At 43.4% G+C, this 115,343-nt stretch carries 107 protein-coding genes, 1 tRNA gene, 1 pseudogene and 1 riboswitch (2 of these 110 only partly in view); of the genes and pseudogenes, 55 read left to right on the top strand and 54 right to left on the bottom strand.

Annotated features, from left to right (window positions below; translation table 11 throughout):
* Positions 1–137 carry the end of a tetratricopeptide repeat protein gene (locus tag FHS68_RS12930; RefSeq protein ID WP_229211876.1) on the top strand. Its footprint begins 1,207 nt before the window's first position, so the window shows 137 of its 1,344 coding nt (coding positions 1,208–1,344); its start codon lies off the left edge, out of view; it ends in the stop codon at positions 135–137.
* 135 nt (positions 138–272) lie between these two features.
* Here the strand turns inward: FHS68_RS12930 and FHS68_RS12925 are convergent, their stop codons facing one another.
* From FHS68_RS12925 to FHS68_RS12915, 3 genes are read right to left on the bottom strand one after another with little or no spacing between them, the layout of a single operon-like run.
* On the bottom strand, positions 273–983 hold the full coding sequence (locus tag FHS68_RS12925; RefSeq protein WP_310588549.1) for a superoxide dismutase: 711 nt from the start codon (positions 981–983) through the stop codon (positions 273–275).
* 22 nt (positions 984–1,005) lie between these two features.
* Entirely contained in the window at positions 1,006–1,620 is a 615-nt protein-coding gene (gene recR / locus FHS68_RS12920) for a recombination mediator RecR (protein WP_167270602.1), read from the bottom strand.
* Between the two features lie 17 nt (positions 1,621–1,637).
* A complete protein-coding gene (locus FHS68_RS12915) occupies positions 1,638–1,913 on the bottom strand; it encodes an ATP-dependent Clp protease adaptor ClpS (protein ID WP_167270600.1) in 276 nt (91 codons plus the stop codon).
* Positions 1,914–2,021: 108 nt separating this feature from the next.
* On the opposite strand from FHS68_RS12915, the gene FHS68_RS12910 reads away from it, so the two are divergent.
* Both FHS68_RS12910 and FHS68_RS12905 read left to right on the top strand, forming a co-directional pair.
* A complete protein-coding gene (locus tag FHS68_RS12910) occupies positions 2,022–3,497 on the top strand; it encodes a sodium:solute symporter (protein ID WP_167270598.1) in 1,476 nt (491 codons plus the stop codon).
* Between the two features lie 178 nt (positions 3,498–3,675).
* Positions 3,676–4,254 carry a hypothetical protein gene (locus FHS68_RS12905; protein WP_167270596.1) on the top strand — a complete coding sequence of 193 codons (579 nt, stop codon included), beginning with the start codon at positions 3,676–3,678 and terminating at the stop codon, positions 4,252–4,254.
* A 51-nt stretch (positions 4,255–4,305) separates the two neighbouring features.
* Here the strand turns inward: FHS68_RS12905 and FHS68_RS12900 are convergent, their stop codons facing one another.
* From FHS68_RS12900 to galE, 7 genes are all read right to left on the bottom strand, one after another.
* Positions 4,306–4,638, bottom strand: a complete 333-nt coding sequence (locus FHS68_RS12900) for an MGMT family protein (protein WP_167270594.1) — start codon at positions 4,636–4,638, stop codon at positions 4,306–4,308.
* Positions 4,622–5,215, bottom strand: a complete 594-nt coding sequence (locus FHS68_RS12895; RefSeq protein WP_167270592.1) for a DUF3109 family protein — start codon at positions 5,213–5,215, stop codon at positions 4,622–4,624. Before FHS68_RS12895 ends, FHS68_RS12900 begins: the two co-directional genes overlap by 17 nt.
* An 11-nt stretch (positions 5,216–5,226) precedes the next feature.
* A complete protein-coding gene (locus tag FHS68_RS12890; protein WP_167270590.1) occupies positions 5,227–7,683 on the bottom strand; it encodes a LysM peptidoglycan-binding domain-containing protein in 2,457 nt (818 codons plus the stop codon).
* 34 nt (positions 7,684–7,717) lie between these two features.
* Complete coding sequence (locus tag FHS68_RS12885; protein ID WP_167270588.1) at positions 7,718–8,362, bottom strand: O-methyltransferase; 645 nt, start codon at positions 8,360–8,362, stop codon at positions 7,718–7,720.
* Positions 8,363–8,400: 38 nt separating this feature from the next.
* Positions 8,401–9,267 carry a glucose-1-phosphate thymidylyltransferase RfbA gene (gene rfbA, locus FHS68_RS12880; RefSeq protein WP_167270586.1) on the bottom strand — a complete coding sequence of 289 codons (867 nt, stop codon included), beginning with the start codon at positions 9,265–9,267 and terminating at the stop codon, positions 8,401–8,403.
* 100 nt (positions 9,268–9,367) lie between these two features.
* The gene (rfbB, locus tag FHS68_RS12875) at positions 9,368–10,423 is read right to left on the bottom strand and encodes a dTDP-glucose 4,6-dehydratase (protein WP_167270584.1); all 1,056 of its coding nucleotides are present in this window, start codon (positions 10,421–10,423) and stop codon (positions 9,368–9,370) included.
* The gene (gene galE, locus FHS68_RS12870; protein ID WP_167270582.1) at positions 10,420–11,439 is read right to left on the bottom strand and encodes a UDP-glucose 4-epimerase GalE; all 1,020 of its coding nucleotides are present in this window, start codon (positions 11,437–11,439) and stop codon (positions 10,420–10,422) included. Before galE ends, rfbB begins: the two co-directional genes overlap by 4 nt.
* Before the next feature lie 213 nt (positions 11,440–11,652).
* Between galE and FHS68_RS12865 the strand changes: the two genes are divergently transcribed.
* Positions 11,653–12,501, top strand: coding sequence for a transglutaminase-like domain-containing protein (locus FHS68_RS12865; RefSeq protein WP_167270580.1), 849 nt, complete (start codon positions 11,653–11,655; stop codon positions 12,499–12,501).
* A gap of 2 nt (positions 12,502–12,503) precedes the next feature.
* Here FHS68_RS12865 and FHS68_RS12860 read toward each other — a convergent pair whose 3' ends face one another.
* Positions 12,504–13,133 carry a 4'-phosphopantetheinyl transferase family protein gene (locus FHS68_RS12860; RefSeq protein ID WP_167270578.1) on the bottom strand — a complete coding sequence of 210 codons (630 nt, stop codon included), beginning with the start codon at positions 13,131–13,133 and terminating at the stop codon, positions 12,504–12,506.
* A gap of 59 nt (positions 13,134–13,192) precedes the next feature.
* On the opposite strand from FHS68_RS12860, the gene FHS68_RS12855 reads away from it, so the two are divergent.
* The 3 genes from FHS68_RS12855 (at position 13,193) to folB (ending at position 15,558) form a co-directional block, all read left to right on the top strand.
* On the top strand, positions 13,193–14,095 hold the full coding sequence (locus tag FHS68_RS12855; RefSeq protein ID WP_167270576.1) for a WD40 repeat domain-containing protein: 903 nt from the start codon (positions 13,193–13,195) through the stop codon (positions 14,093–14,095).
* Positions 14,096–14,197: 102 nt separating this feature from the next.
* Positions 14,198–15,202, top strand: coding sequence for a DivIVA domain-containing protein (locus tag FHS68_RS12850; protein ID WP_167270574.1), 1,005 nt, complete (start codon positions 14,198–14,200; stop codon positions 15,200–15,202).
* Positions 15,203–15,207: 5 nt separating this feature from the next.
* Positions 15,208–15,558, top strand: a complete 351-nt coding sequence (gene folB, locus FHS68_RS12845) for a dihydroneopterin aldolase (RefSeq protein WP_167270572.1) — start codon at positions 15,208–15,210, stop codon at positions 15,556–15,558.
* Between the two features lie 19 nt (positions 15,559–15,577).
* Here folB and FHS68_RS12840 read toward each other — a convergent pair.
* From FHS68_RS12840 to FHS68_RS12795, 10 genes and pseudogenes are all read right to left on the bottom strand, one after another.
* Positions 15,578–16,798, bottom strand: a pseudogene (locus FHS68_RS12840) (saccharopine dehydrogenase family protein); the annotation flags it as partial.
* 81 nt (positions 16,799–16,879) lie between these two features.
* Positions 16,880–18,076, bottom strand: coding sequence for a PQQ-dependent sugar dehydrogenase (locus FHS68_RS12835; RefSeq protein ID WP_167270567.1), 1,197 nt, complete (start codon positions 18,074–18,076; stop codon positions 16,880–16,882).
* Between the two features lie 56 nt (positions 18,077–18,132).
* Positions 18,133–19,497 carry an alkaline phosphatase family protein gene (locus tag FHS68_RS12830; RefSeq protein WP_167270565.1) on the bottom strand — a complete coding sequence of 455 codons (1,365 nt, stop codon included), beginning with the start codon at positions 19,495–19,497 and terminating at the stop codon, positions 18,133–18,135.
* Complete coding sequence (gene eboE, locus FHS68_RS12825) at positions 19,490–20,692, bottom strand: metabolite traffic protein EboE (RefSeq protein WP_167270563.1); 1,203 nt, start codon at positions 20,690–20,692, stop codon at positions 19,490–19,492. Before eboE ends, FHS68_RS12830 begins: the two co-directional genes overlap by 8 nt.
* A complete protein-coding gene (locus FHS68_RS12820; protein WP_167270561.1) occupies positions 20,689–21,852 on the bottom strand; it encodes a 3-dehydroquinate synthase in 1,164 nt (387 codons plus the stop codon). The genes eboE and FHS68_RS12820 overlap by 4 nt, the downstream gene beginning before the upstream one ends.
* Positions 21,853–21,940: 88 nt before the next feature.
* Positions 21,941–22,810 (bottom strand): UbiA-like protein EboC, encoded by an 870-nt coding sequence (gene eboC, locus FHS68_RS12815; protein ID WP_167270559.1) that lies wholly within the window; start codon positions 22,808–22,810, stop codon positions 21,941–21,943.
* A gap of 1 nt (position 22,811) precedes the next feature.
* Positions 22,812–23,840, bottom strand: coding sequence for a TatD family hydrolase (locus FHS68_RS12810; protein ID WP_167270557.1), 1,029 nt, complete (start codon positions 23,838–23,840; stop codon positions 22,812–22,814).
* 11 nt (positions 23,841–23,851) lie between these two features.
* Positions 23,852–24,700 carry an EboA domain-containing protein gene (locus FHS68_RS12805; RefSeq protein WP_167270555.1) on the bottom strand — a complete coding sequence of 283 codons (849 nt, stop codon included), beginning with the start codon at positions 24,698–24,700 and terminating at the stop codon, positions 23,852–23,854.
* A 226-nt stretch (positions 24,701–24,926) separates the two neighbouring features.
* Complete coding sequence (locus FHS68_RS12800; protein WP_167270554.1) at positions 24,927–25,556, bottom strand: MgtC/SapB family protein; 630 nt, start codon at positions 25,554–25,556, stop codon at positions 24,927–24,929.
* Between the two features lie 406 nt (positions 25,557–25,962).
* Positions 25,963–26,199 carry a hypothetical protein gene (locus FHS68_RS12795; protein WP_167268805.1) on the bottom strand — a complete coding sequence of 79 codons (237 nt, stop codon included), beginning with the start codon at positions 26,197–26,199 and terminating at the stop codon, positions 25,963–25,965.
* Positions 26,200–26,484: 285 nt separating this feature from the next.
* On the opposite strand from FHS68_RS12795, the gene FHS68_RS12790 reads away from it, so the two are divergent.
* Complete coding sequence (locus FHS68_RS12790) at positions 26,485–28,011, top strand: S8 family serine peptidase (protein ID WP_167270552.1); 1,527 nt, start codon at positions 26,485–26,487, stop codon at positions 28,009–28,011.
* Between the two features lie 4 nt (positions 28,012–28,015).
* Here the strand turns inward: FHS68_RS12790 and FHS68_RS12785 are convergent, their stop codons facing one another.
* Positions 28,016–29,611 (bottom strand): Na+/H+ antiporter, encoded by a 1,596-nt coding sequence (locus tag FHS68_RS12785; protein ID WP_167270550.1) that lies wholly within the window; start codon positions 29,609–29,611, stop codon positions 28,016–28,018.
* A 252-nt stretch (positions 29,612–29,863) separates the two neighbouring features.
* Here FHS68_RS12785 and FHS68_RS12780 point away from each other — a divergent pair, with 252 nt between their 5' ends.
* The 6 genes from FHS68_RS12780 (at position 29,864) to FHS68_RS12755 (ending at position 35,937) form a co-directional block, all read left to right on the top strand.
* Entirely contained in the window at positions 29,864–31,123 is a 1,260-nt protein-coding gene (locus FHS68_RS12780; protein WP_167270949.1) for a Gfo/Idh/MocA family protein, read from the top strand.
* 38 nt (positions 31,124–31,161) lie between these two features.
* Positions 31,162–32,043: a sugar phosphate isomerase/epimerase family protein gene (locus tag FHS68_RS12775; RefSeq protein WP_229211874.1), complete on the top strand. Its 882-nt coding sequence runs from the start codon at positions 31,162–31,164 to the stop codon at positions 32,041–32,043.
* Between the two features lie 139 nt (positions 32,044–32,182).
* The gene (locus tag FHS68_RS12770; RefSeq protein WP_167270547.1) at positions 32,183–32,764 is read left to right on the top strand and encodes a Crp/Fnr family transcriptional regulator; all 582 of its coding nucleotides are present in this window, start codon (positions 32,183–32,185) and stop codon (positions 32,762–32,764) included.
* A gap of 141 nt (positions 32,765–32,905) precedes the next feature.
* The gene (locus FHS68_RS12765) at positions 32,906–33,640 is read left to right on the top strand and encodes a hypothetical protein (protein WP_167270545.1); all 735 of its coding nucleotides are present in this window, start codon (positions 32,906–32,908) and stop codon (positions 33,638–33,640) included.
* Between the two features lie 19 nt (positions 33,641–33,659).
* Positions 33,660–34,334: a hypothetical protein gene (locus tag FHS68_RS12760; RefSeq protein ID WP_167270543.1), complete on the top strand. Its 675-nt coding sequence runs from the start codon at positions 33,660–33,662 to the stop codon at positions 34,332–34,334.
* A 13-nt stretch (positions 34,335–34,347) separates the two neighbouring features.
* Positions 34,348–35,937: a T9SS type A sorting domain-containing protein gene (locus FHS68_RS12755; RefSeq protein ID WP_229211873.1), complete on the top strand. Its 1,590-nt coding sequence runs from the start codon at positions 34,348–34,350 to the stop codon at positions 35,935–35,937.
* Positions 35,938–36,000: 63 nt separating this feature from the next.
* Here the strand turns inward: FHS68_RS12755 and FHS68_RS12750 are convergent, their stop codons facing one another.
* The gene (locus FHS68_RS12750; RefSeq protein ID WP_167270542.1) at positions 36,001–36,468 is read right to left on the bottom strand and encodes a hypothetical protein; all 468 of its coding nucleotides are present in this window, start codon (positions 36,466–36,468) and stop codon (positions 36,001–36,003) included.
* A gap of 136 nt (positions 36,469–36,604) precedes the next feature.
* Between FHS68_RS12750 and FHS68_RS12745 the strand changes: the two genes are divergently transcribed.
* The 5 genes from FHS68_RS12745 to FHS68_RS12725 all read left to right on the top strand — a co-directional run bounded on the left by FHS68_RS12745 (position 36,605) and on the right by FHS68_RS12725 (position 43,347).
* Complete coding sequence (locus tag FHS68_RS12745) at positions 36,605–37,840, top strand: spore maturation protein (RefSeq protein WP_167270540.1); 1,236 nt, start codon at positions 36,605–36,607, stop codon at positions 37,838–37,840.
* Between the two features lie 115 nt (positions 37,841–37,955).
* Entirely contained in the window at positions 37,956–39,446 is a 1,491-nt protein-coding gene (locus FHS68_RS12740) for a TolC family protein (RefSeq protein ID WP_167270538.1), read from the top strand.
* Between the two features lie 96 nt (positions 39,447–39,542).
* A complete protein-coding gene (locus FHS68_RS12735; protein WP_167270536.1) occupies positions 39,543–40,967 on the top strand; it encodes an efflux RND transporter periplasmic adaptor subunit in 1,425 nt (474 codons plus the stop codon).
* Between the two features lie 189 nt (positions 40,968–41,156).
* Positions 41,157–42,164: an NAD(P)H-dependent glycerol-3-phosphate dehydrogenase gene (locus FHS68_RS12730; protein WP_167270534.1), complete on the top strand. Its 1,008-nt coding sequence runs from the start codon at positions 41,157–41,159 to the stop codon at positions 42,162–42,164.
* 55 nt (positions 42,165–42,219) lie between these two features.
* Complete coding sequence (locus FHS68_RS12725) at positions 42,220–43,347, top strand: sialidase family protein (protein ID WP_167270532.1); 1,128 nt, start codon at positions 42,220–42,222, stop codon at positions 43,345–43,347.
* On the opposite strand, the gene FHS68_RS12720 is transcribed toward FHS68_RS12725, so the two are convergent.
* The gene (locus tag FHS68_RS12720; RefSeq protein ID WP_167270945.1) at positions 43,344–44,486 is read right to left on the bottom strand and encodes a DEAD/DEAH box helicase; all 1,143 of its coding nucleotides are present in this window, start codon (positions 44,484–44,486) and stop codon (positions 43,344–43,346) included. The two genes, FHS68_RS12725 and FHS68_RS12720, sit on opposite strands and share 4 nt — an antisense overlap.
* 126 nt (positions 44,487–44,612) lie before the next feature.
* On the opposite strand from FHS68_RS12720, the gene FHS68_RS12715 reads away from it, so the two are divergent.
* The 6 genes from FHS68_RS12715 (at position 44,613) to fabF (ending at position 50,491) form a co-directional block, all read left to right on the top strand.
* Entirely contained in the window at positions 44,613–46,205 is a 1,593-nt protein-coding gene (locus FHS68_RS12715; protein ID WP_167270530.1) for a serine hydrolase domain-containing protein, read from the top strand.
* Between the two features lie 74 nt (positions 46,206–46,279).
* Positions 46,280–46,834 carry a DUF2911 domain-containing protein gene (locus FHS68_RS12710; protein ID WP_167270528.1) on the top strand — a complete coding sequence of 185 codons (555 nt, stop codon included), beginning with the start codon at positions 46,280–46,282 and terminating at the stop codon, positions 46,832–46,834.
* A 90-nt stretch (positions 46,835–46,924) separates the two neighbouring features.
* Positions 46,925–48,187 (top strand): PQQ-dependent sugar dehydrogenase, encoded by a 1,263-nt coding sequence (locus FHS68_RS12705; RefSeq protein WP_167270526.1) that lies wholly within the window; start codon positions 46,925–46,927, stop codon positions 48,185–48,187.
* A gap of 146 nt (positions 48,188–48,333) precedes the next feature.
* Positions 48,334–48,921: a TetR/AcrR family transcriptional regulator gene (locus tag FHS68_RS12700; RefSeq protein ID WP_167270524.1), complete on the top strand. Its 588-nt coding sequence runs from the start codon at positions 48,334–48,336 to the stop codon at positions 48,919–48,921.
* Between the two features lie 52 nt (positions 48,922–48,973).
* Entirely contained in the window at positions 48,974–49,207 is a 234-nt protein-coding gene (locus FHS68_RS12695; RefSeq protein WP_167270522.1) for a DUF2798 domain-containing protein, read from the top strand.
* Positions 49,208–49,240: 33 nt separating this feature from the next.
* Positions 49,241–50,491: a beta-ketoacyl-ACP synthase II gene (fabF, locus tag FHS68_RS12690; protein ID WP_167270520.1), complete on the top strand. Its 1,251-nt coding sequence runs from the start codon at positions 49,241–49,243 to the stop codon at positions 50,489–50,491.
* A 9-nt stretch (positions 50,492–50,500) separates the two neighbouring features.
* On the opposite strand, the gene FHS68_RS12685 is transcribed toward fabF, so the two are convergent.
* The gene (locus FHS68_RS12685; protein ID WP_229211872.1) at positions 50,501–51,328 is read right to left on the bottom strand and encodes an HAD family hydrolase; all 828 of its coding nucleotides are present in this window, start codon (positions 51,326–51,328) and stop codon (positions 50,501–50,503) included.
* Between the two features lie 146 nt (positions 51,329–51,474).
* Here FHS68_RS12685 and FHS68_RS12680 point away from each other — a divergent pair, with 146 nt between their 5' ends.
* The gene (locus FHS68_RS12680; RefSeq protein ID WP_167270518.1) at positions 51,475–52,371 is read left to right on the top strand and encodes an EamA family transporter; all 897 of its coding nucleotides are present in this window, start codon (positions 51,475–51,477) and stop codon (positions 52,369–52,371) included.
* 11 nt (positions 52,372–52,382) lie between these two features.
* On the opposite strand, the gene FHS68_RS12675 is transcribed toward FHS68_RS12680, so the two are convergent.
* Positions 52,383–53,288 (bottom strand): UbiA family prenyltransferase, encoded by a 906-nt coding sequence (locus FHS68_RS12675; RefSeq protein WP_167270516.1) that lies wholly within the window; start codon positions 53,286–53,288, stop codon positions 52,383–52,385.
* A 78-nt stretch (positions 53,289–53,366) separates the two neighbouring features.
* Here FHS68_RS12675 and FHS68_RS12670 point away from each other — a divergent pair, with 78 nt between their 5' ends.
* The 4 genes from FHS68_RS12670 to FHS68_RS12655 all read left to right on the top strand — a co-directional run bounded on the left by FHS68_RS12670 (position 53,367) and on the right by FHS68_RS12655 (position 58,386).
* Positions 53,367–54,920, top strand: coding sequence for a M20/M25/M40 family metallo-hydrolase (locus FHS68_RS12670; protein WP_167270514.1), 1,554 nt, complete (start codon positions 53,367–53,369; stop codon positions 54,918–54,920).
* Positions 54,921–54,941: 21 nt separating this feature from the next.
* Complete coding sequence (locus FHS68_RS12665; protein ID WP_167270512.1) at positions 54,942–56,336, top strand: leucyl aminopeptidase family protein; 1,395 nt, start codon at positions 54,942–54,944, stop codon at positions 56,334–56,336.
* A gap of 61 nt (positions 56,337–56,397) precedes the next feature.
* Positions 56,398–57,612 carry an ATP-grasp domain-containing protein gene (locus tag FHS68_RS12660; protein ID WP_167270510.1) on the top strand — a complete coding sequence of 405 codons (1,215 nt, stop codon included), beginning with the start codon at positions 56,398–56,400 and terminating at the stop codon, positions 57,610–57,612.
* A 222-nt stretch (positions 57,613–57,834) separates the two neighbouring features.
* Positions 57,835–58,386 carry a hypothetical protein gene (locus FHS68_RS12655; RefSeq protein WP_167270509.1) on the top strand — a complete coding sequence of 184 codons (552 nt, stop codon included), beginning with the start codon at positions 57,835–57,837 and terminating at the stop codon, positions 58,384–58,386.
* Between the two features lie 71 nt (positions 58,387–58,457).
* Here FHS68_RS12655 and FHS68_RS12650 read toward each other — a convergent pair whose 3' ends face one another.
* Genes FHS68_RS12650 through FHS68_RS12635 form a run of 4 tightly spaced genes read right to left on the bottom strand, consistent with a single transcriptional unit; the run spans position 58,458 to position 61,990 of the window.
* Positions 58,458–59,981, bottom strand: a complete 1,524-nt coding sequence (locus FHS68_RS12650; RefSeq protein ID WP_167270507.1) for a tagaturonate reductase — start codon at positions 59,979–59,981, stop codon at positions 58,458–58,460.
* A 27-nt stretch (positions 59,982–60,008) separates the two neighbouring features.
* A complete protein-coding gene (locus FHS68_RS12645) occupies positions 60,009–60,353 on the bottom strand; it encodes a cupin domain-containing protein (protein ID WP_167270505.1) in 345 nt (114 codons plus the stop codon).
* Between the two features lie 8 nt (positions 60,354–60,361).
* The gene (kduI, locus tag FHS68_RS12640) at positions 60,362–61,192 is read right to left on the bottom strand and encodes a 5-dehydro-4-deoxy-D-glucuronate isomerase (RefSeq protein ID WP_167270503.1); all 831 of its coding nucleotides are present in this window, start codon (positions 61,190–61,192) and stop codon (positions 60,362–60,364) included.
* A gap of 27 nt (positions 61,193–61,219) precedes the next feature.
* Positions 61,220–61,990, bottom strand: a complete 771-nt coding sequence (locus tag FHS68_RS12635) for an SDR family oxidoreductase (protein ID WP_167270501.1) — start codon at positions 61,988–61,990, stop codon at positions 61,220–61,222.
* A 273-nt stretch (positions 61,991–62,263) separates the two neighbouring features.
* Here FHS68_RS12635 and FHS68_RS12630 point away from each other — a divergent pair, with 273 nt between their 5' ends.
* The 4 genes from FHS68_RS12630 to FHS68_RS12615 all read left to right on the top strand — a co-directional run bounded on the left by FHS68_RS12630 (position 62,264) and on the right by FHS68_RS12615 (position 65,460).
* Positions 62,264–63,304, top strand: coding sequence for a LacI family DNA-binding transcriptional regulator (locus tag FHS68_RS12630; protein ID WP_167270499.1), 1,041 nt, complete (start codon positions 62,264–62,266; stop codon positions 63,302–63,304).
* 24 nt (positions 63,305–63,328) lie between these two features.
* Positions 63,329–64,489 carry a methionine aminotransferase gene (locus FHS68_RS12625; RefSeq protein WP_167270497.1) on the top strand — a complete coding sequence of 387 codons (1,161 nt, stop codon included), beginning with the start codon at positions 63,329–63,331 and terminating at the stop codon, positions 64,487–64,489.
* A 72-nt stretch (positions 64,490–64,561) separates the two neighbouring features.
* The gene (locus FHS68_RS12620; protein WP_167270495.1) at positions 64,562–64,996 is read left to right on the top strand and encodes an Xre family toxin-antitoxin system antitoxin; all 435 of its coding nucleotides are present in this window, start codon (positions 64,562–64,564) and stop codon (positions 64,994–64,996) included.
* Positions 64,993–65,460 (top strand): RES family NAD+ phosphorylase, encoded by a 468-nt coding sequence (locus FHS68_RS12615; protein ID WP_167270493.1) that lies wholly within the window; start codon positions 64,993–64,995, stop codon positions 65,458–65,460. Before FHS68_RS12620 ends, FHS68_RS12615 begins: the two co-directional genes overlap by 4 nt.
* Positions 65,461–65,469: 9 nt before the next feature.
* On the opposite strand, the gene FHS68_RS12610 is transcribed toward FHS68_RS12615, so the two are convergent.
* Positions 65,470–66,705, bottom strand: a complete 1,236-nt coding sequence (locus FHS68_RS12610; RefSeq protein WP_167270491.1) for an ABC transporter permease — start codon at positions 66,703–66,705, stop codon at positions 65,470–65,472.
* Between the two features lie 106 nt (positions 66,706–66,811).
* Here FHS68_RS12610 and nadE point away from each other — a divergent pair, with 106 nt between their 5' ends.
* Positions 66,812–68,872, top strand: a complete 2,061-nt coding sequence (nadE, locus tag FHS68_RS12605; RefSeq protein ID WP_167270489.1) for an NAD(+) synthase — start codon at positions 66,812–66,814, stop codon at positions 68,870–68,872.
* Here nadE and FHS68_RS12600 read toward each other — a convergent pair.
* The 3 genes from FHS68_RS12600 to FHS68_RS12590 are packed head-to-tail and all read right to left on the bottom strand — an operon-like array spanning position 68,869 to position 72,357.
* Positions 68,869–70,713 (bottom strand): STN and carboxypeptidase regulatory-like domain-containing protein, encoded by a 1,845-nt coding sequence (locus tag FHS68_RS12600; protein ID WP_229211871.1) that lies wholly within the window; start codon positions 70,711–70,713, stop codon positions 68,869–68,871. The genes nadE and FHS68_RS12600 overlap by 4 nt on opposite strands.
* The gene (locus tag FHS68_RS12595) at positions 70,700–71,734 is read right to left on the bottom strand and encodes a FecR family protein (RefSeq protein WP_167270487.1); all 1,035 of its coding nucleotides are present in this window, start codon (positions 71,732–71,734) and stop codon (positions 70,700–70,702) included. The genes FHS68_RS12600 and FHS68_RS12595 overlap by 14 nt, the downstream gene beginning before the upstream one ends.
* Positions 71,735–71,736: 2 nt before the next feature.
* The gene (locus FHS68_RS12590) at positions 71,737–72,357 is read right to left on the bottom strand and encodes an RNA polymerase sigma-70 factor (RefSeq protein ID WP_167270939.1); all 621 of its coding nucleotides are present in this window, start codon (positions 72,355–72,357) and stop codon (positions 71,737–71,739) included.
* Between the two features lie 185 nt (positions 72,358–72,542).
* Here FHS68_RS12590 and FHS68_RS12585 point away from each other — a divergent pair, with 185 nt between their 5' ends.
* A complete protein-coding gene (locus FHS68_RS12585; protein ID WP_167270485.1) occupies positions 72,543–73,262 on the top strand; it encodes a head GIN domain-containing protein in 720 nt (239 codons plus the stop codon).
* On the opposite strand, the gene FHS68_RS12580 is transcribed toward FHS68_RS12585, so the two are convergent.
* From FHS68_RS12580 to fumC, 12 genes are all read right to left on the bottom strand, one after another.
* Positions 73,263–73,973, bottom strand: a complete 711-nt coding sequence (locus FHS68_RS12580; RefSeq protein ID WP_229211870.1) for a M15 family metallopeptidase — start codon at positions 73,971–73,973, stop codon at positions 73,263–73,265.
* 89 nt (positions 73,974–74,062) lie between these two features.
* Complete coding sequence (locus FHS68_RS12575) at positions 74,063–75,145, bottom strand: toast rack family protein (RefSeq protein WP_167270483.1); 1,083 nt, start codon at positions 75,143–75,145, stop codon at positions 74,063–74,065.
* 4 nt (positions 75,146–75,149) lie between these two features.
* A complete protein-coding gene (locus tag FHS68_RS12570; protein ID WP_167270481.1) occupies positions 75,150–75,335 on the bottom strand; it encodes a LiaI-LiaF-like domain-containing protein in 186 nt (61 codons plus the stop codon).
* Between the two features lie 48 nt (positions 75,336–75,383).
* Entirely contained in the window at positions 75,384–76,004 is a 621-nt protein-coding gene (locus FHS68_RS12565; protein ID WP_167270479.1) for a PspC domain-containing protein, read from the bottom strand.
* A 141-nt stretch (positions 76,005–76,145) separates the two neighbouring features.
* Positions 76,146–76,766 (bottom strand): beta/alpha barrel domain-containing protein, encoded by a 621-nt coding sequence (locus FHS68_RS12560; protein ID WP_167270477.1) that lies wholly within the window; start codon positions 76,764–76,766, stop codon positions 76,146–76,148.
* A 125-nt stretch (positions 76,767–76,891) separates the two neighbouring features.
* On the bottom strand, positions 76,892–77,260 hold the full coding sequence (locus FHS68_RS12555; protein ID WP_229211869.1) for a DUF2442 domain-containing protein: 369 nt from the start codon (positions 77,258–77,260) through the stop codon (positions 76,892–76,894).
* Positions 77,217–77,453, bottom strand: coding sequence for a DUF4160 domain-containing protein (locus tag FHS68_RS12550; protein WP_167270475.1), 237 nt, complete (start codon positions 77,451–77,453; stop codon positions 77,217–77,219). Before FHS68_RS12550 ends, FHS68_RS12555 begins: the two co-directional genes overlap by 44 nt.
* A gap of 89 nt (positions 77,454–77,542) precedes the next feature.
* Entirely contained in the window at positions 77,543–78,685 is a 1,143-nt protein-coding gene (locus FHS68_RS12545; RefSeq protein WP_167270473.1) for an aldose epimerase family protein, read from the bottom strand.
* 27 nt (positions 78,686–78,712) lie between these two features.
* On the bottom strand, positions 78,713–79,909 hold the full coding sequence (gene galK, locus FHS68_RS12540) for a galactokinase (RefSeq protein WP_167270471.1): 1,197 nt from the start codon (positions 79,907–79,909) through the stop codon (positions 78,713–78,715).
* 19 nt (positions 79,910–79,928) lie between these two features.
* A complete protein-coding gene (locus FHS68_RS12535; RefSeq protein WP_167270469.1) occupies positions 79,929–80,870 on the bottom strand; it encodes a D-2-hydroxyacid dehydrogenase in 942 nt (313 codons plus the stop codon).
* Positions 80,871–81,006: 136 nt separating this feature from the next.
* Complete coding sequence (locus FHS68_RS12530; RefSeq protein ID WP_167270467.1) at positions 81,007–81,522, bottom strand: HEAT-like fold family protein; 516 nt, start codon at positions 81,520–81,522, stop codon at positions 81,007–81,009.
* A 66-nt stretch (positions 81,523–81,588) separates the two neighbouring features.
* Positions 81,589–82,989, bottom strand: a complete 1,401-nt coding sequence (fumC, locus tag FHS68_RS12525) for a class II fumarate hydratase (RefSeq protein WP_167270465.1) — start codon at positions 82,987–82,989, stop codon at positions 81,589–81,591.
* A gap of 140 nt (positions 82,990–83,129) precedes the next feature.
* Here fumC and FHS68_RS12520 point away from each other — a divergent pair, with 140 nt between their 5' ends.
* From FHS68_RS12520 to FHS68_RS12480, 9 genes are all read left to right on the top strand, one after another.
* Positions 83,130–83,885 carry a glucosamine-6-phosphate deaminase gene (locus FHS68_RS12520; RefSeq protein ID WP_229211868.1) on the top strand — a complete coding sequence of 252 codons (756 nt, stop codon included), beginning with the start codon at positions 83,130–83,132 and terminating at the stop codon, positions 83,883–83,885.
* 39 nt (positions 83,886–83,924) lie between these two features.
* Positions 83,925–84,164 (top strand): hypothetical protein, encoded by a 240-nt coding sequence (locus FHS68_RS12515; RefSeq protein WP_167270463.1) that lies wholly within the window; start codon positions 83,925–83,927, stop codon positions 84,162–84,164.
* A 2-nt stretch (positions 84,165–84,166) separates the two neighbouring features.
* Entirely contained in the window at positions 84,167–84,430 is a 264-nt protein-coding gene (locus FHS68_RS12510; protein ID WP_167270461.1) for a type II toxin-antitoxin system RelE family toxin, read from the top strand.
* 160 nt (positions 84,431–84,590) lie between these two features.
* Positions 84,591–84,820, top strand: a riboswitch (cobalamin riboswitch).
* A gap of 207 nt (positions 84,821–85,027) precedes the next feature.
* Positions 85,028–87,349, top strand: coding sequence for a 5-methyltetrahydropteroyltriglutamate--homocysteine S-methyltransferase (metE, locus tag FHS68_RS12505; protein WP_167270459.1), 2,322 nt, complete (start codon positions 85,028–85,030; stop codon positions 87,347–87,349).
* A 472-nt stretch (positions 87,350–87,821) separates the two neighbouring features.
* Positions 87,822–88,856: a hypothetical protein gene (locus tag FHS68_RS12500; protein ID WP_167270457.1), complete on the top strand. Its 1,035-nt coding sequence runs from the start codon at positions 87,822–87,824 to the stop codon at positions 88,854–88,856.
* 147 nt (positions 88,857–89,003) lie between these two features.
* Complete coding sequence (locus tag FHS68_RS12495; RefSeq protein ID WP_167270455.1) at positions 89,004–90,866, top strand: carbamoyltransferase family protein; 1,863 nt, start codon at positions 89,004–89,006, stop codon at positions 90,864–90,866.
* 25 nt (positions 90,867–90,891) lie between these two features.
* The gene (locus tag FHS68_RS12490; RefSeq protein ID WP_167270453.1) at positions 90,892–92,007 is read left to right on the top strand and encodes an SGNH/GDSL hydrolase family protein; all 1,116 of its coding nucleotides are present in this window, start codon (positions 90,892–90,894) and stop codon (positions 92,005–92,007) included.
* A 70-nt stretch (positions 92,008–92,077) separates the two neighbouring features.
* Complete coding sequence (locus FHS68_RS12485; RefSeq protein ID WP_015812275.1) at positions 92,078–92,227, top strand: DUF5989 family protein; 150 nt, start codon at positions 92,078–92,080, stop codon at positions 92,225–92,227.
* Between the two features lie 84 nt (positions 92,228–92,311).
* On the top strand, positions 92,312–92,680 hold the full coding sequence (locus FHS68_RS12480; protein WP_167270451.1) for an SxtJ family membrane protein: 369 nt from the start codon (positions 92,312–92,314) through the stop codon (positions 92,678–92,680).
* 31 nt (positions 92,681–92,711) lie between these two features.
* On the opposite strand, the gene FHS68_RS12475 is transcribed toward FHS68_RS12480, so the two are convergent.
* The 3 genes from FHS68_RS12475 to FHS68_RS12465 form a co-directional block, all read right to left on the bottom strand.
* Positions 92,712–93,596, bottom strand: a complete 885-nt coding sequence (locus FHS68_RS12475) for a Ppx/GppA phosphatase family protein (RefSeq protein ID WP_167270449.1) — start codon at positions 93,594–93,596, stop codon at positions 92,712–92,714.
* An 88-nt stretch (positions 93,597–93,684) separates the two neighbouring features.
* Entirely contained in the window at positions 93,685–95,259 is a 1,575-nt protein-coding gene (locus tag FHS68_RS12470) for a hypothetical protein (protein ID WP_167270447.1), read from the bottom strand.
* On the bottom strand, positions 95,249–95,863 hold the full coding sequence (locus FHS68_RS12465) for an RNA polymerase sigma factor (RefSeq protein WP_208408289.1): 615 nt from the start codon (positions 95,861–95,863) through the stop codon (positions 95,249–95,251). The genes FHS68_RS12470 and FHS68_RS12465 overlap by 11 nt, the downstream gene beginning before the upstream one ends.
* A gap of 221 nt (positions 95,864–96,084) precedes the next feature.
* Between FHS68_RS12465 and FHS68_RS12460 the strand changes: the two genes are divergently transcribed.
* Positions 96,085–96,696, top strand: a complete 612-nt coding sequence (locus FHS68_RS12460) for a hypothetical protein (protein ID WP_167270443.1) — start codon at positions 96,085–96,087, stop codon at positions 96,694–96,696.
* Positions 96,697–96,750: 54 nt separating this feature from the next.
* On the opposite strand, the gene FHS68_RS12455 is transcribed toward FHS68_RS12460, so the two are convergent.
* Complete coding sequence (locus FHS68_RS12455) at positions 96,751–97,227, bottom strand: Lrp/AsnC family transcriptional regulator (RefSeq protein WP_167270441.1); 477 nt, start codon at positions 97,225–97,227, stop codon at positions 96,751–96,753.
* A 189-nt stretch (positions 97,228–97,416) separates the two neighbouring features.
* On the opposite strand from FHS68_RS12455, the gene metH reads away from it, so the two are divergent.
* From metH to FHS68_RS12435, 4 genes are all read left to right on the top strand, one after another.
* Positions 97,417–101,241 (top strand): methionine synthase, encoded by a 3,825-nt coding sequence (gene metH, locus FHS68_RS12450; protein WP_167270439.1) that lies wholly within the window; start codon positions 97,417–97,419, stop codon positions 101,239–101,241.
* A gap of 201 nt (positions 101,242–101,442) precedes the next feature.
* Positions 101,443–101,991, top strand: coding sequence for a YybH family protein (locus tag FHS68_RS12445; RefSeq protein WP_167270437.1), 549 nt, complete (start codon positions 101,443–101,445; stop codon positions 101,989–101,991).
* Positions 101,992–102,085: 94 nt separating this feature from the next.
* Complete coding sequence (locus FHS68_RS12440) at positions 102,086–103,324, top strand: NupC/NupG family nucleoside CNT transporter (RefSeq protein WP_167270435.1); 1,239 nt, start codon at positions 102,086–102,088, stop codon at positions 103,322–103,324.
* A gap of 92 nt (positions 103,325–103,416) precedes the next feature.
* On the top strand, positions 103,417–104,337 hold the full coding sequence (locus tag FHS68_RS12435; protein WP_167270433.1) for a YihY/virulence factor BrkB family protein: 921 nt from the start codon (positions 103,417–103,419) through the stop codon (positions 104,335–104,337).
* A 51-nt stretch (positions 104,338–104,388) separates the two neighbouring features.
* Here FHS68_RS12435 and sppA read toward each other — a convergent pair whose 3' ends face one another.
* Positions 104,389–106,155, bottom strand: a complete 1,767-nt coding sequence (gene sppA, locus FHS68_RS12430) for a signal peptide peptidase SppA (protein ID WP_167270431.1) — start codon at positions 106,153–106,155, stop codon at positions 104,389–104,391.
* A 196-nt stretch (positions 106,156–106,351) separates the two neighbouring features.
* Here sppA and FHS68_RS12425 point away from each other — a divergent pair, with 196 nt between their 5' ends.
* Together FHS68_RS12425 and FHS68_RS12420 are read left to right on the top strand one after the other, a co-directional pair.
* On the top strand, positions 106,352–106,858 hold the full coding sequence (locus FHS68_RS12425; RefSeq protein WP_167270429.1) for a SixA phosphatase family protein: 507 nt from the start codon (positions 106,352–106,354) through the stop codon (positions 106,856–106,858).
* The gene (locus FHS68_RS12420) at positions 106,851–107,063 is read left to right on the top strand and encodes a hypothetical protein (protein WP_167270427.1); all 213 of its coding nucleotides are present in this window, start codon (positions 106,851–106,853) and stop codon (positions 107,061–107,063) included. Before FHS68_RS12425 ends, FHS68_RS12420 begins: the two co-directional genes overlap by 8 nt.
* 16 nt (positions 107,064–107,079) lie before the next feature.
* Here the strand turns inward: FHS68_RS12420 and xerD are convergent, their stop codons facing one another.
* The gene (xerD, locus tag FHS68_RS12415; protein WP_167270425.1) at positions 107,080–107,976 is read right to left on the bottom strand and encodes a site-specific tyrosine recombinase XerD; all 897 of its coding nucleotides are present in this window, start codon (positions 107,974–107,976) and stop codon (positions 107,080–107,082) included.
* A gap of 39 nt (positions 107,977–108,015) precedes the next feature.
* Here xerD and aroQ point away from each other — a divergent pair, with 39 nt between their 5' ends.
* Positions 108,016–108,435, top strand: coding sequence for a type II 3-dehydroquinate dehydratase (gene aroQ, locus FHS68_RS12410; RefSeq protein ID WP_167270423.1), 420 nt, complete (start codon positions 108,016–108,018; stop codon positions 108,433–108,435).
* Positions 108,436–108,464: 29 nt separating this feature from the next.
* Here the strand turns inward: aroQ and FHS68_RS12405 are convergent, their stop codons facing one another.
* Entirely contained in the window at positions 108,465–110,954 is a 2,490-nt protein-coding gene (locus FHS68_RS12405; protein WP_167270421.1) for a M14 family zinc carboxypeptidase, read from the bottom strand.
* Positions 110,955–111,206: 252 nt separating this feature from the next.
* Here FHS68_RS12405 and FHS68_RS12400 point away from each other — a divergent pair.
* Positions 111,207–111,278 (top strand) — tRNA-Glu (locus FHS68_RS12400).
* Between the two features lie 256 nt (positions 111,279–111,534).
* Positions 111,535–114,267 carry a T9SS type A sorting domain-containing protein gene (locus FHS68_RS12395; protein WP_167270419.1) on the top strand — a complete coding sequence of 911 codons (2,733 nt, stop codon included), beginning with the start codon at positions 111,535–111,537 and terminating at the stop codon, positions 114,265–114,267.
* A gap of 71 nt (positions 114,268–114,338) precedes the next feature.
* Here the strand turns inward: FHS68_RS12395 and FHS68_RS12390 are convergent, their stop codons facing one another.
* Positions 114,339–115,343 carry the 3' portion of an MBL fold metallo-hydrolase gene (locus FHS68_RS12390; protein WP_167270417.1) on the bottom strand. 99 nt of this gene lie beyond the right edge of the window, so 1,005 of the gene's 1,104 nt are visible here — the last part of the coding sequence; the start codon falls outside the window, past its right edge — the gene reads right to left on this strand; it ends in the stop codon at positions 114,339–114,341.

Genomic DNA, 115,343 nt, shown 5'->3' with positions numbered 1-115,343 from the left:
ACCCCGAAGCCTATTATCTGCGAGGTTTACTTAAAAACAGCCTGGGAGAAGTAGATGACGGCTGTTTGGATCTCAGCAAAGCTGGCGAGCTTGGCTACCAGCAGGCGTACAAGGTGATCAGCAGTTATTGTAACTAGGGATTATGGAGGAAAGGGAGGAGGGAATATAGGGAGGAAAGGGAGGAGGGAATATAAGGAAGAAAGGGAGGAGGGAGGAAAGGGAGAATGATTAACCTTCCTCCCTTTCCTCCCTTTCCTCCCTCTTCACCTTAACTAAGCCTTTTTCATATTCTCAGCCACTTTTTCCCAGTTCACGACGTCCCAAAATGCTTTGATATAATCTGGTCTTTTGTTTTGGTAATGCAGATAGTAGGCATGTTCCCATACGTCGAGTCCTAGTATGGGAGTTCCTTTTAGTTCTGAAATGTCCATTAACGGGTTATCTTGATTGGGCGTTGAGCCTACCGCTAATTTTCCATCTTTTGCCACTAGCCAAGCCCAGCCGGAACCGAAACGGGTAGTCGCAGCCTTTGCAAACTCTTCTTTGAATTTATCAAGTGATCCAAACTGACCATTGATCGCGTCAGCTACGGCGCCTGTGGGCGCTGCACTTTTTTTTGGACCCATTACTTCCCAAAAAAACGTGTGGTTCCAGTGACCACCACCGTTATTGCGAATGGCAGCGGGCGCCTTACCGATTGACTTTATGATTTCGTCGAGTGATTTTTTCTCAAACTCAGTACCTTTCACAGCATCGTTGAGGTTTTTGACATAAGTAGCATGGTGTTTTCCATAATGGATTTCCATGGTCATTTTGTCAATGCTCGGCTCCAATGCACCGAAGTCGTAGGGAAGAGGCGCTTGTTTAAAAGGGGCCATCTCGGCATTTATAGCAAAAGACGATCCTGCAAAAGTCTGCTCAGTCAGTGCTTCGACAGCGAATGTGCTGCCTGCTAGTGTCTTTAAAAAATCGGTTCTATTCATAACTCAACTTATATCATGTTAATTAATCGTAAGCCACCCGGCTCACAATACTCCGCCCCAATGTAATTTCATCCGCATATTCCAGGTCGCCCCCGATAGGAACGCCACGGGCGATGGTACTCATTTTTATTCCTGTGGTTCTTAGCTTTTTTTGAAGATAAAAAGCGGTCGTATCTCCCTCCATAGTTGGACTCAATGCCAGAATAACTTCATTGACAGCATCTTCTTCGCCTTTATATTCAACCCTGGCAACCAGCGAATCAATATTCAAATCTGCGGGGCCAATGCCTTCGAGCGGAGAAATTATTCCGCCGAGTACATGATAGAGGCCTTTATATTGATTTGTGGATTCAATGGCCAGAACATCGCGGGTATCAACCACTACGCATATAATCGATTGGTCACGTCTGGGATTTGTGCAAATGTTGCAATGCCTGTCGTCCGCAATGTTATGGCATTTCACACAATAAGTTGTTTTGGTGCGCATATTCACTAATGCTTCTGAAAGAGACCGGGTCTGTTCCTCTTCTCTCTTCAGCAAATGTAATGCCAGACGTAGAGCTGTTTTTTTTCCGATTCCCGGAAGACGGGAAATTTCACTTACCGCCTCCTCAATTAGACGTGAGGGATAATTCATGTGGAAGACAGGTGGGTTTAATGAATCTCGGCAGAGATGCCCCTTCTGCAAATTTCGTTGCGCATGCCAGTTAATTCTTCAAAAGCACCTTCCTTGACCGCGCACTTTCCCTTATAATGTATGATAAGGGTGCATTGTTCTGCCTGCTCATTGGAATGGCCGCAAACTTCGATCAACGTGTCGATCACCCAATCAAAAGTATTGATATCATCATTATAAATAACCAGCTTTTGAATGTCGGTTTCAATCGTTTTATCCAGAATTTCAATTTCCGTTTCCGTGAGCGCTTGCATAACAACCAAATTTCTGTTTGATTAGCAAATCTAATCAAAAACGCAGATTATTAGAAGTTTTAAGAGCCTTTTAATCCACTGCGCGATCCATCCAAATACCCGTTTTTAATGAATCCATACATTTCTCTGGTCATCCTTATTGTCTATTTTGGAATGCTTATTACAGTTTCCGTTTACACATCAAGGGGGGCAGATACCAATACTTTTTTCACCGCAAACCGGCAATCGCCCTGGTACCTTGTCGCCTTTGGAATGATCGGCACGTCATTATCTGGGGTGACTTTTGTGTCAGTTCCTGGTGCCGTTGCCAGCATTCAATTCTCCTATTTCCAGGTTGTTATCGGATACATTCTTGGATATTTTGTGATAGGAACGGTGCTTATGCCCTTATACTATCGGCTCAATCTCATTTCAATCTATTCCTATTTGGAACAACGGTTTGGTTTTTGGTCCTATAAAACGGGCTCGGGGTTTTTCCTGTTGTCACGGACGATAGGGTCCGCTGTCAGATTATATGTAGCTGCGCAGGTTTTGCAGCTAGCCTTATTCAAGCCGCTGGGCATTCCGTTTGAAGTTGCAGTAGCCATTACCATCTTTCTGATCTGGATTTACACATTCAAAGGAGGAGTGAAAACCATTATTGTAACAGATACCCTGCAAACCTTCTTTTTGATCACAGCGGTAATCCTTACCATCATTCTGGTCTCCAATGAACTTAATCTGGACGGTTTCGGAGATATTTGGAATAGGGTGCAAACGAGCGGCTATTCGAAGATATTTTATTGGGATACCAATGATCCAAAAAACTTCTTTAAGCAATTTTTTGCTGGCGTCTTTATTGCGATCGTCATGACGGGCCTCGACCAGGATTTAATGCAGAAAAACCTGACATGCAAAAACATAGGCGAAGCGCAGAAGAATATGTTTTGGTTTACTATCGTGCTAGTCATTGTCAATTTTCTGTTCCTTTCACTGGGTGCATTGCTTTACGTATATGCAGAAGCGCAGGGTATTCCGGTTACGGCGAAAACGGATGAATTTTACCCAATGCTTGCGCTTAACCATCTGGGGCTTGTAGTTGGGATAACATTTCTCTTAGGGATTACAGCAGCTACTTATGCCAGTTCGGATTCAGCGCTAACAGCGCTTACGACGGCTTTTTGTATTGATTTTATGAATATTGAAAAAAGGCCTGAGGAAAAGCGTTCCTCCATTAAATTTTGGGTTCATATCGGCTTTTCTGTTGTCTTTTATCTTGTTATTCTTGCTTTTAACCGATTGAACAGCAAAGAGGTTATTACTGCTGTATTCGACTTGGCCGGATACACTTATGGGCCTCTATTGGGCTTGTTTTCTTTTGGGGCGTTTCTGAAGAGGCCTGTCAAAGATCGCTGGGTGCCACTGGTTTGCATACTTGCCCCTATTTTAACGTATGTGATCAATGATCACTCCGCGGAATGGTTCAATGGATATAAATTTGGTTTTGAAAGGCTTATCATTAACGGACTTATCACTTTTATCGGTCTCTGGCTCCTGCACGATCCCAAGTCAATAGCGTACTCTCCTTACTCCGCAGGCAAATAGAAACTTTTTCCAGATATCAACTTATTGGCCCAATTAGTTACACACTTTCCCGTCATTTTCTTTTATTTGTTCAAAAAAATATTAACTTTATGATAAAGTAGTACCGCCAGGTATGGATGGATGTTTAGCATAAAAGATTGGGTTCAGTTAATAATTTAACAGGCTAAACTTTTGTAAAATGAAAACACTGTCAGTCATTTTGTTAGGACTTATGCTGTGCAGTTCTTGCACAGATGAGGCGAAAAAAGAAGAAAATACGGGGGTTACCAATCTCGAAGATGAAAAAAGAGCAATTACGGCAGTAATTGAAAACGAAACAAAATCATTCTTTGCTAGAGATTACACGGCATGGAAAGCAAATTATGCTCAAACTGATTATGCGTTTCAGGCTTGGAGCAACAACGATGGTACATTCGACTCAAACGTCGGCTGGGAAGATATTAATAAACAAATAGGGAAGTATATCGCGGATAATCCCGAGCCTGAGTCAAGCCACCCGATTGTCGAACGGAAAAACATGAAATTTAAATTTTTTGATAGCAATGTAGCCTATCTGACCTGGGACCAGTTCAACAGCGATAAAAAAGAGAAGAATTTCCATCACAGTAAGGAGGTAAGGTTGATGGAAAAGATCGATGGACAATGGAAAATTGTTTGCGTATCCGCTTTTTGGGATTACAAACACTTGATTCCTGCCAGCAGGCTACCAATGATCCAAAAGATTGCAAACGAAAGCAGGGGCAAAAATAAAATCTGACTTTACCATGATTTAAAGCGAATCCAGGTCATTTGGCCAGGATTCGCTTTTTTAATGTAATTCTTTTTCCGGATCCCAGAAACGTTCCTTCCAATTCTGGATTTTGTCATTTTTGACATTAACACCCTCACTTTCCAATCTCTCCTGCATTGCTGTCGGGGTTCCGAAAAGATGCCTGGCGCTTAAAATTCCCTGGCTATTTACCACCCTGTGTGCCGGAACACCCTGCTTATTATAGCTGTTACCCATTGCCCATCCCACCATTCTCGCGCCTCTTTTCTGACCCAGATAAGCTGCGATTGCACCGTAGGATGTGGCACGTCCCGCCGGTATCTGACGTACTACGTCGTACACATCATTGAAAAAATCATTTTCCTTTTTCATTGATACGGGCTGCCTGGCGGTCGCTTATTTCCTCACTCAACTGATGATACCATTCCGGGCCGTAGGCGCGAATGAGCGGTTCTTTAAGAAATTTATAGACTGGAACGCCTAATTCTTTGCCAAATCCGCAAGCCGGACTGCAGATATCCCAGCGGTCATAGTTCAGGGCATGGTACTGGTCATACTTGGTAACCCTTATGGGATACAAGTGGCAGGAAATCGGTTTCTTGTATTTGATTTTTCCGTCAAGGTAAGCGGCTTCAATGCCGCATTTTAAGATTCCTTTCTGATCATAAATGGCATAAGCACATTCTCTGTTGTTAATCACAGGCGTTACATAGTCGCCTTCCCAATCTTTGGTATATGTTCCTTCCTTTGCTATGACAGCTTTGCCTTCCTCGGAAAGATAAGGCGCGACCATCGGATAAATCTCATCCAGAATTTCAAGTTCATTTTCATCCAGCGGGGCACCCGAATCGCCTTCCACGCAGCAAGCCCCTTTACATTTGTCCAGGTTACAGACAAAAAACTGGTCTTCAATATCGTCGCTAATACAAGTGTGGTCGATGAGGATCATACATTAGCTACCTATTGTTGAGGTATTTTTAATTTCTGTCCCGCCATCACACTGTTTCCGGACATGTTGTTTAATTTTTTTATTTCTTCGATATCAATATGATAAGTTTGCGCGATACGGAACAGCGTTTCACCTGCAGCGACGGTGTGCGTCTGACCGCTCGCCTTATTTCCCGGTGAAATTTCTGTATCAGTTTTTCTTACCCGCAATCGCTGTCCCGATTTTAAACGGTCCGACTCGTCGAGATTATTCATGTCCAATAGTTCCTTGATTGTCAACCCATAAGCTTTTGAAACGCTGTAATAGGTTTGCCCTCCCTGGACTACATGAAATTCATTACCTAAACTGGCGGTTTGCCTGGTATCCTCTTTAATTTCCTCAGGAGTTTTGAATGTCGCAACGGCTTCGGTACGTGTCACTTCTATTTTTTCTGGGATAGGTTTTGATTCAGGCTCTTCTGCCTTTTCCGCTACTTGTTTTCCGCTTTTGCTTACAATTAGCTTTTCGCCTGAAATCAGTTTGTTTCTACTCGATCGGTGGTTTAAATCCAGTAACTCAGACAATGACATCTTATATTTTTCAGCAATTCCAAAATAGGTATCACCCGGAGCAACGGTATGGAAAGCTGCCTTTTCAGAAGTGATATTGTTAGAAGCCAATTCCTTCTCTTTCGTAGCCTTTGCATCCGCAGCTGCTCTTTGACGGGCATATACCGAAGTTGTTGGGGCCGTAGTTCTGCTATCGTTCGGTGTAATCACCTTTGAAGGTGTATTCCCCTTATTAACAGGCCTTTCCTCTTCTACAGATTTAAAGGAAACATCCGTATTATCCTGCGTGATGATTACGACCCTGTCATCAGATTCGGTTTTTTTGACAGGCGCTTTTGTAACAGCGCCCGTCGCTTTGGGCACGTTGTTAGCGGGTGTTGCGACATTTGGACTTGCAGGCTCCACACTTGAAACAGTTGTTTCAGGTGTCTTAGAAGGGGTGCTGCTATCTGTTTTTTCAACGAGTACCGGTGTATATTTTTTCCGGCCTGAGGGCTTGTCAGGAATGTTGTTTGCTGATGCAGGTGTCGAAATCGCTTTTTCCGGAACCACGGCAATGATAGAGTCCCTTACTGCTGACTTTGGCTGCGGCGGCGTAATGATTTCAATGGGTTGTTTCCTAGGCCGTTTCTTCGTCAGGAAGATAACCTGGCCTGTCTGAATCGGGTAATTGCGACTGGTAGTACGGTTAAATTTCAGGAGACTGACCAATTTAAGCCCGTATTGCTGAGAAACGCTATGCCAGGTATCGCCTGGTCTTGCAGTGTGAAATGGTGTCGCCGCTTTCTTATTTTTTCGCGCTAAATAATAAACGTTGCCTGGAATAAGCGGCATTTCGGCCAGCATATCATTATAGCGCATAAATTTTGGCATTCTCAAACCGCCTGCTTTGGCAAGCGTTTTAGGTTTGTAGCCAGCTTCGGCCTCAATCCCAGGTAAGCCGTTAATCTCATACAGTTGTGGCGCCCCGGGAGTCTTGGATTGAGAAGCAGATTTTTTAAGAACTGGATAACCCGAATCTTCATAAACAGATGCCACAACAGCCTGTTTCGGAGGTAGTGACAACTTTTCACGCACTGACGCAACCTGACTTAGTGGAACGGGCAATGTTACCAGATATTCCCGATCATTTGGTATCTCATCATCATTAAGCCACTTGTTATAACTTTTCAAATCTGCTGAAGCGATTCCGAGGGAACTTGCTATCTCATCAAGACTTTTTCCCTTTCCAAAATCTGATTCCATCAGAATATAGGATGTAGGTGTTTTGTAACGGTCCAGACCTGCCTCTAATGCAATTTTATGCGCAAAGAAACGCAGCATATAACGATCCGTTTTGGAAGTGAGCGTCACTTCCCGCGCATATGCCCAACTCGCAGGAACTACTTTCTTAACACCACCTGCTCCCTGATAGTAAGAGTATAGCGTCGTTACCCAATTATTGAATTGCTGATTATTTTTCTTGAGATACCAGGCCGCTGCATGTGTTGACGAACTGATATTTTTACGTTCATCCACATCATCATCCACACGGAGATTCAACCCACGGGCCGTTTCAGGCTTAAATTGCCAATATCCGACTGCATTGGAAGTTGAAACTACATCGGGCCGGAACGAGCTTTCCTGAACCGCCAGATATTTAAAATCGATAGGTACCTCTTCGTCCATGAGGATACCTTCGACGATTGGGAAATGCAGAAGTGCCCGGTCCATTTTTTCCTCCCAAAACTTCTTATTGGACATCAGGCTTTTTACATCCTCTTCAATAAGATTTTGCGCAGTCCTGTCAAATTTAACGGTGATACCGCCAAAGGAAACACTGGCAGGAATTTCCGGTACGGCTTGGGCGTTCAGGTCATTCCTACCTAGGAAAACTAAAATCCAGATTAGTGTGATGCAGTCAATGAGATTTCTGGCCATAAATTGTGGATGCTTGGCTAACTGAATTGAATAGCTAAATTTTTTGAAGTAACATTAACCCGTCCCGAATTGGTATAAGTACATTGGAAACCCGGTTGTCTTCATGAACCATCTGATTGAAATCTAATAACGCCTGAGTGTCTTTATCTATTCTGATATCGGTCTGCTGGATCACTTTTCCGCTCCACAGGACATTATCTGCGATAAGAAAACCTCCTGCCCTTACCTTTTCAAGACAAAGGTTAAAATAAGAAGAATAATTGATTTTATCCGCGTCAATAAAGACCAGATCAAAAGTGTTGGTAAGGGTAGGTATAATGTCTAAGGCATTTCCAATCCGATAGTCAATCGACTCTGCATATGGACTATTGCTGAAAAATTTTCGGGTAAAGATTTCCAGTTCTTCGTTAACATCTATGGTAATCAATTTCCCCCCGTCTCTAAGCCCTTCGCAAAGACATATGGCCGAATAGCCGGTGTAAGTGCCGATTTCCAGAATCGTTTCCGGCCGGATCATTTTAGAAATCATGGATAGAAACCTGCCCTGAAGATGGCCGGATAACATACGGGGATTGAGAATGTTGGCATGTGTCTCCCGGCTCAAAGACTTCAGCAACTCACTCTCATTTTCCGTATGCAATACAGCATACTCCTCTATTTCCTCTGCCAAAAACTTCATCTAAATGCGATATAGACCAATGCGATGTTATTTATCCATTATAAATTGGCCACCAAACGTTCGAGGTAAGTTCCGTAGCCACTCTTTACCAATGGTTTGGCAATTTCACGTAATTGTTCTGCATTAATAAAGCTCATACGATATGCGATCTCCTCAATACAGCCAACTTTTAAACCCTGCCTTTCTTCGATCACCTGAACAAACTGTCCAGCCTGCATGAGCGATTGGAAAGTGCCCGTATCGAGCCATGCTGTTCCTCTGTTTAATACACCCACTTTCAACTTGCCGCGTTCAAGGTAAACCCTGTTTACATCCGTAATTTCAAGTTCCCCACGGGGAGAGGGTGGGATGGTTTTAGCTATATTAACTACTTCGTTATCATAAAAATAAAGACCCGGAACCGCATAATTGGACTTTGGGATTTCCGGCTTTTCTTCGATGGAAAGTACATTATTTGCTTTATCGAACTCGACGACACCGTATCTCTCAGGGTCGTGTACCTGATAGGCGAAGATTACCCCACCGTCCGGATTGTTATTGGATTGTAAAAGCTGTGACAAACCGGATCCATAAAAGATGTTATCGCCCAGGATCAATGCCACTTTATCATTTCCAATAAAATCTTCCCCAATAATAAAGGCTTGCGCCAAACCATCCGGACTTGGCTGAACAGCGTAACTGAACTCGCATCCCAAACGACTTCCATCGCCTAGTAATTTTTCAAAGTGAGGAAGATCGTGTGGTGTGGAAATGATCAGTATCTCACGAATTCCTGCCAGCATTAAAATGGATAAGGGGTAATATATCATTGGTTTATCGTAAACAGGCATTAATTGCTTACTTACTGCCAACGTCAATGGATGCAACCGTGTTCCGGAGCCTCCGGCTAAAATAATTCCTTTCATGATGTTAATTTCAAATGAATGTAAAGCCGACTATCTGTCCGAGACTGCGCGTCCCGGACTGCGCGTCCCGGACTTCGCGTCCCGGACTATGCGTCCCTGACTATCTGTCGGAATACATTTCGGTGTAATATTTTTGATAATTGCCAGAGGTGACGTTATTCAGCCAATCCTGATTGTTCAGATACCAGTCCACGGTCCTTTCCAATCCTTCCGCAAATTGCAGGGAAGGTTTCCAGCCTAGTTCCTCAGAAAGTTTTGTAGCATCAATCGCATAGCGAAGATCATGGCCTGCGCGATCCGTCACATAAGTAATGAGCTTTGCAGTTTCGCCATCCTCACGATCTAGTTTCCGGTCCATAATGCTGCAAAGCAATAAAACAAGGTCAAGGTTTTTCCATTCGTTGTGACCGCCGATATTATACGTATCGCCGTCGGCACCACCATGATAAATCACGTCAATCGCAATCGCATGGTCTTCTACAAATAGCCAGTCACGGATATTTTCGCCCCTACCGTAAACGGGCAATGGTTTTTTCTGAATGATATTATGGATCATCAGAGGAATGAGCTTTTCAGGAAAATGATTGGGGCCGTAGTTATTGGAGCAGTTGGAAATTACTACTGGCAATTTATATGTGTTGTGGTAAGCCCTTACAAAATGATCCGAAGAAGCCTTCGAAGCCGAGTAAGGTGAACGGGGATCGTAGTTGGTCGTTTCCAGGAAAAAGGTGCCCGGATCGTGCAATTCACCATAAACTTCATCCGTAGAAACATGGTAAAAACGACGTCCCGAAAAATCATCCTTCCAGGCTTTTTTTGCAGAATTTAATAGGTTAACAGTTCCAACCACATTGGTCATTACAAATGACATCGGGTCGCTGATCGACCTATCAACATGACTTTCGGCAGCCAGATGCACTACGCCATGAAAATCATTTTCGCTAAAAAGATTGTCAATAAAATCCGCGTCAACAATGTCACCTTTTACAAAAGTGTAATTGGGGGAGTTCTCTATATCTCTCAGATTTTCGAGGTTACCTGCATAAGTCAGCGCATCCAGGTTGTAAATGTGATAATCATGATGGAAATTGACAAAACGGCGTACGACATGTGAACCGATAAAACCAGCGCCGCCGGTGATTAAGATTTTCTTCATTGTTGAGTAGTTATTTTTAATTGCCATTTCCAAGCATCCCGTAGCGCATCGGCCATGGTTTTCTCAGCATACCATTTCATTACATTGTTTACTTTGTCCGACTGAGCATATATTTTCTCCACATCACCATCTCTGCGCGGCCCTATCGTATAATTTAATTTCACTCCATTTACCTCTTCAAATGTATTGATGAGTTGCAGAACTGTGTAACCCTCGCCCGTTCCTACATTAAAGACGTCGTAGAAATCCGTGCTGGATTGCGCATCTAAAAGCTCCAATGCTTTGACGTGCGCTTTTGCAAGATCGACTACATGAATGAAATCCCGCACACAAGTGCCATCCACCGTATTGTAGTCGCTTCCGAAAACGGTAAGCGATTTGCGAAGTCCTGCGGCCGTTTGCGTAATATAAGGCACCAAGTTGCTTGGGACACCATTGGGCAACTCGCCAATCAATGCGGACTCGTGTGCGCCGATTGGGTTGAAATAACGTAAGGAAAGTGCTTTGATGCCAGGCTTCGAATATACATGGTCCCGGATAATGTCTTCTGCGATGGCTTTTGTGTTTCCGTAAGGTGAAGCCGCAGGCTTGCGAGGTGTGTTTTCTGTAACAGGAAGTTCGTCGGGCTGGCCATAAACAGTACAGGATGAAGAGAAAACAAAATTGGTCACATTGAACTCCTTCATTACCCTCATAAGTACCAGCAGCGAGATCACATTATTTTCATAATAATTGAGCGGTTTTTCTACTGATTCTCCCACCGCTTTGTATGCTGCAAAGTGGATAACCCCGTCAAACTTCTCTTTTTCAAACACTGTCCTGACTTTTTCTGTGTCGTTGCAATCAAATTCATAAAAAGGAAAATCCTTGCCTGTGATTTGTTTGATCCCTTCGAGAACGTCCTTATTGGAGTTGTAAAGATTATCAATAATGACCGGTTTAAACCCTGCTTTATCCAATTCAACAACAGTATGAGAACCTATGAATCCAGCTCCCCCGGTAACGAGAATTTTCATGCGTTATAGCGTAAATTTTTTTGAAAATATTGTGGTGTAAATAAAGGGCAAAATGGATTCAGACATGCAGTTAAAGGGACTTTTGGGCAGAGATACAATGAAAATCAATGGTCTGATTCCGCATTTTTTACGGTCAAAAGTAGAAAATTTGACGTCCATATAAAAAAAATGTTTTTATTTATCCGTTGGTAGTTAAATGCAGATTTGAGGAAAATGGACCAAAGAGAAATCAAAGCGCTGATATCCTTGCTTGATGACGAAGATCATGAAGTAAGCCAGCATGTGGAAGGGAAAATCTTGTCGCTGGGAGGAAATGTGATTCCTTTTCTTGAGACAGAATGGGAAGAAAGCTTTAACTCAATTGTTCAGCGGAAAATTGAAGAATTGATCCATGAATTGCAGCTGAGCATCATGATCGAGCGATTGCAATCCTGGAAAAATGGCGGTGGGCTTGACTTACTGGAAGGTTTATGGATCATTGCTACTTATCATTATCCCGACTTGTCCATAGAAAAACTAAAAACCAATATTGAGCAGCTTTTTTATGATATCTGGATCCAGTTTCAGGAAGAAATGAATCCTGTGGATCAGGTGAAGCGCATTAACAGCATTTTCTTCGGGACCATGAATTTTGCGGCCAATACCAAAAATTTTCATTCTCCCTCCAATTCCATGATCAATGTGGTCCTTGAAAGCAAACGAGGTAACCCAATCACCTTATGCGTGATTTATCTGTTGATTGCGAGGAAGCTGGGAATGCCTGTTTATGGGGTGAACCTGCCAAATCTCTTTGTTTTGACCTATAAAAATGACAAAACGCAGTTTTACATCAATGTTTTTAACCGCGGAATTATCTTTTCTAAAACGGATATTGATCACTACATTGCTCAGCTGAACATTAAATCAAAGGACATATTCTATCAGCCGTGCACCAACCTCGAAATCATCCAAAGAGTGTTACGCAACCTTATTTTGTCTTATGAAAAAACAAGCGAGCAGGACAAGATCAAGGAAATTGAGAAAATCCTTAAATCGACCATTGACGACCAGGATGATCACTGAGTTTATAAGGAGATAGCCAGGCAATGTTGATCGAACCACCTGACGTGAATTTTAGAATTTACCAAACGCGTATTGTCGGTTAATGTCCCTTCGAGGATTTCGGCAGATTGGAGAAACGGCAATATTCTGATCGAATCTCTAAAGCTTATTCCTTTCTTACCATACAATTTATACAGCGCTTCCTTTGCAGACCAGTACATGCATAATCTTGTTATCTCATTTTCTGCATGTGCAATTTCACCTGATGATAAATATTTAGTGGCCGTTCTTTGAAGCTTTTCATCACATTTCTCCATATCTATACCTACTGCTGCGAAGGGATTCAATGCTACTGCGACAAACTCGAAGGTGTGGGTAATGGATATGTGCGAATCGTTGTCGATCAGGAACGCCTTCCCATGTTCGTCCTTGTGAAGCCCTACGTAAGCAATGCCAAATTGCTCGGCGAGGGTTTTAATAAGCAGCCGGCTGGCAAGCCATTCCCTTACTTTTTGAGGGTGCGATATAGCGTTCAGCTCTTCCGAAATATATGCACTGCCAAGCCATTCCCTGAGTTCAGTTTCGGGTTCCGACAATTTCCATAACAGAAGCGTGCAAGTCTCCTCAATCATTTCGGAATGAACGAGCGGCATAAGAATTCTGTTTACAATTTCTATTTTTGACTACTTATTCCCGTCACCAACTCAATCCGATGGATATTCGCAAAGTAGACACTTTTTCAGGTCATCGGGACAGTGTTTACACAATTATTTCTGATCAAACTACGCATGGTTTTTATTCAGCTGGTGGCGATGGTTATGTGATTCAATGGGACCTGAATAAGCCGGACCTGGGCAAACTGGTCGCAAAAGCGGGAGCTTCTGTGTACGCATTGGCCCTGGACAAAAGGGACAACGCGCTTTGGATCGGGCAGAACTATGAAGGAATACAGGTGCTCGATACTGTTAATAATAAAATTGAAAAAACCTCTAAACTGACCACGGCAGCTATTTTCGACATTCAAATTAGTGGCGAAAAAGCATTTTTGGCTTTGGGAGATGGCGTGATTGTGGTAGTTGACATTGTGTCCTTCGCTGTTCAGAAACACATTAAAGTTTCAGATAAAAGTGTCCGCAGCATTGCATTCAATCCCGCCACCAATGAATTTGCTACCGGGGATAGCAATTCCAATGTGCATGTCTTTGATATGGATGGGTTCAAATTAAAAAAGACAATTCAATCGCATTCAAATTCCGTCTTTTCCGTTAAGTATTCACCGGACGGTAACTATCTTTTCACAACAGGGCGTGATGCCCACCTGAAAATCTGGGATGTGAATGATGCTTATGGAATCGTAACGGATATACCGGCTCATTTATATGCGATCAACGACATCGTATTTAGTCCCGACCAGACGCTATTCGCCACCTGCAGTATGGATAAGTCCATCAAAGTTTGGGATGCAGGTACCTTTAAATTAAAGAAAATCATTGATCGGGCACGTCACGCAGGACACGGAACTTCGGTCAATAAACTCCTCTGGACAACCTTTGAAAATCAATTGATCTCGTGCAGCGATGATCGTATGATTTCCGTTTGGGAAGTGTTTCAATAGCATACTTATAATATGGTATTATTGGTAAATACTTTGAAAAATGATTCTTATATCTTTAACTTACACGACTGTTTTTAACTAAGTAACAAAGCATTCAGCATTATGAAAATATCCGCTATTGAGATACGCAAGCATACTTTTGAAAAGATTTTCAGAGGTTATGACCCGGACGAAGTAGATGCTTTCCTGAACTCATTGTCGCAGGAATGGGAGCGGTTTTCGAGTGAGAATAGCCTGCTGAAAATGCAGCTTGAATATGCTGAAAAGGAACTTAGTAAGCTGAAAGACATTGAATCTACTCTCTTCCGCACATTAAAAGCGGCTGAAGATACAAGCAGACTGATTGAGAAAGAGGCGCACGAAATGGCTGAGAAAACGATTGAAGAATCGCGGGTTACAGCCAACGATCTGGTAACAGAAGCCGAAGCGAGGACCAGTCAGGTGATCAACCAGACCGAAGAGCGGCTGAGGCTGTATAAGGAGGAATTTGCAACTGAAATTAAAAAGCAGGAAAGGGATTTCAAGGCGATTGAAAACTTCCGGGACAACCTCATCGTGCAGCTTTCCTCGTTAGCGAACAACACCATTGATACCGTTGAACGTTTCGAACAGAAGTATGATAAGGAATCCGTTTTGAATAAAATGGAGGAGGTTAAGCAGCATGTTTCTGAAATTGAAATTCCTAAAAAACCACTATATCAGTCTGAGGGCAAAGTTGCGGAGGAAATGGAGGAAGACATACCAGTTCCTGATTTCAATGTGGTGATGCAGGACGAGAAGCCAGAGGTTTTGTTCGAAGTAGTGGATACTCAGAATGAATTGATTGAGAAAGAGGAAATACTGATAGAAGCAGAGCCTGAAGAGCAGGAAATAATGCCTGTCGAGGAGCCAGAACCTGAACCAATTGCTGAGCCTGTGGAAGAGAAAATCCAGTACCGGGTTAAAGAACCTGTGAAATCGGCCGCCGATGAAATGAATGAAGTACTGGCCGAAATGCACAAAACCGCTGAAAAAGCCAGAGAGACATCGACAGCTGGTAACCGTCCCCGAGAGACAAACCAGCCAAGAAAGACAGGCGGTGGCGGTTCATTTTTTGATCAAATTTAATTGCATTGGGAACGATCAGCCTCGAAGGACTCGAATTTTTTGCTTACCACGGGTATTATCCTGAAGAACAAAGGATTGGCAATAAATATGCATTGGACATCACCATTACAGCCGATTTCCTGGAAGCAGCGCAGAATGATAAGCTGAGCGAGACCGTTAACTACGAAACTATTTATCAGATTGCTTCCAAGGTAATGCAGGAGCGCGCTAAGCTGTTGGAACACATTGGGTTTAGTGTCATTGAAAAAATCAGACAGCATTATCCCCTGGTCGCCAATATCACTGTCAGAGTTTCAAAATTTAACCCGCCCGTGGGTGGCGTCTGCACCCGGGCGGTGATTACGATGGAAGGGTAAGAATGTCAAGCTGAGCAGTTTAGTATTCGTGCGGGAGATTGATATTGATCCGCTCATTCCATGGCAGACCGTGCTGGTTGAGCAACTCCATAAATGGGTCTGGATTTAGTTCTTCCACATTGTAAACGCCCGGCTTCATCCATTCTTCGTTCGTTAACATCAGCATTGCACCGATCATTGCAGGTACGCCGGTGGTATAACTTACGGCCTGTGCTTTCACTTCCCGATAACATTCGGCGTGATCGCAGTTATTCCAAACGTAATATGTTTTTTCTTCGCCATTTTCAGTGCCTTTGATCTGGCAGCCAATGGAAGTCTGTCCCGAATAATTTTCACCCAAAGAGTCGGGAGCAGGAAGTACCGCTTTCAGAAATTCCAACGGTACGATGTCTATTCCATTGAATTTGATAGGTTTAATGCTCGTCATGCCCACATTTTCAAGCACATTCAGATGCGTAATATAGGCTTGTCCGAAAGTCATCCAAAAGCGCGCACGTTTTAGTGTCGGAAAGTTCTTGACAAGTGATTCGAGTTCTTCGTGATAAAGAACATAGCTTTCTTTTGGTCCAATGCCCGGATATTCAATCGGTTTGTGAATTGACATGGCAGGGATTTCTACCCATTCACCATTTTCCCAGTAACGGCCCGGCTGCGTGATTTCGCGGATGTTAATTTCCGGATTAAAATTGGTCGCAAATGCTTTTCCGTGATCCCCCGCATTGCAATCGATAATATCGAGGTAATGCATCTCATCAAAATGATGCTTGTTCGCGAATGCAGTGAAGACTTGCGTAACTCCCGGATCAAAACCGCAGCCGAGGACTGCCATTAACCCGGCATCTTTAAATCTTTGCTGATATGCCCATTGCCAGCTGTATTCAAACTTGGCAACATCTTTTGGTTCGTAATTGGCAGTGTCGAGGTAGTGTACGCCGGTAGCAAGACAGGCCTCCATAATGGTAAGGTCCTGGTAAGGCAAGGCAACATTGATTAATACTTTTGGCTGAAAGCGTTTGATCAAAAGAACCGTTTCAGCGACAATATCTGCATCAACCTGGGCGGTTTGAATGCTGACACCATGCATTTCTAATATTTCCGAAGCAATTTTATCACATTTGGCCTTGGTACGACTGGCCAAGAGGATATCGGTAAAAACATGATTATTTAAAGCGCATTTATGAGCTACCACACTTCCAACACCACCAGCACCAATGATCAGAACCTTGGACATTTTATTCGATTTAACGGTTTTTTTAAAACCTGGTAAGTTTTAAAAACTTGCCAGGTTTGTCCCGCAAATATAGAATGACGGGTTAATTTTTCAATTTAAATTTCCGTTAACAAGCTTCATAACTTTTCCTTCGCTGTGATTCAGGAAATATACTTCACCTTTTGTATCCTGCCCAAATGAAGATATACTACCTTGATTTTCCAGAATAACTGCATTGCTTTTCTTCTTGTCCCCATCCATTTCCAGCGCCCAAATCCGGCCGCTCACATAATCGCCGTAAATGTATTTGCCTGACAAAGAGGGAATTGCTGTGCCGCGATATACATAACCGCCTGTAATGGACCGATCCCCGTTATCCTGTTTATAATCATGGATCGGTTCAGTCAACCCCGCAGGATTACAATCTGATGATGGGTTGTAACAATCAACGCCTTCTTTAAGCCGCCACCCATAATTTCCTCCCTTGGTAATAATGTCAATTTCCTCACGCACATTCTGACCAACGTCACCTGCAAACAATCGGCCAGTTTCCGTATCAAAACTGATCCGCCATGGATTGCGAAGGCCGTATGCATAGATTTCTGGCAAAAAACCGGAAGAAGCAGCGACAAATGGGTTGTCAGCCGGAATACCGTAATTCCCTTTGTCTGTTTTGTTTACGTCAACCCGCAATATTTTGCCAAGATGACTTCTGTGGTTTTGGGCATTATTTTGCGGATCACCTCCGCTGCCTCCATCTCCTGTCGCAATGTATAACAAGCCATCTTTTCCAAATTGCAATGAACCGCCATTGTGATTATCATAAGGCTGATTGAATGTGAAAAGAATGGCTTCGCTTTGCGGATCAGCCTGGTTGCCAGTCGAAGAGGCAGCCTTGAAACGGGATATGACCGTTTTTAAAGGGCTGCCAGCTGTGTAATTGACAAAAAAGTAACCGTTGGTTTTAAAATCGGGATGGAAGGCTAATCCCAGCAGGCCGCGTTCGCCGCCAGCCTGAACCTTACTTTTGATATCCAGGAAAATCTGGCTTGTTGCAACTGACTTATTATTGCTAAAAACATTAATAACGCCTTCTTGCTCGACAACAAAAAACCGGGTGCTATCTCCCGCAACTTGTTGAATTTCAACTGGCCTGTTGAATGTGAGTGCAGGAAAAGCATTGGTCGCACTCAATGTTTTTTCTGGTTCCTGTGGCGTCTGTGGCGTGTTCTTTTCATTTGACGAACAGGCAATTGCCAGCAAAATCAGTGTCAAAGGGAAAAGTATAGGAAGAGAAGTTGTTTTCATCACGTTGAAGTTTTCTTTTACAACGTCCTGAAAGTTTTTTTGTTTCGAAAAGGATTTTAAATCAGGTGATTCCAGATGACGTCGTACACATCAACAGCTTCAAGTTCCTTTTTTTCCAATGCAGAATCCGTAACGCAAATTGGATAATATTCTCGGGGCACATTGGGACTGCCGTGTGAGCCTTTGATCAAGGTTGCATCCAGCGGGATCACATCCATCAGGTATCTGAAACCCAATAGCTTGCGGGCCAGCTTATAACCTGCGCGAAGTTTGATAAGCGGATTTTTAGGGTCCATAAACATCTCCACCGGATCATAGCCGGGCTTGCGGTGAATGTCTACCAAATGCGCGTAATCCGGTGCTTTGGCGTCGTCGAGCCAGTAATAATACGTAAACCAGCTATCGGGCTTAGCAACTAACACAATGTCACCCGAACGTTCGTGATTAATGTGATAAGCTTTTTGAGCTTCTCTGTCAAGGATAAGATCAATGCCAGGTGTTTTCTTCAAAACATTGATTACCTGCTCCTTAACTGTCGGCTCATTCAGATAAATATGGGCTATCTGATGGTCAGCGGTGGCAAATGCTTTGCATATACCTGCATCCAATAATTCATACCAACGTTCAGTTCTCACTGAGATCAGCCCTTCATTTCTCAAAATTCGGTTGATATGGATCGGGTTATTGACTGGATTGATACCATATTCCGAAAGCAAAATGATCTTCGCATTTTTTGCTTCGTAATACTCGATCAATCCCTTAACGATATCATCAATTTCTTTAAGCTCCTTATCGATTTTGGCAAAATCAGGGCCGAATTTTTGAAGACAATAGTCGAGATGAGGCAGGTAAATTAACGTCAAGGTAGGATCATGCCTTTCGTCTACCCAGATTGAAGCATCTGCAATCCATTTGGTGGACTTAATGTTCGCATTAGGCCCCCAAAAACTGAATAATGGAAATTGCCCGAGATCTTTCTGCAATTTATCCCGAAGTTCCGGTGGATAGGAGTAACAATCGGGTGCTTTGACGCCATCAGCATGGTATTGGGGCCGGGGAGTTACGGAGAAGTCAGCGGTAGAGTACATATTATACCACCAGAACATTTTTGAGCAGGTAAACTTGGGGTCGAGTTTCTTAGCCGCGTCCCATATTTTTTCCCCCTTAACCAATTTATTGGACTGCTTCCAAAACTTCACTTCCGAATCATCACGGTCATACCAGCCATTGCCGACAATGCCATTCTCTGATGGCCACTTTCCGGTTATATAAGTGCTTTGAGATGTTGTGGTAACGGCAGGTAAAACAGGCCTTATCGGAGTTAAGTACTTGTTTTTTAAATAATTGGAGAGGAAAGGAGTATGTCCGCCGATGAGGTTGGCACTTAATCCTACAATGTCGATAACGACTGTTTTATTCATAACTCAAAATTTTCTTCACCCATTCGATTTCCCTTACAATGGACTCTCCGATGGGTTTCTGCATATCTTCGGGAAGCACTCCCCAGGTATAAGTTTCTACTTCAAGGAATGATGAAAAAGGAGTTTTGCAATGCAATGCGAGGGTTTTGACGATATCGCCCTGGGTTGATTCCAGCACGCCATAAGAATTAATAAATAAAGGAACATGGAAATGCACCCGCCATTCTTCCTGATCCTCGCCCCAATCAGCTAACGCTTCTGTCAGGTCAGGATAGTGGGTCAATGTATGGTCCGCATTTCGGGCGACCACCTGATGCAGATAAACCGGCTCATTAAATGTCCCGATTGCTCTCAACTTGATTTCTTTTTCATTGGAAAAATTAACTTTCAGCGCAGAGCTAACCTGAATGCGACCAACTTTGATCCCGTTTGCATTTAATGTTTCCAATAACTCTTCCGGATCTTCATAGCCGACGGCAGCATGACAAATGTCATAACAAAGCTGAATGTGTCGGAGGATTACTTCTCTTGCATGTCCTGGTTCAAACCCATGTTTACCTGAAAGATATATCGTTCCTTCCGGGATCAAAGTTTCGTTGTACCACGTGATGAAATCAGAGATATTATCGAGCAAACCGTCTGGTTCCGGCTCAATATCCAGGTGAAGCAGTTTGCCCGTTTCCTCTTCAATGCTGATCAATTTGTCGAGCAATTGAAGCACATGCTGTGTGGCTGTGCGCGTGGCCTGATAAATGTCATTATCCGATTTCCACCATAAACGATAGGATAAAGGAGGTGTGGAAACGCCGCCATGCATATCTTCCGGCAGTAATTCAGCTAAAATATTAAAAAGCCGGATTGTGTATTCCAGCCTGTCTTCAGTAGTCCAATCCGGCGTATGCACATCATCCTTAACCACAGTATTATGAAAACCGCCGTATGGAAAGCCGTTGATCACGAAAACATAAACATCATTTTCGGCCAGCCAGCTTTTAAATTCAAGAAGTATCTCAGGTTTGCTTAATTCAATCGAAGCCTCGTTTGCAACCCTTAATCCAAGTCCAAATGGCTGTCCGGGAGCAAGTTGCTGACGAATGTATGGGATGTTTTCCTGCAATGATCTGAAATGATCCGCCCACTTCTCGCCCGGGTGAATGTTGCTGCAATAGGTAAGATGACCGTACGGTGTGATCATATCGAATGAATAATTTTTAAACTTTCAAGATAATCAACCGATTCCGCAATGATATCTGGATCCAATTCGTGAACCTCAACGCCCAAACCTATTCTTTCAAGCAGCATAATGGTAAGTCGTCCACCCAAATGTTCCCGAAATTCCTGCAGACCATTCCGAAGGTTAACCTTATCATTTTCAGACAGTTTGGAATGGTAAAGGTCAAAACCCAACTTATTTAACACATCCAATATCCTGTTCAGATCTGCCTCTGACAATTTTCCGATCTTTTGTGCATACACACAATCCAATGCGATCCCAATAGCCACCGCCTCTCCGTGACGAACCTGGAAGTCAGTCAGATATTCGAGCTTGTGTGCAGCCCAATGCCCAAAATCCAGAGGTCGGGATGAGCCAAACTCAAATGGATCTCCACCTGCAATATGATCGGTGTGCATTTCGGCGCAGCGATGGATGAGGTAAGCCATTGCTGGTTCGTCCCGATTGGCAAGCGCAGTGGCGCGTTCTTCTATCCACTCAAAAAAACCTTTGTCTTTAATCAATGCAACTTTAATAGCCTCGGCAATGCCGCCGCGCCAGTCACGGTCATCTAATGTTTTCAGGAAAGTGAGATCATTAAATACAGCGATTGGAGGCGCAAATGTGCCGAGGAAGTTCTTTTTGCCATTGAAATTAATGCTGTTCTTAACGCCGACTCCTGAGTCGTTTTGGGATAGAACAGTCGTTGGGATTCGGATCAACTTAATCCCGCGATGCGAAACAGCCGCAGCATATCCCACAAGGTCCAGCACCGCACCACCGCCGATGCCGATCACAAATGAGTGTCTGTCTATGCCATAAACATCAATGGCTTGCACCAAAAGGTCAAAAAGTTGAGGATCGTTTTTGGAAGCTTCCCCTCCGGGTACCGTAATGATATTGGGCGCGAGCTGAATATTTGGTATTGAAGTTGAAAAATAGGACTGAATTTGATCAGCCAGATCAATCTGATGAGCAGAAAATCCTTCATCCACGACCACCAAGGCTTTTCGCTGAAAACCTTGTTCATTAAAAGTTTTGAAGAAATCTGCAAGCAGCGGATTGGATGGTTCAAATAAATATTGGGTAAAAAATACAGAATAGCTGTATTCCACCTTGAAACTTTGTTTTATGGTTTGCATTGAACTCGACATGCTACACGCTAAAAATGCATTTATATGAAAGACTAAGATACGGGTATCTTCCCCTCATTCTATTTTCTATTATACCCTAAGTTACCGCGAAAACCTTTGCCAGAACCATTGATAAAGGCAATAGCGCCAAAACGGCCAGAGCAAGCGGCCATAATCCGAAAGCCACACACCAGGAAGCATTCATCACAATCAATGAAATGACCCCGGCCTTCACAGCTTTTCCAATCATGGGACCAATTGGTTTTTGTATCGCATTCCACAATGGTCGCCCGATGAGCCATGCGTGCAAAAGAACAAACGGTAATGTAAAAGAAATGTTCCCTTCCCGCTGAGCAATAGTCAATTGCGCAGCCAGAACGATCAGATATAACAATGCTGCAATATATAGCGTCCTTTTTTTGCCTCCGTGCACTTCATCCTGACTTATGAGGGTTATCGCGCCGATGTAGGCGACAGGTAAAACAGCAATAAATCCCCATTTCTGAAAAGATTCGGGCAGGACGCTCATACCCAGAATCAAATTTCCACCACGACACATTCCCATGGTTAGCGGGCCAAAAAAGACGTGATGCTTGGCAAAACGGTTGTATAAAACAGTCAGCATGGCGATGATAATGGCGATCATACCACTTTGAAAACTGAAAAGCGCCGCAGCTAAAATTCCAAAGAAAAGCAGTGAGATGCCCAGCATTGTTGCCGATTTCAGCGCTACTTTTCCACTAGGTATTGGTCTTTCGGGACGTTCAATGCTATCCAGTTTTGCATCAAAAACATCATTCATGACGACTCCTCCCCCGTACAACCCAATTGTTGAAAGGATCAGGAATATGGGTTGAAAAGATGAAAATGTAAATTGTGCAATTGCCATTCCCGCAAGGATATCGGCCACCGCAGTGACAAGATTAGCGGGGCGGGTTAGCTGAAGATATGGTTTCAAACTGCTCACGTTATTGAATGACCAAAGAGTCTTTGGCAGGTGCAGGCTGCTGGCCTCCTCTTAAAATACTGTTGCCGTGGAATTTTTCCGTCTGATCTATCGAAGATGCTGATTCGAAATCACTTACATCAATCTGTCCGCTTTTTCCAAAGGCGTCGATGGCGTTTTGATAGGTAACGAGGCGAATGGTCTCGGCCGAAATTCCGCGCATTTTCATCAATGCTGCCGTCTTGGGGATTGCTAATGGATCCGAAATTCCCCAATCCGCTGCGGAGTTAACCATAATTCGCTCAGGGCCATATTGTTCCACTACTTTCACCATGCGCTCATTTCCCATTTTAGTAAACGGATAAATTGTAAACGCGGCCCAAAATCCCTGATCCAATACACTCTTCACAGTTTCTTCATTATTATGATCAACAATTACCCAGGAAGGATCCAATCCATGTTCCAGTGCAATGGCCATGCTGCGTTCTGTTCCTTTCTTTTTGTCCCGGTGCGGGGTATGTATCTGGACAGGCAGCTTTGCTTCTTTTGCTAATTCCAGTTGAAGCCGGTAATATTTTTCCTCGGCTGGCGTCTGATCGTCAAAACCGATTTCACCAACACCTACAACCCCTTCTTTGTAAATATATAATGGAAGGATTTCCATAACCTGTTCAGCCAGAGGTTCATTATTGGCCTCACGGGAATTAAGTCCCATTGTGCAGTAATGTTTGATGCCAAACTGAGAAGAGCGAAACCGCTCCCAGCCAACCAGGCTGCTGTAATAATCCTTGAAACTGGACAATCCCGTCCGGGGCTGCCCGAGCCAAAAGGCAGGTTCAATGAGCGCGACAATGCCAGCCTGGTGCATGGCCTGATAGTCGTCGGTGGTGCGGGAAACCATATGGATATGCGGGTCGAAGAACCGCATTCCTTTGATCAGGTCACGGTAATCGTTCCAGGCAATTTCCCGGTGCGCCGGTGCGGCGACGGCTTCTTCACTTTCTTCAAAGTGGGAAGGGTTTGGGGCAGTTTCGTTACGGTTTAGGCACATAGTTGTAAACGTCAATGTTCAAGATCGGCCCAGGTAAGCACACCTGATTTCACCGATTGTTCCAGATTAGGGTATTGGATCAGCAAATTATTTGCAGCGGGCAAACTAGACTCAGCACAAGCCAGCGCTGCTCCTTTCTGATCCTCAGTATTTTCGGAACCAAACAAATGCTGCATATCAGAGAGTAAAGCCGGGGTCATATACTTACCTACAAGCCTCCATACCTGCGGAGATACCGTCCTCCCTGCTGCCCAGCGCTCATGAGCAAAGTCCGAAATAGTGATCGAAAGCTGTTCATTCGCCCGGTTCTCTAAGCCTTCAATAAAATGAATGGGTTTGTCATTAAAAATGGCTTTCAGAACCAGCTGATTCCAGGCGGGTTCGCCAAAATATTTTTCTGGATAAGGGTTATGCAGGGCGATTGCATCAAAAACAAAACCCATATTGGAACGAACGGCATCAGTAGCCCTGAAAAGCCATTGGTCTGGATAAGATAGAAGTGGCAATGCTGAGTAAAGTGCCACCAATTCGTTCATTTCCGCGGTATCAAACAGCGTTTCAATGTTTTTTACATATTCATGCCTATCCGACGGATCCAATTGCGTCAAAAGCCAAACTCTGCTGACCCTCACAAGTGACCAGCCAAGGATCGAAAATCCTGAAAATTCGGTACTCAGCGCCGATAGTTCATCTTGACTTACATTAACCACTTTTTTTGGTAAAGATCGTGGAACGGCGACAAAAGCAGTCATCAATTCAAGCGGATCGGAGAGTCCTTTCTGTTGCAACCAGTCCGCCTCTTCCGGGCTGGTATTCAATGCGATGATCGCCCAAAGTTTATCTTTAATGAAGTCGGACATAACGTTTGACAATAATTCAGATTTATGCCGAGATTCTCCGCGTAAATCACTTTCTGGTTGTGGGTTATTTTGTAACAATGCGTCTTTCCCCTTATAAAGTTTCCGGTAGACGCATTATAACGTTATTCGACGTCGTAAGACTTCAATTGGTACATAATTGTACGTATTTTAATCGAAAACTAATCCCCAATGGAATTGCCCCGACGGAGTCGCTAGGAAGGAGTGTTCAAAAATCAAATTCTTTGATTTCGACATCATTGAGCAAATGCTTGGTCAGCTTTTCGTGATTATGGTCGGAGCCTTGCAAAGTCCAGTTCCCGGTAATGTGATTTCCGATACGGCTTTGATCTCCCCTGAGGATTTTCAGATCGTGCTCTTTAAATAGTTTCTCGTAGGTTTTGAGTGTTCGTTGCTGATATACACACATCAAACGGTAGTTACGAATCTGGCTTCTTTTACGGATAAAGCGCTGGATAGGAGCCAGTATAACCAGGGATAATCCCGAAATAATAAATGCTGCAATGGATATTTCGTAAAAGCCCGCTCCAATCCCCATTCCCAGCGCAGCAGTAACCCACACAATGGCAGCTGTTGTAATGCCTACCACCCTGTTATTTTCCCTGAAAATAATTCCTGCGCCAATGAAGCCAATGCCGGTTACAATGTTTGCAGCAATCCGTCCGGCGTCAGAACTGATTTTAATAGAAAGAATTGTAAAAAGTGTTGAACCTACGGCAATCAGAATCATGGTCCTCAGCCCGGCAGACTTGCTGCGATACTCGCGCTCCGTTCCGATGATCGCACCTAACAAAAAGGAAAGTAGGAGTTTGTAAATGTCTTCGGGTAGGAGGTTCATTAGTCGGGAAGATGGTCTGAATAAAAAGCCGGAAAGATCAGAAATCTCCCGGCTTAGCTTAATGTCAAAGTTTGGATTTGAAATTAGTCAATATCAATGTTCTTAATAAGCCCCTCTAATTCTCCTGTCTCAATATTTTCTTTATCCGATTTGTCGTATATCGAAAGAAGTACTACTACTTTCTTTAAGAAAATTTACGCATGAAATAATTCTTGTCCCGCCGCTTTTACCCCTGCCTTTACTCTTGATGGCTAGTCTGATTTTGTAGCAGTCCCTTCCTATTGGTATCCCCTGGCTGGGATCTTGAATGAGCGTGTCCGCTAGTTTCTTGACTTCCTGAGGCAGAGAAGGGTATTTTTTTGCAAGTCGTTTAAACTCCTTTGCAAAATTTTCGGAAGCGGAGACATTAAAGTTCATCCAAAATGTCCTTCAATGGGCGAGTCTTTAATTCACCTTTTTGCAGAGCGATGTAATCTTGCTTCAAATCCTTTAAAATTTGTGCTTTGGTAGGCTCATCACTTCTCTGCATTTCCTTTTGCAGCACAGATACCAGTTTTTCACGCTCTTGTCTAGGCAACTGGCGAACGAGATCAGTCAATTGCCGAAATGATAAGGGAAGTTGTAGGTTCAAATGTTTTTCCATGACCGAGATTCTTTTCTTGATACCAAAACTATAAAACAAAAATTTAAGTGCTGGCGCTGGACACACCCAATTTACATTTTATTCCAAAAATAGAACATAACGCAATGTTTGGGCGCATAAGCTGTACCGCATCGGGCAATTTTTGTAACCAGTAATTTAATTTGCAAAATTACTTTTACCTTGTTCTAAATTCTGGACATTTTTGGTTTGACCTATCAGAACAAATGGTCATCCAAAGAATACAGTTGTTGGTACTATAAGAATTGCCTAACTATCATCATTTTCATGAAAAGACTGTTTTTGCTTGCTTTTGCATTAATCCCATTCGTTTTATCGGCTACGCCCAAGTATTGGATATATCTTAAAAATAAGGATTTAAGCGGAACACCTGCTATCTCACAACAAACAATCCAAACCCGCCAAAGCCTCGGATTGACATTGTCGGAAGAAACGGATCTCCCCATTAAAAAATCTTACGAGCAAGCGCTTCTCGAACAATCTGTAACTATAATTAACCGCTCTAAATGGCTAAATGCAGTGTCTGCAACATTGACCAGCGAACAGGCTATGAAGGTTCGTGAATTGGATTTTGTAAAGGAAGTGGTGCCGATTGATCCGGGATTTTACATTGCTTCTACCAGGCCAATTGAAAAGTCTCAGATGGCACCGGTGATGTCGCAAGTTCAGGCAAGCGCCTTTTTAAAGGAAAATATTACAGCCAAAGATGTAACCATTGGCGTGATCGATGCTGGCTTTTATGGTGCAGATTCTTCCTTTTCACTAACACAGATTTTTTCCAATAAAAGAATTCTAGGAATACGTGATTATGTAAAACCAGGTCGGCCCGGAGCGTTGCTGTTCAGTACAGCTGAGTCCTTTTCTGATATGCATGGAACCGAAGTCTTAGCAGCGATCGCCGGGATTGATTATCAGGATCAGATCCAGTACGGAATGGCTACCAATGCCAAATTTTATCTGGCAAGGACCGATTACTCAATGAGGGAATATCGCGGAGAAGAAGATAACTGGATAGCGGCAATGGAGTGGATGGACAGCCTTGGCGTACGTCTGATCAATACGTCGCTTGGTTATGCAAAAGGATTTTCAGATCCCAAAGAAAATTATACGCCCGATCAGATGGACGGAAAAACCTGCGCAATTACCCGCGCAGCACAAATTGCTGCTGATCGTAAAGGAATAATGCTGATCGTATCGGCTGGCAATGAAGGCGACGATAAGACCTGGGAAATCGTGTCCGCTCCTGCTGATGCGCAAGGTGTATTGTCAGTTGGTGCCACTAATGGAAAGCTTTGGAATAAAATTGGTTATAGCAGCACGGGACCTGAAATTTTGAAATATGTAAAACCAAATGTGTCCTGTTTTTCATTGTATGGCACATCATTATCGGCCCCTGTGATCACAGGCTTTGCTGCATGTCTGTTGCAGGCAAATCCTAAACTTTCCAATAAAGAGCTCATTTCACTGATTGAAAAATCGTCCCATTTGTATCCTTACGGAAATAATTTTGTGGGTTATGGCGTACCGCAGGCCTCCCGCGCGCTAGCTTTGGCGAAAGCACCCTATTTGCCTGATAATGCGAAGTTTATCAATGCAAAAGGCCGCATTTGTGATGTGGATGTGACGAGCGCCGATTCAATGGTGGCTATTTACAGGAAAAAAAGTGAAAAAGACGTGATTATGCAGCAGGTGGCAAAAATTCAAAACGGCAAAATCTCTCTGAAACGCCAGAATAACGAAAAATTCACGACCATCGATCTGAGAGATTACGTGATCGAGGTTGCCTGGGACTGAGATATCAGGGTGATTTTCGCAGCCTGGCCTCTTCAAGGTCCAGTTCGCGTTCTTTAATCTTAATAAGCTCGTCTGAACAAACCCTTTCGCGCCTCAGCTTCTGGATTTCCACGCGTTTCACATCAATGATCTCAACCAGCATGGTGCGGTACTTCCTTACCATGCTTTTGGAAGGTGTGTCTTCAAGGTGCAACATTTTGGCATCTGCCATTTGTATGATTTTCTCATAACGGTCTTTTAACAGCCGGAATGGCTCGAATTCCTGAATTTCACCGTCATAATTAGACTGCATATAATCCAGGCTGACCGTCGCCAATCTCGAATTCATCATGGCATTTTGCTCTTCCAGATTTTCCCCATCATCCTCAATGTTGAGCCAGCGTAAGATGACAGGCAGGCTTAATCCCTGAAGAACCAACGTAAACAGGATCACAACAAAAGTGATAAAGAGGATCAGATTACGGTGAGGAAAGCTTGCTCCATTCAATATGAGCGGAATAGAGAGCGCGGATGCGAGCGAAACAACGCCGCGCATTCCGGCCCAAGCCACTACAAAAACCGTCTTCCAGCTTGGTTTCTTTTCCTTTTCACGGATGGATTTAAATAAGAGGCGTGGCAGATAAGTCGCCGGAAAAACCCAGATTATCCGGATCAGGATGGATGCGACGCTGATGACAATAGAATAAAATATGACCTCTTGGATGGTATAGGTACCAAGCCCGGTCATCACCTTAGGCAATTGCAAGCCGATCATGATGAAGACGATGCCATTCAGAAGAAATATCACCGTTTCCCACACATAAGTAGCCTGCATCCGCGACTGGTAGGAAAATATTTCGTGGGCCCGGAAACTGAGGAATAACCCGCCACTCACAACTGCTAAGACGCCAGAAAAATGAAAATGCTCAGCGGCAATGTACATTAAGTAAGGTGTAATAAATGTAAGTGCGGTATCGATACTTGGGGTAGTTGGGAAAAATCGATGAACAAAATACAGAATATGTCCTATTGCCAAACCAATGACAATTCCCATGATGGAAACGGTAAAAAAGTCAATCCCCGCTTTCCATAGGACGAATTTTCCTGTTGCTACCGTTGCTAATGCAACCCGGAAAACGATTAATGAGGAGGCGTCGTTCACCAGGCTCTCACCTTCAAGTATGGTAACAACCCTTTTAGGGACTTTCACACTTTGTAAAACAGACGTGGCAGCTACGGCATCGGGCGGTGAAATGACGCCGCCCAATACAAATCCCATGGCCAAAGTGAATCCAGGAATCATTGCATGGGATAAATAAGCCACAGCAGTGGCAGTGAAAACAACCAATCCGATCGACAGCATCAATATAGGTCGCTTCCAGTTCCAGAAATCTTTCCAGGATGTGTTCCACGCAGCCATATACAAAAGCGGTGGCAGGAAAATAAGAAATACAAGATCGGGAGCAAGCTCCATATGCGGCATTCCGGGAATAAAGCTGATCAGCAAGCCAGCAATGACCAGGAAAATGGGGTAGGATACGCCAATTTTTTCACTGACCATGGTGAGCATTGACACGACGAAAAGAAGGGAAATTATCAGCAGAAGGTTTTCCTGGATCATCTTACGAGATAGCGGTTCTTGAGTATAAAAGTATATTAATTAGATGATTAGCCTCTAACAACTTTTGTGTGTGGTCGAACACGCAAAATCAATTTTTGGTTTTACATTAGAAGAAAAATAGCGGATTTGCTTATCTTTATTGCTCCAATGATGTTGAATCTGTGGCAGTATACTTAAAATTTAAAAAATTTCGGTAATTCTATCACCTAATCCCAATTAACGATGAGTACTTCTCGAAGAGACGTTTTGAAAATGGCGAGCATGGCACTTGCGGGCAGCACCCTACCAGCCATTACAATTCTTAATCCCAACCGCGTTTTTGCAGGAACGAATGCCGAAACGCTTAAGATTGGTTTGATCGGTTGCGGTGGGCGCGGTTCTGGCGCAGCTAACCAGGCTTTAAAAGCAGATCCTAATGTTGTTTTGCATGCAGTAGGAGATATTTTTAAAGATAAATTGGACTCTTCTCTCGAAAACCTTACCAAGGTTCACGGTGCAAAAGTAAAGGTGGATGATGGTCATAAGTTTATAGGGTTTGATGCTTATAAGAAAGTATTGGAGTCGGGTGTGGATGTTGTTTTGCTTGCAACGCCTCCGCATTTCCGTCCTGAGCACCTTACGGCTGCAATCAATGCTGGCAAACACGTTTTTTGTGAAAAACCTGTCGCAGTAGATGCTCCCGGTGTTCGCAAGGTTCTGGAAGCTGCCAAGCTTGCCAAACAAAAAAATGTATCGCTGATGTCAGGTTTCTGCTGGCGTTACCATGAGCCTAAACGTGCCAGTTTTTCAAGAATCCTTGACGGCGCGGTAGGTGATATCTCTGCCATTTACAATACTTACGATACAGGCACATTGTGGTCTTTCCCGCGGGTAGCAGGCTGGTCCGATGCGGAATATGTGTTACGTAACTGGACTTACTACACCTGGCTGGCCGGTGACCATATTGTAGAACAAGCTGTGCACAGTCTGGATATGATGTCGTGGGCAATGGGTGGGAAACTGCCAATTTCTGCTGTTGGAACTGGTGGACGACAAGTTCGTACCGATTCCTTGTTCGGCAATATCTTCGACCACTTTGCTGTCACTTATGATTATGAAGGCGGTGTTAAAGGCTTCCACCATTCAAGACAACAGGCTAACTGTGAAAACAGCTACCTCGTTGAAACCATAGGTACAAAAGGACGCGCAATGGTGAACTGCGCACGTAACGTACACGAGATCGTGGGAGCAAATCCATGGAAATACGATGGCGTGCAGAATGATATGTACCAAACCGAGCACAACGAACTGTTCGCTGGCATCAGAAGCGGCAAATTCGTGAATGATGGCGAATTCATGGCGCATAGCACATTGATTGCGATCATGGGCAGAATGGCGTCCTATACGGGCAAGCGCATTACCTGGGATGAAGCCATGAACTCTACTGAAAAGCTGGGTCCCGATACTTATAGTTTTGATATGAAACCTCCGGTTGTTGAGGTAGCATTACCTGGTATTACTGCATTCTCTTAATGTCCATGCACCGAAGGATATTTATAAAAAACACTGCTATGGCGGCCTCCGTCGTAGCAGTTGGTTCTTCAGTAGTGTCTGCGGCGGAATCTGCGGGCGCGAAAGTAGTGTTACCAGCCCCAATGATAAAGAAAAGCCTGATGTGGGGAATGGTGAAGGAAGACTTGTCCGTCATGGATAAGTTTAAGTTGCTGAAAGATCTTGGTTACGACGGTGTAGAGCTCGATTCTCCGGATAAGCTGGAAATGAAGGAAGTACTCGCTGCCAGGGACAAGACCGGCTTGCTAATTCCAGGAACCGTAAACTCCATGCATTGGAAGCTTCCATTGTCCGATCCCGATCCAAAGAAAAGGGAAGAATGCGCCAAGTCGATTGAAAAAGCATTGTGGGATACCAAAGAATATGGTGGCAGCACGGTACTTGTAGTGCCAGGCGTTGTAAATGCTAATGTTACTTATGGCGAAGCGTATGAACGTTCTCAGGCCGAGATCCGAAAGCTGCTTCCAATTGCTGAAAAAGCAGGTGTCAAAATAGCCATCGAAAATGTCTGGAACCAGTTTCTGCTAAGTCCTTTGGAGGCAGCACATTTTGTGGATGATTTTAAAAGTCCGATGGTCGGCTGGTATCTGGACGTAGGTAATGTGCTCCGTTACAGCTGGCCGGTTTCCTGGATCGAAGCGTTGAACAAACGCATTTTAAAGCTTCATTTGAAAGAATTCAGCATCAAAAAACAGAACGACTTGGGTCTTTGGAAGGGATTTGATGTAGAGTTTATGGAAGGCGATTGCAATTGGTCCGAAGTAAATAAGGCACTGCAAAAAGTTGGCTATTCAGGTTGGGCTTCTGCGGAAGTGAATGGCGGAGATCGCAAACGTTTATTGACGATACGTGAGAAGATGGACGAGGTTTTTAAAGCATAGTTTACAGTATTTACAAATGGTAGATGAGCCCGGTGAAAGCCGGGCTTATTCTTTTGGGGTCAGACAGAAAAAGCACAGAGTTCCGCATTGAAAAGACGGTCAAAATAGCCATCTTGCAGCACCTACTCTAACTCACACTATGTATTCTGAACTCATTTCTTCCCTTACGGGTATCTTGCCTGTCAACGACGCGGTTCGCGCGCAATTTTTACAAAAACTCAAAATCATAAATGTCAGGAAAGGAAAGTTGCTGTTGTCGGAAGGCGACATTTGCGACAGGCTTTGGTTTGTGAAGTCCGGAATGGTAAGAGGATACCAGCTTAGTAACAGTGGCGAAGGTCTTTTCGAAGACGTTACCGAGTGGTTTGCAAAGGAAAGTGATTTCTTTCATGCAGCAGAAAGCTTCGTCAACCAGGTTCCAGCCAAAGAGTATATTGAAGCTCTGGAATCGTCAACCCTCATCTATATTTCCCATCGGGATCTATATCAACTCTATGCTGATCACCCAGAAATCTGCTGTCTTGGCAGGATCATCGCCGAGCGCGCGCTACTGGCGCATAAAGAACTGCTTCGTGAAATGCGCATGTTGTCGGCTCCTCAGAAGTTTGAAGTATTCCGTTCCCGCTCGAAAGAATTAGTTGCCCGCGTCCCTCAAAAATACATAGCCTCCTATCTCGGGATTTCTGAAAACTATGTCAGCAAATTAAAGGCGAAGTACTAAGTAATTTTCTGGGTTTTTGCAGGTAGGATTCTGGGTTTTCCCAGAATTGGTATGGTTTATCCTCTGTTTATTTGTATTAAGCAAATAGGATACTTTTTGCTGCTCGATTTTTTTATCAATCGGACTCAAATATTTTATAAAATGTTTTCTTGCATCAAACCCATTTTGCTTTGTGCCTTTCTCTTTCAGATAACCCTAACTCATGCTCAGCGGCCTGCTTCTAACGGAAACTTCCAAAAGAAAGTTAATGCATTTATTGACAAGAAAATCGAAAGGTTTCCCTGGGAAGTAAATTTTAATATGGCCCCCGTTCTTTACAAACCAATGTCCGGTTGGATTACCTACAAATACATTATCAAACGAAATGTTGGCAAAGGAGGAAAGACAGGTGCCTGGCGTTTTTCCCTATCACCGTCTTTTCTCGGTAAGACTGAAAACATACATCCTGACACGACTCTCAAATTTTCCAACAAACGAACCAATTTTTTTCGTCCCCGACTAGAATTTGGATACGAATGGCAAAAAGTTAAAGGTAGGTTTATTCTTTTCTACGGAATCAGTTCTTTTTATGCAATTGAGTTCGAAAGTAATAAGAGCGATGATCATTTTTATCCCCTGGGCGTACCTGCGCCTCCGCGCGGTAAGTATGAATACATGTTTCGAAGGAACTACTTTTCTGTAGCTCCATTGATCGGGGCAAAATGTTACCTCAATGCGCACTTCTCTATTTCTCTCGAAAGCCAACTTCAGACCACATATTTCTGGGACAAAAGCTCTACTTACTTCAATGATGCCTTTCTACAAAAGGATTTTGTATATGATTTATCTATACTGCCTTATCCTGTTTACGCATTGAATCTGGCTTGCCATTTCTGACTCTTAAGATAGGATAAATATGAAAACGAGAGGATTTGTAATCCTGATGATCGCCTTTTTTGCACTCGGAGAATGCTGCGGACAGCAAATGGCCGTCAACAGGCACAACTGGGAAATGCATATTAATTATTGGGCACCAAGAGTCAGTGGTGATCACTCAATGCCCTATTCTTATATGTTTAAACGGAACATTAGTAGCAATGAAGAAATCGGTGCATGGCGAATAATGCTTTCCCCACTCTTCTATTGGCTTAATGGCTATGATAAGACAGATACGATTTTTAATTGGACAAAAGCTTCCTCATTCGAATTTAGGCCAATGATCCAGACGGGTTATGAATGGCAAAAATGGCTGGGTATTTCGATGCTTTATTACGGAGCAGACCTTGGCTGGAGAACACGGTCGGAAACGGGAATATCTCACGATTACTCCTTAAGTGATGGAATTATCAGCATTAATCAAAGAAAATTAACAAACCGGACTAGTGATTCTTGGCTCGCCGGCTTCACAGGAATGAAATACTATGTTGGTAAAAGGTTCTCAGTTTCTCTTGAAAGCCAGCTTCAACTAAGATACACCATAAAATCAGAAACTTTTAGCTATGCTGGTAAGCGAATATATAAAGACAAAGAGACTGCTGCGCAACTGATCCCATTTTCTTATTATCTGTTTAATCTGAGTTATAACTTTTAAACTAAAATTCACCATGAAAATGTTGTACAAATTCTCCGCCATTATCACTTTGCTTTTAATTTTACTATTCAGCGATGTGAAGGCAGCCAGCGATCCGGTTGTCAAAATCCGTGGCACACAAGCTAGTTCAATGTTTGATATGATAGATTTCTATAATATCGAGCCTAGCAGCAGTGGCTATCTTAATGAGTATTATTATTATGCAGTCATCAGCAACGATAATAGTGTTGTCCCTCAAAATGCAACAATCTCTTACAAATGGATTCCGGTCGGCGGAACAGCTATAAGTGGAGGTACATCTAACCAGGTCAAAATGAAATGGGACAACACAAAGAATTATAACAATGGCGTTCCAACTAAGTCTCTTCGCTTAAAGGTAACTTTCACATGGACTCCACAGGGGCAACCGACAAAGACGAAGGAAGTTTTAAGCCTCCGCCCCAATGATGCCGCCGAAGCCCAGCCCATCGAAGTTAAACACATCAGCGACCCGGCTACCCTAAGTTTCAACGGATCTACCGTTAGTAATGGGAACACCTTATCCTTTGCATGCGGCGCGACCCAAAAGACTTTGACAGTTGGAAGTGTCGTGACAGATCCCAATGCCCCAATCACGTACTACTTTTACTATCCTGATGGCTGGTCAGGTCCGGCAATGTCCAATGTCCCGTCAGTGACGGTCAATACCCATGTTAATAAAAGTGGAGTGATCAAAGTTGAGGCAAAACGCAACGACAGCAATGTTTTCAGATCTAAAATTTCTATCAATATCACGAGACCTTTACCCACAATACCTGTCATCAACTCCGGTGACATTCTCCTTTGCAGCCCTCAAACCATCACAGCCAGCGCCAATAACGCGACATCGTATAATTGGACTACTACGGGCGGTGTAACTGCAAACTCCCCCGGAAACACCAATTCTGCACAAATTACGGGCGTTTCGGACGGCACGGTAATCGTATCCGCAACTTCGTCGGTTTGTGCAATGACGACATCTCTTAGTAAGGCTGTCATTGTGAAACGCAGTCCGCCGAAGCCGGCATCGTTACTTTTAACTGCAAATGGCGGAGGGGCTCCGGATTTTATGTGTAACGGCTCGGGTGTATCGCTTAATGCTTACACTGCCGAACCTGGTACTCAGTTTGGTAACTGGACCACCAGCGATCCGGGGAATACCATTCTTAACTATAATGGGGGTACTGCCTATTTTAATTCATACGTCAATAACTGTTATGGGATTGATATTACTGTTAGTAATTGTTTTGGATCGGTGAAGAAGGGAATTACAATATGTGTGGACAACTGCGTTAAGGAAATGCCCGTTTATAAGATCTATCCCAATCCTGCTAGCGATTACCTCCATATTACATTTGAAGAGGCGGATGATATTTCACTTTTACCTGGTTTGATACGTATTTTCAGTGAGGTAGGCGGGAAAGAAGTCAGGACAATTGACCCCAGAGAAGATTATTCAACGGAAGCGTTTAGGGCGGACAAAACATTAAACATCAAGGTAAGTGATTTGACAAGAGGTACTTATTACTTACATCTCATTCAAGAAGCGGGGGAATCAGATCAAATCAGGGTTATCTTACAGTGAGCGCATTCATACTATTTCATTACTAATAAAACCGGGCTACCCGGTTTTTTTGCGTTAGCAACATTATTTCTTCACTTTATACCTGGTTCTTGCGTAATGTCTTAATGTAGATATTTTCAATTGCTGATTTTTGACTTGAACCATCTTATACTCTTTAAAAACACCCTTTTTATCCAAAAAACCAAGAATGCAGGATTGTTCGCCAGGGCCTTTTTGTATTTCTACTTTGGGTTGTATTCCAAAATTCGGGATTTTCAAAGTATCCTCCGCGTCCAGTTCCTTGTATTTTATTTTAACCAAAAAATCGAACGTAGCTTTGGTTTCATACAACTCCACGGCAAACCGCCAGTCGTTCAACGGATCTTTGACTTTCTCACTGAAACTGGCAACCGGACCAGATGCTACCTTATTTCTGATTGGTGAAATGGTATCATTTACCACAGTCATAGATTGATCCCCTGATTGTTCAGAATTTTTCTGCTGGTTGCAGGCAAAAACGACCAGCAGGATTAAAAGGCTGCAATGCTTCATTGAAAGGGATATTTGGTCCGAAGTGTAATCTCTGTTTTGCAATATACTTTTGTTATTTGCATTAAATGAAATATTTTACCCAAAGCATTATAAAGAAATTATTAATTAAACCCGCCCGTTTTCCAAATCTCCAAGCATGGCATTAAACTATATTTTCGTCGGATTTTTTGTAATCGCCTTCGTAATAGCCCTTTTGAAATTTATTCTCACGGGAGATGTGCAGACATTTAAAGATGTGACGGAGGGAATGCTGAAAATGGCAGAAGTGGCCGTAATGGACATTGCCTTGCCGCTTACAGGTGTGATGACATTCTTTCTTGGGATTTTGAATGTAGGGGAGAAGGCAGGCATTATTAATAGGCTTGCCAGGATTATCGGGCCCTTCTTTAATAAACTTTTCCCTGAGGTTCCCGAAGACCATCCTGCTCACGGTCAGATGATCATGAATTTTTCGGCCAATTTTCTTGGGTTGGATAATGCTGCCACCCCATTTGGATTGAGGGCAATGCAAAGTTTGCAGGACCTTAATCCCAGCAAAGACACTGCCTCTAATGCGCAGATCATGTTTCTGGTGCTTCATACTTCCGGTTTGCAGATCATCCCGTTGTCTATCATTGCGCAAAGAGCAATTCTGGGGGCGGAAAGTCCGTCGGATGTTTTTATTCCTTGCGTGGTCGGTACTTATATAACGACCGTGGTTGCCATGGTGATTACTGCAAGCTGGCAAAGGATTAATCTGTTTAATAAGACCATTCTGTTATGGCTGGGTAGCATTACCGCATTCCTTGGGCTGTTGCTATGGTATCTTTCCGGTCTTCCGAAAGAGCAAATTGAGACAGTATCCATATTTGTTGGTAATTCCGTATTACTCGCTGTGATCGCGGGATTCCTGGGAACGGCGATGTACAAAAAAGTAAATGTTTTCGACTCATTCATTGAAGGCGCGAAAGCAGGTTTCTCTACAACGGTCATGATCATTCCCTACCTGGTTGGTTTATTGGTAGCAATCAGTGCTTTCAGAAGTTGCGGGGCAATGGATTATCTGATCGACGGACTTAAATATTTATTTTCATTAACCGGGATGAACACTGATTTCACGGAAGCTTTGCCGGTCGCCTTAATGAAGCCTTTGAGCGGTAGCGGCGCACGTGCGCTGATGATCGATGCAATGAAGGAATTTGGACCTGACTCGTTCATTGGCAGGCTTGTATGTATCTTTCAAGGATCTGCGGACACCACATTATACATTGTCGCCCTCTACTTTGGGTCGGTTGGAATAAAGAATACGAGGTATGCAATCGTCGCCGGATTGATCGCTGATTTTGTGGGCGTTGTGGCCGGAATATGGCTGGGATACTTATTTTTTCACTGATTTTCATATTCTGGAGAATTGCCCTTTTACCCCCGATATGCAACCGTCCGTATAAAATGGATGGTCGCTTTTTATCTTAAAGAGTAATATTGATCATCTAACTCTGAACATCATTATGTTTAAATCGTTACGCAATTCCACGCTTGTGTTGGTTACATTTTTTGTAATTATTGCGGGTAATAGCTTTGCCCAAAAAAATGTAGAGCAGGCGGCGAACACTTATTCTCTTGAAGATTGTATCCGAATCGCCCTGGAAACCAATCCGCAGATCAAACAATCCGAAATACAGGTGCAGACAAATGGGAATACCTATGCACAATCCAAGTGGCAGCGCTGGCCAAGTATCAGTTTTAGCGCAGGTCAGGGATTTAGTTCAGGTAGAAATATCGACCCGTTTACCAACCAGTTTGTTCAGCAAAATATCAGCTCCAATAATTACCAGCTCGGTGGTCAGGTCACACTTTTCAATGGATTTCAGATTAAGAATAATATCAAATTTAATGATGCCAACTACAAGGCCAGCCAGAAAGACCTGGATGCTACACGCAACGACATTATGCTGAATGTAGCATTGTCTTACCTTCAGGTGATCACAAATCTGGAATTGATACAGGTAGCACTTAGGCAGGTAGAGGCTTCACAATTGCAGGTAGAAAGGACGGGGAAGCTCGTAGATGCCGGAACGCTTGCTGAAAGTAATCTCCTCGATCTGAAAGCAACGCTTGCCAATGACGAGCTCACACTGGTTAATGCTGAAAACAACCTGGAAACCGCCAAGCTAACCCTGAAACAATATATGAATATGCCTGGCAGCGAGCAGATCAACATTGTAAAGATCGAAGTAGCTGATCCGACACTGCAGGCTTACAATGCTATGATCCAGGAAATTTTTGATGTAGCATTGAATAACCTTCCGCAAATGAAAGCTGCAAATCTGCGCATTGAAGCAGCCAAAACAAATGTAGATCTGGCAAAAGGAGCTGGATTGCCGTCCCTTACCTTGAATGGAGGTATTTATACTGCATTTTCTAGCGCGGCACCCAAACAAAGGTTTGTGTCCGATGGAAGCGGAACTTCGATGACCGAAGTCATTTCGACAACAGATTACATTGTTTACAACGATCAGCAGTTACCCATCGTGCAACAGGTATCTACACCAAACGGCGCCTTACGCACTTTCGGCTACCTGGATCAGCTCAACTTCAACCGCAACTCTGCTATCAATCTGAACCTGACCATTCCTATCTTTTCCAATTTCAGGGTGAAGTATAATGTTGCGAATGCAAAGCTTCAGCAAAAAACATATGAATACCAGGCGCAGCAAGTCTTGCTGACCATCCGCAAGAATGTGGAGCAGGCTTACATCGACATGACCAATTCAGCAAAACGGTATTCTGCAACTGCCAATCAGGTGAGGGCATTGCAGGAAACATTTCGGGTTTCTCAGGTTAGGTTTGATGTTGGATCGATTAACTCCGTGGAATACAGCATTGCCAAAGCGAACCTGGACAGGGCAAATGGCAATCTGGTACAAACCAAATATGACTATGTTTTCAGGACTAAAATCCTGGATTTCTATATGAACCGCCCGCTGTCGGATTTCTAAGACAGGAAAATACTTACAGCTTACCTTCAGCGGAGACACATTTTAGACCAACCGCCTTGTATACCTCAATAGATAATTAATTGTAATCAAATTCTTATGGCACGTAAATCTTCGAAACGGATCTGGTGGATAACAGCAGGCATTGTATTACTTCTGGTCGCCGGATTATTCGGGGCCAAACAGGCGGGCTACATTGGGAAACCGAAGACAACGGGTGTAGACTACACGACCGTCAAAACAGCGGATATTGTTGAAAGGGTTACTGCTTCCGGGAAAGTACAGCCAGAAGTAGAGGTGAAACTGAGCCCGGATGTATCGGGGGAAATCATCAGCCTGAATGTTGCGGAAGGTGATTCAGTGATAAAAGGGCAATTACTTTTAAAAATCCGTCCGGATAATTACGAGTCGCTGATGGCACGGGCACAAGCCGCCGTGAATTCTAGCAAAGCAAATTACGAGCAGACAAAAGCGATGGTTGCCCAGGCAGAAGCCCGGCTAATTCAAGCAAAGTCCAATTTTGAAAGGAATAAAAAACTTTATACAGACAAAGTGATCTCAGCGGCGGACTATGAGCAGTTTGCCTCCAATTACGGTGTCGCACAACAGGACATTGAATCTACCAAAGCGAATGTTTCTGCCGCTTTATTTAACATCAGAAGTGCGGAAGCTGGTTTGAAAGATGCAGCCGAGAACCTTCGCAAGACCAGCATATTCGCACCCGTCAGCGGCATTATCTCACTTCTGAATGTGGAAGCGGGTGAGCGTGTGGTGGGTACATCACAAATGGCAGGTACCGAAATGATGCGGATTGCGAATCTTGCCAATATGGAGGTAAGAGTAAATGTAAACGAAAACGATATCGTGCGGGTAACTTTGGGAGATACTGCAGAAATTGATGTGGACGCGTATAGTGCATCCGGCCGCAAATTTCGCGGAATTGTAAAGGAAATTGCTAACACCGCGGCAGGTTTGGCAACATCGTCTTCCAGCAGTACTTCTGCTTCGAGTGCATCTGCGGACGCGGTTACCGAGTTTGAGGTTAAGGTGAAGATACTGAACGAATCATTCAGCGACCTGATGACTTCACGTTCTAAAAAATCCTATCCTTTCAAGCCGGGTATGACTGCTTCTGTGGAAATTATAACCGACCGCAAAAATGGGGTAGTAACAGTTCCGATTGCGGCAGTAACCACCCGAAGCAACAAGCCGATTGTAAATGAACCAAATCAAGGGCCGTCTGACGAAAATGCAGAGGCAGAGGCAACGGCCGCAGAAGCTGCTAAGAAGATTAAAAAGGATGAGGTTATTAAAGAAGTTGTGTTTACCGATGTGAGCGGAAAAGCGCAGATGAAAGAAGTTAAAACGGGTATCAGCGATTTTGAAAATATCGAGATTCTCTCCGGCCTCAAACCAGGAGACCGCATCATTTCGGGGCCATATATTGCCGTCTCAAAGAATCTGAATAATGGTGACCTGGTCGAAAAAAAGAAGGAAGAGGTGAAAAAAGACGAAAAAAAATGAAATGATAACGCGAACGGGTACGTTGTAAAAGCGTAATAAGTTCGATTTAGTTTAGGTTAAAAAGGAAATTCCTTGCGGCTTTGCTGCAAGGAATTTTTATTTTGACCCTTTATTTTAACGAAATCTTCTCACTTTTGAAACTGATTAACTCAATCTTTACGATTAAAGACTAGTTTAATATTTTTGAAAATGAGTTTTTTAAATAATACAAAAATAGCCGTCATAGGGGGTGGTAGCTGGGCGACAGCCTTGATCAAGATCCTGTGCGAACAAAACAATGTGCAGATCCGATGGTGGCTCCGAAACCAGAAAGACATTGAGCATATCAGGAAATTTCATCACAACCCGACCTACCTTAGTGATGTTGTGCTATCCCCCAAAAAAGTAAAAGTATTCGAGAAAACGACAGAGGCGGTAAAAGGAGCAGACTATGTGATCCTCGCAGTCCCCGCCGCTTTCGTCCGTGAATCGTTACATCACCTGACCGCAAAACATCTCCAGGGAAAACGTGTTATTTCAGCCATAAAAGGCATGGTACCGGATCGTAATATCCTGGTTACCGACTGGATATCAAACGATTTTAGTATTCCACCCGAAGATACGTGTGTCATAGCAGGTCCCTGCCACGCCGAGGAAGTAGCATTGGAAAAGCAGTCTTACCTTTCAATTGCTTCCACCGAATGTCCTGCTGCCGAAGATTTCGCTGCTTTGATGACCTGCCGGTATGTGGTCGCCAATCCATTGGATGATCTGTATGGTGTGGAATATGCGGCGATTATGAAAAATATCATTGCACTTGCCTGTGGCATTACGCACGGACTTGGATATGGCGACAATTTTCAGGCAGTTCTGGTATCCAATGCAATGCAGGAGATTGGTAACCTGGTCACGGCATTGGATCCAAGAGAGCGAAATTTAAGTTCTTCGGCTTACCTTGGGGATTTGTTGGTCACTGCTTATTCGCAGTTCAGCCGGAACCGGCTTTTTGGTAACATGATTGGACGGGGATACAGTGTGAAGGCAGCTCAACTGGAAATGAAAATGATCGCGGAAGGCTATTATGCTACCAAGAGTATCCAGGAAATAAACAAGGTCAATCACGTTCACCTTCCTATTACCAATTCGGTGTATCGTATTCTGTATGAAGAACATGCGCCCGCCTTGGTAATGAATGATTTGAAAAAATTATTGAAATAAATAGCCTGTTTACCTCTAAACCGGGTAACTTTTACAACCATTGCTAATTCGAATTATGAACATTTGCAGAAAATTAAGACTTCGCAGAATACTCGTTTTTCTAGTCTTATCGATCAATTCATTGAGTTTCACCGCGTGCAAATCGAAAAAAACGGGTGAAGGAGCGGATCAGAAAACAGATTCTCTGGCAAATAAGAAGGAATTCGTTTTCGGAGATAAACGGGAATTTGCCCAATGCCACGCATCTACTGTGGTGCGGCTGGACGATGGCCAGTTTTTGGTCGCCTGGTTTGGTGGTACGGAAGAAAAAAATCCGGATGTAGGAATTTGGGTTTCAAAAGGCAGGCCTGGAAAATGGAGCGCTCCAAAAGAAGTTGCTAAGATACGGGAGGACGCGCATTGGAACCCCGTGCTTCAGAAAACGGCCCCTGGTAAAGTTACGCTCTATTTTAAAGTAGGAAAGGAAATTGCGCAGTGGGAAACCTGGGTAAAAACGTCTGATGACGATGGCGAAACATGGTCGGAGGCGTATGAATTGGTGAAAAAAGATAAAGGCGGAAGAGGTCCAGTGAAAAATAAGTTGCCTGAACTCTCCAATGGCGATTGGCTTGCCGGGTCGTCCAATGAGGTAAAGGGATGGGAAGTGTTTGTGGACAGGAGTACGGATAAAGGTAAAACCTGGACAGCCAGCCCATATTTTAAGATAGATACTACGGAAATTAAAGGAAAAGGCGCCATTCAACCAACCTTATGGGAATCTGCGCCAGGCAACATTCATATGCTGGTAAGGACAACGGGTGGTGTGATCGGCCGGAGTGATTCCAAAGATTTTGGCAAAACCTGGTCAACCATTAAAAAGACCAGTTTACCAAATCCCAATAGTGGCATTGACCTTACCAAGCTTTCGGACGGTACATTGGTACTTGCCTACAATCCGGATGATGAAGATTGGGGATCAAGATCGCCGCTTTCGCTGATTTTGTCTTACGACAACGGGCAGAACTGGATGGACAAAACGGATATTGCTACTGGAAAAAAAGATGATGAATATTCGTATCCTGCCATTGTAAGCTGGGACGATTCTGTGGCAGTAACCTATACTTACAACCGGCAGAAAATTGCGTTCTGGACAGGAAGTAAAAAAGATATCATTGAACTGTCGGCCAAAGAGAAAAAGGATTAATAACCCATCAGTTCAAGGTCGTAGGATTCATGCATTTCAACTTGCTTGCCCATCTTTTTCTGGATGATCTTAAAATGATGGACGTCCTCAGGGCAGATCAATGATATCGCTTCACCCGACGCTTCAGCCCGGCCAGTCCGGCCGATCCTGTGGACATAATCTTTGGGAGAGCGAGGCAATTCAAAATTGATTACATAAGGCAGGAATTGAATGTCAATTCCGCGTGAGACGAGATCGGTCGCAACCAAAACAGTTAATTTTCCGGATTTAAATTTGTTCAGCGCCTCCGTTCTGGCACCCTGGCTTTTTTTGCTATGCATGGCCATTGCCTGAATGCCGTTTTTATTCAATTTTTCCACCAGATTATCGGCAGTCCTGGTTGCCGAAACGAATACCAATACTTGCTTCATTTCCTGCGTTTTGATGAGATAGCGTAACAAAGGCCCTCTCCGGTCAGGATCCACAAAATAGCCCGTTTGCTTAATGAGATCCAGGTTTTGTTCTTCTTCCTCAATCTCAATGCGGACCGGATTTCGGAGCTGCGTTTTATTGATTTGATCAATTTCCTCCCCTAATGTTGCCGAGAAAAGAATGCTCTGACGCTTCTTGGGCAACAAAAAGAAGATATCTTTCATTTCGTCCGCAAAGCCCAGGTTTAGCATTTTATCTGCTTCATCCAGAACCAGGATCTGTGTTTCCGAGATATTAAGTGCTTTATTGGAGAGTAGGTCAAGCAACCTTCCCGGCGTTGCGACGAGTATTTCCACGCCTTGTAATCCGATCATTTGCGGGTTGATGGAAACACCACCATACACCGCCAGCGTTTTGACTTTCCTGGGAAGCCTCTCACCGAATGTTTGAAAAACCACCGCAATCTGCACCGCCAATTCCCTGGTCGGGACGAGGATAAGGGCTGAAATGTGCCTGTTGGGAGCCGCAGGTTTGCCTTGAAACAATTCCAGGATCGGCAGAACGAAGCTTGCCGTTTTACCCGAACCCGTTTTAGCAATACCGAGCACATCATTTCCCTTCATAATGGCAGGAATAGCTTCTTGCTGAATGGGATATGGTTGAGTATAATTCTGTTCAGCAATGGTTTTTAATAATGGTTCGGACAGACCGAGCGATTCGAAAGACAATGTGTTTTCCAACAGGATATCAGATTTTGTAAAGAATGCAAAGATACTGTTACCGCTAACATTTTGGCTCAACTCGTCTGGAACCGCCCGCAACTGACTCTTTAAGAACATTTATTCTCCATAACCATGTCTTACAACCGCAGGGAATTTTTACAACATTTAGGTTTCGGCGCATTGCAGCTGGGCGTGATCAGCGCGATTCCGGCCTCGACCTGGGCTTCATCTTTAAGTTACGGACAGTTGCCGAGAAGTTCTCCCGAATCGCAGGGGATGTCGGCAAAAGGTATTCTTGATTTTGCCAGCGCCGTCGAAGCCGAAAAGTTAAACCTGCACAGTCTTATGGTACTTCGTCAGGGAAAAGTGGTTGCAGAAGGTTGGTGGGCTCCTTATGCGCCGGATTTGAAACATACATTGTATTCTCTGAGCAAGAGTTTTACCTCCACTGCCATAGGATTGGCTGTTGCTGAGGGCAAATTGAAGGTCGACGACAAGGTTGTCTCTTTCTTTCCAAATGAAAAACCGGCAACGATAAGCCCTAACCTGGCCGCTATGCGCGTGAAAGATCTGTTGACGATGTCTACCGGGCATGACAAGGATTCGACTGGATCATTAAGGGATGCCAAAGACAAGAATTGGGTGAAATCGTTTTTATCGCTCCCTGTGGAGCATGAGCCAGGTACTTTTTTTGTCTACAACAGCGGCGCGACTTACATGCTTTCGGCGATTATCCAAAAGGTAAGCGGTCAGACGTTGTTGGAATATCTCAAACCGAGACTTTTTGAACCCCTGGCCATTGAAGACGTTGATTGGGAAACAGATCCAAATGGCATTAATACTGGCGGCTGGGGATTAAGGGTTAAGACAGAGGACATTGCCAAATTCGGGCAGTTATATCTGCAAAAAGGCGAGTGGAATGGAAAACGCATTCTACCAGCAGCATGGGTGGAGGAAGCTACACGCTCTCATATTCAATCGAAAGGCGGGTCGAGAAAGCAGGAGGAAAACGATTGGCAGCAGGGTTATGGCTACCAGTTCTGGCGTTGCAGAAACGATGGCTATCGTGGGGATGGCGCTTACGGGCAATACTGCATTGTTTTACCCAAAGAAGATCTTGTGATAGCCATTACTAGTGAAACCGGGAATATGCAGGCCATATTGGATCTTGTATGGAGCAACATTCTTAAGTCTGTAAAAGCTACTGCTGTACAATCTGATAAGGAGGCACAGACGCAGCTTCAAAAGAAATTGACCACATTATCGCTTCCACTAACACCTGGCAAGCCCACGTCTGAATTGATGTCGAAAATGAATGGACGCAGTTTTAGCATTGCCGATAATGATTTGAAAATCAATAAGGTATCGTTTGAGTTTGATAAAGGCTGGTGTCTGTTCCGGCTGAAAGATGACAAAGGCGAACACCTTATAGTCAACGGCCTCGGTAGTTGGAAGATTGGATATACAGATTTGTCGGCATTGCCATTGAAACTCGTTCTTACGCCGGTACCTGGGGAAGTCAGAACAAAGATCGCTGGGAATGGAGCGTGGATTGATGACAGTACGTTTGAAATGACCTGGCGCTTTATCGAAACTGCTCATTATGAAACGGTTCAATGCAAGTTTGACGGAGATAATGTTCAAATCTCGCTTAAAAGAAGTTTGGCAATTCTCGGCAATACCAAGGATTCCCGCCCTGTTTTGAGCGGTAAAATGCTTGCTTAGGTAAAGCCTAAGGGAATTTCGCTTGCTGTTTATTTAATATTCAAGTCAATAAATATTCTAACCAACCAACAACAATGAAAAAAAGCATTTTCCTATCCTTATTATTAATCATCGCAGCATTAACAACGCAGGCTCAGAAATTTAGAGCATTGGATAAAAGTCCGCGGGACATTGCGTGGTTCCCTGATCATTTTGCGCATGACCGCAAAGATGGTGAAAAAGCGTTGGTGCGGGTTTCTTACAGCCGGCCGTATCTTAAAGGCCGTGAAGCTTTTGGCAAACTGGAACCTTACGGAAAAGTATGGCGGGTAGGAGCCGACGAATCAACCGAAATTAAATTTTATCAGGATGCGACATTTGGCGGTAAAAAAGTGAAAGCAGGTACCTATTCCTTGTTTGCTATTCCGGGCGATAAAGAATGGACTGTTATTCTAAATTCTGATGTCGATTATTGGGGTGCTTACAAATACAAAGAAGCAAGTGATGTATTACGAGTAACTGCGCCGGTAAAAAAAGCAGAAGCTCCTATCGAAAATTTTTCCATTGTATTTGAAAAGACGTCGGATACAGCAGCCAAAATGTTTTTGGGTTGGGATTCAACCATTGTTGAACTGCCTGTCACTTTCTGAGGTAAATGTATTGGCATCATTATTGCAAAAAGCAGGTCAGCGGGTCAAAACCGAGGACCTGTTTTTGTTTTTATCATCAATTAAAAATATATGAAAACGAGTAAATTGGCCATACTATCTCTTGCCTCGCTGCTGGCATTGGCGGCCTGCGGCACCAAAGAAAAGGAAAAAGAAAAATCTGCGCAGAGCGAGCCTGATTCTGTCGTTACTGTAACCGACAGCCTCACACTACCAGCGCCATTTGCCACAGAGTCCGTGGAAAATCGTCCGAAAGAAGAAGGCTGGCCGGAAGGAAAAATGCCCAAAGCACCAGCGGGATTTAAGGTTTCCAAATACGCTGATAAATTCGATAGCCCCCGATGGACCTACATTGCACCTAATGGCGATGTGTTTGTAGCTGAATCGGGCACCAAGAAAAGTGCGGACAGGATCACATTGCTACGGGATGTGAACAAGGATGGCAAACCTGAGTTGAGGGAAATTTTTATGGAAAAACTCAATCAGCCGTTGGGAATGCTGATCCTGAAAAATTATTTCTATGTCGCCAATACAGACGGACTTTACAGATATGCATACAAAACCGGTGATACCAAAGTCACGAGCAAGGGTGAGAAAATTGTAGAACTCCCCGCTGGTGGCTACAATAATCACTGGACGAGAAATTTGATTGCGAATGCGGATGGATCTAAAATCTTCATTTCCGTGGGCTCTGCGAGCAATGTAGCTGATCATGGGATGGACGAGGAAAAGCGCCGTGCAAATATTTTGCAGATCAATCCGGACGGAACAGGTGAAAAGATTTTCGCGAGTGGATTGAGGAACCCGGTTGGTATGGATTGGGCGCCTGGCTCCAATGAACTCTGGACCGCGGTAAATGAACGGGACAAATTGGGCGATGATCTTGTGCCCGATTACATTACGAGTGTCAAAGAAGGCGGATTTTATGGCTGGCCCTATTCTTATTTCGGTAAAAACGAAGATCCCCGTCGCAAAGGTGAACGCCCTGATCTGGTAGCCAAGGCGATTGTGCCTGACGTGCCGCTTGGCTCTCATACCGCTTCGCTTGGACTGGCATTTTATGATAAAACGCAATTTCCCGCGAAATATCAGAATGGCGCCTTCATTGGCCAGCATGGCTCCTGGAATCGCTCAAAAATATCGGGTTACAAAGTGGTTTTTGTTCCTTTCAAAAATGGGAAGCCTGCTGGTAAACCGGAGGATTTCCTGACTGGTTTTATCGAGAGTGAAAGCAAAGTGTATGGACGACCGGTTGGAATTACTGTTATGGATGATGGATCAATGCTTGTAAATGACGACTCGGGTAACACGATTTGGCGGGTAACTGCTATGTAAATAGATAAGAAGTAGGAAATAAAATGGCGGCCTGGTTTACGAATCAGGCCGTTTTCTGCTTTTATTAGGCTATCTCTAAAAATAAAACGGACAAAATTAGGAAAAATATACCGATCGGTATATTTTTGTATTGTCATCTAAAAACAATGAGCAAAGCAGAAAAAACACGTCAATTTATTATCGAAAAAACGGCGCCTGTTTTTAATGTGAAAGGCTATTCCGGGACTTCGATCAACGACTTGATGAATGCAACCGGATTGACAAAAGGAAGCATTTATGGAAATTTTGCGGGCAAAGACCAAGTGGCGCTGGAAGCGTTTGATCATAATTTAAAGTGTATGTTCAGCGCGGTGCAAATGGATATGGATCAACAAACTTCTATTAAAGACAAACTATTGGTTTACGCCGACATTTACGAAAACCTTCTGCATCACCCATTCCCTACAGGCGGCTGCCCGATTTTGAATACCTCCACCGAAGCGGATGATACCCATCCTTTACTCAGGCAAAAAGCGGCAGACGCGATCACTTCCTGGAAAAACTCAATCGCTACTTTGATCAAGAAGGGGATTATTCAAAATGATTTTCGTGGAGACATTGATCCTGAACAAGTCGCGATCACACTGGTCGCATTGATTGAAGGCGGCATTATGATCGGGAAGGTGACCGGGAAGCTGAATTACAGAAATGCAATCATGAAATCAGTAAAAAAGATGATTAACGACTTGGAATAGTATAGCCATGAACCCTTCCATAGTTTAACGATAGGACAATATATAAGGAAAAATGAAACAGAAAATCGCTTTCGCAATGATCATGGGAGTCATCACGACGGGTATAATTACCTTTACCTTGATTTCTCTTAATGTTGGATTTGTTCCCAATTTTTTGGTGATTTGGCTGAAATCCTGGAGCATGGCCTATCTGGTCGTGATTCCGGTAATCTTAGTAATTGGGCCGAGAGTTCAGAAATTGGTTGAAATTTTGTTCAGAAATGAAGTGACTCAGGATGTTGATTAAGCATTCTGACGTCTTTAATGATTTTAAAATCTTATGAAAAGAGTAGTCGTTACAGGTTTGGGAGTTATTTCTCCCCTTGGGAATTCAGTTGAGGAGTTTTGGGGAAATATCCTGAATGGTAAAAGCGGTGCTGGAACCATCACCAAAATGGATGTTTCCAAATTCAAAACACAATTCGGGTGTGAAGTGAAAGACTTTCATCCGGAAGATTACATTGAAAAGAAGGAAATTAAAAAATACGACCTGCATACCCAATATGCCATTGCAGCGTCGGATATGGCAATTAAGGATTCAGGACTGGATTTTGAGAGCATAGATATTACGGAGCGCTACGATATGGGCGTGATCTGGGCGACCGGTAACGGTGGAATGGGCACATTCGAAGAACAATTGCTGGAATTCCACGCTTCGGGAGGTGTTCCCCGGTTCAGCCCCTTTTTCATTCCTAAAATGATCGTGGATATCGCTGCCGGAGTGATTTCGATCCGTCACAAGCTCCACGGTCCTAACTATTGTACCGTTTCGGCCTGCGCATCGTCCAATACGGCCCTGATCGCCGCTTTTGATACCATCAGAATGGATAAAGCGAAGGTGATGATTGCAGGTGGATCGGAAGCTGCCATTATCTATTCTTCATTGGGCGGTTTTGGTTCTGCCCAGGCACTTTCAAAAAGAAATGATGAGCCAGAAAAGGCTTCTCGCCCGTTTGATAAAGACCGCGATGGTTTTGTGATGGGCGAAGGAGCGGCTGCTTTGATCCTGGAGGATCTGGATTATGCAGTGGCAAGAGGTGCGAAAATATATGCTGAAATCGTGGGAGGAGGAATGGCTGCTGACGCTTACCACTTAACAGGAACGCCCCCGGACGGAATGGGAGCTGCCTTAGGAATGAGAAAAGCACTGAAAGAGGCAGGTATAACGCCGGATAAAATTGACTATGTTAATGCACACGCTACTTCTACCGGATTAGGGGATATGAGCGAGCTGCATGGTATGAAATCCGTTTTTGGCGATCATCAGGTCGCGATCAGTGCAACGAAATCCATGACCGGACATTTGCTGGGTGCTGCGGGCGCTCTGGAAAGCATCATCTGCACGTTGGTTGTGCAAAACGACATCATTCCCGGGACCATCAACACGGAGAACCTGGATGAAAATATTCCGGAAGGAATGAACATTATCTTGGGCGATTCGGTGAAACAAACCGTGAACTACGCACTCAATAATACGTTTGGATTTGGCGGCCACACGGCAACTTCCATATTCAAAAAATACACAGAATAACATTGTAAGTCATTCTGTTATCTCAGAAAGAACTGCCACTACCCCGTTTTCATCGTTACTTTTGGCGATGAAACGGGCTATTTTTTTTACATCCGGATGCGCATTGGCCATTGCGTAGGAGTAATGCGCTTTGTCCAGCATTTCCAGATCATTCAGGTAATCTCCAAAAGCGAGTGTCTGCTCTGGCGTCACATTGAATTTCTCCTGGATTACTTCCATAGCCCGCCCTTTGTTGGCTTTTTTATGCGAGATATCCAGCCAGATTGGCCCCGAAACTTTCACCTGAAGTGGCTCTTCATAATGCTTGAAATGCGGGTAGCTATTCTTTTCCGAACCAACCAAATCGCATACCGTAAATTTCAAAAACTGGTCATCCTTGATTTCAAGCAGGTCGTTGACGATCTCGTATCTTTCAAAATACATTTTGAGGCGGTCAATAAATTCAGGCTGATCACTTTCAACATATGCCTTTTTCTTGCCGCAAATGATTGGGTAAGTGTTGGGAATGTTCCTTGAGATCAATATCAGTTCCCTTACAATGTTCCCTTCAATGGCCTGGATGTGAAGTTCCTCTCCCTGATAAACAACATAACTTCCGTTTTCTGCTGCGAAAACGACTTCGTCTTTAATGTGATCAAGTGTTTTGGTAAGATTAAAATACTGACGTCCGCTGGCTGCTACGAATATAATTCCGTGTTCTTTCAGCTTTCGGAACATGGAATAAAATGATTCATCCAATTCATGTTTGGAATTCAACAACGTACCGTCCATATCGGTCGCAACCATTCTGATATCCGAAAAAGTCATATTCGATTTTAATGTTACCTTATCTAGCAAGGTAAATGAGTTTGGGAAGGTTCCAAACCGTTCAGGCAATTTTGTATTATGCCTGGTATAAAATGGGGCAAGACATGGATTTTACCAATATTCGAAAGCTTGTCCCATGATAAAATCTTAATTTTGGCAAGGGTAAATGAACAGCCATGAAATTTTCAAAGTACTATGTAGCGGCCTTTTTCTCGTTTGTAATTTGGGGATTTTTTAGTCTGGCTTTGAAGCCTTTGAAGTCTTATCCGTCGCTTGACATTCTGTTTTACAGGGTATTCTTGTGTGCCGTGATCATGGCGGTAATCAGCTTTTTTGTGCGCAGAAAAGTTTTAGGGGATAATATCATAAAATATAGGGCAATGCCTGTTGCCCAGAAAAGTCGGGTCGTATTGCAAACACTTGGAGGCGGGCTTTTACTTACGGCTAACTGGTTTTTCTTCATTTATGTCATGAACCACATCAGCGTTAAAGCTGCGTCCTTCGCCTACCTGGTATGCCCGATCATGACTACGGTTATCGCGTATTTTGTTTTGGATGAAAAGCTTAGCAAATGGCAATGGAGCGCGGTTTTAATCAGCGTCGTCAGTTGTGCGCTGCTATCATTTGCCAACATTGCCGACATTTCGTACAGCCTGATCGTTGCCGCTTCATACGCATTTTACCTGGTAAGCCAGCGTCGCAACTCCGGCTTGGATAAGTTCCTGCTACTGACCATTCAAATCTTGTTTTCGGCAATGATACTTCTTCCATTTTATCCCGAATACAGTGCGGCATTGCCAATCGAATTATCGTTTTACGCCTTCATTTTCCTGATAGCGGTGCTTTTTACGATTGTACCACTTTTTATGAATCTGTATGCGTTGCAGGGGGTTACCTCATCCACAATGGGGATATTATTGTATATCAATCCATTGATGAATTTCAGCATTGCCATAATTTATTTCCACGAGCCGATTAATACAGTTCAGATTATCGCGTACTCACTGATATTTGCTTCCATCATTATTTTCAATGAAAGGTTTATCTGCCGGAAGCGCACCGCCGCAATTTGAAATCAAACATTCTATAAAAAGCTTCCCGCAATCCCACAAATGGCTTTTACCAGTAATAGACCGTCAATAACGATAAGATAGTAAAGGATTTTGCGTGGTTTTTGCAATGAGAATGCGACCAAAAGAAGGCAAATAAAAGGGATCAGGTTGAATAGGAATGTAACCAAAGGAAACCCACTGTGAACTGCGAAAATGAGAAATGAAAGCAGGCCTATCAGCAGAAAGGGTATGAGAATATAAAAGATGGTATTTCGGAGCCCGAACCGGACTGCAAATGTTTTCAGCTCAATGTTAGCGTCGTCTTCATAGTCCTTGATATCAAACATAATGGCATTCACCGTGCAGAACATCCAGTTTTTCAGGAATAGCCAAAGCATCAGTTCCGGTTCCTGAATGACAATGTTACGCTCTATTTTGAGCATTATAATTGGGAAGAGGTTAACGCAACCGGCCCACACAAAACCAATTACAAAAGCTTTTAGCCAGCCAGTCCTCCTTAAATTAATGGCAATCACCGATTCCGGTAACAGGCCATAATAGAATATTGCTGCCCCTGGAATAGCGGCGACCAAAAGCCAAAAGTATACCGGTAATTCCAGGATTTTGGTAAAATCATAAACCAAAAGCCAAAGACCTAGCGCAGTGCAAACCATGAATAAAACGACCTGGCTTCTCCGAACAAATGGTGCATGTATTCTGTACCATTCCGTGCGAGGATTGGCGGATACCTCCGGGCTATCGGGGACGGAGTAGGCCATGGTATAGTAAAAAACAGTTGCTGAAAATAGGAGAATGTAGTAGGGTAGTGAGTTAAGGGGCAGCTTTAATTGGAAAACAGTTTCCACCGACAACGCTATCGCCAGGAAACCGACAAAGTAATTGGCAAAAAACACAAAGGAGACGAGCCTGGTTAACATATTTTCCAAAACCTTGTTTACTGCTTGCCAGCTATTGCTTACATTGGGTTAAACAAACATGCTTAACATCCAATTTTCATGAAAAAAATTTTCCTGTCCATTATTCTCACATTGACGATGCAAATGCACATTGCTTTTGCGCAAAGTAAAGATCCTGTTGTTGAAAACATAGTTAAAGAAGCGACGGAAAATTCACAATTAGAAAAACTGGCGCATGAGTTAATGGACGTGATCGGGCCGAGACTGGTAGGGTCGCCGCAGATGATGCAGGCGCATGAGTGGGCCGTGGCGAAGTACAAAGGCTGGAATATTACTGCTAAAAATGAAAAATGGGGAGAATGGCGCGGCTGGGAACGCGGCGTTTCGCATATAGACATGATAGCTCCGCGCGTAAGATCGCTGGAAGGGATGCAGCTTGCGTGGAGTCCGGGTACAGCTGGTAAAACTATTACTGCTGACGTCATCATTTTGCCGGATTTAGCCGATTCGATCGCATTTCAAAAGTGGCTGCCGTCGGTTAAAGGTAAATTTGTGATGATCAGCATGAACCAGCCAACCGGTCGTCCGGATTATAACTGGCAGGAGTTTGCGACCAAGGAATCATTTGAGAAAATGAAAAAAGAGCGGGACACGCAAACCGAAGCCTGGACAAACCGCATGAAAAAAACCGGCTATTCTGCCACGCGCACTTTACCACCAGCATTGGAAAAAGCAGGCGCAGCAGGCGTGGTGATGAGTTATTGGTCAAAAGGGTTTGGAGCAAATAAAATTTTTGGCGCTAATACCAAAACGATCCCAACTGTTGACATTTCACTGGAAGATTACGGCTTGCTTTACCGTCTCGCCGAATCAGGCCATACGCCAAAAATCAGCGTACGGGCTGATGCGAAGGAAACTGGAATCAGCCAGACATTCAATACAATCGGCGAAATAAAAGGGACAGAAAAGCCAGATGAATATGTCATCCTATCTGCACATTTTGATTCCTGGGACGGTGGCTCGGGCGCTACCGACAACGGTACGGGAACAATTGTGATGATGGAAGCCATGCGTATTTTGAAAAAAGTATATCCTAACCCAAAGCGGACAATACTGGTCGGACATTGGGGTAGCGAAGAACAGGGATTGAATGGTTCGCGGGCATTTGTGGAAGACCATCCAGAAATTATCCAGAATATCCAAGCAGTATTTAACCAGGACAATGGTACTGGAAGAGTCGTGAATTTGTCGGGTCAGGGCTTCTTAAATTCCTATGATTATCTCGGTCGCTGGCTGACCAAAGTCCCAGATGCGATCAAAACACCGATTGAAACCCGCTTCCCGGGAGCACCGGGAGGTGGTGGATCTGACTTTGCATCTTTTGTAGCAGCTGGCGCGCCTGCTTTTTCGCTGAGCTCATTAAACTGGTCCTACGGCACTTATACCTGGCATACCAATCGCGACACATATGACAAGATTGTCTTTGACGATGTCAGAAGCAATGCAATCCTTGCGGCTATCATGGCTTATCAAGCCAGCGAAGATCCTATGAAAACATCTCGCGAGAAGAGCATTCTGCCTGTGAATGCAACAGGAAAACCGACCGCCTGGCCGGAACAAAGGAAGCCTACCCGCAAAGGAGGTCTGGACTAATCACCAAGAATATCCAATACAATGCAAATCAAACAAATACAGGAAGTCGAGGACGAGATATTGATCATAAAGCCTTTTGAGCAGGATTTTGCGCCTCAAAATCAGGCCATGTTCAAAGCGGAAAAAGGGGAATTGTGGTGGTTTTCTTCGAAGGAATTGTGGCTGGGTTTAGGTAAAAACCCCAAGCTCCCTGCCATTACCCGCATTTTCAGGTCATTGTTTTTTAAAAGAAAGGATAGGTGGGATGAACAAATTGTGCTGGACGCCAGAGGATTTGAATCAGAGTGGGTAGAAAATGCCGTTAACGGCATCATGCTGGGAGGCTATAACATCCAATTATATAAATCCGACCCCAAACCAATCAGTGATTTTTTCTCAAAAGGGACATTATGGATTTTAACGGATGTAAGCATATCTATTGAATCCGTGATTTCCAAAGCTTCGAAAATGAGCATTGTCCAAATGCGTATTATGAACCTGATGAATGCGCCTGGGAATTACAAAACACCAGCAAGGCTCGCTGAATGGGCTATCAATTCGGGGGCGGAAAATGGCTACTATGTTACGGTTTTTGATAAGCCAAAGCTTGAAGAGCTCGGAATGTATGCATTGCTTTCGGTAAGCAAAGGGAGCGATGTGCCGCCGGTGATGATTATTACCGAATATGCGCCCGAAAACTATCAGAAAACCATTGCATTGGTGGGAAAAGGCGTCACATTCGACACTGGCGGTATTTCGATCAAAGCCGCCGCCAGTATGCATTTGATGAAAAGTGATATGGGCGGGGCAGCGGTGGTTTTGGGAATGGTGGAACTCGCGGCACAATTGAAACTTCCTGTCCGACTGATCGGGGTGATCCCTTCCACTGAAAACTGTGTTGACGGTTCTTCCACCAAGCCTGGTGATGTAATACAATCTTACTCGGGAAAAACAATTGAAGTTATAGATACGGACGCGGAAGGCAGGCTGATCCTTGCCGACGGGCTGAGTTATGCAGTGAGACAATTTAAGCCGGATGTGGTTATTGACCTGGCGACGCTGACAGGCAGCGTGATCCAGACCCTGGGATATGAGGCAGCCGGACTTTTTACGCCCAGCGACAAGCTGGCGGAAGATCTGGCAAAAGCAGGTGATACTACCGGAGAAAGGCTCTGGCGGCTCCCGGTTTGGGACGAATACAAAGAAGAGATCTCATCAGATATTGCCGATCTGAAAAATTACCACGGGAAGCCTTTGGCAGGTGCAATTGTGGCGGCAAAATTCCTGGAAGTTTTTACAGATGAGCACCCGGAATGGGCACATCTGGATATTGCGGGGATGGCATTTGGAGATACAGAGTTCGCTCCCGGACGAGCTGGGACTGCTTATGGCATTCGGCTATTGTATCAATATTTATCAAACCTCACCGCTTCGTAAGCGTGTAATTAAGAGTAATAATATGTAAATTCCCTAGGTAATCTCCACCAAATCAACTTTTATGGCGCAAACGCTTACTTTCCTCTGCATCTCAACATATTTCAAGGGTAATGATTTTCTTAAAGCTTGTAAAGAAGCCGGCAATAAGGTTTTCCTGATCACAGCGAAAAAATTGGAAAATAAACCGTGGGTAAAAGAGTCAATCGACGAGTTTTTTTACGTGGAAGAAGGGGAGGATGGGACGTACGACATGACGGAGATAATCAATGGGCTGGCTTATGTAATGCGGAACCGGCCGATCGACCGGGTAGTAGCCCTTGATGATTTTGATGTGGAAAAGGCAGCGCATATCCGCGAATATTTCCGCATCCCGGGCATGGGGCAAACTACTGGCAGGTACTTTCGTGATAAATTGGCAATGCGGACGAAGGCGGCGGAATCGGGTATCCTTGTTCCCGGATTTTCTTCGCTTTTTAATGATGAAGATATAAACCGGTTTATTGTAAAGTATCCGGGACCGTGGATGATCAAACCACGGTCGGAGGCGTCGGCAACCGGCATTAAAAAAATGCATGACGCCACCGAATTATGGCAAACGATCCATGAGCTGGGCGATAAAAGACATGCATATTTGGTGGAGCAATACAAGCCGGGGAATGTTTATCATGTGGATTCTATCTCATACAACGGTCGTGTTATTTTTTCCTGGAACAGCAAATATCTGGCGCCTCCGTTTGATGTAGCGCATGGTGGCGGGATTTTTAGGTCTGTTACCGTGCCGTTTGATTCTGCAGAGGATCATGCATTGGAAACACTTGCGGTGGATTTGCTTAAAGCTTTTGGCCTGAAACACAGCGCATCTCATACGGAAGTGATCCGCTGCCATGACGATGGTAAATATTATTTTCTTGAAACTTCTTCCCGCGTGGGTGGTGCGAATCTTTCTGAAATGGTGGAGGCTTCGTCGGGAATTAACCTTTGGAAAGAGTGGGCGAAAATGGAAACAGCGGAGGCCAAAGGCCGGGATTACAAGCTACCACTTGTTCGCAAGGATTATTCGGGGATCATTATTTCACTTACTCGGCAGGAATGGCCTGATATGTCTGTTTTTAATGATCCTGAGATTGTCTGGCGGATGAATGACCCTTACCATGTCGGACTGGTGGTCCGTTCGAAATCCCGAGAAAAAGTTGTTGAGCTATTAGACAAGTATGCGGAAATAATCCAAAAAGATTATCACGCCTCGGCCCCTGCTCCCAACCGGCCTTCGCATTGAATGCCAGTCGTTAAGAAACTTGTAATGTTTGCTAACTTGGGGTTTAAATTTTTGGAATAATGGAATTGACGGTACATTTTAGTACAAGAAGTACCTAGCGAAAATTACTCGTAAATAGATAGCATAGCTTTCGAGCACCCAGGCGTAGCATTTGATAATACGGCCTGGGTATTTTTTTGTCTTTTAATTTAGACCGTTCCCTTTAACCTAACAATCGGTAGCATGAATATTTTTGCGAAATGCCAGTTTGCTATTGTGTTGTTCAGTTTCGTGTTTGCGGGCTGTAAGGATGAAGAGGTAGTTGTTCCTAAAAGCAACTTAACCTTCGAAGGTAAAGATTACGAACTGGCAAACGGGATCCTGATTGACTTTGGAAAATTTCCGCCCCATGAAGGCAGTGGTCAGGAGTTATTCCTCTCATCCTCGGGTGTTACGGTACATGAAACCGCGGGTAAAATCGACTCAATTTATGGGGCTGGCCACGCGATTTTCTTTCAGCTTTTCACAGCGGGAGTAGGAGAATTGGGAGAAGGAGAATACACTTTTGATTACTCCCAAGGACCGTTTAAGACGGGTAGCTTTGTTTATTCTTACGCAGTTTTCAATGCTGATTTCGTAAAGCGGGCCGAGAATATTTATGAGATGATTCAGGGAACGGTTACGGTTAAAAAAGACAAAACCGACTACGTGATTACGTTCGACTGCATCGAAGATGGAGGTAAACATATTACCGGATTTTTTAAAGGGCCGCTGAAAGTGTACGATGAAAAGTAAGTAGGCTTTCGTATCTAAACTTCAACGCCTCGCGCTCGTGAAGCAACCGGTTCCAGGATATTCTTTTGTTTTCAAGCGTATTCAGTTTTTTTTAGGAAATTTTCAAGGGTTTCCAGCGCGCCATTTTGCTTTATCGCCTGAAGGTGTGATTTGATTCCAGTTACGAACCCTTCGTTTTTGGAAAAGTCCTTTCCCCATAATGATTGCTCTTTAAGAATCGCTTGAACCATCTCAGGGATCGATGAACTCTGCCATTTCTGATAAAAATAGGCCGCTTTTTGATCCTGAATTAAGTAATGGCTGCCATTGGCCAAGCCATAGTAATGCTCCCCTTCTTTCCTCACCGCCTTCATATAATAAATGTAGGCAGCCATGCCGAATGTGATGTACTCAGGAATGTTGATATGAAGCTTCTCATAGTTCACAAACGTGGGCATCACACGCGAAACCATTTTGGCTGAATAATTTTGATTGATATTCAGCCACTTATGCATGATATATGGGTTTCGAAACCGTTCCACTACCTGCCTGCTAAATGTGAGACTGACGTTTTCCTGCAACGGATATGGAATAGCAGGGGCAATTTCTGTTTCCATCAAGTGCGTCAGATAGGTTGAGAAAAACGGATTTTCCATTGCTTCCACGACGGTTTTGAAACCACATAAGTGAGCGAGACCGCCACCCAAGGTATGTGCGCCGTTCAATAGACGAAGCTTTAATTCACGGTAGCGCTCGATATCCGGCTCAATGATCAGGCCATTGTCAATTCCAAAAAATGGAAGTTTTTGGCGGATGCTTTCGTCTCCTTCAATAGCCCAGAGATGGTAATGTTCGGCCATGATCAGCAATTCATCCTGGTAACCTAACTTTTCTTCAATCTCTTTCAAAACCACATTTTCAGGCTTGCCTGGTACGATGCGGTCAACAAGCGAATTGCAAAAGAAATTGTGCTTTTCTATCCAGTCAATGAATGCAGCTTCCAGACCATTCCGGTGGGCCAGTTCCAGTACGATGGATTCCAGTTTTTTCCCGTTATCAGTGATTAGTTCAGTAGGAATAATGACTACGCCATGGTCGGGATTTCCGCCAAAGGCAACATATCTCGCGTAAAGAAAGGCAAGCAATTTACCAGGAAACGAAACCGGGGGCCATTGGTAAATGTCGTCCTGTACAAGCTGAATGCCGATTTCGGTCGTGTTGGAAATGACAACGGAAATCGCGGGATTTTTTGCAAGATCCAGAACGAGCGACCATTGTGATTTCGCAGATAAAACTCTGCTTATAGCAGCGGAGATAATGTTTTCTTCTACCAGTTCGCCGTTTTGAATCCCCCTTGTGCAAATAGTATAAAGGTTATCCTGTCTGTCGAATGCTTTCAGGTCCCCTACATCTGTTGATTTAACAACTACAACCCTTCCATTGAAAACACCTTTTCGATTGGCTTTGTCTATAATATAGTCCGCCAGGCCACGTAAGAATGCACCTGTGCCGAATTGGAGAACTTTTTCAGGTAACTGGAAAACGGAATCATCCGGGACAGTAAGTCCAGGGTGGCTACGCAGCTGACGCAGATTTTCACGAAAAAGATGTCCCATAAGATCAAAGTTTGCGTGTGGTGAATATCAGCGAAGGAAGTCTTCGCGCAATGGATTGAAAATATCTACTAAAATGCCCGGTTCAAGGCATAAAGCGCCATGGATAGCATGGGGAGGGATATGATAGGCGTCGCCTTTTGTCAGCCGCTCTTTACGTTCCCCAATTGTTATTTCAAAATTACCGCTTTCAATGTAGCTCATTTGTGTATGGTAGTGACTATGAAGTGCGCCAATGCCACCCTGCTCGAAAGCCACTTTTACCATCATCAGATTCTCGTCATAAGCCATGATTTTCCGCTTCAACCCGCCGCCCAGCTCTTCCCAGGGAATGTCAGAATCGGAAATAAATTGCTTTTTTACCTCACTTTCCATTTTCTGTTTTATTTAAGATCAGTTATCAAAACAGCATCCATGTCTGTGTAATCCTTGTTTTCACCAGCCATTCCCCAAATGAAAGAATAATTGGAAGTGCCACATCCGGAATGTACCGACCACGGCGGCGAAATTACGGCCTGCTGATTTGCAACCCACAAGTGCCGCGTTTCGAAAGGTTGTCCCATCAAATGCAAAACGCGTTGGTTGGCAGGGAGATCAAAATAGCAATACGCCTCCATCCGACGGTCATGGGTGTGCGCAGGCATAGTGTTCCAGACACTTCCCGCCTGCAAAACAGTAAGCCCCATCACGAGCTGAGAACTTTGAATGCCGTCGGAATGTATGTATTTGTAAATCGTGCGGTGATTGGAAGTTTCCACGCTGCCGATCGTAACTGGCGTCGCTTCTTCCTTTGTAAATAAGCGCGTAGGATATTTTTGGTGAGCTGGGGCCGATAACAAATAGAATATGGCCGGATCAGTGGAATTCTTGCTGGATAATGAAATTTCCCCGGTTTCCTTTCCCGCATACAGGCAGCCTAGTTTGTCTATATCAAAAGTTTCTCCGTCTGCAATGATTTGTCCTGCTCCACCAATGTTAATAATGCCAATTTCCCTTCTTTCCAGCAAGTAGCGTGACTTTAAAGCATCGTATGTTTCCAGTTTCAAGGTTACGGTGGCTGGAATCGCCCCGCCGATCATGAAACGGTCATAATGGGAATAAACAAAATTGACCTGATCCTTTTGAAAAATATTCTCAAGCAGAAAATTTTCCCGTAATGCCTTTGTATTCATTTGTAAAACTTCCCGAGGGCTGCTTTCGAAGCGGATTTGCATTGCGTTTTGTTTTTAAATGAGTTCTATCTACCTACCCATCCAGCCCCCGTCAACAGTCAGGATGGTTCCGTTTACATAGTTGGAGGCATTAGAAGCCAGGAAAACGGCCGGGCCTTTGAAATCTGCCGGTACTCCCCATCTACCAGCCGGAATGCGGTCTAATATTGACTTACTTCTTTCCGGATCGTTCCTTAACGCTTCGGTATTATCAGTTTCGATATAGCCGGGCGCAATACCATTTACATTCACGCCTTTTCCAGCCCATTCATTGGATAGTGCTTTCACCAACCCGCCAATCGCACTTTTTGAAGCAGTATAGCCAGGTACATTAATGCCGCCCTGAAACGTGAGCAATGATGCAGTGAAGATGATCTTGCCATAGCCTCTGCCGATCATTTCACGGCCAAATTCTCTGGAAAGGATATATGGGGCATCCAGGTTAATGCTTAAAACCCGGTCCCAATATTCATCAGAATGTTCCGCCGCGGGCTGCCTCAAAATTATGCCTGCGTTATTGATCAGGATATCAATACTTTTGTGATCCTCTTTAACCTGTTTAATAAAACCGTACAGTTTCTCACGTTCCGCCAGGTCAACCTTGTACGGGTAAAATTTTCTGCCGTAACCGGTCACAGCGTTTTGAATTTCGCTTTCCGAAGATGTCAGGGAAGCGGATACGCCGATGATGTCGGCTCCGGCTTCTGCCAAGGCCTCTGTCATTGCTTTCCCGATTCCACGATTACAACCAGTGATTAATGCAGTTTTTCCTGATAAGTCAAATAATTCTGGAAGGTTCATGAAAGAAAATCAAAATTTGTCTTTTTCGGGGTAACGTCTAAATTTAGCGTCGAATGTAGAAGGTGTAAGCCAAACGAGTTTAGACCGAATAATTAGAAATATCAAATGCTAAATTGTCTTTTTTTGTGCAATCGTTATCGGGAACGTTGTCAGTTGCCTTTATGACAAACCAAATCCCATCAATCTTTGTATTTCTATCTGCAATTTGTAATTGGGAAAGGTGTGATTTAATAGTTTGAGTCAAATACTAAGTTGGAATAAACCAATTTTATCTTGGAAGCAATTACGATAAAGGATATTGCGAGGGCCTTGAATATTTCCACATCCACGGTTTCTCGGGCGTTGAGGAATAGCTATGAAATTAATCCGGAAACCAAAAAACTGGTGATGGAATATGCTGAAAAAATGAATTATCGGCCCAATCCGATTGCGTTAAGTTTAAAGGACAGCAAGAGCAAATCGATTGGTGTCATTATTCCTGAGATTGCAAATCATTTTTTTTCTCAACTTATCAATGGCATTGAGTCTATTGCATACAATCTAGGTTATCATGTTGTTATTTTCCAAAGCCATGATTCTTATGAGCGGGAGGTTGCCAATACCAATTATCTGGTTTCGCGGAAGGTCGACGGCCTGCTGGTATCGCTGGCTAGTCTGACCACAAACCTTTTTCATTTTCAGGATTTGATGGAGAGAGGGTTACCCATTGTCTTTTTGGACCGGGTGCCCAAGGAAATTGAGACGCATAAGGTGGTAGCAGATAATTTTGACGGAAGTTACCAGGCAACAAGTCATTTGATCCAAACCGGAAAAAGGCGCATTGCCCATTTAACGAGCCCTATCTATCTTTCCATCACCACAGAACGGCTGGCTGGATATAGGAAAGCCCTCGAAGACAATGGAATTCCATTTGACGAATCTTATGTAAGATATTGCATTTACGGCGGGAAGGTTGTGGCGGAAAATGAAGAGGCAATCGGGGAATTGCTTGCATTACCTGAACCGCCGGACGCGATTTTTACCGCAAGCGACAGGTTAACGACGGGCTGTCTTGCCGTACTGCAGAAGCGCCGCATTAAAATTCCGGAAGAAATTGCCATTGTTGGTTTCACGAATATAAGTGTAGCCGAACTATTAAATCCGCCCCTGACTGCGGTGGTACAACCTGCATTGGAGATGGGGCAACAGGCAGTAGAGTTGCTGATCAGGCTGATTGAGCATCCTCAAAAAAAGGGGGATTATGAAATCAGGTTTTTGCAAACATCGCTTATTACCCGGGAATCATCTGTAGGTAAACAGGCGCTTAAAACGTAATTGCAACCTCTATAATCTAAGATTATGTTTTTAAAGTCCGGGATCAGATCCAAACTTCCCAGAGTAGGGACAACTATTTTCACCAGAATGTCGAAATTGGCGGAAGATCATCAGGCGATCAATCTGGCACAGGGGTTTCCGGAATTCGATTGCTCGCCGGACTTGCAAAAATTGGTGGATAAATATGTGAGACTGGGCAAAAATCAATATGCGCCTATGGCAGGAGTAATGGTGCTTCGGGAAGCCATTGCCGAAAAAGTGTTCGCTTCAACTTCGCATCAATATCATCCTGAAACGGAAATAACCATTACCAGCGGCGCTACTGAGGCGCTATTTGTTGCAATCAGTACCATTATTCATGCGGGTGATGAGGTTATTGTTTTCGAGCCAACTTACGACAGTTATGTGCCTGCGATCGAATTAAATGGCGGAATTCCTGTTTTCGTGACGCTGGATCCGCAATACGAATCCATTGATTGGGGAGCTGTATGTTCCAGAATTACTCCACAAACCAGAGCGATTATGGTTAATACCCCGCATAATCCCACTGGAAATGTCTGGAAGCTGAATGATTTACAGCAGTTGGCACATCTGGCCGAAAAATATGACTTGCTGGTAATCAGTGATGAAGTTTATGAACACATTGTTTTTGATGGCCAACCCCATATTTCTACCGCAAGCATTCCATCTCTGGCGGCGCGGACATTTCTATGCGGATCATTTGGAAAAACTTTTCATACGACGGGCTGGAAATTAGGCTATTGCCTGGCACCTTCCGCATTGACAACTGAGTTCAGAAAAATCCATCAATATGTTGTTTTTAGTGTGGTAACGCCTTTGCAGTTTGCGGTTGCGGAATATTTGGCTGAGCCTGCGCATTATTTAAGCTTATCTTCTTTTTATGAACGGAAAAGGAATATGTTTCTGGATGCGATCAACGACACGGGTTTTGCGATGAGGCCTACCGAAGGAAGCTTCTTCCAAAATGCTTCCTATTCAAATTTATCTGACGAGAATGACAGGGTACTTGCCGAAAGACTGACGAAAGAGGTGGGCGTTGCCTCTATCCCGGTTTCTTCATTTTATAATGAAATCACCGATTTTAAAACCCTACGGTTTTGCTTTGCAAAAAATGATGAGACACTTTTGAGGGCCGCTGACGCTTTGCATAAAATTGTTTGGTAGTGAAAAAATGGATTGAATCAAGTTTATTAAACCTGAAAAAAGTCGTACATTAGTGAGACAAAATACGGATTTATGAAACATATTCAGTATCAAATGCCCGAGCAAAGTATTCCATTGCGGATTGCAGCCGAACCCGAAGTTTTGTACATGGTCCGCAAGAATGTGGATCTCTTTCCCGTCAAAAAATTTAACGAGTTATCCCAAAAATTACTGTTTACCCAGGTCGAATGGGCAGATATTCTCCACATCAGTGACAGGACTTTGCAGCGCTACCTTAAAGAAGAAAAGCCTTTTGAAGGGCTATATTCCGAGCATCTCTATCAATTGGAGAATATGGCGGATCTGGGTCTTCTTGTTTTCTCAAACCCAAAAGCTTTGGAGGAATGGCTCAGAAAGCCGAGGCTGGTATTGGGTGAAGAGCAGGATTTTTCAACACTGAAATCTTTTTGGGGCGTGAAGCTGATTTGCAATGAGCTGGGGCGTATCGAGCACGGTGTGTACATATGATCGTTTACAGGCTCGCGGCGAAGCAATATATTAATGACTTTTTAGGGACAGGAGCCAAGCTATTTGGCGGAAGATGGAATCCTGTTGGGCATGCGTGCATCTACACAAGCGAACAGATCTCTCTCGCATTATTGGAAAAATTTGTCCATGCCAGTCACAAGGAAAACATGGAGCGCATTGCACTGCTGCGCATCGAGATCCCGGATGACAAAAAGTTGATTTTCCAAACGGACGAAAACCTCTTAAAAAAGGATTGGATGGATGATATTTCCTATTCCCAGTGGATTGGAAAACAAATACTCGCTGATTCCACAATGATCGCATTTACAGTACCTTCTGCAATCGTCCCGGCTGAAAGAAATGTCGTTATTAACCCTCAGGCAAAAGCATTTGGTCAGGTTAAATTCCTGCCAGCTGTTGATTTTAACACTGATTTTCGCTTGCTGAGCAAATTGCTTTCCTAGCGAACCCTATTACTTCTTGAAAAGTAGGGCTTTAATTGGCTGGATTTTGGTGATGATTAGGGTTGGTATCAGTAGGATTAATGCGGAAATGAGAACCGTAACCACATTCACCATAACGAAAATGGCCCAGTCGAAAACGATGGGGACGGTATCCATATAATAATTAACAGGATCAAGCGGGATCAATTTGAACCTGAACTGTAACCAGCAAAGCAGCAAGCCGGTGACATTTCCAATGACCAATCCCTGCCGCACCATATGCAAACCGACTCTGAAAAACACCATTCTGATCTGGTGATTTGGGCTTCCCAGCGTTTTTAACAACCCAATCAATGGCGTCCGCTCCATAATCATGACCAATAAAATGGAGATCATGTTGAAGCAGGCTACAAAGAGTATGAGCGTAAGGAAAACTGCAGTATTTCGGTCCAAAAGAATCAGCCAGTCGAAGATCTGGGGAAATGTACTGGTTACTTTTTGAAGAAAAATACCTGGCGGGACTGTTCTTCTCAGTCGGTTTGTAACCTCATCAAGATTTTTGAAATCCTTTAAATAAACTTCATAAGTACCAATCGAATCTTTTCCCCAATTGTTCAGGCGTTGTACTAATGCGAGATCTCCAATGATCAGATTATTGTCGAATTCCTCCATTTGGGTGTCGTAAATGCCGCTGATAGTCAGTTTTCGAGGCCGGGGCGGATTTTGCAAGGTGTACATTACCACTTCATCACCCAGTTTGAGGCGAAGTTGTGAAGCTATTTTCTGGCTGACCAGGATTTCAGAAGAATAGCCATATTTAATGGAGGAAGAGTCATTGTGACCAATCAGCCTCCCGATTTTCAGGTCTTTTTTGAAAGTATCCCAATCGTAATCTTTTCCAACGCCTTTCAGCACGACGCCTTTAATTTCCTCGGTCGTTTTTAATATACCTGACTTGTGGGCAACAGCCTGCCAGCGTCTCACTTCGGGCATTGTTGGTAAAATGTCAGAAACTGGGTTTTTGATCGGAAGAGGACCTTCCTCGTATGAATTGCCCTGGGTAAAAGCACTGATATTGATGTGAGCGCCGAAAAGGAAGATCTTTTGCTGGATCGTTTGCTTGAAGCCGAGCAGGACTGCAAACGAGATAATCCCAACCGAAATACCTATGGCAATACTGGCAATTCCGATCCGTGATACGGTAGCAGAGAAAGACCCAGCTTCATTATGACGAATGCGTTTGGCGATGAAAGAGGGGAATTGCAAGAGGAATCTGTTGATTAATTTTTATGTTGACAAAAATAGGGAAAAACTTTGCCCGTATGAAAAGGCAATTTTTTATTAAGTTGCTATCCTTAACAGATATCATTCCATGCCATTGATCAAAGCAGCTTCCGGTGTAGTAAACCAAACGCCAATGGCGTGGGAAAGCAATACAAGAAACATCATTCAAGCGATTGAGGAGGCCAAAAAGGAACAGGTAAGCCTGCTCTGCCTACCCGAATTATGTATCTCGGGTTATGGATGTGATGACTACTTTTTTGCACCCGACATGGTGGAGCAAGCCCAGAAATGCCTGCTCGAAATTGTTCAGGAAACAACCGGAATTATTGTGGCAGTTGGGCTGCCTGTACGGCATAATGGTAGTGTGTATAATGCTGCATGCCTAATCGCCAATAAGCAGATTGCTGGCTTTTTCTGTAAGCAAAATCTTGCTAATAATGGTATTCATTATGAAGCGCGCTGGTTTCGTCCGTGGCAGCCGGGTGCGGTTGAAAGCATTGAAGTAAACCAAATGTTTTACCCAATCGGCGATATCACTTTTGATCTCGCGAGCGGCCCGATCCAGGGAGGGTCTCACGGCGTAAAAATCGGATTTGAAATTTGTGAAGATGGTTGGGTATCCAATCGTCCCGCCCGCAGACATTACGAACGTGGCGTCGACATTATCTTAAATCCAAGCGCAAGCCATTTCGCCTTTAATAAATTTATGACCCGCGAAAAGCTGGTGGTCGACGCTTCCCGGGCGTTTTCTTGCAGTTATATTTATACAAATCTGCTTGGTAATGAGGCTGGCCGTGCAATTTACGATGGAGATGCCATGATTGCATCCAATGGCGATCTTCTGGCTTCAAGCCCCCGGTTCAGCTATGAAGATTATGTTATTACGACCGCCGTTATCGATACGGAATATACGCGTTTGAGCCAGGTTCAGAGTAAGATCGCCACTCCTTCGAAGGATCGGACATGGCGTATCAATGCCAGGTTTGACTTTCCTGAAATAGAACCTGTTTTACTTCAGGTTCCGGCAATAGAGGCATTTGAAAAGGGCGGCGCATTAAAAGAAGAGGAGTTTGCCCGTGCCGAATGTTTGGCATTGTTTGATTATCTGCGAAAAAGCCGCTCCCATGGCTTTACGATATCATTGTCGGGTGGGGCGGATTCATGCGCATGCACGGCACTCTGCGGTTTGATGATCCGGCTTGCGGATGAAAGTATCGGGATGGAGCGCTTGAAGGAAAAGCTTTCCCATATCCCTGATATTCAAAGTGCAGAATCGGAGGAAGATATTGCCGCAGTATTGATCCATAATATCTATCAAGGTACTGAGAATAGCTCATCTGAGACATTAGACTCGGCTCAGTCACTGGCTGAATCTATCGGGTCTACTTTTTACAACATAAACATCAATGGCATTGTCGAAACATATACGGAGCTGATTGAAGGGCAGATAGGACGCAAACTTTCCTGGGAACATGATGACATTGCGTTGCAAAACATTCAGGCGAGGGTCCGTGCGCCGGGCGTTTGGCTGTTAACAAATCTGTCCAACCACCTGTTATTGGCTACGTCCAACCGGTCGGAAGTGGCGGTGGGTTATGCTACCATGGATGGCGATACGGCGGGCAGCATCAGCCCACTCGGTGGTATTGACAAACATTATCTTCGCCAATGGCTCCGCTGGCTTGAAACGGCTGGTTGTGAGGTAAAAGGAAAGCATATTAGAATTGAAGGCTTAAAAAAGGTAAACAGTTTGCAGCCTACCGCAGAACTGCGTCCGCCGGCCCAAACTCAAACGGATGAGGCAGATTTGATGCCTTACCAGTTTTTAAATGACTTGGAAAGACTAGCTATCCGGGACAAAAAATCTCCATTGGAATCATATCGCAATCTGTACGTTCGATATAAAGGTTTATATAACGATGACCAATTGCTCGCCTGGACTGAGCGGTTTTTTAAGCTTTGGAGCAGAAATCAATGGAAACGGGAACGTTATGCACCTTCTTTTCATTTGGATGATCTAAATCTTGACCCACGCTCCTGGTGCCGTTTCCCGATTCTTTCGGGAGGATTTGAAAAAGAATTGCAAGAACTGAGGGATTATGTAAAAGGAAATAGTTCGAGTCAGGGGCGGAAGCGGATTGGGTTTTAATTGCAAATCCGGATTCCGGCTTGGAAACCGACCCACGCGTAGTTTGTATTGATTTTATTGGGTCTTTTGCCAAGCCAAATTGGCTTTATTCCTTTTGTTTCTTCGCTATTGATGACATCCGAATCACTTCGAAGTAAACTGATGGATGGACCTGCGAAAAGAGCAAATTTCCGTCCAAGCTTTTTCTCGATACCCAGTGAGAATTTAAGCATTCCAGTATCGATATCTTCAATTTCCTGATTTCGGAGGATTATAGCATTCGCAGTTACATCTGCATTTACCATCCATCCTTTTCCCAGATTTTGCGCGGTTCCAAATCCATAGCCCAGGCTAAGCAGAGGTTTGTTAGCGGCCATTCCATTGAATGCTAAACTAAAAATGTTGTAAAACCGGCTCATACCCGTCTTAAATGCCGTATTGAAATAATTGAACTCATCGCTGGAAAATTCGTAGCGACGATAACCATTGCTGTGGACATAGCTGAACAATCCAAAAGGCACTGTTGCAGAGGAATCGGAATAATTGACTGCACCGATCTGGTGACCACTGTGAACCGTTTGCGCATAATTATATCCAGCGGAAAATTGGTAACCATCCAGCGTGCCGACTACCACATTGCCGACGCCTGCAACCTGAAATCCGGAAAAATGCTGTCCAGTATAATTGATCAGGTTGCTTCCCTGAAACCCAGTGAAATTGCCTAGGGTAAGGTTGAGTACATTGGCGTATTGGAAGCCTGTGACATTTCCTCCGACAATATTGCTGATCCCAGCCAGCTGAAACCCTCGTACATTTCCCCGGACAACATTTACGACGCCACCTACTTCCAATTTATTTACACCCAATGAATACCCGGCAAGGAGGTTGATTGAGTAATCATTTACGATATTTCCGCTCAATTCATGGTTTGTTCCCAAAAAAGGCAGCATCGATGCCTGGAACGGGCGATAAAGGGAATCCTGTATGTTCCTGGTGTGGATAGCCTGTTTAGCAGACGCAAAGGCACTTACCAATTTGCTTTGAACCTTTTGATAGGTCAATCTCAATTTCTCACGGTCGATACGCGCCAGCCGCTGCGTAGTGGTGTCCGTTTCGGGAATAGTATCAGGAAAAATTTCAACAATAGACACAAGCTGAATATTTGGTACCGCGATCCTATGATGCAGCGAGTCTCCCCTTGCAGATGCGACCGGCATCGTTTTGCTTACAAGTGGCTTTAAAGTATCGGGATACAAATTAATCTGAAGATAAGCATCCTGCCTGGTCGATATCGGGATGCTTTTACCAATGTAATCCTCCTTTCTTATTTCCAGCCTAACCGATGAAGAATATGCAGGCAAGCGAATTTTGTAATATCCGTATTGATTGCTTACTGTTGAAGCCAGCGTTACGGATTCGTAAATACTGGCATTAGCAAGCTTTCGGCCCGTTTTATTATCAATGATGTAGCCGTTCAGGTTAAAGTCTTCTGGTTGTTCGGGCTCTTCCGGTGCGTTACTTTTTTGCAAAATTACGTACCTCCTTCTCTCCTTGAATGTAACATTGCCTTTGAAAAGCTCATTCAAAATTTCCCTAACACTCAGATTGGTCGCTTGGATGGATATTCTGACTTTTACGTCCATGATATCGGGACTGTAAGAAAAGCTAAAATCACCCAGATTGCCAATCTTTTGCAGCGTTTCGTCCAGAGGTCTGTTTTTTACCTTAATGGTGATCTTTTTCTCCAACAGTTCCTGGGCCAATGTATTTACCTGGCATAATGATAAAAGCAAGGTCAATAGGAAGATGAGTCCGGAATTTTTTCGGATGAAAATTTCCTTTGAAGTTTTATTGACAGCCATTCCCATCCAGCCAATATATTTTACCTTCTTTTCTTAAATCCAAATCCAACGTTTCCGCAATAACGGCGAGGGTAGCATCTAAGGGTTCTTTTTCGAAGCGGATCGTCAACCTGCACTGCGCGATTTGCTGGTTGGAAAGTCGAACATCCACATGATAACCTTCTCGGATGGAGGTAACAACGTCGGTCAGGTCTGCGGCGTTGAAATCGTATATCTGCGTGCGGTAGCCCATGATATTCATGTTCGCATGCAAGCTTCTGATGGAATCAGCCAATACTTCAGCGCCTTCTCCTTTTACCAATTCAATTTTTTTACTTGCCTTACTTACCTGCACTTTTCCAGTTGCAACATCGACCCGAACGGGAGATTCCTGATATGCCTTCACATTAAATGAAGTTCCCAGCACCTTAATTTCGGTTCCGTTTGCAATGATGATAAATGGATGTTCAGCATCTGGCTTGACCTCAAAAAATGCTTCTCCGTTTAAGGAAACAGTTCTGAAATCACCCCTAAATTCCTCGGGATAGGTCAAGGAAGAATTATAGTTCAGGAAAACCTTTGTTCCGTCGGGAAGAATTTTCTCACTTGTATTATTGGTTGTAGCGATTTGTAAAGGTTCGGAAAAGCGACCAGATTTTAAAAAGAACCAGCCAAATGCTACCAGTAACAGTGTTATGGCTGCCGCCGCCGCCCAGATTAATAAGTTGGATTTTCGGTTTATGGAGGTTTCAGGAAAATCAATTTGGCGGGTTTCAGATTTAGCTTCCAATGGTGTAAATGCGGCAGCACTTTTATCCATCTTCTTTTTCATATTGTTCCAGGCCGCATCGATATTCACCTCAAACTTCTTACCAATTGATCCGGAGTGGTCCCAGATCAGACGATATGCTGCTAATTCCTGCTGATGAAGGGGTGATTCCGCAATCCAAGCTTCCACCTTTTTAATTTCCGGTTCCGAAGCTGTATCCGCCAAATATCGTGCTAACAGCTCCTCCGATATGTTTTCATGAGATTGGTTCATGGTTACGATCCGATTAACTGTTCAACGATAAAATAAACTGACCACAGCATAGAGGGAAGGTAATCTGCGAGCTCAATGCGCAAAATCTTTAGTGCTTTGCCAATCTGGTTTTCGACTGTTTTGATGGAGATACCGAGCTGATCCGCTATTTCCTGATATTTTAATTCTTCAAACCGGCTTAATCTGAATGCTTTCTGGCATTGTTCAGGTAAGGTACTCACAGCTTTTTCAATGCGCTCTTCCAGCTCATTGGCGTGAATCACTTCCGTTACGGACTCATAGGATGATGATGCAAAATTGAGGGTATGTTCCCGATGCACTTCGCGCACCGAGGCGTGCTTAAACCGGTTGAGACAATGATTGTGAACGGCACGATACAGATAGGACTTAATTGAAAGTGTGATTTCCAGATCCCGTCTTTTTTCCCAAATTGTAAAAAAAACCGTTTGTACAACCTCTTCCGACTCCTCCTCATCCTTCAATAATGAACAGGCATAGTTGCAAAGCCGCTGGTAATAGGTACGAAAAGTCAGCTCAAAAGCTTTTTCGTCACCACGACGTATTGCGCTAACTATTTCCGGGTCGGATGAATACACCGATTTATGTTTTTGATTTTCAGTCAAAAATATAAAATCTCTTTCGATAAGTGGATTCGGAAATATAAGAGCGGTTGCAGTCACGTTCAAAATTCTTTTCATAGAGACAATCAAGTAAGGCGCTACCCCTATTAATAAAAATATTTTTTTTAATAGGGGGATAAATCAATTGGCTTGTCATAGCCCTGTTAAAACAAACAACTTTATTAGCCATGAAAAAGTCATTTCAATCTATTATCACCCTTTTTTTAATTCTTGCAGGCTTACAATCCTGCGTTTATGTTGAGTCTGAGGACAACATACCGCCTCGTGGGGAGAGTACACGGGATTTCGATTTCAAGAATTTTGACCAGTTGGTCATGGGCAATGCTTACCACGTCCATGTTAAATCCGGCGCCGCTTTTGCGGTCTCGGCAACAGGAGAGCTCAATGATCTTGATGATCTTAACATTTTTGTACAGGACCGAAAGTTGGTTATCCGTTATCAAAGTTCGTGGAAAAACCGTAGACAGATGGATATTGAGATTACTATGCCCGATCTGGAAAGAGTGGATTTTTCGGGCGCAGTAACTTCGAAGATAGAGGGATTTGAAAACCTGCCAGATATCGAATTTGAACTCTCTGGTGCCTCCAAATGCGATTTCTCAGGATCTGGTCAGGAGTTAAAATTTGATATATCAGGCGCTTCCAGGCTCAATTTGGATGGCGATGGTAAGTTTCTGGACGGCGAACTTTCAGGGGCATCTCAATTGGATGCATTTGAAATGCCGGTTGAGGAATCCAAACTGGATGTTTCCGGTGCAAGCAGCGCCAAGGTTTGGGTATCCAAATTTCTTGAAGTTGAGGCAAATGGTGCAAGCACAGTGCGCTATAAAGGTGGTCCCGAGGTGAAAAAGGAAGTTACGGGAGGCAGTACCGTTCGAATGGATTAGTCATCGGATCATCCCGTATGTTGCTTTGGCCTGACTTTTCGACATTCCGTCAAAGTGCCACCATTCTGTTGTATTTGCCCTGAATCCGGCCTGGATCATCACTTTTCTCAATAATTGACGATTTTCGACTTGTGTATTTGTGAGCCTTCCTTTGTTTAACATCTCCCGTTCCGATCGCGGATAAGCCAGGGGACCAAAGAAATCAAATTTGGTCCCCATATTCAATGGCATCCCTTTCTCATTGACAATGGTAAGGTCAACAGCGCAACCAAAATTGTGGTTAGAGCCAATTTTCGGATCAGCAACATACAGTGTTTTGCTTTTTGCTGGGATTTTGAGATCATCCAATGCATTCCACAATGCATATTGAACTGAATTGGGCCTGGCCGCATCATATACTAATAACTTGTAGTCAGGCTTTACTTTGTTCAAATGGCTGTTCGCCTTTGCAAGCCTTCTAGCCATTTCAGGTTGCAGATAGGCACGGTCTAATTTGTCATAAACATCTTTGCCGGTAAAATTATCGGTAGTTGAATATTTTAAGTCAACCAGGATTTTCGGATCAACTTCCTGAATGTTTACCAATCCCTGCGCAATCATTTTTTTCTCAATTTCCGGAATGTCCTGTTTTTTTATTGCAGCATTGAATTGGGCAAAGCAATTTGATTTGGCAAGAATCAATAACAAGAAATAAGCTAACTTTTTCGGCATAAAAAAATGAATATCGTTGCTAAAAGTCGCAAAGATATTCATTTGACTTCTTCCACTGCGCAAAATGCGGGCAGATGATAACTGTTGATCTAGTATCGTTTGATATTGATACTGGTAAGCCCGCCTTCAAAATGGATAATGATTTTCTTTGGAGAAGCTTCATATCCCGACGAACGGTACAAACCATTGCCTATCTTTTCCAGGTCTTCAATATTTTTTGCGTTGAGTGCTCCGTCAATGTGCATTTCGCAACCAACAGATCTTGGAATTTCGAGGGTAATGGACGCAACTCCTGCTTCTATGTCAATATTGGAAGTTGCTATTTTATCCCCCATTTTAATATCCATATCTGCAACGCCGGTACTTACTTTTAGCTTTTCAACCTTATAATTACTAAAATCAAAGTCACCTTTTCCCGCGCCAATTCCCAGGTCAATGTTCCAGACAGGTTTCTCATTTAGCTGAATTTTAGCCTGGTTTGAAATCTCGCCATTTTTGATCCGGACATTTCCATCTTCCATTTTTAAATTAATGGTTGCGGATTTATCCAGTTTGTTAATGGAAGTGTTGGACAGAAAACCGACGATGGTGCTTTTGGTATTTGCCTCGAAAAGTCTAGGTGTATTGCCGTTCAGCGTAAAGGATCCAGCGCCGCCTTCGAGATGGAAATTGGCTTTTTGAATAAAATCCTCCATATCATACTTATAAAAGCCATTGATCGGTGTGCCTTCTGTTCCATTCCGGTGCTCTCTTTCGTAATCATTATCCTTGTCATCCCCGTCGTCATTGTCATCGTCATTATCACCGTTGTCATTATCATTATCATCGTTGTCATCATCATCGTCGTCATCACTGTGGAATCCGTAATTATGATCGTCATCGTCCCAGTCGAAATTCCAGTTGCTCATGTTATTGTCAAAAGCCCGGTTGGTACGATTGACAACTCCTCCCAAAACGGCGAGAGTAATCAACAAACCAATGGCACCTCCGGATGCACCACCGCGCTCTCTTCCGGGAATCAGCAACAGGACGCCGGCGAGGATTAATAGAACTGGCCAATAAGGTAATACTTCGTCCCAATGAATATTGAGGAGATTCATATTGCGAAGAAGCAATATCACTCCAAAAATTAAAAGCAATCCGCCCCAGACTATACCGCGTGAGTTTCTCATAATGTTAAATGTTTGATCGGTTTGAAGTGTCGGTGTTAACAAAATTGCGTAGTAAAAGAAGCCCTCCTGTGCTGATGAGGATGATTGGCCAGAAAAAGCGGCCAAAATCAAATGCGGTAAGTTCTTCAACCAGGAAAAGAGATCCGGCAATAATGAGGATCACTCCCCAGAAAATGTTTCGAAAGTTCATGGCTATTTTAGTTTAAAAGAGAGATTTCAGAATGAATTTCTATGTTTGTTAATTTACTTTAATCACCTGATCGTCGTCCTCGTCCGGCTTCTTGCTTTCCGGATCTTCCGGAAAATGGGTAGGGGTTGTCGTTTCAGATGAGAAAGGGGTATAAGGTTGTGGCTCAGGTTCTGGCGTTATAGGCTCAACCGGTGGTGGAGGCGTGGTTGGATATACGGTAGTATTACTTTCATGTTGTTTATCCCTTTGTCTGAGAATCAAAAACGCTCCAATTGCAATAAAAACGATTGGCCAAAAATACCTTTTGAATTCATACCAGATTGGAAAATCATCAAGAAGCATTACGGCGCCAAACACGATCAGGACACCACCCAGGATCATGACAGTCTGATCAGATTTTTTCTTATCGAAAAATGGCTCAGATGGTTTGAAATTGGGATCAGTTGAACTTGGTGAATAAATGTCCACTGCAGGACCAGTCGGCAAAACTGCCCAGAGAATGAGATATAAAATGCCAGTCCATCCAAAACTGGGAGGAAGGGGCAGGAATAGCATCACCACAAACAGAACACGTACAATAACTACGTCAATTTGTAAATACTGGGCAATACCGGAAGCTACTCCTCCAAAGACTGCGTGCTCAGGTATGCGGTGCAATTTCTTTTCCATGATACGATTTGCGTTTATTTGTTATCAAAGGTAGTAGGTAATGCAAGATACTGTAATCCGGAAAATTATTGTCGGCAAAACGACATGTTAAGCGGAAATTTTTGAGGAGAATTGAATTTTAGTTCCTTAAACGGGGGTAAGTTAATCTTCGAGGGCTTCCAGAATGTCCATCATACTTCCGAAATCCTTAAACCCAGGGCGGATTTCTTCGCTGCCACGCAAGGCAATGCCAATGTTCGGTAAAAGTTCGGTTAGTGCAGTGACAGTATATTCATTGTCCAGCCCAAACCCGATTAGAACCTGATATTCGGCAGCAAGTCCATCTAATACCTTCATCCATTTATCTGAAAGCTGCGCATTGTTGTCGCTATCCAGCAAGAAATGTGAGACTTCGTCACCATAGCGGCCCATCATGGAGTTGATTTCATCTGCCTCATAGACATCCACGCTAACACGCAGAATCAGAGGAAGATTGAGTTCGCTGTGCAGATAACTAAGGAGGCCGGGCTCCTGAACCTCAACGGCATGAACAGGGTAATTACTTAATGTATTCAAAATTTCTCCTGCATTCCTATTTGCAGTTTCCGCGACCAGGGTAACACCAGCGAGCCACGAGCAAATGTCTTCAAATTTTTTCGGAGAGATATAGTTCATCGAATCCTCATCAATAGAAAAACCCAGCATTTCTACTCCCATACCAGCACAATAGCGCGCATCGGAGAGATTGGTAACGTTGCTGATTTTTACGGTTCGGGTAAGCATTTTGTGATGATTTTGAGGGACTACAATGTTCCCAGTTGCTGTCTTAAAATGGCTGGGATTGTGTGTTTGTCGAATTGAGGACCTATATGTTGCTGCTTCGACCTCATTCTTGGGGCTGATATGGATCAGGCAACCGCAAGTTTAACAGTTTCCTCTATTAACAAGCCTCGAAGGCTAATATCTGCATCCAGGTCAGGCCAATGTATTCCGGAGTCAGAGACATGATAGTGAGACAGTTCCTGCTCCAAAGCTTTTTCAAGAATTGCATAAGACGATAAAGGTCGTTGAATTATCTTCCGGTTATTAAGGATAAAGACCGCTAGATCTAAATCTCGAAAACTAATAAAATGTTTTATTCTCAGATTGTTACTACTAATAATTTTATCAAAATCATCAGTATCGATCGTGATATCTCCATCCTCATTGTCAGCAAATAAATCAATCAGATCTTTACTCATCAAAGGTGGTATTCCAGGCTTGAATGATTTTTTCATAGTTTGTAATAGTAATCTCAATGATACTGCGAAGTTCATTCTTTTTGAATCCTCGGCTATACGAAATATCTAACTCTGGAACCAGAACAACCCGGGCTTCACTATCTCCTTTTGAAACATGAACATGAATCGGCTCGTGTTCATTCAAATAAAAATAAAAACGAAAGCCATTTATATTTAAGACGGTGGGCATTGGTAAAATTAACCAAAAAGCATTTAAAACATAAAGCGAAGAATGGAAAAGCACCTAGCCTCCATCCTTCGCTTTATATAAATATCTCCCTACTTCGCCGAAAACCGATACTTTGTAGTCGTTTGATAAGTGTCCCCCGGTTTCAATACCGTTGTCGGGAATTGGGGTTGATTGGGTGAATCTGGATAGTGTTCTGTTTCGAGGCAAAAGCCAAATCTTTTAACATAGGTCGCATTTTTTCCTTTTAACGTTCCGTCAAGGAAATTTCCAGTGTAAAATTGTACTGCCGGCTCGGTCGTAAATGCCTCCAATATTCTGCCGCTTTCAGGATCTTTCACCGTAGCAAAATGTACCAGTCCGGATTCGGATGTTTTCAATACCCAGCAATGGTCATAGCCACCGCCATTTTTAATCTGCTCATCCTCAATTTTATTGATCCCCAAATTTATTTTGGTAGGTTTTCTTAAATCAAAAGGTGTCCCCTCCACTGCACGCAGCTTTCCGGTTGGGATCAAGGTGCTGTCAACAGCGACAATGCTATCGGACATAATAGAAACTTCGTGATCTAAAATGTCTCTTTTCAGGCCGGTAAGGTTGAAGTAGGAATGGTTGGTTAGGTTCACAACCGTTTCTTTGTCGGTTGTTGCCGTGTAATTAATGTTAAGAGCATTTTCATTATCCAAAGTGTAGACAATTTTAACAGAAAGCGTTCCAGGATATCCCTCTTCCATGTCTTTGCTCACATATTCAAGCTCAAGCCCGACAATCGAATCTTTATTAATTTCGGTGGCTTTCCATATTTGTTTATCAAAGCCTTTTGTTCCGCCGTGCAATGCATTTGGGCCATTATTTATTGCGAGGGTATATTCCTTGTCATTGAGTTTGAATTTTCCCTTCGCAATCCGATTTCCATAACGACCGACCAGCGCGCCGAAAAATGGGTGTCCAGCCAAATATGGTGGTAGCGAATCAAATCCCAAAACTACATCCGCCCATTCACCATTTTTATCCGGTGCCGTAAGTTTCGTGATGATGCCGCCATAGTTGGTAATGTTCACGGTCATACCATTCGCGTTCGTAAGGGTATAAAGATCTGCTTTCTGTCCGTCGGGCAGTTCGCCAAAGGCTTCTCTGGAAATCGTACTGATCATTTTTTCGTCTGTCTTGGTTTTAGAGCACCCGAAGAGACCGAGGCCTATCAGTGCAGTGAGTAAGAATGGTAATCTTTTCATGTTTGCAGGTTTAGAGCTTGCGGCTGATTACTTATTAGTTGAAATTATTTCTTCTGTTCCATTGGTAATTTTCACTTTATAGCAAGGCAGATCTATCTGATATTCTTTCAGATAGGCACGTTTCATTTCTTCTTCAAATTTAGGTACGGCCTCTTTTTTCACGAGATTTATGGTACATCCGCCAAAACCTCCTCCCATCATTCTCGCCCCCAAAACGGCAGGATTGTCTATTGTTTGATCAACTAAAAAATCCAGTTCCTCACAACTCACTTCATATTCATGTTGCAAGCCCTGATGCGTTTCATACATTTTTGACCCAAAATCAACCAAGTTTCCCTGGACCAGCAAATGGCATGCATCCTGTACGCGGCGGATTTCTTCCGTTATAAACTTGCAGCGACGATAAACAACATCACCCAATTCCTCCTCATGCACTTTCACAAATTCGGGTGAGGTATCACGGAGGCTGAGAATCGAAGAATCATACTTTTGAAGGATTTGAGTGCCTTTTTCGCATTCAAGCCGGCGTGTGTTATATTCAGAACTTGCGAGCGAATGTTTTACACTCGTGTCACATAGCACGATTAAATATTCATCCATTGGAAACGGAAAATATTCATATTCCAACGAACGGCAATCGAGGCGGATTACTGCCTCCTCCTTCCCAAATGCCGAGGCAAATTGATCCATGATCCCACATTGCACGCCTACATATTCGTTTTCGGCTTTCTGAGCCATTTTTACAATGTGGAAACGGTCCAGACTTAGCCTGAACATTTCATTCAATGCAAACAGAAGGCAACATTCCAGCGCAGCCGAAGAAGATAACCCTGCCCCAACTGGTATATCTCCGCCAAATGCAGCCTGAAAGCCTCTAATCTGTAATCCGTTTTTATGAATTTGATCAACAATTGAAAGCTGATAATGCGCCCAGGATTGATTTGGTTTGGAAAGATCACTCAAAGGAAATGAGTAAGTTTCATCCAAATCGGCGGCATAGAGGATTACCTGTTCATCGTCTCTTGGCGCAATGACAAAGTATACAGCTTTATCGACACTGGCAGGCAATACAAAGCCATTATTGTAGTCGGTATGTTCGCCAATGAGGTTTATTCTTCCAGGAGAGCGGAAAACCCTTACCTTTTCAGAAGGTACGCTATCCCCAAATTTGGTATAGTATTTATTTTTTACTGCTTCGGCTAAATTCTGTTGAGGTACTGACATTTCTTATTTTTTACCTTTCCTAATATCCTTTCCTAAGATCGACCTGGTCGATCACAATACCGCCATTTTCAAGTGCGAAAATGTTGTTTAAAAACAAATCCACTTTGCCCATATGTTCGTTTTTATGCCCTCCGCCGGTGTGTTGAGTGAGGATTACATTGTCCATTTTCCATAACGGACTATCCTCTGGAAGTGGTTCAATCTCAGTCACATCAAGGACCGCTCCGTCAAGATTTTTGGAGTTAAGTGCATTGATCAGTGCATTTTCATCTGTGGTACATCCCCTTCCAACGCTCGCATAAACGCTTCCTAATTTCATTTTCGAAAAGAATTCAGCATCTGCAAATCGATTTGCTGTTCCTGGCAATGTATTGATCACCAAGTCAGCATGAGGCAGCTCGTTCAGTAAATCTTCCCGGCTATGTAGATCGGCTTGTGGAGAAGTCCTGGCCATCAGATGGATTGTGCAGCCCAATCCCTTTAATATGGAATTCACGGCCAGACCGATTGTTCCCGCGCCGAGGACGATGACATTTTGCGCGTAGATGATCCTAATTTCTGCACGTAAAGCAGCTCCCACCCATTCGGACTTTTGTTTGAGTAGCGTTAACTTGTCGATACCGCGGTATAGGGCTAGTATCCCTCCTATAATAGACTCTGCACAAGGTCGGGCGAACCAGTCACCCATATTGGCTACTTTTACATTTTCATTCAGATTAACAGATGAATATTGATCAAATCCTGCTGAATCCAGTTGCCAGAATTTCAGGTTTTCAGATTTGATGCTAAACCAATCTATTGGAGGGTTACCGAGAATATAATCGGCACCTATATAGTAGATTTTTAAATCAGTTTTCGAGGTATCCTCAGTCCTGAAATTAATTTCGTGCTGTGGTGATAATGTTGAGCTAAGTTTCTGCCTCAGCGGCTCGTCCAGCAATGCATGACAATATATAATCATCTAATCTTTTAGTTTAAAGAAGCGAGGTAAAACGATTTACCTTTTTTCATGGATTTAGTTTGGCAATAGTCATTCCAGGCTATCATAAAAATAGGTGAGAGTTGGCTGCCTCCCCGGGTAGCCCAGGCCTATTTGATCAAATAAGGGTTAATATCTTCCTGCCTCTGGACACAAATGCAGGTTTTTCGTAGTGCAGACTTTCTTCAATTAGAAAGCGCAATTCAGTTTTAATCTCAGGATAAATCTTTGAAAAATTGAATAGTATTGTCAATGAATAAGCCCGTATTGCGATCGCAGTTAGCCTGTTTTCCAGAAAGCCAAAGCAAGCATCGATCACCTCTCCGTGAAATTCCTCAGGTATTGGTATTACCTCAAAAATCCGGGTAATATTCCGGTTAAGGGCATCATGTGAGCCAGTCTTTTTCAACTGACTGACCAGCTGGCCTACATAAGGCTGAACCAGGTGGGGTACTTTTACAGCGGCAATCCCTAAACTATATGCGGCGCGTTGCGAAAGCTTGCTATCCTCTGCCAGGAAACAATGCATGAGTGCTTCAAATGCATCGGCAGAGGTACAAGCATAATCGGCTACGCGGATGGCTACCCGTTTAGATTGCAACGGCTCGGCCAACAGTTCAGATTTGATATTCATACTCTTTAATACTAAAAAAGTGCCCCAATTTAATTAGGGGGCACTTTTTCCAATATTTACAAAAAACTACTTCTCATTACCAACCATATCTTCAGGCTTCACCCACGCATCAAATTCCTCAGGAGTAAGATAGCCCAGCGAAACGGCCGTTTCTTTCAATGTCGATCCGTTTTTATGCGCAGTTTGGGCGATTTCAGCTGCTTTATAATACCCTATCCTGGTATTCAATGCAGTAACCAGCATCAGCGAATTGTTAACGTGCTTTTTGATATTTTCATGAAGCGGTTCAATACCAATGGCGCAATTGTCATTAAATGAAACACATACATCTCCGATCAGACGTGCCGAATGCAAGAAGTTGTAGGCCAATAATGGTTTAAAAACATTTAATTCAAAATGTCCATTGGAACCGCCAATACCAATCGCTACATCATTGCCCATTACTTGTGCTGCTACCATCGTCATCGCCTCGCATTGGGTGGGATTTACCTTCCCAGGCATAATCGAACTGCCCGGTTCATTGTCGGGAATATGAATTTCACCAATTCCCGAACGCGGGCCGGAAGAAAGCATTCTGATATCATTTCCGATTTTCATCAGGCTAACCGCAACCGTTTTCAATGCGCCGTGTGCCTCCACGATTGCATCATGAGCGGCAAGCGCTTCAAATTTGTTTTCGGCAGTGATGAACGGGAGGCTAGTCAATCGCGCGATATGCATGGCGACGTTTTCTGAGTAACCGTCAGGCGTATTAATTCCCGTTCCAACAGCAGTACCGCCCAATGCAAGCTCCGAGAGATGCGCCAATGTGTTAGAAATCGCGCGCAAACCGTGATCCAATTGGGAGGCATAACCGGAAAATTCCTGTCCCAGCGTGAGCGGGGTTGCATCCATAAAGTGGGTTCGGCCGATTTTTACCACACTTTTAAAAGCTTCAGATTTTGCTCTGAGCGTATTCCTTAGCCTGGTAATGCCCGGAATTGTCACATCCACCAGGATTTTATAGGCCGCAATATGCATTGCGGTAGGATAGGTGTCATTCGACGACTGTGATTTGTTCACGTCATCATTAGGATGAAGGAATTTCGTTTTGTCCGACAAATCGCCTCCTTGTACCACATGTCCGCGATAAGCGATAACCTCATTGCAATTCATGTTGGATTGCGTTCCGGATCCCGTTTGCCATACTACCAGCGGAAATTGGTCATCCAGTTGTTCCGTTAGGATTTCATCACAAACTAGTCCGATAAGGTCGCTTTTCTCTTTGGGGAGGATACCAGCTTCAAAATTAGTAATCGCGGCTGCTTTTTTAAGATATGCAAAGGCTCTGATGATCTCCTTCGGCATTTTGTTAATGTCCTGCGCAATCGGGAAATTCTGGATTGAGCGTTGCGTCTGAGCGCCCCAGTATACATGAGCAGGTACCTGTACTTCGCCCATGGTATCTTTTTCTATACGGTATTCCATTTTTAATGTATGGTGATATTGAAAACGATGAATGCGGATTAGGTGGTAAAGTTAGGATCGGGTTAGCTGTTTTTGGTATTTTTTGGGGATAAATGTTAAGCCGATTGAAAAGAATGTTTTAGATTGTCAAACTGCATTTAATGATCATTTCTATTATGACCCCGAAACTTAGTATTTACCCCGATTATCAAACAATGAGTATGGCTGCGGCTGAGAGAGTGATGACACTTTTGTCCAAAAAACCGGATGCAGTAATTTGCCTCCCTTCCGGCAGCACGCCGCTGGGCATGTTTCAGGCATTGGTTGCTAAAAGTCAAAAAGGGGATACAGATTTTTCAAAATGCGTTTTTATTGGATTGGATGAATGGATCGGGCTGGGTGCGGATGATGATGGAAGCTGCCGCGATTTGCTCGATAGGGATTTTTTAAAACCGATTGGATTGAGAGAAAACCAGATAGTGTATTTTGACGGAAAAGCTTTGAATCCGGAGTCCGAATGTGAAAGAGTTAATAAAGTAGTGGAAAGTCTGGGCGGACTGGATTTGATTGTGCTAGGCGTGGGGATGAATGGACACCTTGCATTGAATGAGCCGGGAACACCCTGGGATACCTATGCACACATATCCGACCTGGCGCCAATTACAATTGAAGTGGGACAGAAATACTTCAAGAAACCGACAATACTTACCAAAGGAATCACGGTCGGTATCAGACATATGCTCGAAGCAAAAACGGCTATTTTACTTGCTTCGGGGACATCAAAAGCAGCCGTGATCAGCCGGGCCCTCGCATTTCCTGTGACCACCGATTTTCCGGCAACTGCTTTGCAAAATCATTTGAATGCTGAGTTTATATTGGATGAAGAGGCGGGGCAGGAAATTGCTTTAAATAAATAATTGTATTTAACTTTATAGGAATTGTCAATAGCTATCAAAATGGAAACGATTTCGCTAAGTGGGAAAGAGAGAATTATGCTGGATGTTTCAGTTACAAATTCTCAAAAAGAGGCATTAATGACAATTCTGAAGGCTCTAGATATTGATGTTAAAGAACACGTCCTTTCGGATGATGAGGAAGATTTGGCACTTGGCCTAGCCATGGAGGAGGGAAGAAAAGAGGGAATTGCTAGTCAAAAAGAGAGGCAGGAATTTGAATCGTATCTTTTTGGTAAGTAACAATGAAATATGAGTATGCCAAATCATTTATCAGAGATACCAAGAAAGTCCCAGAAGACACTAAGTCAGGTATAAAGAGTTTGGTTGAAAGTGTCGGCTTAGTTGAACATTTCGGCCAGTTATCCAACGTTAAAAAAATGAAAGGCTATTCAAATGCTTTTCGCATTAGAATTGGAGACTATCGGGTTGGTGTATTGCTAGAAGAAGACAATTTGATTTTAACCAGAGTTCTGCATAGAAAAGAAATTTACAAGTACTTCCCATAATTAAAGGCTTCAAAAATTCACTTTTGAAGCCTTTGTTTTTTAGGCAAAAAAGATAATTTATCCTAAATAAAAACCGAATTTTTAGCCAATTCACTTAAATCGGGACGCTTCTTCCCGACCATTATTTTTCAATCTACATTTGGACTGTTCTTTGTGAACGCCCGTCAATCGGGGTAGTGGTTTTTGCTTTGGAACCCTCATCCAAAATATAGCAAAACAAAAAGGAACCGTGTGCAAATCACGGGCAGTCGTGCTACTGTAAGTATCTGTTCCATGAAAGGAGCAGGTTTTTGCCCTAGTGTCCCATTATTGCAGAAAGTATTCGATGCAACGAGAAGGGCGGCAAAAACTGATACAAGCCAGGAGACTTGCCGCTACCCTCAATGGCTCTTCTCTCACGGATGGAGAGTAGTCAAGTATTGATTTACCAAAATATAATTACAGTTTCCAGGCTCCCGATCGGATCATTCAATGTCCGTTTCCAGAGCATAGGATGGTGTAATTTATTTAGTACTGATCAGTATTTCCAAGAAATCAGGAATCAGGATGGGAGGGTGTTTTCACAGGGTTTTTATTAACTCTTAAACACAAATGCTAATGTTGTCACACAGCCTCGGCTATCCGCGCGTAGGAAGCCAACGCGAACTTAAAAAGGCGAATGAACAATTCTGGTCAGGTAAAATCAACCGGGAAGAACTCCAAAAAGTCGCCAGAAAGATTCGCCACCAAAACTGGGAGATCCAGAGGAATGCTGGAATTGACCTTATTCCTTCCAACGATTTTTCATTGTATGACCAGGTACTGGACACCTCTCTGATGGTCGGTGCCATTCCGGAGCGATACCACCAATTAATTGATGGAAAATCGAACCGTGAATTGGATATTTATTTCGCAATGGCAAGGGGTTATCAGCAAAATGGTCTCGATATCAAGGCGATGGAAATGACCAAATGGTTTGATACCAATTATCATTACCTGGTTCCTGAATTTACTAGAAATCAAATGTTCAGCCGTTATTCAGACAAGGTTTTACTTGAATTTGAAGATGCGCTGCAAAAAGGGATCAAGACAAAACCTGTTCTGATTGGGCCGGTGACTTACCTCCTTTTGGGAAAGGAAAAGGAAGATGGTTTCGATAAAATGGATCTGCTGGATACCCTGCTGCCAGAATATATTTCAATACTCAAAGAATTGTCTTCCCGTGGTGCTGAATGGGTTCAGCTGGATGAGCCAGGCCTGGTCCTGGATTTGTCGCACAAACAAAAACTAGCATTTCAAAGTGCCTATGAACAGATCAGAGAGGCTGTACAACCATTAAAGATCCTTGTAGCTACCTATTTCGGCGCTTTGGAGGATAATTTATCGACCGCCACAGGATTGTGCATTGATGCATTACATATTGATTTGACCAGAGGTGCAGAAAGTTTGCCTGTGATTTTAAGCGATGAGGATTTTGTTTTATCATTCAAAAAACTATCGCTAGGCGTTGTGGACGGAAGGAATATTTGGAAAAATGACTACCAAAAATCATTGGAATTTATCAATCGGGCCATTGAAGTTTTAGGTGAAAACCGTGTCATGGTCGCGCCTTCGTGCTCACTACTTCATAGCCCACATGACCTGGATCTCGAAACGAACGAAAACGTTCTGACCGGCGAAATCAAAAATTGGATGGCATTTGCCAAACAAAAATTAAATGAGGTTTCGCATCTCGCCAGACTTGTAAGGACTGATTGGGAATTGGAGGAAGATTTTATCAATAACCAGAACGCCATTGCAAGTCGCAAAAATTCTTCATTAATCCATAAACCGGAAGTAAAAAAACGGGCTGAATCGATCGTGGATGCTGATTTTGAAAGGGTAAGTGCATTTTCCGCGAGACAGATGCTGCAACTTGAGAAATTAGAGCTGCCACTATTTCCTTCTACCACGATCGGCTCTTTCCCGCAAACCGACGAAGTTCGGAAACTGAGGTCGGACCTGAAAAAGAATGTGATTACCATTGATCAATATGAGGATCGCATCCGCGAAGAGATCATTAGTTCGCTTCGCTGGCAGGAAGATTTGGGAATTGACGTGCTGGTGCATGGAGAATTTGAGAGAAACGATATGGTTGAATACTTTGGCGAAAGTTTGTCCGGATTTGTTTTCACGCAAAATGGCTGGGTGCAAAGTTACGGAAGCCGTTGTGTGAAGCCACCAATCATTTTCGGGGATGTGGAAAGGCCTGAGCCAATGACCGTTAAATGGTCGGCTTTCGCGCAGGCAAACTCCGAAAAACTGGTAAAAGGAATGCTAACCGGTCCGGTTACGATATTGCAATGGTCGTTTGTTCGGGACGATCAGCCTCGAAAAGATACCGCTTTTCAGATTGGGTTAGCCATCAGGGACGAAGTGGTCGATCTTGAAAAAGCCGGAATTAAGGTGATACAGATCGACGAACCGGCAATTCGCGAAGGGTTACCGCTCAGGAAATCAGCTTGGCAGAATTATCTGAAATGGGCAGTTGATGCATTCAGGCTCAGCGCAGCAGGTGTGGCTGATCAAACGCAAATCCATACGCATATGTGCTATTCCGAATTTAATGACATCATCGATTCCATTGCTGCTATGGATGCAGATGTGATCACCATTGAAACATCCCGTTCCCAAATGGAGTTACTTGATGCGTTTTCAGCATTCAATTATCCAAATGAAATCGGGCCAGGCGTTTACGACATTCATTCTCCAAGGGTGCCGACCGTCGACGAAATGGTGACACTGCTGGAAAAAGCCTTGAAGGTTATCCCTGCTCGAAACTTATGGGTGAATCCTGATTGCGGCCTGAAAACGCGCAAATGGCCGGAGACCGAAGCCGCTTTGCGTAACATGATCTCGGCGGCAAATTTGCTTAGGGAATCGGTGGCGGTGGGGCAGTAATTGGTTCGGGGTGGTCGTTTGAGATCAGGTTTTGTCATTTGTGGTCAGAGGTGGTCATTTGTTGTTCGGGATTGTTCGGTATTGTTGCAGGGCTCATTTTTTAGTCAGGTTTCGTCATTTGTTTTCAGGAAATGTCATTTATTATGAAGTTTTTGTATAGTTAACTAGAAAAATCAAACCAATTATGACCCTATGACAATTCCGAACTATCCCATACCACCCCCGTACTACCCAAACCGTTCCGAACCACCCAAACAACAAATGACCATAATTGACAATTAATAACTCAATGACCATTCCGAACTACACCGGCCCATCCCGAACAACATTGGACACCCCGGACCCCTTTAACCCGACTAGGATTAATTTTTGATATTTAACGATAGTATTATAGGTAAGCAGCTGATATATTGTTTCAAAGATTTTCGGGATTACTATCTTTGCATTTAACCTTATCAGTTATAGGACCGTAATGAGATTACGTTTACTCATCTTTTCCTCTATATTTTTCCTGATTCTTTTTCTGCTAACAGAGATTTTATTACGGTTAAGCGTCGTTTTTCTGGGTTACCCATTTCTGAAACCATCAGACAACATTTATAAAAGCTACTACACCAATCTGGAGCCTATCCGCAAAAAAGTCATTAAAAGTGACGATGCGGTTTTTGATATTTTGATTCTTGGCGGGTCGGTTGTGAGCACTCCATGGTCCAATCTCGAAGGCAGGCTGGATACGATTTTGAAAAAAGAATATGGGGACAAGAAGTTTGCATTTTATAATATTGCGGGGGCTGGACATACCTCACTGGATAATTATTTAAAATACAAATTACTTGAAAAGCAGCGATTTGACCTGGTGGTTTATTATGAAGCCATTAATGAAAATCGGGCGAACAATATTCCTGCAAAGGATTTCAGAAACGATTATTCTCACATTAAGTGGTATAGCGACATTCATCTTCTGCAAGCCCATCCCGAAATCAATTTTACGGTCATTCCCTATCTGGTCGGGCGGACGATCCAATACATCAGCGACAAATTAACGCACAAAGTTTACATCAGTCAGGAGAAGGTTGATCCACAATATGCCGCTTATGGTTCGGACATTAAAACGGCGGCTTCCTACGAAAAGAACCTCGCCGATCTGATCGAAACTGCGAAGCTCCGCGGGGATAAGTTGATAATGATGAGCTACGCCACTTATTTCCCACCCAATGTGAAATTGACTGGTGAACAGATTGATATGAAACATTTTGCGGGTTGCATGTACGCATCGCCTGTTACAATATGGGGGAAACCGGATAATGTTAAGAAAGGAATAGAAACGCATAATCAGGTTCTTCGGAAACTGGTTCAAAACAATAAAGTGCTTTTCCTGGATATGGAAGCAGCAATGCCAAAAGATTCGACTTTGTTTTGTGACGTATGTCATTTAAGTGAACCGGGAGCGCAAAGATTTGCCCATGAAATCGAGCGATTTATGGTCCGGCAAAAATTGCTTAAGTAGGAATGTTTTCGGGATTGTTGGTTTATTAAACTCCCGTTACCTTTAGACAAACGGCACAGTGCCTGATTGCACGGTTAAGCAAAATGCTTAACTTGCACGCCTTTTAGACGGTATGGGTGTAACTGTACACATAATTTTAATATTTTAATGAAAATTTTAGGTATTTCTGCTTTCTATCATGATTCTGCGGCGGCTCTTATTGACAATGGTGAAATTGTAGCAGCAGCGCAGGAAGAACGATTTACCCGTAAAAAGCACGATCCAGGTTTTCCCTCCAATGCCGTAGCATTTTGTCTGGAATATGGCGGATTATCCCTCAACGAACTTGACGCGATCGTTTTTTACGACAAGCCCCTTTTGAAATTCGAAAGATTGCTTGAAACCTACTATGCATTTGCACCCAAAGGGGTAAGGTCTTTCCTGACTGCAATGCCTGTCTGGATTAAAGAAAAAATGTTTTTGAAGCGCCTGATCAATGAAGAACTGGTGAAATTGGGCTACGATAAAAAGAAAAAAGTAAAGATGCTTTTCCCGGAGCATCACCTTTCTCACGCAGCAAGTGCTTTCTATCCCTCCCCATTTGAAAAATCGGCCATTTTAACGATTGATGGCGTTGGCGAGTGGGCAACAGCTTCCATTTGTCTCGGGGAAGGGAAGGATATCAGCATTCTTAAAGAACTTCGCTTTCCCCATTCCTTAGGTCTTTTATATTCTGCATTTACCTATTTTCTGGGTTTTAGGGTTAATTCGGGCGAATATAAATTAATGGGCCTTGCTCCATACGGTGATCCAAATTCGCCTGACATCAAAAAATACGAAGATATCATTCTGAAAGAGCTTGTAGACCTGAAAGAAGATGGATCCGTTTGGCTTGATCAGGAATATTTTGATTATGCAACCGGGTTGAAAATGGTGAATGAGGATAAGTGGGAGGCGCTTTTCGGATTTAAAACAAGAAAGCCGGAAGATCCCTTGGAAGCCATTCATTGCAATCTGGGTTTAGCCATTCAAAATATTACTGAAGAGGCTGTTATCCGGATGGCAAAAGAAGCCAAGCGACTCACAGGAGCGGATTATCTGTGCATGGCAGGTGGCGTTGCATTGAACTGCGTGTCCAACGGGAAACTTCAGAAAGCCAATATTTTCAAAGATATTTTTATTCAACCTGCTGCGGGAGACGCAGGAGGTGCATTAGGCGCTGCACAAGCGGCTTATCATATTTATTTTCAACAGGAAAGAAATATTACCTGGAAAGCTGACGCAATGCGAGGTTCCTATCTTGGGCCAACATTCTCTGATCTGGACGTCGCATTGACTGCAAAGAAATACAAAGCGGTTTATACTTACTATGACAATTTCGGAGAACTGGCAGATGAAGCCGCCAAATTATTGTCCGAAGGAAACGTGGTAGGGTGGGTTCAGGGAAGAATGGAATTTGGCCCCCGGGCTCTTGGAGGAAGAAGTATCCTGGGCGATCCAAGAAACGCTGAGATGCAGAAAAAACTGAACCTCAAAATTAAATATAGAGAATCTTTCAGGCCTTTTGCGCCATCCGTTTTATCCGAAGACTGCTCTGATTACTTTGATTACGACGGCATTTCACCTTATATGCTTTTAGTCCATCCTGTGGCTGAAAGGCGTCGAAAAGATGTTCCAGCGAATTACAGTTCAATGGATCTTCGTGAAAAGCTTTATTTCGAACGTTCCGACCTGCCTTCTATCACCCACATTGATTATTCTGCAAGGATTCAGACGGTTCACAAAGAAACCAATCCGCGTTATTACGACCTGATCAATTCTTTCAAGGCCCTCACAGGTTATGCGGTAATTGTAAATACCAGCTTCAATGTCCGCGGGGAACCGATCGTATGTACTCCCAATGATTCTTACAGATGTTTTATGCGTACCGAAATGGATTATCTGGTAGTGGGCAATTTCATCTTTAATAAGAAACTCCAACCGGAGTGGCTTGAGAAAGACAATTGGAAGGAAGAATTTGTTCTGGATTAATAACCTTCCATGATCAGCAACACTAATGGTATCTAAAATTGTAACCAGTCTGATAAGGATTATTTTTCTCGGGCTGCTCTTTGTATTTCTATTTTACCCGGATAGATTTCATATCAAATTTGACTATCCCGGTTTCCCCCAGAGTGATAGCTGGTACGTCAGATTAGCAAAATTCGCATTCTGGTTTTTGCTGATGATCGAAATCCTCAGGATTTTTTATTACGGTGTAGTAAAAAGCAAAGCCAAAGGTTTGATAGCCAATGTGATAACCATCGCAATTCCGCTTATCGTCACCTTGATTTTCCTTGAAATTGTTTTCATGTACATTCCGCAAAGTCATGAAGGGGTACTTTCCAAAGCATCGCAGATTTGGTGGGAAAAGTATTGGAAGCCCGTCAATTCACTGGGCTACCATGATAAAGAAATAATAGAAGAGGTTGGTAAAAAGCAGGTATTGGTGATTGGCGATTCTTTTGCCGCCGGTCATGGTTTGAAAGACGTGAACGAAAGATTTTCCAACATTCTGGAAGCTAAGCTTGGTGCAGATAAATACACCGTTTATAACCTGGGAATGTCGGGTGCTGATACCCGGGATGAAGCAAAGCGATTACAGGAATTTCCGGTGAAACCGGATATTATTATACTCGAATATTTTCCGAATGACATTGAAAAAGTTGGCCGGGAAAAAGGGCTGACCTTATCAGGAGCAGAACCCTATGCTGACCTGAATGGACCTCTGGCAACAATCGTAAAGCGGTTTTACTTGCCAAACTTTATCTACTGGCAATTGCCGCATGCAGGTTTTAGTACTTTTGAAAAATTTGTTCAGACAGCCTACACGGATACTACCGTCCTGAATCCGCACCTACGCGACTTATCTGCAATTACCTCTTACAGAGATAGTACCAAAGCTGAAATGTATGCGGTTTTCATTCCATTTTTATTCCAAATTGATAAAAGTGCTGGATATACGAAACCTGTTGAGGAGTTTCTTAGGGCCAAACAGGTTAAGATCGTCGGGATTAATGATGGAATCGTCAAAATTCCTGAAAAAGAGCGTGTGGTGGGGAAGAATGACGGTCATGGAAGCGCTACGCTAAATGGACTTATTGCCGACCGGCTTTACAATGCAATGCACTGAACGCATGTTTTTTGACTTAATAATGAAGAAAGTATTTTAATTTTATAATTGAATTAAAACGTAAAACAAGATGGATTTTCTGACAGACTTATTTGCATTTATGAAGGAGCGCAAGAAATGGTGGCTGGCTCCCGTAATTATTGTTCTGCTGTTGATCGGAGTATTGATCGTGATTGGCGGAGGTTCGGCTGTGGCTCCCTTTATTTATACACTGTTCTAAAAGCCTGTTATACAGACTTAACTAAGAATTTACTTATGCGCTGGTATCTTGAATACCAGCGTATTACAACTTTCCATATATCAGATGAGTGAATCAGAAAAGGCCAAGGCGCAGTTGGTCATTGTTACCGGGTTGGTCGTATTATACTTTATTTTTAAATCCAGATATCCTTACTTCCTGGTCGCAGCTGCTGCAGTTGGCGTTTTAAGCATTGCCATTCCGGTTGTTGGAGATCTGATCGTGAAGGGATGGTATAAAATTGCCGAAGTCCTGGGGGCTATTAATGGTAAGATCCTTTTATCGGCGGTTTTCTTTATCGTTCTGTTTCCGGTTGCAGCAATTGCCAAATTAGGCAAAAAGGATCACTTGGCTCTGAAACGCGAAAGCAGCGGTTCTGTTTTTACCGAACGAAATCACAAATACGGCCCAAAAGATTTGGAGCAGGTTTGGTAGTAATATTGAAGTGAAAATTTAAAGGCCTGTCTCAGGCCTTTTTTTTGCGGCATGCGCGATCATAAAGCAATTGCAGCATACCATCTTTGAGTCCCACATCCGGAACATGGATGACCGCGGCACCAGCCCACTTCATGGCGGAAAGATAAATATCACCGGCAGGAACGATTACATCGGCACGATCCGGATTGAGTTGAAGCTTATTAACCCTTTCATCAAAAGTAAAATGTGAGATATAATCCCGCATTCTTTCAATTTCATCTATACTAGTAGAACTTTCGGATAGTTTAGAGGAAAGGTCGAAGAGCTTATTAATGTTTCCGCCAGTTCCCACGGCTTCTATTGGCAGGCTGTAATCAACATTTTGATTAATCCACTCTTTGATTTTTAACCAGGAATTCTTTGATTCTTTCCCCTCTAAAAGCCGTACCGAGCCCAATTTGAAGGACTTAGCATTAATTTTGACACGATCTTTATACAAATTGAGCTCTGTACTTCCACCGCCGACATCGATATGCAAATATTGCCCATCGGCCAAAGATTTCACAACAACATTATTAACCAGCTCAGCCTCACGCTGGCCATCAATGATCTGAATGTGAATTCCTGTTCTTTTTTCAATATGGTCACGAACTTCGAAACCGTTTTCCGCCTCACGCATAGCCGAAGTGGAGCAAGCCATGAAGTCATCCACTTCATGCAATTCCATCAAAAGCTGATAGGCTAGCATCAGCTTCATCATCCTATCTTCACTATTGGGCGAGATTCGTCCTTGGGTAAACACATCATGCCCAAGGCGGAGCGGGAAGCGCACGTACTCTACCTTTTTGAAGCGGGAAATGCCTTCATCATGCAATACAGAGGATATTTGCATTCGGGCACCATTGGATCCAATATCTATTGCAGCGAATTTCAAAGAGTCGATAATAGGGGGTAAATAAATACCAAAAGTAGGACTTTCACGAACAAGTTTCTACACCGTCCGTGAAAGTGATGGCTCTAATTTACATTTTACCACCTATTTGATACAATAATTTAAGCTTTACCCCAGGTCCCGCGTTGTGGCTTAAAGGTGTGAGCGGTGTGAAGTAAGTATAAAGATACCCTTCCGCCTGTACAACAATTGGGTGCCAGGTTTTTTCCAGCCCCATTGAGAAGTTGATGGAGTTGATGGCAGGGTTATCAGTCTTTTTGTCAAACACCTGGTTAAAATACTGATTATTAGGAGCCCGGCAATCAAATGACACTTTTTCCCGGGAGGCAATCGTAATATTTGTGCCAACACCCGCATAGTACGCCCAATTGTCTTTAATGTTATTTCGGAAAGCGACGGTAAGGGGTATTTGTACCAATGTTGGGTTTACGCGGATGTTATATACATCAAACGCGAGCGGAACTTCATTGGGATGCGTCCTTTTAAAGTCCTTGCGATTTTTCTCACGGAATATTTTTTCGGTGAAAAACTCCATTGGTTTGAGTTTGAGCCAGCTTATCCCGGCAGTGATTGAGAATTTTTTGGCAATGAGCACTTCGCCCACGATTGTTTTAGCCTGCCCATTGCCCTCAATAGCAATTCCTCCGCCAAACCGATAAGGTACTTTCAGATTAAGTTTAGGAATTACGTTTTCAGCCTTATTAGTTTTCTCAATCTTCTTATCGGAAGCGGTTGCTTTGGTAATTTGTGTATTTGCGGTAAGTGCGTTATTGATAACCTGAGTGTTTACTTGACTTAGTGCTTTCTGAACTTGTTTGGCAGAAAGACGGCTCGCCAATTCATATTGCATTTGTCGGGAAATTGAATGACCATTATTTAGACTCGTGCCGCTTTTAACATTCATGTCAGCAAACTCGCTGTTCAATGCTTTTTGGAATTGGCCACCCGACAGATTACCTTGATTGCCTGCAATCGCCGATTCATTTTCGAAAGCCTTAGATTGAACATCCGATACTATCTCAACGTTTTCAATTACTGGAGAGGTCGGTTCTACGCCGTTCTTCTCAACATTCGAATCGCTTTTTCCAGGATAACTAGTTGATATATTGGTTTTTAAATCAGGCTCAACGTCAGTCCTTAAAGCAAGTTCAGCATTGGGCTTGGCGATGTTCTCAATTTCAGGAGAAACAATCAAAGGTTTATCTGAATCAGCCAAATTTACATTGCCAAGTTGTTCATTCCCGCGTTGCCCAACATTATCGGCTAATTCTTCAGACTGCTGTTGCCGCTCGGGAATGATGTAATGGTTTTCAACAACAGGCTCTTTTTGAACCAAATAAATCGTGTCTGTCTTGGCAGCAAGCACAGGTTGCTGCTGAATGACTTCAATCTGGCTTTTAAGATTTTTAACATCTGTAACCAAATGGTCATTTTGGGAAAGTTGGTTCACATACAAAAAAGCCATGACCGTCGTGACCGAGGCAGCAGCTGCATAGCCAATCCAGGAACCGTATTGTTGCCAGAGAGTAGGAGGCGTATGGACCTGCATGTATTGCTGCATTTTAGCCCAATCCTGCTCTTGAAAGTCTGGCTGAATACTCTCTAATTTCCGGCGTATAGTGTTCTCAAATTGATTAGTTTTCATTTCCTCTGAATGACTTTACGGCCCAATCACTTGGGAAGAGATGTGGGTAATACTGTTTTATTAAATGCTGCAATCTGGCTCTCGCCCGAACATAATGGGAGCGGACTGTTGCTTCATTAAGCTGCAGTAAATCTGCAATTTCACGGTGGTTGTAACCATCTACAACATACATTAAGAATACATTTTTATATACTGGCTTGATTTGCTGAATTAATTCCAGGATTTCGTCAGCGGTGATCTGGCTTATAATGTCTTCGTCGAATTTGGGATATGGTGCGTCTTCCAAAGAAATAACATCCTCGCTGTGCTTTTTATGCTTACGGTAATAGCTAATCGCCGTATTCACCATAATCGTTCTCAGCCAAGCTTTGAATGGATGATTGGAATCATATTTTCCCAGGTTGTTGAAAACTTTTAGAAACCCTTCATTCAAAACCTCTTCGGCTTCTTCGGTCGTATTTGTATAGCGAAGACAAATGCTTTTTGAATACCCGAAAAACAGTTTGTAAAGATGTCTTTGCGCCTGGTTGTTTCCAGCCATGCATGCCGCTACGACCGAGTCAAAGTCGTGTTCATCAAAAGATATTTTTCTTCCAAATAGCAAAGTCAGGGTATCAAATTGTCAGGGATCGCATTCTCTAATAAAGCTTACGTTCTAACATCCTGATATGTTGCAAAAATTTACAAAAATACCCGTTATCAAGAATAACTTCTTGCAAACTCAATTAAAAAAATTGCCAAAAATTCATTCTTTCTTGCAACAGGGCAATTGTCGAGGGCGTAATCCTTTATAACATTTTCAAATCATAACAATTCCTGATTAACATGAAGAGAATTACACTTTCGCTGGTTGTGTTGGTAAGCATTCTGATGGGTGCTTGTCAAAGAGAGAATGCAGGATTGGATCCTGCGGAAGATTCTGTTGATTTTGAGAGCGTTGCTGATGCTGCTGCGCGATATTCCGTTTCCTCGGATTCTGTGACATTGGGTAAATGTAAAGGGAAACTAACGGAAGTTGCGACGGCGGATTTGGCGGCCTCAATCACAGATTATATCAACACTACTTATCCGGGTTCGGAGATAAAGTATGCGGCGAAGGATGAATCCGGTAAGGTAGTTGTTGCGGTTACTTTGGCTGATGGAACAGCTAAGGGATTGTTATTTAATGCAGACGGAAGTTTCAAGGAAGAATTGAAGCGTCACGGTCATATTGCTAAGCTTACCAAAGTGGAGATTAGTGCATTGCCAGGTGCAATAACTGATTACATCACATTGAATTATGCAAGCGCTGAGATCAAGCTGGCGGGAAAGAATGAAGCGGGCGAGTATTTTGTAGGAATTCTGGTGGATAGCAAAGTGCAGGTTTTGCTTTTCAATGCAGACGGTTCATTCAATAAAGTATTGGACAAGCTGATCAAACGCCATAAAAAGCATTAAAAATTTTTGTTAGGGGTGAGTTGAAATACGGTGCTGGACCTTCCGGCACCGTATTTATTTTTTAGTAGCCAGCATTTCCAATGCATAGGAATTTTTGATTTCTCCCATCACAAATAAACTGTGCGTGCTTCCAATGTTCTCCAATGACCCTAGTTTCTGCATTAAAAATTGCTGGTATTGCGACATATCGTCAACGATTACTTTTAATAAAAAATCATAATCACCTGATATATTGAAGCATTCTGTAACCTCCGGCATGGCCATAACCGCTTTAACAAATTTTTCACCCATCACTTTTGAATGTTCCTTCAATGCAATGTTGCAAAAGGCCATTAGTTTTTTTCCCACTTTCTCCCTGTCAACAAGCGCTACATATTTCTTGATCACGCCTTCTTTTTCCAATCGCCTCACGCGTTCATACACTGGCGTGTAAGAAAGGTTTAACTTTTCTGATAATTCCCTTGTTTTTAAAGTCGCATCCTGTTGAAGCAAATGAAGGATTTTAGCGTCGGTTTCGTCCAGATTATACATAGATAGAATATCTTTATTCACAATTTCATTCCGCCGAATATAGATGAATAATTTAGCAACGCTGATAATCGTAGACTATTAGTCTAAATTTTTTTGATTTATTGAATAAAACATCTATTACTTTAATTTTGTCTCTTCAAAAAATGTTGCCTATTAAGGCAGGAATTATTCAGTTATCGATTACAAAAAATGATAGCAACTCAAAAAGCAGATATCCGTGAAATTCTGAAAAGCCGCATATTGGTACTTGACGGAGCCATGGGCACCATGATCCAGCGCTACAAGTTGGAGGATCATGACTATCGGGGAGAAAGGTTCAAGGATTGGGGACAAGATGTGAAAGGGAACAACGATTTACTTTCGCTCACCCGCCCAGACATTATCAAAGAAATCCATGCCGCTTATTTTGAAGCGGGAGCAGATATAGCTGAGACGAATACGTTCTCGGGAACTACCATTGCCATGGCTGACTATGGGATGGAGGAATTTGTTTATGAATTGAACTATGAGTCGGCACGATTGGCGCGGGAGGTAGCAGATGAATTCACCGAAGATGAACCAGACAAACCACGGTTTGTGGCGGGTTCTATCGGGCCAACCAACCGTACCGCATCATTATCTCCTGACGTAAATAATCCTGGATACCGCGCGATCAGTTTTGATCAGTTGGTAACCGCTTACTATGAACAAGTCAAAGGGTTAACCGATGGTGGTTGCGACGTTTTGTTGGTTGAAACGATATTTGATACACTGAATGCGAAGGCTGCATTATTCGCCATTGATCAATTTTTTGTTGATGCAAAAAATGGTAAGGTAGAAAGGCAGGCCTCCTGGAAATGCGCGCCCGGCGAATCACTTCCCATCATGATTTCGGGGACCATCACGGATGCATCCGGAAGGACATTATCCGGTCAGACAACGGAAGCATTTCTTACATCGATTTCGCATTTACCGCTATTATCAGTAGGGTTGAATTGTGCGTTGGGCGCAGACTTAATGAGGCCTTATGTGCAGATATTGGCAAAAGAAGCCCCTTTCTTTACCTCAGCTCACCCCAATGCAGGGCTACCCAATGAAATGGGGGAATATGACGAGTCGCCAGAGCAGATGGGCGAAGTGATTGATGGGTTTTTGAGAGATAACCTCATCAATATCATTGGCGGATGCTGCGGAACAACTCCGGATCACATTCGGGTGATCGCTGATTTAGCAAAGAAATATAGTCCGAGAGTGTTGCCATCGACAGAAACGGTAATGAAATTGTCGGGTCTGGAACCCGTCAAAATCACTGCATTAACCAATTTTGTCAACATTGGAGAACGTTGTAATGTGACAGGATCCAAGAAATTTGCCAGACTGGTCCGCGAAAGCAGATATGACGAAGCATTAAGTATCGCGCGGGAACAGGTGGAAAGTGGCGCTCAGGTTATTGATATAAACCTGGATGAGGGAATGATCGATGGCGTTGAGGCCATGAAAACATTCGTGAACCTCATAGTTTCCGAACCAGATATTTCAAAAGTCCCGCTGATGATTGATTCTTCCAAGTGGGAAGTAATCGAATCTGGGCTGAAATGTGTGCAGGGTAAGTCAATTGTAAATTCTATTTCCTTGAAAGAAGGGGAGGAAAAATTCAAAGAATCTGCAAGAACCGTACTGCGTTATGGCGCGGCGACGGTTGTGATGGCTTTTGACGAGCAAGGACAGGCGGATAACCTGGAACGCAGGAAAGAAATTTGCGCCAGGGCTTATCGGATATTAGTCGATGAGGTCGGTTTTCCTCCTGAGGATATCATTTTTGACCCTAATATCCTGACCGTTGCGACGGGAATGGAGGAGCATAATAGTTATGCAGTGGACTTTATCAATGCGGTTCGCTGGATCAAAGAGAATTTGCCGCATGCCAAAGTATCAGGCGGTGTATCCAATGTGTCGTTCAGTTTTCGTGGAAATGAGCCTGTTCGTGAGGCGATCCATACCGCATTTTTATACCATGCGATCCGCGCAGGAATGGATATGGGAATTGTAAATGCTTCTCAAATAGGCATTTATGATGAAATTCCAAAAGATGTCTTGGAGCTGGTGGAAGATGTGTTACTTAATCGCCGGGCCGATTCGACCGAACGATTGGTAACTTATGCAGAAACCGTTAAGGATAAAGGAAAAACACAAACTGGCCCCGACCTGACGTGGCGGCTTCTACCAATTAAGGAGCGTATTTCGCATGCCCTGGTTAAAGGCATTTCAGACTATATTGACGAGGATGTGGAAGAATGCAGGCATCTGTTCATAAGACCATTAGAGGTGATTGAGGGCCCTTTGATGGACGGAATGAGCATTGTCGGCGATCTGTTTGGAGAAGGAAAAATGTTTTTGCCGCAGGTTGTGAAGTCTGCCCGTGTGATGAAGAAAGCGGTCGCCTACCTGCAGCCTTTTATCGAAGCTGAAAAAAGTGAGGGAAACAATTCGGCGGGAAAAATTTTGCTTGCGACTGTGAAAGGCGATGTTCATGATATTGGTAAAAATATTGTGGGAGTTGTTTTAGGGTGTAACAATTACGAGATCATTGATCTTGGCGTTATGGTGTCGACAGACAAAATTCTGGCCGCTGCGGTGGAACACAATGTTGACATTATCGGCCTATCCGGGCTGATTACGCCATCTTTGGATGAAATGGTAGGTGTGGCCAAGGAAATGGAGCGCAGAAACTTTACCATGCCGCTGCTGATTGGAGGCGCTACAACATCCAGGATACACACTGCCGTAAAAATTGACCCTAATTATTCCGGGGCTGTCATCCACGTTCTGGATGCGTCACGTTCTGTTCCGGTTGCGGGCAAACTTATCCAAAGTGAAAAGAGCCAGGCGTCGGTATTGTCCGACATTAAAGCGGAATATGCCAAGCTTCGTGACGATCATGCCAAGCGAGGAGGTGAAAAAGCCCATATCGCCATCGATCAGGCACGTGCAAACAAAGCGAAAATTGATTGGTCAAAGTTTAAAGCGACCAAGCCACAATTTCTTGGAACCAGGGTTTATGATGATTATGATTTGGCCGATGTGGCTAAATACATTGACTGGACGCCATTTTTCCAAACCTGGCAGCTTCATGGAAAGTATCCTAAAATATTCGAGGATAAAGTGGTCGGTTCGGAGGCCATGAAGCTTTTTGAAGACGCTGCCGTGCTTCTTGGAGAAATTATTCGTGACAAAACCTTGAAAGCGAAGGCGGTGATCGGTTTTTGGCCTGCTAATTCCATTCAGGACGACATTGTTCTGCATCATTTTGAAGAAGAAAACCGTGAAATTCCCTGTGAACGGCACGGTTCGCACCAACATATTGAGTACAAAATCAGTCAGCAGGGATTTGATGCACATACAGCCGGCGAACTTGTTGCTGACACGGCAAAGGTTTTACACCATTTGCGCCAACAAAGCCAAAAAGCCTCCAATCTGGCCAATTATTGCCTTTCCGATTTTGTAGCTCCGCTGGAAACTGGCCATAATGATTACGTTGGAGGCTTTGCGGTTACCGCAGGAATTGGGATAGAAGCATTGCTTGAAAAATTCGAAAAAGACCATGACGATTATAACAGCATCATGGTCAAGGCTCTTGCAGACCGGTTGGTTGAAGCACTTGCTGAGTTAATGCACGAGAGAGTTCGTAAGGAACTTTGGGGTTATGATCAGAGTGAAAATCTGAGCAATGAAGAGTTGATTAAAGAGACGTATAAGGGTATCCGCCCGGCGCCGGGTTATCCTGCCTGCCCCGACCATACGGAAAAGAGAATGCTGTTTGATCTCCTGGGCGCCGAAGAATTGGGAATAACATTGACCGAAAGTTATGCCATGTATCCTGCGAGCAGCGTCAGCGGCTGGTATTTTTCCCATCCCGACAGCCGGTATTTCCCGGTGGGCAAGATCTTCAAAGATCAGGTTGAGGATTATGCGCGGAGAAAAAACATGACATTAGAGGATACCGAAAAATGGCTTTCGCCTATTTTGGGCTATTAAGAGTTAATCGACATCATGAATTGCCGGGGAGAGTGGATTTATCCATTCTCCTTTTTTTATTGTCAAATATAATTTCTCAGAATAAAACACGTATTAATCAAGAACAACAGCAATAAACAGGTATTTGTACTCTATTTTCTCAATATTTTAGATAAGATATTTGTAAACGATTTAGCCATATATATAAAGAGTTTATTAGCCATGAAAAGAAATATTTCAGTTTTTATTTTATTAATTCTCCTAGCTTCTTCATTTAAATACAGGACGAAATCGAGGGAGACAGATCAGAAGCTTATTACAGCTGGTTACCCAAGCCAGGTTATTTCCCCCAAAGAAGATAAGAGCATATCTTTTGATGCAACCGTGCTTAAATTGCAACAGGCCCATCAGGAATTTGTAAAAGGAAATCCGGAACCCTTAAAAGCGCTTTGGGCCCACAATGATGAGGTTACCGTTTTTGATGGAATTGCAAATCAGGAATTCAAGGGCTGGAAGGCAGTTGAATCCAGTTTGGATAATGCTTTCGGCGATCACAATAATTACAATTACAGTTTCAGTAAAATTGCCAGCAACCAGGGCGATGATCAGGCTTATCTGTTACAGGAAGAACATTATAAGCAATCGGACGGAAAAGCCGTGGATCTCCACGTAACCATCGTCTTTCGGAAGGAAAATAATGTCTGGAAAATTTACCATAGACACGAAGATAACCTGGCCGGAATCAACCAATCAGACGTATCCACTAAATAATTACCGGGTTTCCGGATATTTCAAACCAAGTGTTACTTACTGGTAATTTGTTGCTATTTTGCACCTTTGGGTTAAAATTCGCGACAAATTATTTATGGAAAGATTTACAGGACTGCTTGGTATTGTCTTGATCCTGGGCATTGCTTTCGCGATGTCAAACAACAGAAAAGCAATTAATTACCGGACAGTTGTCGTGGGTTTGGCGCTTCAGTTTGGTCTTGCAGTTTTCATTCTCCGGACCGATATTGGCCAGGCCATTTTTCAATGGTTGGGTGAAAAAGTCCAAAAGTTGCTCTCATTCTCAGATAAAGGTGCCGATTTCGTTTTCAGTACGCTCGTAAGACCCGATCTCATGCAGCGCGCCTTTGGTCCGGGCAACGATTTCGTTTTCTTCTTCAAAATTATTCCTACTATCATATTTGTTGCAGTGCTTGTAAATATGCTGTACCACCTGGGCATTATGCAGCGGGTGGTCTCGGTTATTGCGAGAGGTGTTTATTGGCTTATGGGCGTAAGCGGAGTAGAAGCTCTTTCCAATGTTGCCAGTACTTTTGTAGGTCAGGTGGAAGCCCAGATCATGATCAAGCCTTACCTCAAAAACATGACAAACTCCGAGCTAATGGCTTCTATGACAGGAAGTTTTGCTTGTATTGCGGGCGGAGTTATGGCGGTGTACATTTCATTGGGAGTGCCTGCACCGTACCTTATCGCTGCCAGCTTAATGGCCGCTCCGGGAGCATTAGTCATTTCAAAGATCGTTTTTCCTGAAACAGTTGAATCCGGCTCAAAAGGTGCAGTAAAATTGGAAATCCAGAAGACCCACGCCAATTTACTCGATGCAATTGCTGGCGGCGCGAGCGAAGGTTTGAAAGTTGGATTCAATGTAATCGCCATGTTGATAGGCTTTATTGCGCTGGTGGCCCTTTTAGATTATCTGTTGGGTTACGTCGGCGGGTTGTTTTCATTTCCCCAATTGAGTTTCAACTTCTTACTAGGAAAGGTTTTCTCCATATTCGCCTGGGCAATGGGCGTTCCCGTAAAGGATATTGAAACCGCCGGATCGTTGATGGGTACTAAAATGGTGATCAATGAATTTGTTGCATATCTGGACATGGTAAAACTGAAAGATACCCTTGACCACAAAACGGTAGTAATCGTCAGTTTCGCTTTATGCGGTTTTGCTAATTTTAGCTCCATTGCCATTCAGGTTGGCGGAATTGGCGAGCTGGCACCTACCCGACGCGCAGATTTAGCCAGGCTTGGGTTCAAAGCATTGATCTGTGGAACATTGGCCTCCTACATGTCCGCGACACTGGCTGGACTGCTTTTGTAAGCCGTTTCAGCCAGGATGCGGAGGATGTTGGCATGAATATTTGTGGCTGACTTGTTATATAATTCACTTTGACAGTCATACAAGCATGTTTTATGAAAAATATCAAGCTGTACTTTTCGATTTTCAAAGAAAGTGTACGAGAGTTCCTAAATGATAACGGACTGAAACTGAGTGCCGCCTTATCATATTATACCATATTTTCGCTGGCGCCCATGTTGCTGGTAATCATTTCAATATTCAGTATTTTTTTTGGTCGTGACGCCATTCAAGGTGAATTATTTGGCCAAATCAGTGGATTAGTAGGGGCAAGTGCAGCAGCTCAATTACAAGAGATTATTAAAAACGCAGAGTTATCCAATAAATCAGGTGTTGCAGCCGCGCTGGGCGTCGCTACCCTACTTATTGGTGCGACCGGGGTTTTTGCCGAAATGCAGGATTCAATCAATTACATCTGGGCTATCAAATCGAAACCGAAAAAAGGTTGGCTTCACTATCTCAAAAACAGGCTAATCTCTTTTTCGTTGATACTTACACTGGGCTTTCTACTGGTAGTTTCCTTGGGCGCGAGCGCGTTGGTGGACTTGTTAAGCAATCGTTTGGAACGTGTTTTCTCGGAGGCTTCAGTTGTTCTTTTTTATATTGTCAATCTCGCTCTGGTATTGATCATTATTACTTCTTTATTTACTGTCATCTTCAAAGTACTTCCCGATGGCGAATTGCGCTGGAAGGAATGCATGGTAGGCGCTGCCTTTACCGCGGTTTTATTTTTAATCGGGAAGTTTGTAATCAGTTTTTATCTTGGCCAATCAGATCTAGGTGCTGCATATGGTACATCAGCATCCATTGTAATACTTCTCACCTGGATTTACTATTCTTCCATCATCCTTTATTTCGGGGCCGAATTCACCAAAGTGTATGCAAAGCAGGATGGCGTCGGGATCTATCCGAATAAACATGCGGTGTTGATTATCAGGCAGGAATTGGATGAGAAGACAGGAAAAGAAATAGTTTAAGTAAAAAAAACTCCTCAGACGCTCTGAGGAGTTTTTTTTTTACTTAATTAATTATCTGATTACCAGTTCAAACGGCATCCTGGTTTGCATGCCGCCCATATTCATCAGTTTTTTATACATTTTAACATATGGGGCTAATTCGCCAAGCGCTTTGGTAGAAGCTTTTTCTTCTTCGTCACCCATCACCTTTGTTAAAATCTCCTCGAAAGGCTTTTTCTTTTCAGGATAGTAACGAACGCGATAATCGCCTTCTTTTAACTTAGCTGCTTTGGCGGCAATTTTGACCGCGTCATCAACGCCACCCAAAACGTCTACCAAACCATTTTCTTTCGCCTCAACGCCAGACCAAACCCGGCCCTGAGCCAGACTTCTTATTTTCTCGACCGACATCTTCCGTCCTTCCGCCGCCTTTTTAGTGAAGGTATCATATCCTTCATTGACGCTTTTCTGAATCATCGATTTTTCAAACTCAGTCATCTCCCTGGTAGCAGTCGGCCAATCCGCATGCGGGCTGGTACCGACTCCGTCAAAAGTTACTCCGAGTTTATTATTCATGAAATCCGTAACATTGAAGATCAGGCCGAAAATACCGATAGAGCCGGTAATCGTATTAGGTTGAGCAACAATGGTATCGCACCCCATTGCCATATAATAACCGCCCGAAGCCGCAACATCCGACATGGAGGCTATCACAGGCTTTTTCTTAGCAGTAATTTGAATTTCACGCCACATGACGTCAGAAGCCAGCGCGCTCCCTCCAGGGGAATTGATACGAATGACAACCGCTTTGATTTTATCATTCTCGCGGATCTCCTTTAATTCTTTTACAAATTTCTCAGAACCAATATTGTCATCTCCGCCATCGCCCGATGTAATCTCTCCCTCTGCAACCAGAACGGCAACCCTTGTATTAAAATCGCCTTCTTTAACCTTACTTCCACCTTTGAGATATTTGTCAACACCTACGTATGCAATCGACTTTTTCTCTTCTACTTTCAATTCCTTTTTCAGATAAGTATCCAGCTCGTCCTGATAGCCTAAATTGGTGACAAACTTGTACCTTAATGCTGATTTTGGATTCTCAACTGCAAGTGAATCGGCGTAGCTTTTCAGGTCGCCAACGGGTATTTTACGCGAAAGCGAAATGTTTTTGAGAAAATTGCTATTGATGGCGCCAATCAGCTCAATAGATTGTTTTTTACTTGCCTCACTCATATCCTGACGGGAGAACATTTCGATGGCACTTTTGAATTCACCTACCCGAAAAACGAGCGGTTTGATTTCAAGTTTGTCAAATGTTCCTTTAAAGAAACTGTATTCTGCGGAAAGCCCGTTCCATTCAAGACCGCCAGCTGGGTTGAGGTAAATTTTGTCTGACACAGAAGCGATGTAGTAGCCTTTTTCAGAGAAGCTTTCGCCATATGTTACAATGAATTTCCCGGACTTTCTGAATTCAAGCAGTTGATTTCTGATCTCTTCCAAAGTAGCCCATCCTGCTTGCGGTCCTTCGGTTTTCAAGTAGATCCCTTTAATCTTATTATCAATCTGAGCATTTTTAAGGGCTTCAACAATGTCTTTCAAGCCAACAACATCCTCACCTCCATCAAAAATCCCATTGAAATCTGAAAAAGGATTTTCTATCCCAACTTCCTGAATTGGCTTATTCAAGTCTAGCCTGAGTACCGATTTGTCGTCCAGCACCACTTCCTCATCTTTCGAGAACATGGCGCCAATTCCTGCCAAAATAAAAATGGACAAAAACAGGAAAAGGATTATACCGACGAACGTAGCCAGGACATATTTAAAAAATTGTAACATCTTATAATGGTCTGATAAAGTTTTTTTTATAGTTACGTAAGGAACAAAATTATGGATTATTTGTCGCGCTTTGGCGAAAAAATAATGTCAGAAGGTCATTAAGGGACATTAAATGGTTATTAATGCAGTCATTTTTTCCTGGGGTTCGAAAACATTTAGCCAGTCATATTCTGTATTTTTGTGGAAATTGAAAGCAATGAAAAAAACACTCATTTTAGTCCGCCATGCTACTGCGGAAGACCAAAATTTCAGGACTAAGGATTTTGATAGAAACCTGAATAATAAAGGTATGGCGGAATCGCAGGCAATGGGAAAATGGCTTGCAGAGCTTAATGTAAAGCCGGAAATATTCATTTCGAGTCCGGCATCCAGGGCTTACAGAACAGCAGAAATCATTGCCGGGGAACTGGGAGTTAATATTTCATCCATCAATCCTCGTCCTGAAATCTACAACGGCGGTCCAAGGGCTTACCTGGGCGCTGTGAACACCGTTCCAGAAACATTCTCCACCTTAATCCTTTTCGGCCACAATCCCGACATTACTTATTTTGCCGAATACCTCACCGGAGCAAATTTGGGATCCATGAAAAAGGCGGGTATTGCCTTTATTGATTTCGAAAACCTGAAATGGGAAGAGGTATCTGCCAAAACTGGTAATTTGAGCCTCTATAAAACGCCAAAGCAGGTCAGGGACGATGAATGAACCGCAAAAACCTAATAAGAACCGGAGGATTTTCATCATCGTTTTCATTCTGTTTGTAGCGTTGTTTGCATACATTTCCTATGATATGTCTAGTCGCACAACTGCACCCTGGAACAAGCCCAAGCAATTGAACCGGGCCTTGCCGGGAGCTACGCCTGATTCAGATTCACTTTTGCTTGATTCGCTTTTGAAGGAAGTTAAGTAGTTCATCCATGACTTTTCTAACCCCTGGGATGAAATTCCGTAATGACTTGACGCAGATAGTCCCTGTCCAAATGCGTGTAGATTTCCGTCGTTGTGATTGATTCATGCCCCAGCATTTCCTGAACGGCCCGCAAACTGGCGCCGCCTTCAATCAAATGTGTCGCGAATGAATGTCGGAACGTGTGCGGGCTGACGGTTTTATTTATACCTGCTTTTTCTGCAAGATCTTTGATGATCAAGAAAATCATTACCCTCGTCAACTGACCGCCTCTGCGGTTGAGAAATACAATGTCTTCACTATCCTTTTTAGGTGCAATATCATTTCTTACATGTTCCAGATAAAGTTGTGTGTACTTGATAGCTTCCCTGCCAATCGGTACAAGTCTTACTTTGTCCCCTTTTCCCAAAATCCGAATAAAACCGATATCAAAATAGCAATGCGTGATCAGCAGACCTGTGAGCTCAGAAACCCGTAGCCCCGAGCTATACAAAACTTCAATGATCGCCCGGTTCCGCGTGCCTTCCGGTGTGGAATGATCAATTGCAGCCAGCATGGATTCGATGTCTTCATACGACAGAACGTCCGGTAATTTTCTGGGCAGGCGAGGAGATTCCAGTAGCTCGGTAGGATTTTCCGAAATTTCATTTTCCAATAGTAAATACTTGAAAAATGCCTTGATTCCGGACAACATTCTGGCTTGCGAATGCGCTGCAAGACCAAGTTCTGAGAGGTATTTCAGGAAGGCACTCAGATGCGCTTCTTCAATGCGGGCAGGAGGCAGGTCGACTTTTGTTAGCGTCAAAAACTCTTCTAATTTTTCCACATCCCTCACATACGCCTCCACGGAATTACCGGATAGGGAGCGTTCGAGACGAAGATAATTTTTAAAATGTTTGATGTAGCTTTGCCACATATCAGGAAAATAGCAATTATTTAAATTTGCAAGAATCAAATGAAAAAGATATTGATCCTAAATGGCCCCAATTTGAATCTTTTAGGAAGGCGCGAGCCCAGCGTTTATGGCAGTCAATCATTTGAAGATTATTTTGAAACGCTAAAAAACACTTTCGCAAATATTGAATTGCACTACTACCAATCCAACCACGAAGGAGCGCTGATTGACAAAATTCACGAAATTGGCTTCTCGTTCGACGGTATGATAATCAATGCTGGCGGATTAAGTCATTCGTCGATAGCCCTCGCAGATGCATTGTCCTCGGTAACAACGCCAGCCGTGGAAGTTCATATCTCCAACATTCACGCACGAGAACCATTTCGCCACCACAGCTATATATCTTCAAGATGCAAAGGCATGATCTGTGGCCTGGGGCTTAGAGGATATGAGTTGGCGGTTCGATTTTTGAATGAGTGAATTTTGATTGAGTGAAATCAAAATTGCTGCTATCTAAAAACCGCGTTGCTGAAAAGAATCTTTCCGTTATAGAGCATTGCGCGAAAGACGGGGTCTTCCATCATATAGATAACCTGGCCCTTACCCATTTCCTGAACTCCAAGAATAAGCGTATTTTTAAGTTTTCCTGACATCTTACTCCCAACAAACCCGGCTTTGTAACCAGTTTCTGTCAGATAACCGACATTCCAGCCCTCTTTAAGATATTCTCTTTCATAGGAATCCCTCACCAGCGTCACATATTCGTCGCTGCAACCAAAGGAAAGCGGGTGGGTTTTATCCATGGTTAATTGGAACATACTCCCCGGGGACGAATCACTGGCATCAGCTCTCTCCTTGTCGCCATATTTTTTAAAAAAATCGGCGTCTTTCTTTTTGTCGGAGGATTTTTTTGAAAGATTAAATCCGGTTTTATTTATGAATGCATCTGTGGCACCCTCCATGGCAATGACCTTTCCGCCGCTTTTCACCCAATTTTGCAGTACTTCCAATTGCTTTTCACCCAACATATCCCCGTACTTGCCATCGGGAAGGATCAACACATCGATTTCAGCCCAGGGTAACGAGAGAAGTTTTCCCGCATTGACGATTGTGGCTGGATACTTGATCTGTTGTTCGAAATAATGCCAAACGGCGCCGAACGCAGTAGCAGATATGCCATCACCGCTGAGCACCACTATTTTTGGCGTTTTCAACGCAGCGATATGATCATCTCCAAAGTCAGAACCGGAAGTTACCATACCGGTTTTTACGGGCAGTAATTTTACATAATGCTTGGAAGCAATCGAAGTGACCAATTTGTCAAAATCAGTTCGCTCATTTCCTTTTTTTGTGATGATTAATGTTCCGGCATTAAATTTTGCATTGTCAATTTCGAATGGCACATTAGACGTTTTGACCAAAATGCCATTCTTCAATAGCTCAGCCAGAAAAACAGCATCCTCAACCTCCGACCATTTTGCTATGTAGGCGTAAGGTGTAAAACCGGGAACTGGATTTTCGATCTTTTCAGATTGGTAGGGAGCGGGAGTTAGCTTTTCCTTTAAACCATAAGCTTTCAGCCCGAAAATATAGGAAAGCCCCCAGCTTGTGACGTCATAGGTCACTGAGTCTTCGAGGATGGGTTTCGGTTCAAAAAGTATTCTTAAAAGATTTGATTTTGGCTGGTACGCAGTAATAAGTAAATCGTTATTCTCTATTTTGACCGATTCATCCGTCGCGTTGATCAGTTCCGTACCTTTTGTTGTAACCGATTTGCCTGCAATGCCATAGGTAATTCCCTGTCTGGTGAGCCAATCCCCAAATGACCTGATCCGCTCCTCCTGACCTTTTGTTTTAACCAGATAAGTCTTGTAAGTACCTCCGGGCACCTTCGCTGCATTATCATGATACTTGATAAATTCTTCAACAATTTTTTCCTTTTGAGATTGTACGGCTTCCAACGTCGCGAGGCTGGTCGCGTAATGGTGTGAGATACGACTTGTCAAGGTCAATGTATCGTGCTCTTCCCTGCGTTCAATACCTAGTCCGGCCCGACCTCCGCCTCCTTGCTCATAAGTAACACCCACGGCGCCATTGACGGTTGGCCAGGTATCTCCATAGCTTGGGTAAAACAAGTCGTAATTGTATTTGGTAAAATAGGCCCAGTTATTTTTATCAAAATACTTGCGGCAATATTCACCAATCAGATCATTGAATTGGCGTTGCCAGGGTGTAATGTCTTTATGAAAAGGTTTGGCCGCCGGTGGGAAATAGTAGCTTCTGGACGAGCCCATTTCATGAAAGTCAGCATGAAAGTGCGGCATCCACTGATTGTAAAGAGCGATCCTTTCTTGTGTTTCTTTCTGCGTTTGCCATGCCCAATCGCGGTTAAGATCGAATAAATAATGGTTGAACCGTCCTCCCGGCCAAGGTTCGTCATGTTCTGTAGCAAACGGAGTTACATCGGGTACTGTATTTTGCACGCGGTTATACCATTGCGTATATCTTTCATAACCGTCCGGATTGATACACGGATCGATCATGATCACCATATTTTTGAGAAAGTCCTGCGTTAACGAGTTATTCTTATTCAATAGCTCATAAATCACTTTCAAACTCGCATTGGCGGAAACCGATTCGTTTCCATGCACATTATAGCTCATCCAAACGATTGGCGGAGCGCTGGCATCAGGCTTGCCAGGCATTAATCCAATGCTTTTCAGATGATTTTCGCGGATAGCATTCAACTTACTGATGTTCTCAGGCGATGAAACGAACGCGATCATCAATGGCCGGCCTTCGTTGGTGGTGCCATATTGTGTCAGCTTCATGCGATCCTTATTCTGGGATTGCAATGTGGTGAAGTACTGAACAATCTGACTATGAAAAGCGAACTTAGATCCCAATGGAAAGCCGAGGTATTGATCGGGAGTGGTATTTTGGGCAAAGACTTGATTGAGAGAAAATAGTAAGAGGAGAAAATGGACAACTTTTAGCATGAGCAAAAAATGAGTGGAACGCCTAAACCCAAATTTAGAAAGTTACCTGAACTTAACGTCATGAGTAATGGGATAAAAAAACATTTTAAATGAAGTTGTTGGAAGTGAAGGCTTAATAAAATATCTCGGCTTTATTTCGGATCCAATCTTGGAATTTTAAATTCAACCGTGCATCTTTGCACCACGTTTTCGGAAACCGGAAGCAAATAGTGAAAGAAAGTGCTTAAAAACGCGCGAAGTAGGAGACCAGTCGGCCCATTCGTCTAGCGGTTAGGACACGACCCTTTCACGGTTGAAACAGGGGTTCGATTCCCCTATGGGTCACAAACCGTGCGAAGAAAAGCACTTTCAATCCTTATAAAACCGTCCTGTTTCAGGGCGGTTTTTTTATTGCCCTATCCCTCTCATTATCAACGTTATTTTCAAATTGGGTAGGAGAAACGTTAAAAAACCAATTTTATTCTACTAACAAGTGAAATATTAATATTATGTTGTAGTATATTTGGATAATAGTATAGAATAAGTTACATATATATTAGAATTTCATCTCAATTATTTTGCTCACTAATTTTAACACTCTATGAATTTTTTACTGAAAATGTTTTTCGCGGTAGGTATGGCAGGCACTGTAGCAGCAGCTCCGTTTGAGGTCGGAACAAACCTGCGGTTGGTTGCAGACAGTGCACAAGTTGAAAGCAGTATAGTGACAGATTTGAATCATTCTTACACCATTAACAATCCTTACGCGGAATCGGCAGACAAACCATTTACTTTTAAAACCAAGACAATTACAGAGCAGCCTGCACCACTTGCAAATAAGGTTTCCTGTGGAGGCCGAATTTGGGAAAACGGCGAAGTGCTAGGGCACACCAACGATGGAAAGTCGATGATTGTCCGATTACAGGATAACAGAATATATTTAAACTGGGGAGGGACGATAACAGATAACATTTTCGTCCTTTTTTATTTAGTTGAAAATACATTTCCGAATAATCCCACCAACGGGTCCCTGATTGACGCTTGTGTCAATCCGCTCGACCCAAGTACGGCGGCGGTTCAATTACTAGGGAGAAACAGTGCGGGTCAGATTACATGCAAAGGTTATGCGATGGAAGATGGTGACTTGCTTGGAACCTATGTAGCTGACTGGGGCGAAACTCGTCAGCATGTCAGAGTAAGAAATGGTCTTCTTCGTATCGGTGTTCAGCAGGGCCCAAATGACAACGGTACTGAGAACCTGCAAATGGGTCTGATCAATTTCACGATTGACGGCGCAAACGGAAGTTACCTGGCTCCTAAGTGGAGAGGTGTACTGACCAAAGAGATGGCCAATGGTTGTTTCTGGCCGAGAGTTCCTAAACCTGCCACGCCAATTGTCGACGCTAACTGTGCCTCAGGCCCTACCGTTAAAACGGTGACCAATGTTACTCAGACCAGTCTTCAGTTTACCTATCAAGGAAGTGGCGTGAGTAGCATTAAATGGAAAATTCTCTCTGGCTCCAATACCGTTGCCAACGGTACAACGGGTAACCTTGGCAGTACCACCGTGAATTTGAGTTTTGGATCACTTTCATCAGGAAATTACAAGCTTGTGATCGAAGGCGGCAATTGTAACTCTGCATCCAGTGAATTGAACTTCACAGTGCCAGTTGCGCCTGTTGGAAATTGCATATCCGGTCCTACTGTGCTGACTGTAACCAATATTACTGCAACCAGTCTTCGTTTTACTTTCAATGGACTTGGAGTGCATACGGTCAAGTGGAAAATTCTGTCGGGTACCAGCACGGTTGCCAACGCTACAACCGGGAATCTGACCAGCTCAGAGGTCAATATCAGTTATGGGACGCTTTCGCCTGGAAATTACAAGCTTGTGATAGAAGGAGGGGACTGTACTTCGGGACAAAGCGAAATCAACTTCACAGTGCCAGGTTCTACCACACCGAATTGCGCGTCAGGCCCGACTTTGAAAACGGTAACAAACATTACACCAACCAGTCTCCGGTTTACTTTTGACGGAGTTGGAGTCAATAGTATCAAGTGGAAAATTCTCTCCGGCGCAAACACGGTTGCCAATAATACAATAGGAAATCTTAGCGGGTCGACAGTTAACCTGACTTTTGGATCACTTTCGCCTGGAAACTACAAGCTTGCGATCGAGGGAGGGAACTGCATTTCCGGGCAAAGCGAAATGAACTTTACAGTGCCAACCCCTGCTATCCCCGACTGCATTGGAGGGCCGAGCATTTCAACGATCAAAAACATTTCCCAGACAGGTCTGACAGTCGATTTTGCCGGAACAAATCTTCAGATCTTTTCGTGGAAAGTGTTGCAGAATTCAAATGAGTTTGGCAGCGGAAAAACAGCTTATCTGAATACTAAATCGACAAATCTCAGTTTCCCAAATCTTGCTGCGGGCACTTACACTTTGCAACTGACGCCAGAGGATTGTAAGGGTACCGCTGCCACCAAGGCATTTGTTGTGCCGGTTGCCCCTTTGCCTCCCTGTACCAAGGGTCCGAACCTGATTTCTTTAACAAAGCCAGATAAGAACAGTTTGACGTTTAAATTTGATGGACTGAACGTTTCTGCGATCGATTGGAAAATCATGAAAGGAAACGCTTTGATGCGCTCAAACCGTGTAGCTCCGAGAAGCAGCAGCCCGCTAATCGAGTATACTACGCTGGCGGACGGTGATTATACTTTGCAGATTCAGGGAGGTAATTGTACTTCTGCGGTATCTTCAGCCGATTTTAAAGTGGATGGAACACTGCCTATTTACATTGCCAATTTCGAAGGTGAAGTTGTTGACAAAGGAGTTGAATTATCATGGGAGGTAGTGCAAGAGGAGGATGGAAAAGAATTCGAAGTGCTGCGCTATGACGATAAACTGAAAAATGAGACAGTTTTGGGCAAAGTTTCCCTTACTGATCAGCGAGTGGGCTGGTACCATTTTGTAGACGAGCGGCCTTTGCTGGGTATTAATTACTATCAATTAAAACAAATTGATATTGATGGTACATTCGAAAAGAGCAAGATGATTGCCATTAATCCGGGCATTATTACAGGCAGGATAGCGGCACCAAACCCTGCCCAGGATTACGTCGACATCCAATTTGCTTCACGCACATCCGGGCTATCGAATGTTAGCATTTATAACGTTGCGGGTTTGGAAGTAAGTAGTTTTCAGGTTCAGATAGCCGAGGGAAATAATAATCACCGACTGAACGTGAAAAAACTGATTGCCGGAAGCTATATTATCAAAATCTCCCACAATGGAGAACTTTCTAAACTCCGCTTTTTGAAAGTTAAATAAGTTTTTGAGACTGTCACTTTGACAAAAAGCCGCTTTCACGAGCGGCTTTTTTTGTTCAAACAACGCTCTTCCTATTCCGGCTGCAACCCCTTCTCCTTCCACCATTCCGGAAAAATTTGCTCCGCTATTAAGTTTACTTTCTGGCCAATTAGCGGCGTAACGAGTGGCACACCTTGTTTTTTTGCTTCGGCGGAGGCTCTTTGGATAGGTTCGTTCCAGTCGTGGAGGGCGAGGGAGAATTTGGCCCAATGGACCGGCATTAATTTTTTGGCTTTCAGTTCTTTGGCGGCAGTTACCGTTTCTTCGGGCATCATGTGAATGTATTTCCAGGCCTCATTGTACTGGCCACATTCCAGCAATGCCAAGTCAAAAGGACCGTATCGTTCACCAATCTTTTTGAAATGACTATCATAACCTGAGTCGCCTCCAATAAAAATTTTCAGCGATGGAGTTTGCAATACCATCGACACCCAAAGTGCTTTATTTCTGCTAAACTGCCTACCAGAAAAGTGGCGCGCCGGAGTAGCAGTTACCTTGAAGCCATTTCCAAGATCGACCGTCTCATTCCAATCTTTTTCGACGATCAAAGACGGATCATAACCCCAATATTCGAAATGCTCGCCGGTTCCCAGGCCAGTAACTATCATTTTTACTTTTGGTTTAAGCTTTAAAATGGTTTCGTAATCCAAATGGTCATAATGATCGTGAGATAGCAGGAGATAATCGATGTCCGGAAAATCCGCAACGGTATAAACGTCGGTTCCCTTGAAGCTTGGTGTGATAAAACTGGCAGGCGATGCGCTGCCGCTGAAAACGGGGTCGACGAGAAATTTTTTCCCGTCAATCTGCATGAAATAAGAGGAATGCCCAAACCAGACCAAGACATTCTCGTCGGGATTTAAATGCAGCAAATCTGTCTTTTGCGATGGAATCGGTGCTCCCGGGATATTATACTTGCTTTTGCCAAAGAAAAATTTGATTATCACATTGAGGTAGCTCGATCCCTCAGCCAGATCAGGTGTAAAGCTTTCATTTTGAAATTTTTCATCGCGGTAATTTGGCGATTGTTTAATTCT

Source organism: Dyadobacter arcticus, from assembly GCF_011762185.1.
GTDB classification, from domain to species: domain Bacteria; phylum Bacteroidota; class Bacteroidia; order Cytophagales; family Spirosomataceae; genus Dyadobacter; species Dyadobacter arcticus.
Note: the sequence above shows the minus strand (reverse complement) of the source record. Positions and strands in the feature narration are given on the sequence as shown.

Bases quoted from the DNA above. Each gene is read 5' to 3' on its own strand.
- FHS68_RS12705 (WP_167270526.1), top strand. From the start codon at position 46,925: ATGAAAACGAGTAAATTGGCCATACTATCTCTTGCCTCGCTGCTGGCA.
- FHS68_RS12785 (WP_167270550.1), bottom strand. From the start codon at position 29,611: ATGATCCAGGAAAACCTTCTGCTGATAATTTCCCTTCTTTTCGTCGTG.
- FHS68_RS12635 (WP_167270501.1), bottom strand. From the start codon at position 61,990: ATGAACCTTCCAGAATTATTTGACTTATCAGGAAAAACTGCATTAATC.
- nadE (WP_167270489.1), top strand. From the start codon at position 66,812: ATGCCATTGATCAAAGCAGCTTCCGGTGTAGTAAACCAAACGCCAATG.
- FHS68_RS12575 (WP_167270483.1), bottom strand. From the start codon at position 75,145: ATGAGAAACTCACGCGGTATAGTCTGGGGCGGATTGCTTTTAATTTTT.
- FHS68_RS12900 (WP_167270594.1), bottom strand. From the start codon at position 4,638: ATGAAAAAGGAAAATGATTTTTTCAATGATGTGTACGACGTAGTACGT.
- FHS68_RS12560 (WP_167270477.1), bottom strand. From the start codon at position 76,766: ATGCTTACCCGAACCGTAAAAATCAGCAACGTTACCAATCTCTCCGAT.
- FHS68_RS12470 (WP_167270447.1), bottom strand. From the start codon at position 95,259: ATGAAAACTAATCAATTTGAGAACACTATACGCCGGAAATTAGAGAGT.
- fabF (WP_167270520.1), top strand. From the start codon at position 49,241: ATGAAAAGAGTAGTCGTTACAGGTTTGGGAGTTATTTCTCCCCTTGGG.
- FHS68_RS12435 (WP_167270433.1), top strand. From the start codon at position 103,417: ATGAAAAATATCAAGCTGTACTTTTCGATTTTCAAAGAAAGTGTACGA.
- FHS68_RS12765 (WP_167270545.1), top strand. From the start codon at position 32,906: ATGTTTTCTTGCATCAAACCCATTTTGCTTTGTGCCTTTCTCTTTCAG.
- FHS68_RS12850 (WP_167270574.1), top strand. From the start codon at position 14,198: ATGAAAATATCCGCTATTGAGATACGCAAGCATACTTTTGAAAAGATT.
- FHS68_RS12615 (WP_167270493.1), top strand. From the start codon at position 64,993: ATGATCGTTTACAGGCTCGCGGCGAAGCAATATATTAATGACTTTTTA.
- FHS68_RS12730 (WP_167270534.1), top strand. From the start codon at position 41,157: ATGAGTTTTTTAAATAATACAAAAATAGCCGTCATAGGGGGTGGTAGC.
- FHS68_RS12905 (WP_167270596.1), top strand. From the start codon at position 3,676: ATGAAAACACTGTCAGTCATTTTGTTAGGACTTATGCTGTGCAGTTCT.
- FHS68_RS12915 (WP_167270600.1), bottom strand. From the start codon at position 1,913: ATGCAAGCGCTCACGGAAACGGAAATTGAAATTCTGGATAAAACGATT.
- FHS68_RS12420 (WP_167270427.1), top strand. From the start codon at position 106,851: ATGAATGAACCGCAAAAACCTAATAAGAACCGGAGGATTTTCATCATC.
- FHS68_RS12440 (WP_167270435.1), top strand. From the start codon at position 102,086: ATGGAAAGATTTACAGGACTGCTTGGTATTGTCTTGATCCTGGGCATT.
- FHS68_RS12755 (WP_229211873.1), top strand. From the start codon at position 34,348: ATGAAAATGTTGTACAAATTCTCCGCCATTATCACTTTGCTTTTAATT.
- FHS68_RS12885 (WP_167270588.1), bottom strand. From the start codon at position 8,362: ATGAAGTTTTTGGCAGAGGAAATAGAGGAGTATGCTGTATTGCATACG.
- rfbB (WP_167270584.1), bottom strand. From the start codon at position 10,423: ATGAAGAAAATCTTAATCACCGGCGGCGCTGGTTTTATCGGTTCACAT.
- FHS68_RS12710 (WP_167270528.1), top strand. From the start codon at position 46,280: ATGAAAAAAAGCATTTTCCTATCCTTATTATTAATCATCGCAGCATTA.
- FHS68_RS12425 (WP_167270429.1), top strand. From the start codon at position 106,352: ATGAAAAAAACACTCATTTTAGTCCGCCATGCTACTGCGGAAGACCAA.
- FHS68_RS12660 (WP_167270510.1), top strand. From the start codon at position 56,398: ATGGCGCAAACGCTTACTTTCCTCTGCATCTCAACATATTTCAAGGGT.
- FHS68_RS12670 (WP_167270514.1), top strand. From the start codon at position 53,367: ATGAAAAAAATTTTCCTGTCCATTATTCTCACATTGACGATGCAAATG.
- aroQ (WP_167270423.1), top strand. From the start codon at position 108,016: ATGAAAAAGATATTGATCCTAAATGGCCCCAATTTGAATCTTTTAGGA.
- FHS68_RS12715 (WP_167270530.1), top strand. From the start codon at position 44,613: ATGTCTTACAACCGCAGGGAATTTTTACAACATTTAGGTTTCGGCGCA.
- FHS68_RS12725 (WP_167270532.1), top strand. From the start codon at position 42,220: ATGAACATTTGCAGAAAATTAAGACTTCGCAGAATACTCGTTTTTCTA.
- FHS68_RS12770 (WP_167270547.1), top strand. From the start codon at position 32,183: ATGTATTCTGAACTCATTTCTTCCCTTACGGGTATCTTGCCTGTCAAC.
- FHS68_RS12865 (WP_167270580.1), top strand. From the start codon at position 11,653: ATGGACCAAAGAGAAATCAAAGCGCTGATATCCTTGCTTGATGACGAA.
- FHS68_RS12740 (WP_167270538.1), top strand. From the start codon at position 37,956: ATGTTTAAATCGTTACGCAATTCCACGCTTGTGTTGGTTACATTTTTT.
- rfbA (WP_167270586.1), bottom strand. From the start codon at position 9,267: ATGAAAGGAATTATTTTAGCCGGAGGCTCCGGAACACGGTTGCATCCA.
- sppA (WP_167270431.1), bottom strand. From the start codon at position 106,155: ATGTTACAATTTTTTAAATATGTCCTGGCTACGTTCGTCGGTATAATC.
- FHS68_RS12835 (WP_167270567.1), bottom strand. From the start codon at position 18,076: ATGAAAACAACTTCTCTTCCTATACTTTTCCCTTTGACACTGATTTTG.
- FHS68_RS12745 (WP_167270540.1), top strand. From the start codon at position 36,605: ATGGCATTAAACTATATTTTCGTCGGATTTTTTGTAATCGCCTTCGTA.
- galE (WP_167270582.1), bottom strand. From the start codon at position 11,439: ATGAAAATTCTCGTTACCGGGGGAGCTGGATTCATAGGTTCTCATACT.
- FHS68_RS12455 (WP_167270441.1), bottom strand. From the start codon at position 97,227: ATGTATAATCTGGACGAAACCGACGCTAAAATCCTTCATTTGCTTCAA.
- FHS68_RS12925 (WP_310588549.1), bottom strand. From the start codon at position 983: ATGAATAGAACCGATTTTTTAAAGACACTAGCAGGCAGCACATTCGCT.
- FHS68_RS12910 (WP_167270598.1), top strand. From the start codon at position 2,022: ATGAATCCATACATTTCTCTGGTCATCCTTATTGTCTATTTTGGAATG.
- FHS68_RS12520 (WP_229211868.1), top strand. From the start codon at position 83,130: ATGATCATTTCTATTATGACCCCGAAACTTAGTATTTACCCCGATTAT.
- FHS68_RS12535 (WP_167270469.1), bottom strand. From the start codon at position 80,870: ATGATTATATATTGTCATGCATTGCTGGACGAGCCGCTGAGGCAGAAA.
- FHS68_RS12625 (WP_167270497.1), top strand. From the start codon at position 63,329: ATGTTTTTAAAGTCCGGGATCAGATCCAAACTTCCCAGAGTAGGGACA.
- metH (WP_167270439.1), top strand. From the start codon at position 97,417: ATGATAGCAACTCAAAAAGCAGATATCCGTGAAATTCTGAAAAGCCGC.
- FHS68_RS12620 (WP_167270495.1), top strand. From the start codon at position 64,562: ATGAAACATATTCAGTATCAAATGCCCGAGCAAAGTATTCCATTGCGG.
- FHS68_RS12695 (WP_167270522.1), top strand. From the start codon at position 48,974: ATGAAACAGAAAATCGCTTTCGCAATGATCATGGGAGTCATCACGACG.
- FHS68_RS12895 (WP_167270592.1), bottom strand. From the start codon at position 5,215: ATGATCCTCATCGACCACACTTGTATTAGCGACGATATTGAAGACCAG.
- FHS68_RS12485 (WP_015812275.1), top strand. From the start codon at position 92,078: ATGGATTTTCTGACAGACTTATTTGCATTTATGAAGGAGCGCAAGAAA.
- FHS68_RS12490 (WP_167270453.1), top strand. From the start codon at position 90,892: ATGGTATCTAAAATTGTAACCAGTCTGATAAGGATTATTTTTCTCGGG.
- FHS68_RS12570 (WP_167270481.1), bottom strand. From the start codon at position 75,335: ATGAACTTTCGAAACATTTTCTGGGGAGTGATCCTCATTATTGCCGGA.
- FHS68_RS12500 (WP_167270457.1), top strand. From the start codon at position 87,822: ATGAGATTACGTTTACTCATCTTTTCCTCTATATTTTTCCTGATTCTT.
- kduI (WP_167270503.1), bottom strand. From the start codon at position 61,192: ATGCAAATCCGCTTCGAAAGCAGCCCTCGGGAAGTTTTACAAATGAAT.
- FHS68_RS12460 (WP_167270443.1), top strand. From the start codon at position 96,085: ATGAAGAGAATTACACTTTCGCTGGTTGTGTTGGTAAGCATTCTGATG.
- FHS68_RS12775 (WP_229211874.1), top strand. From the start codon at position 31,162: ATGGCGGCCTCCGTCGTAGCAGTTGGTTCTTCAGTAGTGTCTGCGGCG.
- eboE (WP_167270563.1), bottom strand. From the start codon at position 20,692: ATGATCACACCGTACGGTCATCTTACCTATTGCAGCAACATTCACCCG.
- FHS68_RS12555 (WP_229211869.1), bottom strand. From the start codon at position 77,260: ATGAAAAAATCATTCAAGCCTGGAATACCACCTTTGATGAGTAAAGAT.
- FHS68_RS12650 (WP_167270507.1), bottom strand. From the start codon at position 59,981: ATGGGACATCTTTTTCGTGAAAATCTGCGTCAGCTGCGTAGCCACCCT.
- FHS68_RS12445 (WP_167270437.1), top strand. From the start codon at position 101,443: ATGAAAAGAAATATTTCAGTTTTTATTTTATTAATTCTCCTAGCTTCT.
- FHS68_RS12790 (WP_167270552.1), top strand. From the start codon at position 26,485: ATGAAAAGACTGTTTTTGCTTGCTTTTGCATTAATCCCATTCGTTTTA.
- FHS68_RS12700 (WP_167270524.1), top strand. From the start codon at position 48,334: ATGAGCAAAGCAGAAAAAACACGTCAATTTATTATCGAAAAAACGGCG.
- FHS68_RS12795 (WP_167268805.1), bottom strand. From the start codon at position 26,199: ATGGAAAAACATTTGAACCTACAACTTCCCTTATCATTTCGGCAATTG.
- FHS68_RS12530 (WP_167270467.1), bottom strand. From the start codon at position 81,522: ATGAATATCAAATCTGAACTGTTGGCCGAGCCGTTGCAATCTAAACGG.
- FHS68_RS12515 (WP_167270463.1), top strand. From the start codon at position 83,925: ATGGAAACGATTTCGCTAAGTGGGAAAGAGAGAATTATGCTGGATGTT.
- FHS68_RS12805 (WP_167270555.1), bottom strand. From the start codon at position 24,700: ATGTCCGACTTCATTAAAGATAAACTTTGGGCGATCATCGCATTGAAT.
- FHS68_RS12760 (WP_167270543.1), top strand. From the start codon at position 33,660: ATGAAAACGAGAGGATTTGTAATCCTGATGATCGCCTTTTTTGCACTC.
- FHS68_RS12680 (WP_167270518.1), top strand. From the start codon at position 51,475: ATGAAATTTTCAAAGTACTATGTAGCGGCCTTTTTCTCGTTTGTAATT.
- FHS68_RS12675 (WP_167270516.1), bottom strand. From the start codon at position 53,288: ATGTTAACCAGGCTCGTCTCCTTTGTGTTTTTTGCCAATTACTTTGTC.
- FHS68_RS12810 (WP_167270557.1), bottom strand. From the start codon at position 23,840: ATGTGCCTAAACCGTAACGAAACTGCCCCAAACCCTTCCCACTTTGAA.
- recR (WP_167270602.1), bottom strand. From the start codon at position 1,620: ATGAATTATCCCTCACGTCTAATTGAGGAGGCGGTAAGTGAAATTTCC.
- FHS68_RS12595 (WP_167270487.1), bottom strand. From the start codon at position 71,734: ATGAACCAATCTCATGAAAACATATCGGAGGAGCTGTTAGCACGATAT.
- fumC (WP_167270465.1), bottom strand. From the start codon at position 82,989: ATGGAATACCGTATAGAAAAAGATACCATGGGCGAAGTACAGGTACCT.
- FHS68_RS12750 (WP_167270542.1), bottom strand. From the start codon at position 36,468: ATGAAGCATTGCAGCCTTTTAATCCTGCTGGTCGTTTTTGCCTGCAAC.
- FHS68_RS12405 (WP_167270421.1), bottom strand. From the start codon at position 110,954: ATGCTAAAAGTTGTCCATTTTCTCCTCTTACTATTTTCTCTCAATCAA.
- FHS68_RS12645 (WP_167270505.1), bottom strand. From the start codon at position 60,353: ATGGAAAGTGAGGTAAAAAAGCAATTTATTTCCGATTCTGACATTCCC.
- FHS68_RS12780 (WP_167270949.1), top strand. From the start codon at position 29,864: ATGGCGAGCATGGCACTTGCGGGCAGCACCCTACCAGCCATTACAATT.
- FHS68_RS12495 (WP_167270455.1), top strand. From the start codon at position 89,004: ATGAAAATTTTAGGTATTTCTGCTTTCTATCATGATTCTGCGGCGGCT.
- FHS68_RS12890 (WP_167270590.1), bottom strand. From the start codon at position 7,683: ATGGCCAGAAATCTCATTGACTGCATCACACTAATCTGGATTTTAGTT.
- FHS68_RS12800 (WP_167270554.1), bottom strand. From the start codon at position 25,556: ATGAACCTCCTACCCGAAGACATTTACAAACTCCTACTTTCCTTTTTG.
- FHS68_RS12585 (WP_167270485.1), top strand. From the start codon at position 72,543: ATGAAAAAGTCATTTCAATCTATTATCACCCTTTTTTTAATTCTTGCA.
- FHS68_RS12860 (WP_167270578.1), bottom strand. From the start codon at position 13,133: ATGCCGCTCGTTCATTCCGAAATGATTGAGGAGACTTGCACGCTTCTG.
- FHS68_RS12480 (WP_167270451.1), top strand. From the start codon at position 92,312: ATGAGTGAATCAGAAAAGGCCAAGGCGCAGTTGGTCATTGTTACCGGG.
- metE (WP_167270459.1), top strand. From the start codon at position 85,028: ATGTTGTCACACAGCCTCGGCTATCCGCGCGTAGGAAGCCAACGCGAA.
- FHS68_RS12665 (WP_167270512.1), top strand. From the start codon at position 54,942: ATGCAAATCAAACAAATACAGGAAGTCGAGGACGAGATATTGATCATA.
- FHS68_RS12855 (WP_167270576.1), top strand. From the start codon at position 13,193: ATGGATATTCGCAAAGTAGACACTTTTTCAGGTCATCGGGACAGTGTT.
- FHS68_RS12395 (WP_167270419.1), top strand. From the start codon at position 111,535: ATGAATTTTTTACTGAAAATGTTTTTCGCGGTAGGTATGGCAGGCACT.
- FHS68_RS12735 (WP_167270536.1), top strand. From the start codon at position 39,543: ATGGCACGTAAATCTTCGAAACGGATCTGGTGGATAACAGCAGGCATT.
- FHS68_RS12510 (WP_167270461.1), top strand. From the start codon at position 84,167: ATGAAATATGAGTATGCCAAATCATTTATCAGAGATACCAAGAAAGTC.
- FHS68_RS12655 (WP_167270509.1), top strand. From the start codon at position 57,835: ATGAATATTTTTGCGAAATGCCAGTTTGCTATTGTGTTGTTCAGTTTC.
- FHS68_RS12550 (WP_167270475.1), bottom strand. From the start codon at position 77,453: ATGCCCACCGTCTTAAATATAAATGGCTTTCGTTTTTATTTTTATTTG.
- FHS68_RS12600 (WP_229211871.1), bottom strand. From the start codon at position 70,713: ATGGCTGTCAATAAAACTTCAAAGGAAATTTTCATCCGAAAAAATTCC.
- xerD (WP_167270425.1), bottom strand. From the start codon at position 107,976: ATGTGGCAAAGCTACATCAAACATTTTAAAAATTATCTTCGTCTCGAA.
- FHS68_RS12580 (WP_229211870.1), bottom strand. From the start codon at position 73,973: ATGCCGAAAAAGTTAGCTTATTTCTTGTTATTGATTCTTGCCAAATCA.
- galK (WP_167270471.1), bottom strand. From the start codon at position 79,909: ATGTCAGTACCTCAACAGAATTTAGCCGAAGCAGTAAAAAATAAATAC.
- FHS68_RS12545 (WP_167270473.1), bottom strand. From the start codon at position 78,685: ATGAAAAGATTACCATTCTTACTCACTGCACTGATAGGCCTCGGTCTC.
- FHS68_RS12565 (WP_167270479.1), bottom strand. From the start codon at position 76,004: ATGGAAAAGAAATTGCACCGCATACCTGAGCACGCAGTCTTTGGAGGA.
- FHS68_RS12830 (WP_167270565.1), bottom strand. From the start codon at position 19,497: ATGAATAAAACAGTCGTTATCGACATTGTAGGATTAAGTGCCAACCTC.
- FHS68_RS12820 (WP_167270561.1), bottom strand. From the start codon at position 21,852: ATGCAAACCATAAAACAAAGTTTCAAGGTGGAATACAGCTATTCTGTA.